Here is a 115,343-nt window from a genome sequence, read left to right as displayed (position 1 = left end):
CAAAGGATTCTTTCAGCCATCGGGAAAACTTTGTAAATTCTCTGTAAATCCTGTGGATAATTCTTCTCCATCCAAAGCATACAATCAAGATTGAAGCCTACTCCCGAACTGGCTTTCAATGAATATCTAACTGGTTCGGGTAAGTTATGCTGCTTCATGCAAGCAAGGATATCCTTTTGCGTCCAATCAGCCAAAGGATAAACCATACCGTTATTCTCGTAACCGTTTACCTCATACCCTTTCAGCATAAGCCTGCGGTTCATACCATCAGCCTTTTTCATACCTAAGAACGTGTAATAAATTCTGTGAGTAAGCTGCATAGCCTTTACCACATCAGCCAGCTTCAACAGTTTCACTTTCGGATTAGGCACACAATACATACCACCACGGAGGATGTAAGTGAGGTTCCAATGTGGTACTTGCACAAATTCTATCTTCGGATACTTAGCTTTAGTCCAGTTTATCCAACGGTTAATGTGTTCCAAGTCCTTGACGAAGTACATGAACACACAAACAATCCGGTCAAACTTCGGATAGATTAAATCAAGTAGAACAAGCGAATCTTTCCCAAGTGATAAAAATAGCAAAGCCTCATTCGATTTTACCCGAATGAGGTCTATATACCGGTTCGCTCGTTCTACCTTGTTCATAGGTTTTAGCCACCGTTTAATCCCATTGAAACACGTAAATCAGCGTAACGCTGCCTACGTGAACCTAACTGTGTGGCACTTGCTGTACCTCTACGATTGGCAACCAATCTACCACCTGCCCCTGCACCATTCATATTTCTGCGAGGCCCGGCTACTCTGTTAATTCTTCTTGCGACTCTGCTTTCTAATTTTAAAAGTTAAACAAATCAATCTATATGTTTCTCTAATATCTTACCCAAAGTATAATCCATTTGTGCGGCAAGATATTCTTCGCCTTGATGTTCGTAAACAATATCATTACCGTTTTCATCTGTGAGAATTACTGCTTCTGCGTTCTTTACCTCTACAATGATATAAGGACGCTTGCCCGTATATGCACCTGTCAGAAGCTTGATGGCATCATACTTGATAGGCTTTAATTCAGCCTCTCCTTCTTCAGGTAGTTCTGCATCAGCCGGATATTCTTTGCCACCACAGAGGTAAGTGATATACTTCTTAGCGTTAGTTGGTCTGATTTCACGGTATTCGTGAGTTTTCTTGCCTGCTAAGATTTCATCGAAATACTTCTGTTTAATCGAGAGTGTTAAAATATTCATAATCGTGCCATTTTTAATTGAATAACTAAGTAGTTGCGGGTAACGGATTCGAACCGCTGACCTTCACCAAGTCAAAGTGACGAGCTGACCACTGCTCTAACCCGCGATAGCGCCACTAAGGTACAACCATAACCAAAGACACAGAAACATCTTCAATCGTTATTTATGACAATCGATTTATTGTCGTAAACTAAGCCATTTATCCCGTTTTTCTCTGCACGCCTCTAAAGTAGGCGCACAACAAGAAAACAACCCACCATCTTTTGTAAGGTAGTCGTACTGGTACATTCTCACTCTCTTACCTCTCAACTTTGTTGTGTAGGTAGTGTAATTCTCTTTACCGGGTTGGCATACGCTGCAACCGTTTTTGTTTATTGAGTTCATACGCTATTTATTTTGTTTGATATATAGATACTTCATGGTTACAGAAATCGCCTGCACTACACATAACAATGATTCAACTTTGGTAATCGTACCGAAACATTGACCTAAGAGTGCCACAATCATAAGCAGGATGAATATTCTTACATCTGTATTACTCATGGCTATCTATCCTTTATCCACTCTTGTAACCTATCAATATCACCATCTGAAAACTGTTGAACTACTTCTATAATATCATAGTTCTCTATCAGCGTGTTCAGAAATTCATTTGTATCATTAAGGATATTGAATTTCCCACGTTCTACACCGTCTGCAAATCCTTTGTTATAAATATCTTGTTCTGTACCCATAATAATCTATATTTAATATTTCACATTCAATCTTTCTTCACTCGTATAAGCCACTACAAGCCCAGTTTCATCATGCCGTATCGTGACATACTTCTCGCTCCTCTCTATAGTAGAGAAGTTATAAGGGGTTACCAGCTTGCCAAACACTTTGCCTAGTTGCTTCGTCAATGGGGCTTCGGGGCTGATAACTAAAACTAAATCTGCTTTCATTTTTGATTTTTCCATATATTGTAGTCCGAACGAGATTCAAAACACATAAACCCACCATAAACCTTAGCAATTACAGAAGGACTAAATGGACATTCTTTGATTGCCCTATACCTTGTTTCTACTTGTGCAAAATATATTCTCATAATCTGTCGTATGTATTAGGATAATTACGCTTGAAATACTCTCTGTCAATCCAAAAATCAAGAAACATCTTTCTATCAGCTTGATGAAAGCGTTCTTGTACTGTTACACGGATTTTCTTGTCATATTTGGCATATAGTTTACAAATCACATAACCAGCTTCTAATGCCGATTTTAATGTTCTTGGTGTACTCATAATCATTTGTATTATGGTAGCCAGAAAGCTACAGAATTAATATCATAATAACTTTTTCAACTTTCTAACTGCCTCTGCTTTCGATTTAGCCCATACAGCAGGATTTATATCGCCATCTTCGTTTATAATTTCAGCGGCAAGATACCAATATTCAATGCTGTCTTTGTAACCTTCGTCTTTTACATATTTTCTTGCTTCTTTCATTGTATCGAACTCGGCTATAATATTTTTATGTTTACCATAACATACGGCAATTGTAACTACTATGTTGCCTATTATAGATTCCTTTTCGGTACTAATCAGTTCTCCATTCTGCTCAATCCATAACATTGCATCTTGACCATTCCAAGAAAAATCAAACGCTTTGTTTATGGGGTTATACCTGCCCTCTAAAATCGTTCCTTCTTTCAATCCTCGAATTTCAGCCAAACACCAATATCCAAAATCTGTGATAATCTTTACCCGCGCTTTTGCATTGATCGATTTATTCATATTGATTCTGCGTTATGCAGGGCTTTCGCCCTGCTGGTTAATTATTTAATATCGTAATCTCTTTGTTGCCTATCTCTGTATCTACATTCAAAACCTCATATTTTTGAGCCTTGTAGTTGTAAACGACCTCACAAGTATTGAAACCTCTACCATCTTCTCTTTGGTCACATACAGTATCTATATGCTGATACATTTTATTGCCTAACATGAAGTTTATTTTGCCTAATGTACAGAAGTAGAATGCTACTGCATACTTCAATGTATTCTTTTCATCAATCTTCTTTGTTGCCATGATCGTATATGTTTTATTTGTTATTACTTCGTTTCTGATGATGCAAAGATAGTATCATTTATAATACAAAATACTATTTATACGTTAACAAATCATAATTTAGAGTATTATTTATAATACATAATAATAAATAAGTATTTTTGCATCATGGAAGCAAAAGGAGTAATACACTTAGAAATTAAGGCTACCGGATTGCATAGGTATTTCGGTTCGCCATCGGCTATGTATGATAATTATACAAGCCAAGAACTCGGAATAGCCCGACAGTCACTTCTGAACTACTGGCAAAAGACAGAAGAACCTTATGAGAATGCTATTTGCATAATTAGGAAGGGGGAGTTAGAGCGAAAAAAGAAACCAATCATAAAGAAAGGAGAATAAAATCATGGGAAAGAAACTTATCGTAACTGCAAAATATGATACTTTAGAATATCAAGCAGAAGCAAGTCCATACAATCCAAGCGCACATGAAGAACAATATAATTCTTGCGTAAAGGATATTAACAAGCAAATAGATAAAGCCAACAAGTCTGAAATGAAGCCGGCATTTACATTTTCACATAAAATAAAATAACGATAAACAAAGGCGCACCCAAAACGATGCGCCTACTTTTGTCAATTAGTTCTCGATTTTATATCAGAGCCTCACGGCTGGAATATCAGAATCTGACAGCTTCCATTCTTTTGAGGATATTATTATACCCCTCTTGGATTATAGCCTTTTGCTTTTCGGAAGCTGTAACGATCTTTCCTTTGTATTTTCGCATAACGGACTCGTTCAATCCAATTTCCTTTGCGAACTTGCTGGCATTAATGAAAGGGAATGCCTCGAAGAATCCACTCAAATCATAAATATACGAAACAGAATAGCCAGACTTATACCACACAGGAAACTCCCCATGCTTCTCGCTATAATATTCGGCTTGTTCCTCAAGTATGGATATGAAGTCATTCTTTGCTTCCTGTTCCGTAAGCCCGAAGCCATACGCACCATTCACATCTTCCGAATAAATAGAAATACCTCCATCATTCGCCTTTTCGATAATCGCCTTAATCTTCTTCATAATCGTGCCATTTTTAATTTCGTCAATTAAAGCACCCACCAAAGTGGGTGCAGTCCTTTTACTTCTTTAACCCCGCCTTTTTCATCATACTATCAAGAGTACCGTTTGGAATCTCTTTTGCCGGATGCCTACCGACAGGGATAAAGTAGTCAAAGTCGGGATGAACATATTTGTAATGGTTCGTCCCCTTTTTGATTGTCCAGCCTGCTGATTCAATCAATTTGTAAAACTCTGAATACTTCATAAAATCAAAGAACTTTTTAATTGACGCCACAAATATAACGTTTTTGTTACAACCACAAAAGTAACCACAAAGAAAACAGTAACATATTTGTTACTTTTAACAATTAACGAAGCCGGCCTACTTCTCTGGCTTTATCCTTTCCATCATCTCCCCATATATCCAATCCACATCCTGCCGGAAATACTTATACAACTGATAAGAAAAAACAAGATTATTACGGTTATCGGATATGGCCGTCTGCGCACTAACGCCTAAGACCTCCGCTAATTTATTCCGAAGACCGTTTTTCATCTTCCCGCCGGCGAGAGTGCTTGGAGAGTACAAAAACAGGATGATAAAAATAAATTTCTTTCTTTGGGTAACATTCCCCAACCTAAACATTTCCTTTTGAGAAATAATCTCTTGGAACCACCCATATAACGTTTCTATCATATTAAGGTCGGTCAATGTAGGTTCTGTTAATTCCTTCTCTCTTTCTGACAACTTTGATTTCTGCTCTCTGATGGATTTTATTTCCGCAATTTCTGAAAACATGGCACGATTATTTAAAAGTAAATATTTATATTTGCACTAAATAATCGTGTGGAGAGGTGACGTTACTGGTTGTTCGGGGCGTTGCCTCTTGTGTTTTTAGAATGGAAGATCATCTTTTGGTTGCTCAGGTTGATAGAGTGCCGATTGTGGACTGGCTTCTTGCTGAGCAGGTCTACTTCCCAATAATTCCAGCTTATCAACAAATATTTCTGTCACATACCGCTTTGATCCCATTCTATCCTCATACAGCCGGGTCTTGATCTTACCCTCGATATAGATTTGAGAACCCTTCCTAACATACTTTTCTACGACCTCGGCCAGACCTTTCCAAAAGACAAGGTTATGCCATTCCGTGCGGTCCGGAACTTGGGTCCCGTTTTGAAGGGTATAACCCTTCTCCGTGGTAGCAAGCGATAGATTGGCGACCTTTGTCCCGGCAACATCTTTCACTTCAGGATCCTTGCCGGTATAACCGAGAAGGATTACTTTATTTATGCTCATTCTTCATTCTTTTTTTGTTTTGCAAATTCTATAACATATTCAACGCCGGCATGAAATCCTTTCTTATAGCCATCTTTGTATTGGTTATTTGAGATTCCATAGTAGTACGCTGATCCGATACACAGGGTAAGCCCTATGGCGGTCAATACAATTCCTAATCCGAAATATGGATAAGTAATGTCTATACGAAATGGTTTGAGCTGAATAGATATTCCAGATGTCATGACAAATAGCATCAAAAGCGATATTATCGCCCATATTAAAGCCTTAATCATTTCGTGCCTCCTTTCAGTAGTTCTGGGTTGTCATACACTGAGCCTATAACACTTCCTTGGCACACCTCAAAGTCTAGCAGTCCACATGGATTAACCCCATCTAGGGATATGCACCATCCTGTATGTTCATAAATATCAATTACTTTTAGAAACTCTCTTTTCTCTTCATATTTCCATGTTGAGAATATAACGGCATAAATACGTCCGCTTGGAGCTTTTATTAAATCCCCCTCGTAAATCTCCTTTCCGCTCTTGTCTTTTAGGCCAGTGTACTGGCCTACGGTATTGTGATTTACGTCATAATATTCATATTCGATTCTTTCCAATTCTAAATTTGAATCGAATATTTCCTTTTTTGCAATAATTTGAGTTATGTTCGACTGCAATAAATCTCCAAATACCCATTCATTATCAAAACACTTCCCTCTGAATTTAATCTCTCTCATTTTGTACTCATTTCTTTAAAATATCCTTACAAGCTCTACTATCGCACATTGTCGGTTTTTGATGGAAGGCGCACCAAGCCTCTCCGTTTGTGTCTTCATCCTCGATAAGTCGGCAATCGCCGCATTTATCTGTTAGGAATTTCTTATTCAAGTGCCCTTCTCTGATAAGCCATTCGATAGCGTCAACCATATTGTCCATCAGATTCTCTTTGTCGAAGGATTTTGCGCAATTGTAAGTATTGTCACCTTCCCCGTCCTTGATCCAGTCCGATGCGTACATTAACTCAACGAAATTTCCGGATAGGTAATAAACCATCCCGTCAATATCATCTTGGTATGATTTAGGCATCATGTCTATCAGCTTGGATAGAGACCAAGCCGGGAATGCCATATCTTGACCCACGTGCCCTTCAATCCTTCTATATTCAAATGCGACCGGCAATTCAAACTCATCCAAATACATGTCTGCCGTATCCGGTCTCACCCCGGCCTCTAATAGGCGTGATGATTGTTTTTTATTCGTGCAAATTTGTGTGTTCATCTTTATTCCTAACTTAATTTATAAATAGATGCTACATGATGGGAAAAATCACCATCTCCATACGCGGTTATCTCGTACTTATCTCCGTCCATATCGACTATACATTGATTGCGATCTCGTTCTATGACTTCATAATCATCTGGCAATTCGTTTTCTAAAAAGTCATCCATGGAATCGGTGTTTGTAAAAAGACAGTAATCGGTTTGCCAATTGTAGTATTGCAGCAAACCATCTGAAATCATACTTTTAGTCAACATACTTTATCCTCCTATTGTATTTCCAAGCCCTATAAAACCACTTAATAAAGTTAACCCAGCATTTCGGTGTCATTAGAAACTTTCTCACCGCATAGAAGGGTAGTATTGTCTCCATTGCGACATAGTACTTACCCCATATATAACGGTGACGTGTACATTTCTCCGCTATCTTCCTTTGCTTTTTGTCTATCCATCCATGATAATGAAAGGCTATAAAATTATCATGGAACCAGACCTCAATAACGGTGTTCTCTCCGTTATCATTGGTTTGCCTGACGTTCATTCCCCAACTCATATAATCATTGATTGTTAAAATATTCCTTACATTTAAAACCTTTTCTCGGAGGGGATGGTTACCTAGCTTGGATAACTACCGCATAGTGCAATATCTTTGTTCATGGTTACCAGTCCTCCAAATCTTCCCTTGTATAGGAATCGTTTGTGTCATCTTCATCGATATAACTATCACAATAGTCCAATAGGTTGTACGAATTCTTACCGTGTAGGCACTCGTTCCTGAGCGCACAATTCATACAGCACTATTCATCGCTTATTCTCATCATCTTATCCCTCCTGTAATATAACATCCCCATCCTTATCCGTGAACACGTCCACTAAATCGTAGTAATATTCCTTATCCGACGTGCGGATCATTACCTCCGCTTCCGGGTCTTGCTCTTGGAGAAGAGCGATTAGTTCTTTATTTCTCATATCAAAACAATGTTTTCTCAATCTCGTAATTGTAAACCAAAACCTCCGTACTCTCCCTTATCCGAGAGTGAACGGCCGTATGAGTGGTGACTTTTACTTCCTTATGGTTCCATTTGTTTTCATTGACAAAGGAGCGTAAGGTGTCAGTCCAGTAATTGCTGAGAATGAATTTACCATTGATCCGAGACAAAAGATCTAGCAGATCCGCAAGGTCATTCTCCCCATAACCATAATAATGACCTTGAACCGCCCCGGGATAAGGAGGATCAAGGTAAAATAACGTATCAACGCTATCCCTGTTCTTGATAACTTTCAACGCGTCCCTACAGGAAATCTGCACCTCTGATAGGCGATCGTACAATTTATCGTTGAACTCCTCACGCTTATTCCTGAAAACCTTCCCGAAGTGTGTCCCGGCGGTACCGTTACAGAATTTCCATCCTCCATACAAGCTACCAGAATGGCACTCATTTGCCATGATCCATACGGCCCAAGCCTTGTCTACATCCGAGACCTCAGATCGTCCTCGATAAATGTTCCTAGCCCTAATGTAGTCAGACTCGGAGTGTAGCGATAATCGGATTCTCTCACGTAACTCCTTAAATTTGGATGCGGACTGGCAGACCTTGAAAAAGTTTATCAACAAGTCGTTCTTGTCATTGATCACTTCTATCCCTGCTTTAGGCTTCGCAAAAAATACCGCTCCTCCTCCAAAGAATGGCTCGCAATATATCTTATGCCTAGGCATCATTGATACAATGCGTTCGGACAAGTTTTGCTTGCCTCCATAATATGTGATTGGTGTTCTCATATAATTTTATATTCTTTCTTTGCTCTCATCATAGATGAATGCAGTTTTCAACTATGATGAAAGGTTGATGTTTCTATCGCCTTGAATATCTCAAATGCTACTTGTGGGACGATGGCGTTTCCGTAGGCTTTTATGGATTCTTGTCTCCATTTTGTGAAAGGAATGGCAAGGTAGTCCACATCAAAGGGTAACCCATCATTTCTTCGACAAACAGGGGGTTGAGTTGGGAAGTCTTTCCATAGTTCTGCTGACAATGCTGGCCAATCATTACTGGTATATTGCATAAGGCATCGTCTCTTCTTGTCGGATTCGGCAAAAGCCCTGATACAGCAAGATCGTTCAACTCCATTGTCCAGCCTTGCGATATTTTCCTCCTCGATCTCCCGTCCGTTATTTTTGAGCCATGTTTGTAGCTTCTCGCCGTAGGTGTCGGTAACATCTTTTCGTAGGCCGCCTCCGGTAATCCCTGTTGTTTGCTGTTCGGACCCCTTCGCTTGAAATCTTGGGCTGTCGGTGTCGGATATAACATATGCTTCACCGCTCCCTCCAAACCTAGACGGCTGCTCGTGCCGTTCTGGTTCCTTATCCTGATCGTATTGTTCCTTGTCACGAATATCTCTCCTTTCCCCGAATTGAAGCCCTCTTGAGCAGTTGGGGTGGGAAGTAGTCCAAATGCCGCTCCCGATGAAAGATTGTTCAATTTCTTTCCCGTACGATCCTTGAGTCGTTCCGCCGCCTTCATGGGATGCTCCACGATCTCCATCGCCCTCGGAGTGGGCAATAAACCATACCCTGTCCCTCTTGTGCGGCGCTCCGACACCGCAAGCTGGAATAAGAATCGGCTGGACGGAATATCCCTCACGTTCAAGATCTCGGCAGACGGTTTCGATAACGTACTCTTGTTCGAGTATTGTTTCCTTGTCAGCCTTTTCAAACAAAGAGGCTTGACTTTCCACCGTAACCTCACTGCCGGGTTGTACCATGCTGGTGATTCCAGCAACGTTCTCACCAATGACCCAAGCGGGTCGTATCTCCCGTATTGCCCGAAGCATTTCCGGCCAGAGGTAACGGTCATCTTCCGCTCCCCTTCGCTTTCCTGCCGTTGAAAATGGCTGACAAGGGAACCCTCCTGTGAGTACGTCAACCTTCCCTCTCCACGGAGTGAAATCAGTTCTTGTAATATCGTCATATTGAATGCTTTTTGGGAAATGAAACCTCAGTACCTTTTGGCACCACTCGTTAATCTCGCAATGGAACAGGTTCTCCCATCCCATCCATTCGGCGGCAAGGTCAAAACCGCCCACGCCAGAAAATAATGATCCATGTGTCATGTCTCTCTCGTTTTAGCAAAAACTACGCTTTCATGGTCCGGCCTCAGATGGGCCATGCAAGCCTTGCTGTATTCGCAGTGTCCGATCTGCAACGCTTACAATCGTGCCAATAGGCACTATTCTTAATTTTTCTACTGTTTTCATTTTTTTAGCTTGATTATTCTGATTCCATAATCTTTTTCAGAAACTCCAAATGATCCGGAAACGGGACGGAGTTCTTACCTTGCTTCTCGTATCTTTCTTCTCGTTGTCTTTCCTGTTCTTCCCGGTCGTATTTCTCCAGTTGCCTTTTTCTGTATGCTTTGAACTCTATTAAAGCAGACATGATTACCATAGGATCCACAACACCGTAAAAGGTACCATATTCGCCAGCTTTCAACTTGAAGAAAAAAAGCAACAATTCGGAAGCTTTCAAGTAATAGTATTCCACACGTATCATCACGGAAAGCTCCAAGACCTGTTGGAATGTAGGCTTCTCCTTTACACCGGCAAACTTGTACAAGTCCATCAGTTGAGCAATTATCCAAGTATTCACCTGTTCATCCGGATAGGTTTCTCCGAGCAAAGCCAATGAAGGCGCATTACCTTTGAACGAACGTTCCACATTTTGAGCACATACAACCTGTAATGAAGGATTGAACTTTTTAGCGAAACTTTCACCGTCCCCGTACCTATTTACTACTAACCATGCCTTTTCCGAAAGCTTTTGCGGCATATTCGAGGATTTCACGGTCTGTTTGTTCTTCTCGTGATTTTGCCCTGTTTGGAATTGCCGGATCGTTTCTGCTATTCTTGTTGTCATAATTACCTGATATTACTTTCTCAAAATTCGTTGGTTTGATAAGCCAATCGAAAGATGCTGTCCAGCCTTTTTTGTTCTGCCCTTTCAGGAAATCGCTTTGGTATGCCTTACGAATCATGTCGGCAAACGTCTTTTTGCCGTAAGATTTTATACGTGCGTTAATCATCCCTTTACGGCTATCAGAAAGCGGAGTCCTGACCGTACCAAATACACCTTTTGTTTCTTCATTGAAGAATTTGACAAGTTCGGAGTAATCGATATGTTCGGTGTGGGGCTGCGAAGTCCCACATACAAGAGATTCGTCAGAATCTCCTATATTTTTCTCTTTATTTTCTTTATTCTTCTTTGTGTTATCGCTGTGTTGTAGTTGTGTTATTTGCTGTGTTACAACCTGTGTTACAAACTCTTTTATTCTATTATAATCCAATACGTTAGATGTGTTATCTTGTGTGTTATTTGCTGTGTTATTGATATTATAATCATCATATTTCACTAATGTTATAACGGTCATGCCCTGTGAGTTATCAGTAGTGACCATTCCCTTTTTTATCAACTTTTCAATAAAGCTCCTAACTTTTTGTTCTCCCCACCTCCAACGTTTAGACAGGAAGCGCACAGATGCCGGATATTGTCCTCTTCCGTATGTTATTTCTCTACCTCCGATACTGGCTGTAAGCCGCGTTGCATCAAATCGTGCACTCTGAATCAAATCGAGCCACGCTTCGCACTCGCTAAAAGTCCGGGCTGCTTCCCACATTTCATTAGAGAAAAACTTACGTGAGAGCATTATGAATCCTTTATCCATATCACTCCTTTATATAAATAGCCTTTGAATTTAACGTCTTTGTAATCCCTATTTTACCAGATAGAAAAAGATTATTCAACTCTTTTCTTGTTTCCGTATGGATTGCATTCATCAACTCTACCTCCGGCACATGATCCGGTGTTATCTTTTCAGATCGCCTTTTTTTCTGGAGACAATCAATAATGCTTAGTATATCCATAAACTAAAATCTTACGTTTGTCAATTGCCGTCCTTTCGAAAATACCGCCCACTTACCATTGCCGGAATCTTTCAAATACAAATCAGCTACTTTTCCAAAACGATTGATATTACCGCATAGATCAACAAACCATGCCGTCTTTCCTTTGTATGGACGGATGCAACGGCCTACAATCTGGTAATACATCGCAAGCGACATGGTAGGTCTGGCCATCACAACCGTATCAAGCTCTGGGTAGTCAAAGCCGGTGGTGAGTACTCCAACATTGGCAACAACAGGTATTTCACCGGTCTTGAACATTTCGAGTATTCTTTCACGTTCTTTCTTTGGAGTATCGCCGGAAACAATAACACAACCGGGTATCGACCAAGTTAGTCGTTCTGCTTCTTTCAAGAACCGGGTAAAGACTAAAATACCATTCCTCTTACCTCCTGCTTTCGGATTCATCAATCTTTGGACGATATGAACGATGTAACTATAAAAGTCAATCCGTTCATATTCCCTTTGAACGGATTTATCTGTGAAGTCCGCACCAGTGGTATTTATCTTCAAATTGAGTTCATTCCATCCAGTAGGATTCATAGAATAGTAGTTTACCTTTGAAAGATAACCCATATCAAGCAAGGTCGAGACCTGCACATGATAGATTACATCCTTGAATATAGCCGGACGTGTTCGGGTAATGAATTTCAGCATAGAACCAAACTCTTGCGAACTACTTAATCGATATGGCGTTGCCGTTAAACCAAGAACCTTGCATTTGAGAAGTTCTAAGAATGTCTTATACATTCCTTCTTTAGGATTTACCAAGTGACACTCATCTATAATGATAGACTGGAAATGAGAAAACAAATCCGGATGATTTATTACACTACCGATCGTGGCGAATGTGATCCTTGATATTTCTTTTCTTCCAAAAGAAGCTGAATATATCGAACAATCTAAGATGCCATAAGAACATAGCTTCTTGAAATTTTGCTCGAGTATTTCCTTGCTGGGCTGAAACACTAAGGTGTGCCCGTCAAGCCTTGCAGCAATGTCGGCTATAATAAGTGACTTCCCTGATCCTGTAGGAAGAACCATGATAGCATTCGTCTTCTTCGCCTTGTTGTTAAAGAAGGAAACAGCTGCATCAGAGGCTTTCTGTTGATAATCTCGCAATACATAACTCATAATCCTCTCTCCTTTTTAAGCTTCTTATTAAGCGCCTTGTAATACTTGATTAATTGCTCGTACTCAAAATCGGTAAACTTCCGGCTAATACCCTGCTTTGCTTCGAGTAGGACAACTCTCTGTTCACCATACTTGGCAATCAATCCTTTGCGGTAATTCTGAATATTACCCTCCATGAAGCGGTTACAGTGCCGACATTGAGCGTTACAGTTCATTTCATCGAAACGGGTACTCATATGCTGTCGATTTATGTAATGCCCGTTATCTGCCTGCTCAAACGGTTTAATCTGTCCACATGAGATACATTTAAAATATCCGTTCGGCATACAATCACGAAGCCGGATGAAAAGGGAAAACTCCTTGTCGAGTTTCGCTTTCAGATCCGGCTTCTTCTTAACTGTCACCCCTGCTTTATCAAACAGGGACAAAGGCTTATCTTTCTTTTTAGTCTTTCGTTTTATGTAATACATAATCAGTCATAATTATAATTATCAAAATCATCCGACTCATAATCCGGCATATCATTACCAAAATCCATTATCATCCCCCCTCTCTTTGTGATTTATCAAGCATAACCCAATCCACGTTAGATCCATAATACCCCAAATGGCAGCGACTATTATTAATAGTCGCTGACCAGTTATTCAAAGATTCTATATTCATGGTGATATAATTTAGTTTCAAAGAAAACCCCGAGGCGTATTCCCCGGGGTACATACAAAGTCAATCATGCAGTTAAAAGTGCTGCTCACTTCCATATCATACCTCCTGTACCAATTTCGCATTACCTTTCAGATAGAGTCAATGGCTAACCGATGCCGTGCGGAAAAACATCTGCGCTATCTTCACTCTACTTTCAATACTTTTATAGGAGGTTTCTCTCTAAAGGGTTTGTGGACGGTACCGGTATCGAACCGATCTCTTTACGTCATGCGCACTCCGTAATGTTTCATCCCAGACTACTGACCGCCCATGTGCCGGGGCTTTCACCCGGCTATTTGCGATTGCTACACAAACTTTCCGTCTCATGGCAGTAATTGTTTCCGGATAACCGATCAAGGCATATCAAGATAAACCTATTTACCAGAATAAGCCATTGAAAATTCACGAGGAATAAACCGTCCTACCGATATAGGCTTTGCAACCTCAATCATAGTATGAATCTCTTTCTTTTCAAACGGATTTCCCTTTTCTTTAGCTTCTTGCTCATGTTCATCCTGCTTCTTTTTGAGATAAGAAGTAATCAACATCATTGCCCGATCAACATTGTAAGTGTGGACAACAAATGTCGCTGAACGTTCATCCTCGTCAAATAGAATTTTTGTTTCTATCTGGTAAAACTTCCGATCACAATTCTTCGGTTCTTCCTCTTCATCAACGTCCGGCTTGTCATCAGGATCATTATCGGGAAAATCCAAAGGCAAAGTATCGATCTTCTTTTCTTTTAATGTGTCAGTAAGGATTACACAGGAATCAAACTCTTTAACCATGTTAATAATGAAGCCTGCCGTAAAGTTCAGTTCAATATAATCCTTTAAGAGAAGAAGTGCAGAATCTACACTGGTTGCATAAAACAGGAATTTACACTTTTTGCTATCAATAGTGGCCTGAGCGATATAAGGCTGTAAGTAGTCATTTACCAGCTCAACAGCCAAACGTTTTTGATTACTTACCTCAATATCCTTTGTTATATCACCAGACTCATAACAGAATCGGATTTGAGCAAGAACATCCTGATCTATCAATGTTCCTCTCTGAAACAGTAATTCATTACGCTCAATTGATACAACCTCGCTAGTATCTTCATCAATAAAGTCCTCTGTCCATGTTTTTAGGACTCGTTGAGCAAGGTATTTATTGAGCATCTTTTGGGGATCAGATGTAAAATACCTTATTTCGTTATTCTTTGTCTCTATCATGCTATACCGGTTTAATAGATTCCTCACTATGAATAATCATCCCCTTCTTAGAGACTTCTCCCTTAGCGGTTATAGGGAATGTTTTCAAACATCCCCAATCAGCAGACATTTCTACGCCTACACACTCTTTATCATTAAAATAAAAATGCTGGCCTTCTTTGAGATTATGTGTCTCGTAAAAATCAGCGATCATTTCTTCTCCTACCAGCTGTCGCAGATCCCGAATCTCCTGTTGTTTTTGGGAGATCAAAACTTTCATTTGTTCGATTTTCTCTTTTCGTATCATATAAATTCTTGATTGCGTTGAATTTCTTGTTGTGCATATATCAACATTTGATGTTCATTGGCGGCCGGCAAATAGATACCAGCTATTGATGCGCTCCAATTACGGAAACGGTCAATAGAAAGAGTCATTTCACCCGTTGTCAGTTCAGCAGAGCTACGCAAATAAGTTACTTCTTTACCTTTTTTGTTCACCGTCTTGCGTTCAAACAAATCACGGTTGCAAGTCCTCTTATAGAAGTCAATTTTTGCTTCATCGAGGCTGCAACCGTATTCACTGCCAAAGTACCCTAAAAGAAGATGTAAATAAGAGTTCTGAGCGAGCGTGCGATTAGGTAATTTCTTTTTTACTTCAACTACCGCACGCTCTTTGAACAATTTGTTTACATACTCTTTAAACTTGGGTATTTGGTATTCATTTTTGAGGTCATAGATCATATATTACAATCTCCACATATATCAACAATGGTATCAAACTCTTCTCGTGAATATTCAAAATCATTGATGAATACTACTTCTTTTCCTATTTCATCAAGATAAACACCATCATCCATTTCCAAAGATTTTAGTATCGGTTATAAGTGCTCTGTTTTCTTCCAAGAACCGGATAAACTCCTCACAATGATTAGTAAGAATAGGAATATCACGTTCAGGATTGAAAACGTATGTTTCTGTATAGGTATCTACCACATAGCCGCCTTTGTTGAACTCTACAATGTTATACTCAAATGTCCGTACATCAGAACCGTTCTTCATTAAAGCGTATGGATATACTAAATGCTGGTGGTGATCTTTGAACTTTCCCACGGTATAACTACCGGTTGTTTTGATGTCGTGAACACTGGTAGGCATCAGTTCGTCAATCAGACCGTAAACCAATACATTGCCGTATGCAGTCGGAAGGATTGCCTCTACACGTTGCTGCGTCAACGCCCCTTTGTAGTAATTTGCGAACTCACGACAAAGGGATATAGGAAAGACAAATGAACGATTGTTATAAACGGCTTTCAAGGCTATAACCTTTTGCTCGCCATTCCCTATATCAGAATATATCTTTTCTACCTGCACCGTTTCAGATTTCCGGTTCTCAATCATACAGTCAATGACCTCATTAAAAGCCGTACCCTTGTCGGCAGCTTCGCTGTCAAACGGTTTACGGTTAATACGGTCTATCAGTTCTTGGAACTGCTTCTGCTGAAACTCTTCTTCTGTACAAGGCGGATTCTCACTCCACCCATAATAACGCTCATATATGACATCGCTATTAAGGTAATTGAAGTAAGAATCCAATAATGTAGCATATATCTTATACTTAGGCTGCATCTGAATAAGTTTTAGTCTTTTTGTTAAAAATCAGTCCTAATTCTTTCGCCTTAGCTGCCAACATCATTGAGGCTTTCATCTTTGAACTTCCCACATGGTTGAAATCATCAATATGGGCGATAAAGTCATTCGCTGAAGCTGCGTCGGCAACTAATTCTAAACAGCCTGTTATATCAGATAGCACTTTGTTATATGCTTCTTGTTCAGCCTTTTTTGATTGCAACATAGTAAGATATGGAGCAATAATCCGAGTAGAGATAAAATCATTCTTGGTCGTCGGATTGCCGTTTTTGTCAAGGATGGTAGGTACTTCCATCACTGAAGGCAAGTTACAAGTATTCTTTCCGTCATTCCTTGATGTCGGATCGAAAGTAATAGTACGTCTCTGCACTCCTCTCTCACTCTTCATTTCCAAGTAACCTAACAAATCAAGTTCGGTGACGATGGAGTTGTAGGACTTCTCACGTAAGGCAGGAATAAACACCGTATCATCACCCTCTTTTCTTGTGTCACGATGGGCAACAAAAATGATATGTTTCCTCAGACTTGATAGTGTTCTTGTCATCCAAGAAAATTCAGCATTGATACCGCCCCAATCTCGAATAGATGGCTGCCTGGTTCCACATTTATAAGTGATGATAAAATCCATCATCTTACCAATGGTATCAACCACAATAGTCTGATAAACAGACAAATCTTCTTGCAAAACCAGCTGAACATCATTCCAAGAAGTGACCTGCACAGTGTCAATATTCTCCAAATGAGCCATATTCATACGCTTAACACCATTGTCAAAATCCAACAACAGAGGCTTTGGTGCACTCAAAGCTACTGTGCTCTTACCCATACCTGCTTGACCGTAAATCATCATCTTTACGTTTGTTGGAATATTCAATTCCGTTGATTTTCTGATTAAACTCATGATTGTTATATTTTTAGTTAGTAATTATATTAGAGACTTCAATAAAGGATCTATACCATCCTTCAATTCTTTAAGTTTCTTCAGCGAATAAACTTTAGGACTATTCCTATGTACACCAGCCCTTTTCCAAGTCAATGCTCCTGTAGCGCACTGATGAGCCAACCACCTTCTACCAAATCCAAGTCGTATGGCTTGCGTTTCCGTAATCTCATCAATGACCGGATCCTTGGAGATCGCATATTCGCTAACCGCTTCCTTCGCAGCTGCTTTTATTATATTCTGTAATTGCCAAACATCAATTTCCATAAAGAAATGGTATATCTCGCCCTCTCGCTCTTACACGGACACGGGCGATAAGTTCTACATTCGCGTTAAAACGGATTCGGACTCTTTGCCGTCTCATGTCAAAATGACTATCTAAACAAAGGATTATCAAAAGGACACTAGCAACCGCCGATTTCATGGTAGGCGAAAAGTCCAGTGTCAACCGGATCCCAGATATCCTTTCAGCCAATTTTAGTGCTAGCTCTCTCCCATTCCGAACACCCAAAATTAAAAATGCCGTTTGAAGCTGGTTATTTATCGTACTTACTGCACGATGCTTCAATACGGCAATCTCCTTTTTTTCATACCCTGCTGCGTACATTTGTGCTGTAATGTCACATTCGGGCGTTAGCTCGGTGAATACTTTCATAATCGTGTGTATTTAAAGTTTGAATCAGGAATCTCTAAATACTGTAACAGTCCCTTTCGGTACATTAGTTTCCGATCTCCACTTATATCCATTTTTGTACCCTTGCGCATTAAGCAAGGAAACATTGTTGCGTACCGTACAGACTTTATCGATAGGGAACTCTACTTTCTTCCCTTTCTTTAAATCGCGCATACGAGGCATAATTTCTACTTTTTTCTCCATAATCTAATTACATTAATTGATTGTGGGCAGTGTCGGAATCGAACCGACCTCAATTATATTAATTGGGTGCGCACCACTAAGCACTAACCGATATGCTAACCGCCCATGTGCCGGGGCTTTCACCCGACTGCTTTTGACAACCTAAACACAAACGAATTAAACAACTTCAAAGAAAGCTTTTGCGGCTGCTAATTTCTTCTCTGCCAATATGCGAGCATCCTCCTCTCTATTTTTCCAACCTTTATACACATCAAGGTCTTTTTGCAGACCTTCAATTTCCTTATTAAGAGAATATACCAATTCAACCAGTTCTTCCCTCGTCATTTCTTCAAGATTTTTTGTTTCCATGTCTTATTATTTCAATGCTGTTATTAAATCAAGTTTGTATGCAGAATAAGTGAATACTACGACACCTACAATATTAGGAACGAACGTAGCGGACTCTGATGCCATTAGGATAAAGCCAGCGAACAGGGCTATCCCGTAAATAGTCTTTTTCATAAGCGTTAATATTTAATTGTGCCCTCTGATGGATTCGATCCACGGCATCACGCCTTTTCAGAGGGTTTTCTTAACTTTACGGCGCAAAACATAAAAAATTAAGAAGTATGAAATCAGAAAGGTATCTGAGCTTGGCTAAAGGCATACGTTCTAAAGTCGAAGATTTACTAGACGAGTATAACTCCTTTGAACCATCAGTAAACAACATGCTCTTTGATGGGCAACCGTTGTATGAGCAAGCTATAAAGTTTACACACTTGGTTTATTCATTTGATCCAAATCTGCCTTTAAATAGAGAGTTGGTAGATCTGCCAAATAAATGCAAAGGGTATATAATTAAAACGTTGCCGCCAGAAAACGATGTCTTTAAAAATTTCTTGTTCCTTTTGAAATGCTTTATTGACTATCTGGAGACTTTTCATGATTGACTTTATCTCCGCGTAAAAGGTTCAAGTAAGAAGTAACCGCTTTCTCAGCATCGTCTTTTATGCACTCCAAATTTTTCAGGCAACTGATCGGCAAATCTTCCACGTGTATGGATATTGTCAATTGGTTGCCTTTTTCTTGTTGTTTTAGTCCAATGTTGTAATTCATGTGCTATGATATTTTAATTATCTTTTCTTCTTGCTTATTTGTCCCCGGCAACCGATCCGATCGGCAGCATCGCACTTTCAGAACCGGGTATATTTTGAAAAGGGATAGCGGTTAACCAACGTCTGATCGTAACACCACAAGGATACATACCCCTTTGATAATTTCTTTTTATAATGTACCCCAGTAGGTCACGGCCTAAAAGCTATCTACGCTTATACATTATTATATATTATCCTTTCGTTTCAACCCCATTTCTGCGGGTACTAAGGTGTAAGTAAGAGAAAGAACCATCAGAAGTGACCGGGTGAGATATGCCCTACGCCCACCCGACCGGGCTTTAGTAAGCCGTTATGAAGTTTTCTACCTTGAAGCTTCTGAATCCATTCGCATCTACATCGAAGTAGCGGACAGTTTTGTAGTTTTCTGATCCAGTTCCTTTTATTAGGCCCTGAACATCTTTGAGAGTACCCTTAGCACGGCGAAGCGATCCATCTGCCTTTTCATAAGCGAACGTTACAATACCTCTGTGCATTTGCTTTGTCAACCGGTATAAAGCCCATGCGCGAGAAAGACATACAGCGAATGCTTTACCGGTTGTTCTCATTAGCTCATAAGCCATACAGAATACTTTGTGTCTAAAATTTGAAATTTTCATAATCGTGTGTATATTAAAGTAGTCCAAAGACTATCGGTTAAAACTTGATACAATGTGGTGAAACTTTGCTTTATCCACCCCTCTAAATGAGGCTTCATTAAGAATGTGATCAGCGACATTATCATTAACCTTGATTGCCTTTAGCGTATTAATATCAATATGATAAGGTTCGTCGGTTGGCTTTGCGAGAGGCACGTAGCCTGTAAACGGAAAATTTCGTCTGCCGATTGGCCAAACTATATAACCATGAGGATATTCATCTACAATCTCGAAAATATCTTTACGATTGTAATTCTCAGTAACTAATATATTCATAATCGTGTGTGTTTATGTGTTAGTATAAATAGTTGTTCATTGCTTCGTAGCCACCAAATATTTCGGCAACAGGATCGTTAGACCAATCCAGTGGGGTGAGATATTCAACCTCTCTTTCGAGAGTTTCTATTTCATCAGAGAGAATCTTCACGATCTCAGACTTGCTATCTACATTGTATATATAGCAGGCTTCTTCTTCGCTAATTGTGCTCAACACTTCTAACTCGCCTTTTTTGTTTTCGAGTTCTGCTAATGCTGTTTCATAAGATCGTGCCATAATCGTGTATTTTAATGTGTTCATACTATTGCTTTACTCAACACGAACGCTTACCTTTGTTTTCGTGATTGATTGATGACGCAAATATACTACATTGAGTATTTATAGCAAATCTTTTGAGTATATTTCTTTCTTAATTAACTATATTTAATAATCAATAGAGTATGCAGAGCATAAACGAAAGATTACAAATCATTATAGATGAGCTATTTGGAGGCAACAAGGCTAAATTCGCTAAAGCAATAGAAATAGCGCCAACAAGTATATCGAACTATCTTAGCGATAAAAGACAGTCGAAACCATCCGCTGATATGCTTGAAAAAATAATCAATGTAGTAGAAAATATTTCGGCTGAATGGCTTCTTACCGGCAATGGTAAAATGCTAAATCAATATAGTAATGATACAAAAGACGAACCTAAAATAAGCTACACTAAAGGAGTACCATATTATAATGTAGATTTTATTGGTGGTTTTGACCTGGTATTAAATGATCAAACTATAAATCCGGAATATCTCATCGACTTCAAAAAATACAATGATGCAACTTGTTGGTGTAATGTAACAGGGCATTCCATGGAACCTGAAATCAATCACGGAGACATGATTGCTTTAAAAAAAATAGAAGATAAATCCTTTCTTCCTCTTGGAGAAGTATATGCTATCGTTACAACTAATGATATGCGTACTATCAAAAGATTGGCAGCAGGAAAAACAGATGACTCTTACACGCTCATTCCTTCTAACAAGTCAGCTGAATATTCTCCACAACAGCTTCCTTCAAAAATGATAAGATCTATATTTCAAGTATTAGGAGCTGTAAAACGGTTTTAGACTATGGCATTCAACCAATACACATGGAATCTACACATAAATCATAAATTATGAGACTAATTGATATTAAACAAGCATTAAATATTGCGTGGAGCAATATACAGACTGTCACCGTTGAAGAGTTTTCTGATAATTTCAGAATAAACAATGCGGATAAATTGAAAATAGCTTTAGATAAACTACTATCTATAAAATTCATAAAATTGAATGACTCATCAATTTACCCTATTGTAGTAGCTTCATCCAGTGAATCCATTTTATTTGACAAACGCAAAAATACATTATCAACGATAGCAGATCTAAAGAAAGCTGTCGAATTAATGGATCGTTGGATAAATGGATATGTTCCAAATGAACAAGACAAGGAGACTGTTAATATTAAACTTCCTAAAATAAGTAATTTTGACGTACTTAATAAAGTAGCAAACGAATTACGACTTGCTTTTTCTACCGTTATATGTGAATACGAAGGAGGCAAAATTGAAATCGTACAATTTGATCACGGTTCATTTTGGTGTGTAATAAAAGTAGGTACAGCTTTATTACTTTTTACAGGTTTAGCTTGGGCAGGAGCAGTTGTGGCAAAAAAGACAATAGAGTGTAGAAGCGCTTATGAAGTTTATAGAAATGCTTCTGCAAGAAATGAAATGCTAGAGGAATTAAAACGATTAAATAAAGCTCAAATTGACATAGTCATAGAGCAAGAAGCCAAACTTATTCAACAAGAGCATTTTAGCAAAGAAGATAACGAACAGTTAGAAAGAATCAAAAACTCTATCTTAAACATATCGGAACTAATTCTTAAAGGCACAGAAATTCAACCAGCAATCGCCGCACCTGAAGATGTAAAGAATTTATTCCCTGATTTTAGTTGCCTCCCGTTAATAGAGAGTCGAACTAAAAAGTTAACAGAAAACGCTGCCAATAATCAATGAGCATCATTTTTCACTCAGCCAGCGAACAACAGCACCTACAAAGATAAATAGCAAAACCCCTGCTATAATCGAACATGTAACTGTAAAAGCTATCCAAAAATCAAATATCATATTTATCATAGATGATGGTATTTAAGGCAAAGATACGAATTAAAGAACAAGTTAAATCATAAGTAGCATGAAGAAAATTTTATTTTTAATGACAATCATAATCGCCTTTTCCTGCGGAGGTGGTAAAACAGAAGTAATCGGTGCGGATAAATATATCGATACTATCACAGGATTTTCCTGCGAAAAAGCCGCTGTTACAGATAACGGCTTTTTAGTGATTGCTATTGATGCGGATTCGGATTCTGGATATGACATGCTGGCTTCGCAATTCCTTGAAGAAGCTAAAAAAGAAGGCGTATCAGGACTCAAAGGCGTATTGATCGTGGATATAAAAAACGCAAAGTTCGAACAAGGGGCAGTTGTAGGCAAAAGAATTGGAAAAGCTTACAAATAAAGCAAGGGAGTGATTGCCCCCTACTTATTCGATGCTATAAAATCCCAACACATTTCTTTAATCACAGGTTACAATATCGTATAGAAAAACTTATCTTTGCCAAACGAGAAACATTATATCTCTGAATCAATAGCTGATTTTTTACAAATATTTTACATCAGTTATTAATTAGAAAGATAAGAAACAGACAATAAACATATTACAATATATAAATGAAGAGTAAAAGTTTAGTTTCTATCGATCAATGTTCCAAAGAGGACATTCTTCGTATTCTGGATAACGCAAGGAAGTTTGAGGAGAATCCGAACCGGAAATTACTGGAAGGCAAAGTCGCCGCCACCCTGTTCTTCGAGCCCTCTACACGTACGAGACTGAGTTTCGAGACAGCTGTAAACCGTTTAGGTGGACGGGTGATCGGTTTCTCGGACGCTTCCACGACTAGTTCCTCCAAGGGCGAGACCTTGAAAGATACGATCTTGATGGTAAGCAATTACGTGGACTTGATCATTATGAGACATCATCTGGAAGGAGCCGCCCGCTATGCTTCTGAGGTGACGGATGTCCCTATCATCAACGCTGGTGACGGGGCGAACCAACATCCCTCGCAAACCATGCTGGACCTGTATTCCATTCGCAAGACACAAGGCAAGCTGGATAACCTCACCATCACGATGGTCGGCGATTTGAAGTATGGCCGTACGGTTCACTCCTTGATCGTGGGAATGTCTCACTTCCATCCGACCTTCCACTTCGTCGCGCCGAACGAGCTGCGCATGCCGGACGAGCAAAAGAACTTCTGCGACAAGCACGGGCTCAAATACGAAGAGCATACCGATTTCACGGAAGATATCATCAACCAGACGGATATCCTTTATATGACCCGTGTACAACGTGAGCGTTTCACAGACTTGGAAGAGTACGAGCGGGTAAAGAACGTGTATATCCTGCGTAACGACATGCTGAGAAACAGCCGTGAAAACCTGCGTATCTTACATCCGCTACCCCGTGTGAACGAGATCGCTTACGATGTAGATGACAATCCAAAGGCTTATTACATCCAGCAGGCACGCAACGGGCTGTTCGCACGCCAAGCTATCATTTGCGAAGTTTTAGGTATATCTATCGACGAATAAAAACGAAGTTTTATGTCAGCAGAAAAGAAAAAAGAGTTGCAGGTAGCCGCTTTAGAGAACGGTACCGCCATAGACCATATTCCTCCCAGCCAATTATTCAAGGTAGCCTCTTTACTGGGACTGGAGAAAATGAACAATACGATCACGATCGGCAATAATTTCCATAGCAACAAGATGGGATGCAAGGGTATGATCAAGATCGCCGACAAATTTTTCGAGGAGGACGAGATCAACCGTATCGCCATGATCGCCCCGAATATTATATTGAACATTATCCGTGATTATGAGGTTGTAGAGAAGAAGACGGTTACTTTACCCGACGAGCTGATTGGCTTGGTCAAATGTAACAATCCGAAATGTATCACCAATAATGAGCCGATGCTTTCCCGCTTCCACGTGATCGACAAGGAGAAGGGAACCATTAAATGTCATTATTGCGAACGTAAGATTAATAAAGAAGACATTATCATTAAATAATTGAAAGTTGAGAATTGAGAATTGAGAATTAGCTTTACGGAATCTTTAATTCTCAATTCTCAACTTTCAATTATAAAAACGCAGTTTTTATTATGAAGCACGATTGGAAACCGGGAACCATGATCTATCCATTGCCTGCCGTAATGGTGAGTTGTGGGAATGAGCCTTCCGAGTACAATATAATAACAGTCGCATGGGTCGGTACGATTTGTACGAATCCGGCGATGTGCTATATATCCGTACGTCCGGAACGATTCTCTTATCCGATCTTGAAGAAGAATATGGAATTCGTCATCAACTTGACGAATCGTGAGCTGGCCTACGCCACGGATTGGTGCGGGGTAAACTCAGGGAAAGACCATCATAAATTCGAGGAGATGAAGCTCACTCCCGGAAAAGCGACCGTCGTTAACGCCCCTACGATAGACGAGTCTCCGCTTTGTATCGAATGCCGGGTAAAAGAGGTAATCGCTCTCGGAAGTCATGATATGTTTATCGCTGATGTCGTAAACGTACAGGCCGACGACCGATATCTAGACCCAGAGACAGGGGCTTTTGATATGCAGAAAGCGGATCTTTTGGCTTACTCGCATGGTAAGTATTACGGGTTAGGTGAATTTGTCGGTAAATTCGGCTGGTCCGTGAAAAAGAAAAAATAACGGTATGAAAAAAGTCTACCTTATAGGAGCGTTGCTATCTTTCGGTCTGTTAGCAGAAGCCCAGAGCTTCATGCGTTTCGAGGACAAGGCATTCAACTTTGGAGCCAAAGTGGGATTCAACGCCACTTTCCCAGTCATAAACTCCCTTTCCATCAATGGGAAGGAAGCGGAGAATATAGACATCGAATATAAGGTAGGTTATCTGGCCGCGGTCTTTTGCCGGGTCAATATCGAACGGTTCTTCCTCCAGCCTAGTTTCTCATGGCATCGCTCCGAGGGAAATATCCGTTTTTCCATACCTCAAAGTTTGCCGGAAAATAATATGCTGTCCAATACATCGGCAACTACCGACCTCTTGATGATGAAAACCAGTTCCTTAGAGGTTCCCATAATGGTAGGCTATAACCTAGTGAAGAAAGGGCCTTACGGACTTAGCCTTATGGTCGGCCCCAAATTAAAATACAACTATAAGATCGCCTATACGGTAGAATCTTCCACCACGCATGTAGAATACGTGAATGACAACACCCCGTTCGGAGTCAATATCGCTACGGGCGTAGGGGTTAGCATCGGACGGCTATTCTTCGACTTTGTCTATGAGTTCGGATTGAATCAAGTGGAATCCGATTTCGAGAAAGTCAACAACCCGGTTCCCGAGATTAATTATGATATCAATATTGACAAGCGAACGAACGTGATGAGTATCTCACTCGGCGTACTCTTCTAAAAAGACATTTTACCCATTTTTCAAGTACTTGACCAAAACCTTATCGATCCGGGCGCCATCCATATCTACGATCTCGAACTCAAAGTCCAGCCACTTTAATTTCTCACCCGTCTTCGGTACACGTTCCAATATCTCTAGGATCAAGCCGCTCAAGGTATTATAATCATGCTCGGCATACAAATCCTCCATGTCGAAATATTCCAAGAAATCATAGAAAGAATATTGGCCGTCCACCAACCAAGTACCATCCTCACGTTGTATGATCTCGGACTCCTCTCCGACTTCCGGTACTTGTCCGATTAAGCCTTCCATAATATCCTTCAAGGTTACGATACCTTGGATACCTCCGAACTCATCCGTAACGAGTCCATATTTCACGTGTGTCTGCTTGAAAGATTCCAAGGCGTTATATACGCTCTGGTTCTCGGGAACGAACTGTGCCGGGCGGAGTACTTGGTTGATCGAGAAATCCGGTTGGTCGATCCTTCCGAACAAATCTTTCAGATAAACGACCCCTACTATATTATCGAACTTCTCCGAGGCCACGGGATATATATTAAATAAGTTCTCCTCCACTTTCTCCCGAATCTTCTCCGTACTATCCGTCACATCCAGCCAAACCAGCTCGCTACGATGCGTCATGATAGAACCCACGTTACGGTCTCCCAGATTAAAGACCCGCTCTACGATGTCCTGCTCTACCTCTTGCACCTCGCCACCGTCAAAGCCCTCTTTCACGATCGCCTTGATTTCTTCCTCTGTTACCCTATTTTCCTCTTTCGTATCCACGCCCGTCATCTTCACAGCCAACGCCGTACTCTTTGAAAGTAGCCAAACAAAAGGAGAGGATATCAAGGAAAGAAAATTCATGGGTTTAGCAACTAACATAGAGACCTTCTCGGCACACCCCATGCCGATCCGCTTCGGTACCAACTCTCCGAATATAAGTGTAAGATACGTCACGATAATAACGATCGTCGTTTTAGCGATCCCCAACGCATACGGTTCTAGGGCCGGTATTTGCGCTATTATAACAGCGAAATTATGAGCTAACGCCTCGCCAGAGTACAAACCGGTCAAGATACCGATCAAGGTAATTCCGATCTGGATGGTTGAGAGAAACTTATCCGGCTCATTTGCCAGCTTCAAAGCAGTGCCCGCAGATTTATTACCACGTTTCGCTTCGGTTTCCAACCTAGCCTTCCGGGCTGAGACCAAGGCGATTTCCGACATCGCAAGAATTCCATTCAGTAAGATAAGGCCAATAATAATGACTATTTCCATTAATTAATTTATAGTTTGATTATGCTGCGAAGATATATAAATACTTTAATATATAAAACAAGACACCTAAGTGTCTGCGCTTACATTTAACTAAAAAACCTTACGAATCCCTTGCGGTTTCAAAAGAAAGGCGTACTTTTGCATGACAAATACAAAGTGTGATTAGAAATGCTCGATAAAATTAAGGCTCTGCTTCAAGAAGTAGAGAATATGAAAGCGGCAAATGCCGAGGAACTAGAAGCTTTACGTATAAAGTATCTCAGCAAAAAAGGCGAGATATCGGCGTTGATGAATGATTTCCGTAATGTAGCGGCTGATCAAAAACGTGAGGTTGGCAAATACTTGAACGAACTAAAGGAAACAACCCAGAGCAAGATCAACGAATTAAAAGAAAGCTTTGAGAATGTACAGACCGCAAACGATGATATCGATTTGACTCGTACGGCTTACCCGATCGAACTAGGCACTCGTCATCCTCTATCACTTGTAAAGAAAGAAATTTGCGATATATTCGGACGGTTAGGATTCAGCATCGCTGAGGGACCGGAAATCGAGGACGACTGGCATGTCTTCTCTTCCTTGAATTTCGCCGAGGACCATCCTGCCCGCGATATGCAAGATACGTTCTTTATCCAGCATAACCCGGATGTATTGCTTCGCACACATACTTCTTCCGTACAGACCCGAGTAATGGAAAAGCAAGAACCGCCTATTCGTATCATCTGTCCGGGACGTGTATATCGTAATGAGGCTATCTCCTATCGTGCTCACTGTTTCTTCCATCAAGTAGAAGCGTTATATGTAGATAAGAACGTCTCATTCGCCGACTTGAAACAAGCCTTGTTGTTCTTCGCCAAGGAAATGTTCAGTCCGGATACAAAAATTCGCTTGCGTCCTTCTTACTTCCCGTTCACGGAGCCATCCGCCGAGATGGACATCTCCTGCAACATTTGTGGAGGTAAGGGTTGCCCCTTCTGTAAAGGAACCGGTTGGGTAGAGATCCTCGGTTGCGGTATGGTAGACCCGAACGTGCTTGAGAACTGCGGTATCGATAGCAAGGTTTATTCAGGCTACGCATTGGGAATGGGTATCGAGCGTATTACCAATTTGAAATACCAAGTAAAAGACTTACGCATGTTCTCGGAAAACGATGTTCGTTTCTTGAGACAGTTTGAGTCGGCCAATTAAATTGAAAACCTAAATCATTTACCATCTCCCCGGGCCTTAACCTAGCCCGGGGGAAACACACTAGGTTGATTATGATAAAGGTTTTTCTTTTAATAATAGGAGGAGCTATCGGATCTGCGCTACGGTTCGGAGTTTCCACGTGGATGCAACGATCGATGCTTTACTCCTTTCCTTTTGGTATCTTGTCGGTCAATGTGATCGGCTCCTTTTTAATCGGCTTCTGCTGGAGTATAGCGGAAGCCTATAATTTTTCTATCAATACAAGAGCTTTCCTATTCACTGGTCTTTTCGGTGGTTTCACGACTTTCTCTTCTTTTGCTCTCGACACGATGGTACTTATGCGTACCGGAGAATACAAGATGGCACTACTCAATGTACTTGCCAGTAATATCCTTGGTTTGATAGCGGTCTTCCTTGGGATCATACTTGGGAAGAATATCATTACAATGATCAAGTAAATAAATAAAAAAACACGGCACAAGTCAGTCATGACAAGGCCGTGTTATATCGAATAAAGCTGTTTCCAAATTATCTATTTACTAACCTCAAGAATACTTTCTTAGAAAAATAAGAAGCTCTATTTTTCCGATATAATTGCCATCCAGATTATAGCTAATCAAATCATGTCCCCATCCATTAAACAGCAAACGCCCGTTCAACTCGTCCACCAAGCAGTCTACGTTTCTATAGCCACCCGGATCCTTCCCTACATGCCCTATCTGACATTTAAACTTTCCTGTAGCCTTATCAAACAAAAGACATTGCCGGTTAGCGGAAGTGATCAGAATATATTTATCCAATAACTTGATATCAGGAGAACTTCCGACTAGACAATCATCCCTCGTCTCTAAAGGGACATACCGGATCTCATCAAAATAATCAGAGGCTTTCAGCTCGGCAGGCGATGAGATAGCTTTACCTACCTCAATCACCCGCTTGCTCGCTTCTTCGTTTTCACGCTCCATACAGGAGGTTAGAAACATTCCCGCACAGAGGGAGCCGAACAAGCCTACCTTGCATATATACGCGAAAATCATTTCTTCAATTTTATCTCGATAACGCCATTACGACCTTTCTCTCCGAATTTAGCGATCGCCTCGTTTCCTTTGTACACATTCATAGACGCAATACGATCGGGATTCAAATTGTCCATCCTCTCTTTAGAAGATTCCATCCCATCGATGTAGACAATACCGGAGAAAGAGGACTTTTCCTTTGATGCCTCCTTAGCAGCCTTCTCATTGATGTCTATGGCTTTCATGGCCTCCTCTATGGCTCGGTTGATCTCCGGTTGAATCTTCTCCATCTCGGCGGCGATAGTCTCATTTATCTTGGCGGCCTCTATCGCCGCTTGCACAGCCTTGTCGATCTCAGCCTGGTGTTTCGCCATTTCCGCAGAAACGATCTCGTCGATATTCGCCGCTTTCACTGCCTCTTCAACCGCCTTGTCAATCTCCGGCTGGTATTTCTCCATCACGGCCGAGACCTTTTCCTGTATCGCTTGCATATCTTTTTCAGAAACGACCGAATCCCTTGCGAGGGTCTCAACTTCTACATTTCTTTTAGGCTCTTTTTTTTCCTGAACCGGAATAATTTCGCTAATTTTGACACTCGAAATCTTCTCCAATTCGTGAGAGATTTCCGGACGGGCAAAGGCTACCACCGTTAAGGCTGCCAACGGGAGTACATACAGATACTTCAACCGTGCCCATGGACTTGATTTTTGTTTTAACATCATAGCTATTCGCTTTTTAAGTGAACTGTGATTAAAGCTGTTGGCCATAGAAGTGAAGCGCTGTGCACCAACAGCTTTTTTGATTAATAATAATTGATATCTTTTTGCGTCGACGCCTTGATTTAATACGCTCTCGTCGGCCTCGTATTCATGGATATTTTGTAATTCCTGCCTCAACAACCAGACAGATGGGTTGAACCAATGGAACAGGATACAAATCTCGGAGATCAGCAGATCAATGGAATGACGGGCTTTTATATGCGCCATCTCATGCGTCATGATCTCTATCCCACTTTCCTCAAAATCCTTCCGGCTTATTACGATCGTTCGCATCCAACTGAACGGGACGACTGGTTGGTCCGTAAGAATCAGATGGATTCCGTCCACCAGCTTCGGTGTACCTTGTCTCATCAACCGAAACAAGGCATAAAATGAATATGCGAATTGACAAAGCGTTAATATCCCTCCAATTATATAGGCTATCACCATAACTCGTAACCATACAGGTTGGCTAGCGGATTCTGCCGACGTTCTCATGGAAACCGCCGCTAGCAAATTCTCCAAATCCATGACCGGACGCTGAATGGCCGTCGCTTCCTCCAAAGTAATCTCACAAAATGGGATGATAACAGAAAGCATGATCAAGCTTAATAAAGCGATCCGGTTGAAACGATGGAAGGTATCACGGCTCAACAATAGCTTATAAAACAGATAAAATATCGTCAAGCACACGGATGATTTAAGGATATATACAAAGAAGATTCCCATATTCGTTCTTATTTACGATTCCCTTGTTCTACATCATCTATTAGTTTTCGCAGATCATCCACAGAGATATCCTCTTCCTTGATCAGCGTAGAGACAACCCCCAGATAAGAATTATTGAAATACTTAGCGATCACATTTTTCAACGTACCGTTGCTATACTCCTTTTCTGTTAAGACCGCATAATATTGATAGCTATTCCCGAAATTCTTATGGGCGAGGAAACTTTTCTCCTCCAAGCCTCGGACAATCGTAGAAAGGGTATTGAAATGAGGTTTAGGCTCCTCGTAATATTCAAGTAGCTCCTTCACGAACAATGGGCCTTTCTGCCAGAACCAGCCCATGATTTCTTCTTCTTTCGCCGTAAGTCGTTTCATAACCTTATCTTGTTTGCGACAAAGTAACTAAAACTTTTAGTTACAAAACTAATTCGTATAGTTAATAAACTAAAAGAGATAGTTTATTCATTGATCCAATCAAAAAAGCCGCCCCGGGAATGTCCGGGACGGCCTTTATTATATCCAGATGTTTGAATGATTAGGCGACAGGAATCGTTCCGCCAATCAAGATCACAACCAATAAGGCCAAGATAGCGTATAACTCAGGGAATACGGCCATTACCATCGTAGCACCGAATACGTTGTGTCCGGCACCAACACCAGCGATACCATTCGCGCAAACTTGAGCTTGGCGGATTGAAGAGTAAAAACCAGCGAAACCTAACACTAAACCAGCGCCGAAAACAGCCGTAGCGGCCAACATGGAAATATCAGCGACCAAGAACTTCTGCATCATAAAGTAGCCCACGAATCCATACAAACCCTGTGAAGAAGGCAACGCACTTAAAGCGATGTACGTACCCAGAGCATCCGGATTTTTCTTCATCGCACCTACCACCGCATTACCTGCGATCGTAACACCATAACTACTGCCGATAAAAGTTAAACCTGTCATCAACGCAATACCTACATAAGCTAATAAAATTGGTTCCATAATAAAATGTGTTTTTAAATTATTCTTTTATTGTTTTATTTTCTCGTTTAATTGTTATGCTTTTCTGAATGGCTCATAAGCCTTACCTCCACCTTCGAACTCTGCGTTCTTGTAATATTCCACGAAGATCAAACGAAGCGGGTGTACCAAGGAGCTGATCGTACAAAGAGCGATATTGATGGAGTGACCCACTAACAAGATCAACAACATACAAATCGCACGTGCCACGATATTCATACCGTCTGTCATCGTAACCGCCAACGTATTAAATACGCCACCCAAGATGGAACCGGTCAGACCGATAGCGAACAAACGAATGTATGATAACGTATCACCCAGCAATCCGGAGGCCATATTGTACGTGTTCCAAAGTCCGGTACCAAAGTTCAAGAATACGTTCTTGCCCGGTGTATTGTACAGATAAGCGACAACCAGACCCAAGATGGCGATTCCGTAACATACCATAACGACAGCGTTCGGCAAGTGAACGTTCAACATCGGAAGTCCGAACGCCAACGCCAAGGATATGATCACGAACACCCAAGCGAACGGAGCAATACTGTGTTTCGTTCCTTTCTGTATCTTGATCTTGTAAGCAGCGACACATTTACCGAATATGATCTGTACCAAACCGATGACAATAGAGAATGTCATCAAGTTGTCGCTATTCACAAAGTAGTTCTTGATCTTTGACAAAGCCGGGATATCCGCCAAGGCCACTCCGAAGAAAGATCCCGTACAAGTACCCACCAATAAGGCGGCGAAACCTAAATACTGGAACAAGGTCAAATAAGGCTTGAAGTCCGGGTTCACCTTCTTCTTCAAGATCGTACAAGCGATCATGACCAACAAACCGTATCCGCCATCGCCGAAACAAAGTCCGAAGAACAGCATAAAGAACGGGGCGAACAACGGGGTCGGATCAAGTTCACCGTAATTAGGCAAGGAGAACATCTTCGTGATAGGCTCGTACAGCTTACTGAATTTATTATTCCGTAACTTGATAGGCACCTTATCCCCATCCTCGATCTCTAATTGCTGGAAGAAATAACCTTGCTTATCCAGCTCGTGCTCCAAGGCCGGAGCGTTTTCCGTCGGCACCCAACCTTCCAACAACATGAGCTTATCACCCGCTTGCCGGTCTGTCTGCACTAACGCATTAGAAAGATTAAACTCGTCCTGCAGGTTCTTATCGAATTCCTCCAACGTTTTATAATCCTCCACGGCACGATGTTTCAGCTCATCCTCCACATTCTGGATATCCTTGGTACGTTGATCCAGACGGGCACGCAACTTCGCCAATCCTTGAACCGGCATCTTCGGACGTTCAGCGTCTATATCGATCAAGGTACCTTCCTTGGTAATCGTGATAAAATACGTTACCGATTGGAAGTTATTGATCAGAATGGCGTTATACAGCACGCCCCATTCCGGCTCGTACTTAGCGGTAGGACAGGTAAAGAACGTAACATCGTATCCCGCTCTTTTCAGACGGTTGATATTCTGATAACTGAACTCACCCCATATTTCCATATAAGCCAGATCCTTCTCGATCGATTGCTTGGAAGCGATCAATTGCGCTTTCTTATCTTGCAATTCCTCTATCTTACGCACCAACTTCAAGCCTTCCTCTTTCGTCAACTCACGGGCCGGGGCAAACTTAACGTCTTTCTCCGCCGCATGGAGGTTCTTAAAGTAACGCATCAGCGTATTGATCTGTTTACGCTCAGCCAGAAGCTCTTGCAACCTCTCGTTATCCATCACGGAGTTTGTCTCCTTGATATGGACGACACCTAAGTCACGAAGCGTAGAAAGGAACGTATCATACTCCTTATGGAACACCATAAAGGCATATTTACTCATCTTTACTATCATACCTCGGCCTCCTCTTTTTCTTCTTTTGCCTTACGTTTCTCCTGATTGGCTCTCATGATCTTCTGTGAGGACTTAGAAAGACTCTCCTCGTCTTCCATAAACCGTTTCACCTTACGGATCGCATCCTTATAACCCGGAATCTGTACCTTCTCAAACAGGTTCACCTTCTGAGTGGTCTTTTTCCTAGCATGCTCCAACAACTCCAGCTTCATGCCCGAGAACTCCGCCTCGATACCGGTACGAGCCAGCTTTTTCAGCAACTCGATACCATCTGTATACCATGCGGGGGCATTAAAGAGACTATAGTGTCCGATCTCGAACTTGATCTCGTCCAATAACGGGACGATCACGCCGGCGATCTTCTTCGTGGAAAGCGTCACGTCCTTCACGGAGATCAGCTCCGGATTGAACTCGTTCCACAAAGCCACCATATTCTCGTAACTCTGAATCTCTCGTTCTAGCTGAAGTTCCAATTTATTCACTTCGTCCTTGGTCCGCTTCACCTCGATACGCAGGGCGCTCTCCTTGCTCTTGATCGTAGGCAGGGAGCGTTCACGCATCTTCAGTTGCTTTTCCAATTGCTGAAGAGAGGTTTTATTATATTGAAACTTTATTGCCATGTTTATTTAATTTACTTCCAGTACTTATCAACCAATCCTTGTTTGATATTTACCTCCTCCGGGCTGAAATATCTAGCGAACAATCCCCAAGCTACGTCCAGCATCTCCGTCGTATCCAAGTTTACGTCGATAGCCAACAGCTTAGAAGAATAATCCTTGGCGAAAGACAAGGTACGGTTGTCGTAGTCGGTCAAGTCGAAACCATTCTCCAGCTTGGTCTTAGCGTTGGCGGCATCGGCATACAAACGTACGGCGGCGTTCATTACCTGTGGATGATCCTCACGGGTCTTCTTTCCGGTTACCAGCTGTTTCAAACGAGACAAGCTTCGGAACGGATCGACGATGACCTTACCCACATCGCTATCACGACGCAAATACAACTGACCTTCCGTGATATAACCCGTATTATCAGGTACGGCATGCGTGATATCACCACCGGATAAGGTCGTTACGGCGATAATCGTGATGGAACCTCCCGCCGGGAATTGAACGGCTTTCTCGTAAATCTTCGCCAAATCCGAATATAAGGAACCCGGCATAGAGTCCTTAGACGGGATCTGGTCCATACGGTTTGATACGATCGCCAAGGCATCGGCGTAGTTGGTCATATCGGTAAGCAATACCAAGACCTTCTCGTTCTTCTCCACGGCGAAATACTCAGCGGCGCTCAACGCCATATCCGGGATCAAGATACGCTCTACGGACGGGTCCTCGGTCGTGTTGATAAAACTAACGATACGGTCTAGGGCACCGGCGTTACTAAATGTATTCTTAAAGAACAGGTAGTCGTCGTTCGTCATACCCATACCTCCCAAGATAATCTTATCGGACTTCGCACGCAAGGCTACCATCGCCATAACTTGGTTGAAAGGCTGGTCGGGGTCGGCGAAGAACGGGATCTTCTGACCGGTTACCAAGGTATTATTCAAGTCGATACCGGCGATACCCGTAGCGATTAATTCAGAGGGTTGTTTACGACGTACCGGGTTCACGGACGGACCACCGATCTCGACCTCACGTCCCTCGGGGATCGGACCGCCATCGATAGGCTCGCCATAAGCGTTGAAGAAACGTCCGGCTAACTGGTCACCTACTTTCAAGGAAGGGGCCTTCCCCATGAATACCACCTCGGCATTCGTACGGATACCTTCCGTTCCGGAGAATACCTGCAACGTCACCTCGTCGCCGATAATCTTTACCACCTGAGCCAGCTTTCCGTCTACAGAGGCCAACTCATCATACCCAACTCCCGTTGCTTTCAGCGAACAGGTAGCTTTTGTGATCTGGGTAATCTTCGTATATATTTTTTGAAATGCTTTTGTTGCCATAACTCTTTTAATTTTCGATTCTCTCCTTCAAAAGTTCATCCAGTTCCGTATTAAACTTCTTGAATTGGTCACTCTCATATTCCGAATAGTTCATCTGCTTAAAGATGTTGATCATCTTCTTAAAGTAGTCCATAACCTCAAGGAAGTTATCAAACTTAAACTCTGAACGGCAAACATTTACGACTCTATCCAGCATGAATTCCTGACGTCGCAACGGAGTAACCGCATCGATGGCATCGAAAGCATCCTGTTGCAAGATCACGAAGTCGATCAACTCGGACTTCCAGAATGTAACGTGATACTCGACAGGCACACCATCATCACCCAAGATATTGATTTGCTCGGAGATCTCCTTACCACGCAACATACGGGTCTTGATCTCGTTTACTTTCTCGATCCATTCCGGGGAGATATGTTTAGCGATGTATTCCTGAAACTCTGGATACTCGATATACTTGGAATAACTCTCGATCGGGTTTACGGCCGGATAACGTTTACGGTCGGCACGCTCCTGCTCCAAGGCATAGAAACAACGGGCCACCTTCTTCGTATTCTCGGTCACTGGCTCCTTCAAGTTTCCACCGGCCGGCGATACCGTACCGATGAAAGTGACGGAGCCTGTAGCGTTGTTATTCAAATGAACGAATCCCGCACGAGCGTAGAAGTTCGCCACGATAGCGGACAAGTCCATCGGGAAAGCATCCGGTCCCGGCAACTCCTCCAAACGGTTGGACATCTCACGCAAAGCCTGTGCCCAGCGGGAAGTAGAGTCGGCCATCAACAGAACCTTCAAACCCATGCTGCGATAATACTCGGCGATGGTCATCGCCGTATATACGGATGCCTCACGAGCGGCTACCGGCATGTTGGATGTATTGGCGATAATGATCGTACGTTCCATCAATTTACGTCCCGTATGCGGGTCTACCAATTCCGGGAACTCCGTAAATACCTCTACGACCTCATTCGCACGCTCACCGCAGGCGGCGATAATCACGATATCCGCTTCCGCTTGTTTAGAGATAGCGTGCTGAAGCACCGTCTTGCCCGTACCGAACGGACCGGGGATAAATCCGGTACCACCCTCAACGATCGGGTTCACGGTATCGATCGTACGAACGCCCGTCTCCAGCAATTTGAATGGACGGGGCTTTTCCTTATAACAAGTGATAGCTTTCTTTACTGGCCATTTCTGGATCATCGTCACGTTTACGTCCGTGCCATTTTCGTCCGTAAGGACAGCCATCGTATCATTGATGGTATATTGTCCGGCTGGAACCACCGATTTCACAGTATAAGATCCCTCGAACTTAAAGGGGACCATAATCTTATGAGGTTGGAAATTCTCGTCCACCTCTCCCAGCCAATCACCGGCGCTCACGGTATCGCCCGCTTTAGCCAGAGGCTTGAAATCCCACTTCTTATCATTGTCCAACGCAAACGTATAATCGCCACGTTTCAAGAATACACCTTCCATCTTGTCCAAGTCATTCTGCAAACCGTCATAGTTGCGGGACAACATACCCGGACCCAGCGTAACTTCCAACATATGCCCTTGGAATTCAGCCTCGTCGCCGACACGCATACCACGTGTGCTCTCAAATACTTGTACAAAGGCATTCTTACCTATCACCTTGATTACTTCCGACATCAGCTTCACGCCTCCGACAGAAATGTAACAGATCTCATTCTGAGAAACCGGACCATCCACCTCTACGGTTACTAGGTTGGATACGATTCCTTTTACAATTCCTTTCGTAGCCATAATTTATTTTATATTGTTTCTTTTAAATTCTTCCAACGCATTCTCACTACCCATCTTCATGGCGCCTACCAATTCACGGAAAGTCTTCTCGCCTCTCGCCTTATCCAAGGTTACCCAGCGCTCTATCATCTCCAATTTCAATAAATAAGCGAATACACTCTCTATGTCGAACGTCTTGAAGAAGGTATTATCGTCCAGCCATTTCCATTTCAAAAGATCGATTTTCTTCTCACGAACGATCAGATCGGTCTCTTCGGCGATGCGTTGTAACTCGGGCAAATATTCCACGGAATCGCCCAAGCCGAAATCACGGGCGTTCGACGTACGGATATTTTCTGCTATCTCATTATGCCCCACGATATAATTGGCCTTATCAAATCCATATTTACGGCAAGTGATCGCAGTAAGAACATTGTTGATATTCAGGTTAAGCTCGAACCAATCAGCCACGAACTTATTCCCACATTTCATGGCATATTCATAATATAACGCAGCCAAGCGGTCTTCCCATGATATATATTCTTTCTCGCTTTTGGTGTCCTTAGCCTCTTCGGCTAGATACAGTTTAAAGAATTGCACGAAATAAGGCGGGAGATTATCATTTTTGGGAATTTTTTCCTCATCCTTCAACGCTTTATATAAAGTATTGAACTCATCATACGTTATTCTTCCTCTTTGATCCGGATCGGAGTCCGGTCTTTTAGCGTGAGCCAGCAGATTTATATTATCATATTTCAAATAAAATAAATCAATCAGCTTTTTATCCTTAGAAGATAGCATATCCTCTATTTCCGTCCGGAACTCACAGACCGAATAGGCTAGTTTACTATCATCCAACGCTATGTTAGGAAGTCCGGAGATTAAGTAGTAATACTTACTCATATCAGAACAGCATTTCTACTAATTGCGGACGCAAGAACTCTTTAAAGAACTCGATAAACTCGTCTTCGCCAAACGTCACTTTATAAGACCCATCCGCCGGGATAATAGAGAAAGACGCTTTCTTTCCGCTTACCTTCTCGATCTTATACCCTTTCTCTAGCAAGCCTTTGGCATTGGCCTCAAAATACGCCTTCAAGCCATCGGAATCAGAAGCTTGGATAGTCAAGAACTCATTAGCGGGCCAGCTTTTCACAAGCTCAAGGATCACTTTCTGCATATAGGCGGGATCCATCAACGCCGCTTTCACATTCGAACTAGCGATATCACCAGTGATAAGGTTTGTCACCTCGCTCTTTAACGCCTCGACAGACTGGGTGGCGAACAATTTCAATTCGGCTTCCGTATTCTTCTTCAACTCGGCAGCTTGTTTCTCGGCAGCCGCTACGATACGTTTCGCTTCCGCTTCCGCATCTTTAAGAATCGTATCCTTTTGAGCATTGGCCTCGGCGATTATACGCCCCGCTTCTTCGTTCCCCTTCTCTACACCTTCCTTGTAGATCTTGTCTGTTAGTTCCTGAATCTTTGTATCCATTTCCTATTATGTATTTGAATTGTATTTTTCAATAGTAAACGCCCACAAAGTTATTATTTTTCGCGGATTAACATCAAAATAAGTGTGAAATCAAGCTAAAAAATAACACTAGTCAAGTAAAATTCTATTTACATTCGTCTATATTGTATTTTTGTTCGTCTATTTGTATCTTTGTGAGTCAAAATACAAAATTAACATGTTTACGATTAAAAAAGCGACTATTGATGACCGTTCTCTTATTCATGACCTTGCCTCACGCATTTGGGAGAACACGTATGGAAAGATACTTTCTAAAGAGCAATTGGATTATATGTTCGATATGATGTACGCTCCGGATAACATTCTTAAACAAATGGAAGAGTTACATCATCAATATTTTATTATATTGGCGGACGATATGCCGGCAGGCTATTTATCCATAGAGAAAACAGGTGAAAACACGTACAATTTTCAAAAGATCTATTCCCTACCGGAAATGCATGGCACGGGAATCGGGCGTTTTATCATCGAACAAGGTATTAACTATTTGAAGGAGGTACATACCGGACCTTTCACTATAGAATTATACGTAAACCGCTACAATCCCGCCATAGGCTTCTACAGACATATGGGATTACGGGAAATAGGCACACGGGACCATCATATAGGAAACGGCTATTTCATGAACGATTATATCATGGGCATGGAAGTGGAGAATAAATAGACAGTCATCCCCTATTCATATATTTATATATAGAATAGGGGATGATGATTGTCAACGGGTCTTCCCTCTTTTCGGATTACGAGGTTTCTCTAGGATTCGTACACTACTAACTTTTACAGAGTAAATAACAGCGATCCTATCATTCTTCGGATTCTCAATCGCAAGTTGAGAGTTCCAGATTTTCTTTTCTTGTTTTTTATCCATAACGCTACAATTTAATAGTTCATATTTAATAAGTCAAACCTTGACTGTTTGTTTCTCTTTTCCTTCCGCTATCTCAACCAGATAAACCCCGGCGCAAATACAGATAATGGCGAACGTCTGTGTCCAACTGAAACGGTCTTGCCCGATCAATAGGGATGTAATCGTTGCCACGATCAAGATCAGATAGCCATAAATAGCCACCAACGTAGTTTTCAAATACTTCAATCCGATAGGAATCAACAGATAACTGATTACCGTAGGGAAAATAAGCACAAACATCAATACGGCAAAAGGCCACCAATGAAATGGCTCCGAGAATAAAGGAGCATGAAAGCCTTCTATCGGCAAAATCAATAGACTGGAGAAAGCGGCGCCCGTGAATGTATATCGAAGCATCGTCATCGTCCCTACTTTTTGTAAGATCCGCTGGCTTAATACCAGATACACGGCATAAAACACGGAGCTAGCCAGACATAGCATATTCCCATTAAAAGCGTCCGCCGCTAAATCGTCGCTTTGCTGGGTCAAGATGCAAACCAAGGCCCCGGATAAACCAATCAAGATACCGAGTATTTTCATCCAAGTAGCCTTTTCCTTATAAAAGAATACCATAATCAAAAATACCCAGATCGGTTGCAAGCTCGTGAAAATAGAACTCGAGACCGGCGTTGTCTTGCTAAGCCCCACTAAATAAAGAAACATAAAACCATAGATACCGATAGCGCCTAATAAGAATAGCCACACCTTATCTTTCGTCGTAGAAACCTCCGGTTTCATAAACCAGCCGATCACCCAAAACGCCACGGCCGCAAACACGCATCGGAAAGAAGCGCCCGTCAACGGGCTCATCCATAAGGGAAGCAAGTATTTCAAGGCGTTCATATTCAATCCACTGAAAGTTTTTGAGACCACCATGCTAATATTAGCTTCTGTTTTCTTATTTTTCACTGTCTATCGTTTTTTAGTTTTATATTCGTAAATCATATTTTATCGTTGAAAAGGAACGAGTCTCGTTTTACATAAGCCCAGATCGTAGCGACCAGCGCAATACAGAGGTTAAAAATAAACGCGAATTGCTGGCTCTTGACATGGAGCATAGACTGGAAGAAATCGATAATAAACGGACAAAGTAATATCGCCAAATAATTCATCGCCATCACGAAAGCTAATGCCAATGTAACTTTCTCAGGAATGGCCGTACGAGTCGTTTTATCATAAGCGATTGGCTGGATAACACCATATCCGAAACCGATAAAAATACATCCCAATCCAATTAGCCATTCCGTACGAGATATCAAAATCAAGGCCATCCCTAAAGCGATCGCCAATAGACTGACAAATTTTGTCTTTTGCTTAAATAAATCAACGATCTGATTCAAGATAAAACCGGGAGCCATAATAGCCAAGAAAAACAATGATATCATTAATCCGGAATTACCGCTTGTAAACTTATATTCCTTCATTAAAAACGGTAAGTTAAAGCTGACAATAATCACTAAATACGTAGCCAATCCATAAAAACACATGATTTGTACCAGATGCTTTATATCCACACCATATTTACCCGGAACCGTGACGGGATCTGCCGTAACAGGGGCTTTCACTTCTGATTTCGATACGATCGCCGACTCATTTTCCATACTCCTTTTCAAGTATACGGAAAGTACGATGGAAATCAAGGGCAATAGATAAACGGCAAACGGTAAATGCCAATTCACCTCCGCCAGATATCCCGTTAAGATCGTGGCTAATACCAACGTTACATTCGTAATAGCAGAACTTAAACCAAATTGCTTCGTCCGGTATTTCCCGATAAAGAAACGAGATATCAAACCGGTCGATAAGGGTACGATCAAGCCAGATCCGATTCCCATTAAGGCGCTCACCGCTATCAACTGCCACATCTTATTAGAGAGTAAGTATAGAATACCACTTAGGGCAAAGATCACCAAGCCTAATTGCAATAGACGTATCTCATTTACTTTCTCCGTTAATTTACCCGACAATATAATAAATGGAATTATCAATAACGATGGCAAAGAGGAAAGCATCTGGATATCCAGTTCCGTAGAATGAGGAAAAATAACGGAAAGTTTCCCTAATATCGGAGAAACCGCTAAACCCGGTAATGCATTTAAAGCGGAGATAGACCATATCCCTACCAGAGTTATAAGGGGAATTGTGCCCCGGCCTGTCTGTATTCTCATAAAGATTTAGTTTTACGTTTTTATCTAATCAAAACAAACATTTTATGTGAAAGTTCATCATTTTCGCTCTTTCCAAGAGGACTGGACTTGTATCGCTAATAAACCCCAAATAATGTAAATCCAAAAAACTTTCCAATCCATAATCTGTTTTGGCATAAACGCTCAGTGGAAGCAGTATTCCATTGATTCAAATCATTTTATTAACAAAAAAACTAAAGAAAAATGAAAGACTCAAATTTCAGAAATGGCGATGCCAAAACAGCGATTTTTGGCTCAGAAGTGATGTTGACACCCTCTCCTGTAGATAAGATTCCAGATGGCCCTACAACCCCGGAGATCGCTTATCAAATGGTTAAAGACGAGACTTTCGCACAAACACAGCCTCGCTTGAACCTAGCTACATTCGTTACTACGTATATGGACGAGTACGCGACAAAATTGATGAACGAGGCTATCAACATCAACTATATTGACGAAACAGAGTATCCGAGAATCGCTGTTATGAACGCCAAATGTATTAATATCATGGCGAGTCTTTGGAATTCTCCCGAGCAAGAAAAATGGAAAACCGGAGCCTTGGCTATCGGTTCTTCAGAGGCTTGTATGCTAGGTGGTGTAGCCGCTTGGTTACGTTGGCGCAAAAAGAGACAAGCACAAGGTAAACCAACTGACAAGCCTAATTTCGTGATCTCTACTGGCTTCCAAGTCGTATGGGAGAAATTCGCCCAGCTATGGCAAATCGAAATGCGTGAAGTTCCCTTGACTTTAGACAAGACGACACTTGATCCGGAAGAAGCACTTAAGATGTGTGACGAGAACACGATTTGTATCGTTCCTATCCAAGGTGTAACATGGACAGGACTGAACGATGACGTAGAAGCCTTGGACAAAGCGCTCGACGCATACAATGCCAAGACCGGTTATGATATACCTATCCACGTAGATGCCGCCAGCGGTGGTTTTATCCTTCCGTTCTTAAGCCCGGAGACAAAATGGGACTTCCGTTTGAAATGGGTTCTTTCTATCAGCACATCCGGACATAAATTCGGATTGGTTTACCCGGGATTGGGTTGGGTTGTTTGGAAAGACAAGAAATATTTGCCGGAAGAAATGGCATTCAGCGTAAACTATCTTGGAGCGAATATCACTCAGGTTGGTTTGAACTTCTCTCGTCCTGCCGCACAAATCCTCGGACAATACTATCAGTTTATCCGTCTCGGATTCGAGGGCTACAAACAAATCCAATATAACAGTATGGAAATCACGAAATACATCCACCAAGAAATCGGTAAGATGGCCCCATTCGTTAATTACAGCAACGAGGTTGTGAATCCATTGTTTATTTGGTACATGAAACCGGATTACGCTAAGAACGCCAAATGGACACTTTACGATTTGCAAGATAAATTGCAACAAAGCGGTTGGATGGTTCCAGCGTATACACTACCGAAGAAGCTGGATAACTACGTGGTTATGCGTGTCGTAGTTCGTCAAGGTTTCAGCCGTGATATGGCCGATATGTTATTAGGTGATATCAAGAACGCTGTAGAGGCATTGGAGAAACTTGAATATCCGACTCCTACTCGCATCGCTCAAGACAAAAACGTTCCGGTTAAGGGTAAGGTATTTACTCACACCGCAATGAGCAACGCTAAGAAATAAAAACAAAATTCATCAAGGCGTGCATGAAAGGACTATCAGTGTTTTCATACACGCCTTCTTTAATCCAATTCATATATGGACAAAAAAATAACGATCGCCCAAATAAAGGAAGTAGCTCAACAGGCTTACGATCTTTACAAGACAAATACGGATGGTAAGAATGCCGATTACATTCCTTATCTGGCGAATATCAATAAAAATCTATTCGGAATCAGTATTTGCCTTTTAAACGGACAAACCATCGAGGTGGGAGATTCCGAATATCGTTTCGGTATCGAATCCGTATCGAAAGTACACACCGCTATCTTGGTACTGCGCCAATACGGAGCGAAAGAATTATTGGAGAAAATTGGTGCCGACGCTACCGGATTGCCATTTAACTCCATCATCGCTATCCTATTGGAAAACGACCATCCTTCTACCCCATTGGTAAATGCCGGCGCTATCACGGCTTGTAGTATGGTGAAGCCTGTCGGTGATTCCAAACAGAAGTGGGATGCTATCGTAGCCAATATCACGGATTTATGCGGAAGCGCACCGCAGTTGATCGACGAACTCTACAAATCCGAGTCCGCAACGAACTTCAATAACCGCTCCATCGCTTGGTTGCTAAAGAATTACAATCGCATTTATGACGATCCGGATATGTCTTTGGATCTGTATACCCGTCAATGTTCTTTGGGTATCACGGCTAAGCAACTATCTGTCGCTGCCGCTACGGTCGCAAATTTAGGTCTCAATCCTGTGACAAAGAAACAAGTATTCGATGCAGAATTATCTCCGAAGATCACTTCCATGATCTCTACCGTAGGTTTTTATGAACACACCGGTGATTGGTTGTACACTTCCGGTATTCCCGCAAAAACTGGCGTAGGCGGTGGTGTCATGGGTGTACTTCCCGGACAATTCGGTATTTCCGCATTCGCTCCTCCTATTGACCAAGCTGGTAACTCTGTAAAGGCACAGCTTGCTATTAAGTATGTAATGAATAAACTCGGATTGAACGTGTTCAACGGTCACCGTGTGACGATCGTTGACTAATAGACTGAATCAGTTTAAACGAGAAGTAGTATAGAAAAAGTGTTTCATTACGATGGGCTGTTATACCATCTAAATGAAACACTTTATTTTTTGTATCAATAAAAATCGGATCAATTCTCCGACACGACCCAAGCCGAATCGTATACTTCCGTATTCGGGGTCTTATAATACATATCCTTTTCTTGAGGAATGCTTAATTTATAGGTCTTCCCACCTGTCACCAACTTACGATCACGGAGCCAAGGATTAAAACGTTTCAAGTCCGCATAAGTGATCCCATGCTCTTTAGCGAAAGCCGACAGATTCTGTATATCTTGGCTTACAGCCACGTCTACGGTAGGGATCGGCTTATACAGGTCACGGGCACGAAGCACAAAACCGTACTTCGACGGATTCTCGAAAATTTGCTTGATCGCCATGATTCGATAAATATAACGGGTAGTCTCCTCCACCAGCCAGAGATCAAAGGAGGAATCCGCATCTTGTTTGACCAGCTCACCGGATATACGTCCCATGCCGCCATTATAAGAAGCGGCTACCGCCGCCCAATCTCCATATTTCTTATAGGCGGCCTTCAAATAGCGGCAAGCCGCCCCGGTCGCTTTCTCCACATGGCAACGCTCATCGACCGTCGGGGTGATTGTCAAACCATACTCCCTTGCCGTGCCCTCCAGTAATTGCCACATCCCGACAGCACGAGCCGGAGAGGATACACGGGGGTCCAAATGGCTTTCTATCACCGCTAGATATTTGAAATCATCGGGAATGCCGTTCGCCTTCAAGATCGGCTCGATCACCGGGAAATAACGGTTCGCCCGCTTGATCAGAAGCATCGTCGTAGAATGGAAATAAGTAAAGCTACTCAATTCACGGTCATAGGCTTCCCGCATATCATAGCGGGTAATATCGATTAGTTTCCCACAAAAAGGAACCGAGGACGGAACATCCGGCGACAGGGTCATGGATGAGACAACCGGACGGCTCTCTATCACTTTTTCCACGTCATTCGAACCCATCGAGATACATGCGGTCAAGCAAACGACGCCTCCACATAAAAAACTAGCTAAATTATTCTTGGATATTCTCATTTTCATCTTGAATTGTTTTAGGTCTAAGAATGTTTATATCGCCTTTTTCCTTGTACTTAATACCATCGGAACCTTCGGCTTCTATCACATAAAAATACACACCCGGCTGAACGTATTTACCACCTTTCTTACCATCCCATCCTTGGGCCGGATCTGTCCAGTAATACATCTGTAGGCCCCAGCGATTAAATATCCATGCCTTAAATTTCACCAACGACTTATAGGCAACCCGGAACTCATCATTAATTCCGGGCGTGGTACCCGGGGAGAATGCGTTCGGTATCATCAGATAAGACTCCGAGATATCAATCTGAACCTCATCTTCCGTGCTGCAAGTAGTGCTTTGGTCGCTTACTTCCAACTTGATGATAAAAGTCCCGGATTGGTTGAACGTATAATCCACTTCCTCACCCGTAAAACGAACAACCGGATTATCTTCTTCCCCTTGCCGATAGATTTTCCAATTAAACAGGGCGGCTGTCGGCGTATTCGCGATAGCCGAGAATTGAACAGTGGCGGGAGCGCAATAACCGCTCTTCGTCGTATTCATATTCGGGGCCTCTTGCTCAATCAGCAACGTGTCTATATGAGCATCTACCGCAGCGGCCTGATATTCATCGATACAAAGCGTGACCTCCTTTCCAAAATGACGAGCGAAATAATCGCCTTTCACACAGATCTCCGTATCACACCAAGGAGCGGGAATGGATTTACCGAACAAATTACCCTCGATGACCGCCGTCTCTTGTTTAGAGGTATATTCTTTTTTATCCGAATTGTATTCCAATGTATTATAAATAACATCAAATTGGCGAGACAGTTCACGTCTTGTTCCCGTATTCGGCCAATAATAATAAATAGGTTGGATCGTACCTGTCCCAGCCAAGACCAATCCGCTACATGGATCGCTATTATCAGAGACATGCAGGTTGGATATGTTTAAGGTGTATTTGCTGTAATCAACGATCCAGACGTAACGAGATACGGCTCCTTCCTCGACAAAATAGCCATATCCCTCCTCTACATTCCGAATGGTGGAAGTAGTTCCATTTTGGGTGGAAGCGACTTTCTCAGCCTCCAATCGTTTGGTTTTATAACGGTACCATTGATGCGAAGAAGAAGAGGATGAAGTATAACTAATCGTCACGTTATCCATTCCATACACCAAGTAGACCTCAAGCCGCTCAGCGGAATCGCCGGAACTCTGCGATGCTTTCATCGGACTACCACTTCCTCCCGTGACCACATATTGGGCATACGAGACAGCCACTACAAACACAAAACTTAGCGATAACAGTATCTTTCTTAATTCCTTCTTTAGCATATATAGTCTAAAAATTACGGTTCCAAAATTAGGGAAATAAAAGGACATACGTAGCATGATAAGCAAAATTCACTATCTTTGTCACAAAATACTCCGAACAGCAAATGAACAAGATTAGTATATACGCATTGACGTTCTTTTTAAGTTTATCGAGCGTAACCGTTTATTCCCAAAAGAATAATAAGCAAGTTATTTTTACTAACGAACAAGGGAGCGATATATTTTATCATACCATCGAACGCGGACAAACCGTATACGCCATAGCGACCATGTATGGCGTAAGCGTAGAGGATATTTATCGGTTGAATCCGGAAAGTAAAGAAGGGATCAAGGCCGGTTCTACGTTAAGAATCCCGCAGAAGGACTCCGCTATCGCACCTTCCGGCAAAGCAGATAACTATACATACCATACGATCCAGCCGAAAGAGACCTTGTACTCTTTATCCATTAAATATTCAGTGCCCGCCACGGATATTATCGCCGCCAATCCGGGTCTCTCCACATCGACCTTTACGATTGGCAAGAATATCCGGATCCCGCCGACACGACTGGAAACCTTGCCTACTACGGAAAAAAAGACCGTACAGAAGGAAATGGAATATACCATACAGAAAAAAGAGACCATGTACCGTATCTGCCGGAAGTTCGATATTTCCAGCGTGGAGCTTTTAAGACTCAACCCCGAGCTGAAAAACGGAGTGAAAGCGGGCATGGTTATCAAGATACCGGTAGCCAGTGAAGAAGTGATCACCCAAAACATAAGACAGCCGGAAGAGCGTGAGGTGAACGCCCTCCTCTCTACTCCTAAAGATATAAAGAAGGTGAACCGTATCCAAGTCGCCTTATTGTTGCCGTTCATGACGAACGAGACAACGCAATCATCCGCAACCTCCCGTTTCGTGGAATATTACGAGGGATTGCTATTGGCGGTCGACAGCTTACGAAATATGGGAACCTCTATCGAGCTATCGGTATATGATACTGGAAACGGTACGAAGAAAGTCAAGGAGATATTGAAAGAAGATGCGTTATCAAACGCTAATTTGATCATTGGTGCCGTACAGAACGACCAAATCGGATTGATCGCAGATTTCGCTCAAAAGCACAATATCAAATACGTGATCCCTTTCACCTCCAAGAATGATGATGTCTTGTCAAACGCGAATGTTTATCAAGTAAACACACCTCATTCCTATTTATACTCCAAGGCGGCACAAGCCGGATGCGATTTATTCTCGGATTACAATATCATACTTGTCAATATAAAGGATAAAGAAGAAAAGCCGGAATTTATCAAAGCCTTCAAGACGGAGATGCAGCAACGCGATATCCCGTTCAAGGAAGTAACTTATAAAGGGGATACTTTCGCCACGGATATAGAGGCAGCCATGGTAAGGGACAAGCGGAATGTGGTATTGCCAACCTCCGCCTCCTTAGATGCGGTGAATAAGATCAAGGCACCGCTCCGTATGCTTTCCGAGTTGAAAGAGGAGGAGAAAGAGCCTTATATGGTCAACCTATTCGGTTATCCGGAATGGCAGACCTATACAAGAGAGTGTCTGGAGGACTTCTACGCATTGAACACCTATATCTATAGTAATTTCTATGCGGACAACTTATCTCCGGAAGTCCATAGCTTTTATTCCGATTATAAAAACTGGTATAGCAAGAATTTAATCAACACATTCCCGAAATATGGAATCCTAGGCTTTGACACGGGTATGTATTTCCTAGGTGCCATCAATAAATATGGCTCGAACTTCGAGAATAATCTAGACAAGATCCATTATAAGAGCATCCAGACCGGATTCGATTTCCATAGAGTGAATAATTGGGGCGGTTTTATCAATACGAACTTGTTTATTGTACATTACAAGAATGATTATACGGTAACCCGCAGTGAGGTAAGATAATTGATATGATGACGAAAAAGATATTTGTAGCGATATTTCTGTGCATGGCAAGCTTATCGATTTGCCATGCGCAGAAAAGTACTTTTAAGCAAGAGCTTGCGGTTGGAGCGTCCTTCGGATTAAATTTCTCTAGCGTAAGTTTTGCCCCAAAAGTCCCTACGAAGATGAAACTTGGGTTTAACGGGGGAGCGACGATACGTTGGAATACGGAACCCAATTTAGGCATACAGGCGGAATTGAACTTTACCCAACATGGATGGGAAGAGAAGTTTGAGGAGAAACCTCAATATAAATATAGCCGTACGGTAAACTATATGGAGCTTCCGTTCTTGACGCACATCCATTTCGGAAGCAAGCGAGTGCGTGTATTCGTCAATCTAGGGCCTAAAATCGGTTATGCGCTGAGCGAAAGCACGGAGTCGAACCTTAATGGCGAGAACCCGAACGCGAACCGTCCGGACGAACAACATACATTGGAAGTCCAAAAGAAGTTCGATTGGGGGCTTTGCGGCGGACCGGGAATCGAGCTCCGCACCGGAATAGGCTCTTTCCTGTTGGAAGGTCGTTATTACTATGCGCTGGGCGATATGTTCAATAGCCGTAAAGGAGACACATTCTCTAAATCTTCCAGCCAAATAATATCCGCGAAACTAACCTATCTGATTCCCATCTTTAGCAAATAAAGGGGATGGGCCCGTGATAATATCGTAACAACCAATCGTAAGATCTGTGCCGCAAGTAATCCCACTCAAGGGATAAGAACGGTGGATAGTATAGCCAATCTCCGGACGATCTGATCTTTTCACACCAGTGAAGAGATCTTTTCACGCTCGTGATACGATCGTTTCACCCTTGTGAAAAGATCATTTCACATCCGTGAAATGATCTTTGGATACAGGCGTACAAGCTACTTCCGATAATACCTTTATCCAACAGGAAGGTTCTACAGTAATAAATCATGAATACAATGGGGAACGCATCTAACTATCATTATTGTTGAGGTGACCTACTATAAAAGAAAAGGCCATCCGTCACGGACAGCCAATCTCATTGTTAACCTTAAATCTAATACCATGAAAAACACAGTGCAAATATAGAGACTTTATGTTATGCAGCATAATTTTCCAACAAGAAAAGCTCACCTATTAACCTTATTTAAGACAAACATGCTATACAACATAGAATTCAGCTCTTTTTATCTCGTTTTTTCTATTAATAGCGAAATACTACCACTATAAATATTTAGTACCTTTGCATTTATAAACATAAATATGGATTAATATAAGAAATCATGCTAATTATAGGTATAGCGGGCGGGACTGGTTCCGGGAAAACTACGGTGGTAAAAAAGATCATAGAAAGTTTACCTCCCGGCGAGGTCGTATTACTCCCTCAAGATTCTTATTACAAAGATAACAGTCATGTGCCGGTAGAGAAGCGTCAATACATTAATTTCGACCATCCCGACGCATTTGATTGGCCGCTCCTCTCTGAGCAAGTCACCTTGCTGAAAGAGGGGAAATGCATCGAGCAGCCGACTTATTCTTATCTTACCTGCTGCCGATTGCCCGAGACCATTCATATCGAGCCTCGTGATGTTGTCATCATCGAAGGGATCCTCGCTTTATGCGACCCTCAATTACGAGACTTGATGGACTTGAAAGTATTTGTCGATACAGATTCGGACGAACGTCTTATCCGTGTGATCCAACGGGATATGATCGAGAGAGGACGCACGGCGGAAGCGGTAATGGAACGCTATACCCGGGTACTAAAGCCTATGCACCTGCAATTTATAGAGCCTAGCAAACGATATGCCGACCTAATTATACCCGAAGGAGGAAGCAACCAGATCGCCATCAATATATTGAAAATGTTTATCGAGAACAATCTGGGGCTTCCCCATACAGATAATCAATAAACCAATCGTTCCGACAAGGATCTCCCCAATATAAATGCGTGTACCCCGCCAATACGTTCTTGTAGCGATATAGCGGGGTATCCGTTTGACCTCCTTTCGCCGTAAAGGCTTTCGCTACCGAAGGCAGCGGACTTTCCATAGGCACGATCCGGGAATAATGGAACTCATGCCCTCGTAAGACATCATTCTTATAGCATAAAGTCCGATACCCTAAACGTAACTTCATGTTCTCCATCGTGGCGGATTGCGGTAATACACCGGCCATTGGATAGGCATTCCCATCCGTACCGATAATCTCTTTACAGAGATACATCATCCCCCCACATTCCGCCAGCAACTTGCCCCCCACTTCCACAAAGGAATGAATCGATTCACGCATCCCGGAATTCATGCTCAACTCCGATAAATACAACTCGGGATATCCACCCGGCAAATAGACAAAATCGGCCTCCGGTAAACAATCATCCCTCAATGGACTGAAATAGGTAATCTTGCCTAGAGTAGATAAAAAATGTATATTTTCCTCATATGAGAAATTAAAAGCGGGATCACGGGCGATGGCTATATTTAAGTTTGCCTTTGAAACAGTCCTCATGACTTCCTTAACCCGAGGAACTGGCTGTCGCTCTGGCAAAGCCGTGATTGCCAACAGGCGGTCTATATCCACATGCTCCTCCACCAAGCAAGCAACCCGGTCCGCAAACTCCTCAAAGCAAAAATCCTCATCCAACGACAACCCCAAATGCCGGCTCGGGATCTCTACATCCGCACACTTCGGTAGATAGCCTAACGCTTCCACACCCGCATCCTCACACGCTTGTCTCAAGAAAGAATAATGACTCTCCGACGCCACGAAATTAAATACCGCCCCCACGACATTCAGATCTTTCCGAAAATTCCGGAAGCCATAAAGCAAGGGAGCTACCGAATAAGCCGTACTTTTAGCGTTCACCACCAATACGATCGGTATCCGCAATAAACCGGAGATCTCCGCACTACTCCCTCGCATGGCATCGTAGCCATCGAACAGCCCCATCACCCCTTCGGTCACGGCTACATCCGCATTCGAGGTATATCGGGCATATAAATCCTTGATATGCCCTTCCGACATCATGAAACCATCCAAATTCACGGAAGCGCAACCAGCCGCCATTTTATGATGACGAGTATCTATATAATCCGGCCCACACTTAAAAGGCTGCACCCGTAAAGAACGATTTCTCAAGGCACGAAGCAATCCTAAGGTAAAAGTAGTCTTCCCGCTTCCCGACGAAGCGGCACCTATTAGCAAATGAGATCTCATGTATTCTGTTTCTAATATATCTGGGAAACAAAGATATGAAACCAACTCGTAAATGTAACATAGAAATAACATAAATTCTTGTTATACTATAAATCGATCCTATTATATTCGCTGCATGAAACAAAAAGAATAAGTAGTTAGTGAAAACAAGATTAACCATATTATATAGTATTTGTTGCATATCAATGTTTCAGGGCACGACTTTTTCCCAAACAAGCGCTTTTACCCACCGGAACGACAGTTCCAATCTAGCGCCTTTATCTACTTGGGGAAGAATCCAAAGACAAACCGACAAGATAATTACCAGCAATGTTTTCCAAATGACCTATATCGGGGTACCGTTGATCGTTAGCGGTTTGATTATCAAGAATGAGGACGATCATTTTCAGAGTTTGCGCAATACATATATTCCAAATTTCCGATACCATTACGACGATTACCTGCAATATCTACCTGCCGTAGCGATGCTTGGCTTAAAAATAGGCGGTGTACAAGGAAGAAGCTCTTGGTCCCGAATGCTCGTATCCGAAGCCATCACCGCCAGTATCATGGGAGCGACCATCAATACGGTGAAACATACGGCAAATGTCACCCGTCCGGATGGTTCGAACAATCATTCTTTCCCTTCCGGGCACACGGCCATGGCATTTATGGCCGCCACCATGTTGCATAAAGAATACGGGACGACCCGTAGTCCTTGGTATAGTATAGGAGGCTATACGGTAGCGACCGCCACGGCCGTATCCCGTATGCTCAATAACAAGCACTGGCTATCGGATGTAATGGTTGGTGCCGGAATCGGGATCTTATCGACCGAGGTCGGATATTTTCTAACGGATCTGATCTTCAAGGACAAAGGTATCACCCATAGCTATCTGGGATTCGAGACATTCAATTACCAGCGAAATCCCTCTTTTTTCGGAATCTATATGGGGTTTAGCTTGATGCCGACAAAGTTTAATCTGGCTCCGGATGTGCGATTAAAAGCATCGCCGGGAAGTACGGCCGGATTTGAAGGCGCTTGGTTCATGAATCGTTATATAGGCTTCGGCGGACGCATCTCGGCGACAAGCATGCCTTTATCCCTTACGAAACCCTTAGCGAATCCGACAGTTCCCGGTACGACCTATCAAGTGAACGCCCTAAAATCCGATCCTCTCGACATGATCGGCGGATACATCGGCTCCTACCTATCGTATCCGGTGACCAATCGATTTCTCTTGGGCACGAAACTGCTAATCGGATGTAATTACAGCCCAGCCTCCCGAATATCAGCATTGGGCGTGGAGGAAGGCAAACCGGAAACGATTGAGAAAGAGATCGTAAACACGAATAAAGCGTTTAATATAGGATATAGCACAAACGCCTCTTTCTCATACATATTGCATCCTAATCTAAATGTGCGGGTATTTCTCGATTATACTTTTATCCCCTCACGATTCGTATCATACATAGCCAACCCCAAAAAAGAAACCGATCGCTTCGAGCATCATAAGACCTTACAGGCCTTGACGCTCGGAGCATCGGTAAATATCATGCTTTGGTAGATTTAAAAATCAATATTGCTCCTTCTCGTTCGGGAAATCTTGAGATTTCACGTCCTCGATGTACGCTTGTACGGCACGGGTAATCTCCTCCCCTAAATTAGCGTAGCGACGTAAGAAACGAGGAGAAAAGCCTTGATTGATACCGAGCATATCATGCATAACCAACACTTGACCATCTACGCCTCCACCGGCGCCAATGCCGATAACCGGGATCGTAAGCTCCGAAGCGACACGAGCCGCCAACTCCGCCGGGATCTTTTCCAACACCAAGGCGAAACAACCTATCTCCTCTAGCAAATGGGCATCCTCGATCAGTTTCTTAGCCTCGGCCTCTTCACGGGCACGTACCGTATACGTACCGAATTTATTGATCGATTGCGGCGTCAATCCTAAATGTCCCATAATTGGAATACCGGCACACAAGATACGTTCGATAGATTCCCGAACCTCAGCCCCGCCTTCCAACTTGATACAATCGGCATGCGTCTCTTTCATCACCCGGATAGCGGAGGCCAAGGCTTCTTTAGAGTTTCCTTGATACGTACCGAAAGGCAGGTCTACCACCACCAGCGCACGATTCACCGCTTTCATGACCGATTTACCATGGTAAATCATCTGGTCGAGCGTAATCGGCAAAGTGGTCACGTTTCCAGCCATTACGTTAGAAGCGGAGTCTCCCACCAAGATCACATCCATTCCTGCTTGATCGATCAATTTCGCCATCGAATAATCATAGGCGGTAAGCATGGATATTTTCTCGCCACGCTGCTTCATCTCTATCAAGCGATGTGTGGTCACCTTTCTATTATCATCTACTTTTGCGACAGACATATTATATTTTTATTAATTGTTTCGGCCGCAAAGGTAAGTATTATTATTTATTTTCAAGACAAACATTCACGGCACTTAAGCCTCTGTCGCCACGTTCAAGGTCGAACGTCACGATATCGTTCACGGAGATATCATCCACAACATTGTTCACGTGAAAGAAATACTTTTCCGTCCCCGACAAGTCACGGATAAACCCGAACCCTTTTGCCTCATTAAAATAGTCTACCCTGCCCCTTAAGATAACGGGAGCCACATCCTCTTTCTTAGGAGTCGAGATCAAGATATCTTCCTGATTTATCTCTTCTTTTTGACGAAGTTCGGGAGGGACAGAGGTGATCATCCCATTTTCATCCACATAAGCGATCATGTCCTCAAAGCTAGCCGCTTTGCCGGACGATTTTCTTTCCTCTTTCCTGTTCTGTTTCTCTACTCGGCGGGCTTGTTTCTTTTTCTCGTTTTCACGTTTACCAAATGATGCGTATTTTGCCATACAGTCGATTTTAATTTATACTAGGGCCTCACGTTCCGTGAAGCGTTGTTTATACTAACTTAGCGTGAGAATTGATGATTAAAGGAGAGATCCGCTTAATAATAATATAAAAAGAAGAACTATGTCGATAATGATTCTAGACTCAAACTTTCGCAAAGATAATAAAATAAACGGAGAAAACCTTATAGATCCTCTCATTTAAGAATAAAAAAACTTACTTTTGCATCCTATACCAAAAAGCATTTATGAAACTACTTTTTTTTGATTTAGAGACTACCGGCATAAAATACTGGAGAAATGGCGTCCACCAAATAAGTGGGGAGATCGTAATTGATGGGGTTACGAAGGAATCTTTTAATTTCAATGTCTGCCCACACCCCCAATGTGAGATAGAGGAAGAAGCGCTTCGCATTTGCAACGTGTCCAAGGAACAGATACAAGCTTATCCTCCCATGCGAGAGGTGTACGTTAAATTCGTGAACATGCTGTCCAAATACGTGGACAAATTTGATAAAAAAGACAAGTTCTTCCTCGTTGGATACAACAACGCCTCTTTCGATAATCACTTCTTGAAAGCCTTCTTCGTACAGAACGGAGATAATTATTTCTACTCATGGTTCTGGGTGAACTCGATCGACGTAATGGTATTGTCTACCCAGCATTTGATGCGCAAACGGCATGAGATGACAGATTTCAAGCAGGAAACAGTGGCAAGGGCTTTAGGCATACAAATAGATTCCGCTAAATTGCATGACGCATCCTATGATATTCAATTAACCAAAGAAATTTATAATAGGATATCCTCCCTCTCATTTATGGGTTGATTGATTCTTTTTATAAATTATCGTTTTTGACTATAGGTTGATTTAATTATCTTTACGGCGTAGAATCAATTTTTAAGATGTCTGTGAAACATAGTATCCGTATTTTCTTCTTTATTATCGCTCTCGTATATACAGGTTCCTTGACTGCCCAAGAAAAGGCGTATCCGAAAAACGGAGAGGGCATCACTCTTTTTCTCAAACGCTTCAACCGTACCGGCGGGACGTATCAGAAAGAGTTTATCGAGCTTAATAAAGGGAAGTTGGGTAAAAATAACACTCTGCGCATGGGCGTAAAATATACCTTGCCTCCGCTCGCCTCCGCCCCTCAGAAAAAGAATTATCAGCCCCTATTCGGCAAGTCGCTAGCCAGTTACAAAGTAACCTCTTCCGATTTAAAGGGAGCTTGCTTTTATCTGGTCAGCGGTCATGGCGGTCCAGACCCCGGGGCGATCGGTAAAATGGGCTCCCATGAATTGCATGAGGATGAATACGCTTACGATATCATGCTACGTCTGGCACGCAATCTTTTAACGCGAGGCGCAAAGGTACATATTATCATCCAAGACGCAAAGGACGGAATACGTGACCAGCAATTCCTCAATAACAGCAAACGGGAAACTTGTATGGGTAGTCCGATCCCCCTCAGCCAAGTAAGCCGTCTGGATCAGCGTTGCGCCAAGATAAACAGCTTGAGCCGGAAAGATAAAGAAACTTATAAGAGAGCGATATTCATCCATGTGGACAGCCGGAGCCGGCATCAAAGGACCGATGTCTTTTTCTATCATAAGCCCAAGGATCAAGCGAGCAAGCGCTTGGCTAAAACGATGAAATCCACTTTCTCGCGCAAATACAACCGCCACCAGCCGGGCCGGGGATTCTCGGGCACGGTAGACGATCGTAACTTATATGTATTACGTCACACGACCCCGACCTCCGTATTCGTCGAATTGGGCAACATACAAAACCAATACGACCAACAACGGATCATCCTCAGCAACAATCGGCAAGCCTTGGCCAACTGGCTTTGCGAGGGTTTTGTCACGGATTATAATTATTATAGGAAGTAGCATCCCTAATGATCTATTATACTAACACATATCCTGCGGCAGAAATGTTATATGAGCGATCTTAACAGCAATGTAACATATATTTCATTTCTCCGAAATAAGAATATCCGTTCTTTGCCAAAAATAATTATATTTGTATATGGAGAGCCGTAAGGCACTCTTTTAAAAACAGAACAGCTTATGGCAACAACTCGTATTCTTGTAGTGGATGATGAAGAGGATTTGTGTGAGATCCTTAAATTCAACTTAGAAATAGAAGGTTATGAAGTAGATACCGCCTATAGTGCGGAAGAGGCATTGAAAAAGGATCTGACCGTTTACAATTTATTATTGTTGGATGTCATGATGGGAGAAATCTCCGGTTTCAAGATGGCACGTATCCTGCGACAAGATGAGAAGACGGCCAATACCCCTATCATCTTCCTCACGGCCAAAGATACGGAGAACGATATGCTCACAGGGTTCAATCTCGGGGCGGACGACTATATCTCCAAGCCTTTCTCCATCCGCCAAGTGATAGCGCGTGTTAAGGCCGTACTAAGAAGAACTTCCGAGAAATCAAAAGAAAAAGAGATTGAGAAACTCGAGTATGAGACATTAGCTCTTGATACGAAACGCATCAAGGCTACGGTAGACGGGGTGGAAGTTCCATTGACCAAAAAAGAGTTTGAGATACTAAAACTTCTATTGGAAAATAAAGGGAACGTCTTCTCCAGAGAGGAAATACTGTCTCGCATCTGGAAAGACGAGGTATATGTTCTAGACCGTACCATCGATGTCAACATCACCCGGTTACGTAAGAAAATAGGTCCTTATGGAAAGAACATCGTAACTCGCTTAGGTTTCGGTTATTGTTTTGAATGCTAATATTGTCGCTGAATCATGGTAAAGATAGATGGTGAGAAAAGACACCGGATACCGTTTAGCCAACGGCTTTTCTGGTCGGTCTTTTTTATGTTCTTGGGCTTTACGGTCTGTTTCCTGCTATTCCAATATCAGCGGGAAAGGGAGTTCGCGCAAGAAAAGTTGAACAATGTGTTGAGTAACTATAATTACCAATTATTCCGCAAATGCCAACAAAGTACGGACATCAACAAGACCGTAATAAGTTTCATGGACGACATCCCTCAAAAGGATTTGCGGGTAACCATTATAGATCCGTCCGGCGACGTATTATTTGATAATAGCGGGACGGATGAGTTCAATAATCATAACGATCGAAGCGAGGTACGCAAAGCCCGATTATATAATGAAGGGTTCGCTATCCGTTCCTCGGAATCTACGGGAAAAAGGTATTTCTATTCGGCATCGAATATAGGAGGTTATATTTACCGCTCAGCCCTGCCCTATGATCCATATGTAAGAGGGATATTGACGGTAAACAAGGACTTCATTTATTTCATGGCATTGATGACCTTGATTTTCTTCTTTGTCCTTTCCCGTTTTACTTTCAGCATAGGTAAAACGATATCCAAACTAAGGGATTTCGCCTTAAACGTAGAGAAAGATCGAATGCCTGCGGTCGATTATGTTTTCCCGAATGATGAACTAGGTGATATCTCACAGAATATCGTAACCTTATACCATCGGCAGCAGAAAGCGAAAAACGAGTTATCCATGGAACGGGAAAAGCTTATCAAACATTTCCAATATTCCAAGGAAGGATTCGCTATGTTTACGAGTGAAGGGCGGGAGATTCTTTCTAACATCCTATTCATTCAATTCATAAATGTCATATCCGACACCCAGATCCACCAAGTGGAAGACGTTACTGATATAGCCGAATTAGAACCAATCCGTACCTTCTTGAATAAGAATATCCGGAATCTGAATCGGAAAAAGAAAGTATTAAGAGAGTCCGTGACTATTGACAAGAACGGTAAAATATTCTTGATCGAATGTATTTTATTCCTCGATAATAGTTATGAGATCTCTATTAATGATATATCCCGTCAAGAAGAAGAAAGCCGGATGAAACGACAGCTTACGCAGAACGTCTCTCACGAGCTGAAAACACCGGTCAGCAGCATTCAAGGGTATTTGGAAACAATCCTATCCAACCCAGATTTGAGTCCGGACAAACGTCAATTTTTCTTGGAACGTTGTTATTCCCAAAGTACCCGCCTTACAGGATTATTACGAGATATTTCCGTATTAAACAGACTTGACGAGGCATCCGAGATGTTCGACCTCACGGAAGTAAATATCACGAAGCTTATCGCCGAGATACAAAAAGAATGCTCCCAAGATATGGAAGAAAAACACATCACGTCGGAAATTATCCTCCCGGGAGATCCGACCGTGTTCGGGAATAACTCCCTACTCTATTCCATATTCCGGAATCTATATGACAACGCGATCGCTTATGCGGGAGAAAACATAAAGATTACCGTCAACTGCTATAAAGAAGATCCTAAATATTATTACTTTAGCTTCTCCGATAATGGAGTGGGTATCCCGGAAGAACATATCAATCGCATATTCGAGCGCTTCTACCGGGTAGACAAGGGACGCAGTCGTAAGATCGGAGGAACCGGATTAGGATTATCTATCGTTAAAAACGGGGTTAATTTTCATAAAGGACAAATATCGGCGAAGAGCAGTCCGGGAAAAGGGGTTACTTTTTTCTTCACTTTGAAAAAGAAACTATAAGGCAGACCTCGAAAATTCCATAACATACGCTTGATATTTAATATTAAAATGTATTTTTGTATTGAACATCATACAATATCATGAGAAATACCTATTTAGTATTATTTATCTATTTAATGATCCCAATGTTTTCTTTAGCGGAAAACACCTATACTACCCAACAAAGGGAAGATAGTCTTTTATCCCTATTAAAGTCCTCGCCAACCGTAGATGAACAGATCGAGTTATATAAAGATTTAGCGACAATGTACAGGCAAACGCCCAAGGAGATTGTTTACCTAAACAAAATGGCGGATGTGGCAAGCTCCACTTTGAAAGGTCATGCTTCTTTATATTACGCATGGGCCAACTTATCCCGCCATTATTACAATATACAAAACAGGGATAGCCTGATTTACTGGTCGCATAAGATAGATTCATTGGCCGCGGCCAAGAATGAGGTTCCAGACGCATTATTCGATGCACGAGGATTCATTTGCCAAATGGATCTATGGGACGGCAATTATGAGTTAGCAATGAACGGGGCGATCAGCCTATACAACTATGCCCGTGATACAAAAAGTGAATATGGATTGATTTGTTGCAATGAGAACCTAGGTTTAATCTATCAAGAGATACATCGGGATAGTGATGCGATAGTAGCTTATCGGGAAGGTCTCGATTTATTACAGAAACGAGGTGACAATCCGAAATTCGAGATGCAATACATGGGAAACCTCATCGAATCTTATCTTCGAACCGACCATTTCACCGAAGCCAAGGAATTATTAACTCGTTACGATGAAATGATCCAAGATAGAGAAAGAGAGAATGAAGAGCAAGGAACCGCTTTCCCCGTGGATCGTTGCCGTGCGTTAATGTATGTTTTTTATGCGGATATGTATGTCCTTCAAGACAAGCCCAAGGAGACATTGGACGCCTTGTTGAAAGCGACACCGATCGTAGAGAAAACCGGAGATGATTATACGGAATTCTGCTACAACTTCGTTTTCGCCAAGTATTACTATTTAATAGGTATGTATGAAAGGGCGCTGAATATCATAGATAAAAATAAATTAACAGAAGAAGATATACGAACCTCGGAGCTGAAAGTCGAGATACTCGAAGCATTGGGACGTTATAAAGAAGCGCTCGCATTTAGTAGAGAAGTTGTAGAACATACCAAGATGTTACATGACGAGGCCTTCAACCGGCAGATCAATCAGCTCCGGACATTACATGATCTAAACAATCAAGAGATGCAGGCATATGAACTACAGCTACGTGAACAACAACTGCATACCCAAAGGTTGTTAATGATTATTCTACTCGTAGTATCGATCGTGCTTTTAGTGATGCTATACATCGTATACAAGTCCTATCGCTCCGCACGCCGCTACCAACGAGAACTTATGAAAGACAAGGAAGCCTTAGTAGAGTCCGAGCGTCAACTTCGTACAGCCAAAGAGATAGCGGAACACGCCAACCAGATGAAAAGCACGTTTATCGCCAATATCAGCCATGAGATCCGTACGCCGCTTAACGCGATTGTCGGCTTTTCGGAATTAATATCCGATGAATCTATTTCCGCTGGCGAAAAGAAAGAGTTTTTCTCCATTATCAACAATAACTCTTATTTATTACTTAATCTGATAAATGACATTCTTGACCTTTCTCGCCTAGAATCCGGGAATATGAAGTTCATTATAGAGAAGACAAGCTTATCGGATTGTTGCCGGAACGCTTTGGCAAGTGTAGAGCACCGGGTCTTTCCGGGTGTTCAATTGACCTATACACCTTCTGAAGACCCCTTACATATCCAGACAGATTCGATACGTCTCCAACAATTATTGATAAACTTATTGACCAATGCCTGCAAGTTCACGAAAGAAGGAGAGATCAACCTATCTTATCAAATAGATGAGGACAAGCAGCATGTACGTATCACCGTAACCGATACCGGATGTGGAATACCGGAGGATAAGCAGAAAGTCATATTCGAGCGTTTCGAAAAGGTAGATGAATACGCGCAGGGTACAGGCTTAGGGTTATCCATCAGCCAAACAATTATCGAGCATTTAGGTGGCTCCATTCAATTAGACCCGACGTATAAGCATGGAGCCCGGTTCATCGTACTCCATCCCTACAACCCTCTTGATAATCCATCATGACGTAAACCACGTCTTGAAATCCGGCACTCTCGCCTTGCTAACCAATATACGCTCCAAGGTCGGTACGATCAAATTGACCGCAAGGCGTCCGTTAAACCAGAGATCGATATCTTGCACCGCCTTTCTGGATATCAAGTACTGACGATTGATCCGGAAGAACAAGGCAGGATCAAGGCTATCGGCTAACTCATCCAAGGTTTGCGTGAAAAGGTATTCCTTCCCGTCCGTCATCACCGCCTTTACATTTCCGTCCGCTATATAGAAAAATAAGATCATATCCACGGAAACAGGTAGCAGCTTATCCCCTTTCACAGGGATCAAGAAATGCGTTTTATATCCTTCCACCCGCTTCAAGGCTTGCATGACAGCGGAATAATCGATCGCTTCTTTCTCCACAGCCGTCGATTGTAACCGTGACAACTTATCCAAAGCTTTCCGTATATCATCCGCGTCGATCGGTTTCAACAGATAATCTACGCTATTCACTTTAAACGCTTTCAGCGCATATTCATCATAGGCTGTCGTGAAAATGATCGGGCAAGAGATATCTACATGACCGAAGATCTCAAAGGCCGAACCATCCGCCAAATGGATATCCAGAAAGATAAGTTCCGGCATTGGATGCGATTGAAACCATTCAACACTATCCGTAATACTATCTAGGACATCGATCACCTCGATATCCGGATCAACCTCTCCCAGCAATGCCATCAAATTACGGACAGCCGCTTTCTCGTCTTCTATTATCAAAGCTTTCATACCAAAGGGATTGTTACGCTGAATATACTAGCATCTTCTTTTATGGAAATATCTTTCTTATACAAGAGGTTATAACGTTTACTCAGGTTCACCAAGCCAATACCGGTGCCTCCGCTATGTGTCAATTTCGGTTGGATAGGATTGCTAACCGTCAAGGAATCATGGCCAGAACGAACGGATATGGTCAATGAATGACGGTTGCTGATCTCGTTATGCTTCACGGCGTTCTCGATCAAAAGCTGCACCGACATAGGAGGCAGTTGCTTAGACTCGTGCTCTTTCCCTAAGTCTATATCGAAGACTAGATTATCCTCATAGCGCATTTTCAAAAGGAAGATATAAGCGTTCACGAAATCCATCTCCTCCCGTAAAGTAACACTACGGCACTCATTCTCTTGCAAGGTATAACGTAAGACACGGGATAACTCCTGCAAATATTCTTGTGCCTTCCCGGGAGTCTCCCGGATCAAGGAACGGAGCGTATTTAAGGAATTAAATAACATATGAGGATTAAGCTGACTCTTCAACGCCTCATATTGGTTCAATAGATTCTCCGCCCGCAATTGCTGGTTCTCGACCTGTACTTGCTGGCTTTGACGAATCAGGTAAATCATATAGCAACTCCCCGTAACGACACACGACATGATAAAATCCCTCAACGGATGCAGATAATGATGTACCAAGGCGTCGATCGCCGGAATATCAAACTGATGGTGCAAGAACACGAAACCTTTTCCTAATAAATTATTCACGCACCAAGTCATTACGAACGAGAGAAGGACCTTCTGCCAAGAGATACGCGCTTTCTGCCGATTGAAACCAAAGACATACGTGTTCATCGCAAATAGCAGCAAGAGGGACACGAAGGTGAAAAAGACCTCATTCGCTACATCCAATACCGACATATCCGGGAAAAGAGCGTTCTGCCCGGTAACGTCAAACAACGACACCAATTCCGGGAAATGGATCAAGAAGGCCACCATGATCGATATGATGACCAACGAGAACACATATTTATTCTTTATATTCATTTTCTTCATGAAGGCAAAGATAGTCATTTCTTCTCTACCCGTGCGGAAACATACATACCGGGACGAAAACGGGGATTCGTCTCTTTCACCCGAGCGTACATTTCCAAGGAACGGCTCGTCTCGTCCACCTCCTGTCCGATCGAGATCAAGACCGCATGGAAGGTCTCCTTCCCCATTCCATTCACCCGGAACTGTACTTGGTTCCCAATGGATAAGTCCGCTAAATCCTTCTCATAAGCGGTCAGGCAAAGGAGAGTCTCGCCTTTATCGATCACATCACAGATCGGTTCGCCCGCGTTCACGTATTTACCGAGATTAATGGACAGCCCGGCGACATAACCGCTTAATGGCGCTTTTACCTCCAAATAAGGTTGGATACCGTCTTCCAGAAGATCGCCGGCGGAGACACCTAGGATAGCGAGTTGCGCGGCGGCGGCATCTTGACGGCTCTTCATGGAAAGATAATCCGCCTTGCTTTGCTGGAAACGTTTTTGCGAGGCCGCTTCTTGCTCGCTCAAACGCTGTTGCCTTTTATACTCAGCCTCTAAGTATTCCGTTTGGGCATGGGCATCCAAATAGGTCTGTTGCAACGTGATAAAATCCGGATTCTCCAAGCTGACGACCACGGAGCCCTTCTTCACATAATCGCCCGGAAGCAGCGTAGTAGCATGAACCGTGCCTCCCATCGTCAATGTAACCGTAGCCTGCCGCTGCGGGGGAACTACCATGATCCCGTTGAAAGAGGAGTGATTCGGAAGGGCCGTAGCCGAGGAAATCCCATCCACCTCTACGCTATCCACGGATGGTTCGGACGGTACGTTTTCTGCTACTTGAGTAATAGCGGGCCGGGCAGTTATGTCTTGCGAATCGCCCTGTCCTTTCTCCGCATTGTTTGTCATACTGCATGCGGCCAATGCCATAAGAGCCGCAGGAATCCATATCTTTTTCATCTTATACTATTTTTCTGGTTATCTACTATACAACTCCAACTCAAGCGCCGATATATTATAGGCATATACGGCCTCAATATATCCCCGCCGGATCTCCCGGGCGGCGTTCAGGCTTTGAACAAACTGCGTGATATCTGTCTCGCTCTCTTTGAACTGTACCGTCGCGCTCTTCAACAAAGCATCCGCTTCCGGTAAAGCGCCGGTCGTATAATAGCGGATATGCTCTCCTTCCTTACGAAGCGCGACGCTCAACTCCTCCACCTTATTGTTCAATTGACGGATGTTACTCTCCGCTTCCGTGCGGGCGATATAGGAATCGATCTTCGCTTGCCTTACCCGGCTATGCTGCGGGAAGAACAATACCGGGAACGAGATCCCGACCATCCAAGAGTCCAGACCGCTCAACGGGGCTATTTTCTGACGCACATATCCTACCGATAGTTCCGGGAAGAAACGGCTTCGTTCGATACGAAGCATGGCTTTCTTCTCATCGGCCACGCTCCGGAAGTAATTCAGATGGATATCGGACGGAGCGATCTCGGCTACGCGAGCGGGGAATAAAACCAATGTCGTATCCATAGGCAGCAATGGGGAATCCGAATAACAAGTCCATGAGAAACGACGGGCAGCCAATTGCAACTCCTCCTCCGCCTGCGACAAACGGGTTTGCAGATCGGCGACCAAGGTAGATGACATATTCCGCTCCAATAGCGTGATATCCCCTTGCTCATAACGCAACTGACTTGCCTTTCGCAAACGTCCGGCCCACTCGATCTGCTCTTTATACAAGGCACATAGATGAAAGGCATATTGATAATAAGCCCATGCCCGTTTTACCTCGGCCGTAATCTCCTTCTTCACCAAGTCCCGGTAATATTCTCCCGTGGCGACTTGACGGTTCACCAAGGCGTTCTTATAAAATGGGGTCAATAGAGAGCCCAAGGATTGCGTGATCTCCATCTGATTGTCGTTTCGTGTCTCACCGTTGATCTGCCCCCATGAATAATTAAAGGTGGTCGGTGACACCTCCCAGCTCTCTCCCCGTGAAGCACGACTACGTTCAATGGATGCCGTGGCAGTCTTCAGGCGAGGATGATTCTCCAAGGCGATCGTCACGGCTTCTTCCAACGACACCGTCTGTTGGGCATGCGTGGGGAATAAGATACCTAAAAAAAGAAGAAACGGCAATAGGCGCTTCAACCAGTGTTGGCGCTTCCAAGCGGCCGAGCTATTTACCAACCGATAAAATACCGGGATAATAATCAACGTCAAGATCGTGGAGACAATCAAGCCTCCGATCACGACCGTCGCTAACGGACGTTGCACCTCCGCGCCCGCGGACTTCGCTATCGCCATCGGCACGAATCCTAGAGAAGCTACCAAGCCGGTCAAGAATACGGGGCGAAGTAGATGCGGACATCCTTTCGCAAGGATACGATTCGTTGTCATTTGATATTTAGTTTGTTTTCGTAAGTTATTAAAATGATTAATCATTAATATACCATTCAAAACCGCTACGCCAAACAAGGCGATAAAGCCGACCCCCGCCGATATACTGAAAGGCAACCCTCGTAACCAAAGGGCCAGAATACCCCCTATCAAGGATAACGGGACGGTAGAAAATACCACCAGCGAGTAGGTAACACTCTTAAAGGCAAAGAACAACAGCAATAAGATCAATGACAAGGCGACCGGTATCACGATCGTAAGCGTATCGATCGCATTCCGCAAGTTCTCGAACTGGCCGCCATACTCAAAGTAGTATCCCGGTTCCAGCTTGATATGCTTGTCAAGGGTTTCTTGGATAGTACGCACGACTTTCTGGATATCAGCGTCACGGACATTCACCCCGATCACGATACGGCGTTTCGTGGCATCCCGGTTAATCTGTAGAGGCCCGTTGACCAGCTCGATCGTAGCGACCTCGCTAACCGGGATCTGGATTCCCTCGGCAGTCCGTACAAAGAGCTTATCCAAATTCAGATCCGCCACTTTATCATTATCCAGACGAAGCACCAAGTCGAAACGTCGCTCATTCTCGAAAACGACACCCGCCGCCTCTCCCGCATAAGCCGTACGGATGATCGTGTTCAACTCCTCTATATTCATCCCGTAACGGGCGATCTTGGCACGGTCGTAGTGTACGACCAATTGCGGCAGCCCCATCGCCTGCTCCACGATCACATCGGCGGCTCCCGGTACTTGCTCCACGAAAAGAGAAGCTTCCTTCGCCTTCTTATAAAGCTCCGCCATATCCTCTCCATATAGCTTGATCGCGATATCCGCCTTGGCTCCCGTCATCAATTCATTGAAGCGAAGCTGGATCGGCTGGCTGAAGTTAAACTCCGCCCCCGTAATCGGTTCCAAGGAAGCCTTCATCTTCTCCACCATCTCCGCACGGCTGGAGGCCGAGGTCCATTCCTTGAAAGGTTTCATCACGATCATGATATCTGCGTCTTCCACCGCCATCGGGTCGGTCGGAACCTCGGCCGTTCCGATCTTGGCTACCACGTGTTTGATCTCCGGGAAACTCTTCATCAAGGTCTCTTCCGCTTGCTTCGATAGCTCGATACTATGCGTCAGGGAACTACCGGCGGGAAGCGTCATCTGCATGGCGAAATCCCCCTCATCCAGCGTAGGGATAAACTCCGCCCCTAACCTCGTGAATAAGAAAAGGGACACAGCCAGAGCCGCGAAAGAGCAAGCGATCGTTCCCCAGATATGACGCAGACAGAAATGAAGCGTACGCCTGTAAACCCCATTTAATTTCCCGAAGAAACGATCGGCGAATGTAGGCTTCGAAGAGATCGTACGCTTTAGGAACAGGGAGGCCATCATCGGCACGTAGGTGAGCGAAAGGATCAAAGCTCCGATAATACAAAATACCAAGGTCTTCGCCATGGGGGTAAAATACTTGCCCTCTATCCCGGTCAGCGTAAGTAGCGGGAAGAAGACGATCAAAATGATCAATACGGCAAAGGTAGCGCTCCGGGCGACATGACCGGCTCCGGCCTCGACCTCCCGGTCCATCTCCTCGGCAGAGAGCGTACGCCCCATCAACCGCCTCGAATAGATATGCGCCAACATCCCCTCCAATATAACGATCGATCCATCGACCACGATACCGAAATCGATGGCCCCCAAACTCATCAGGTTGGCGGAGACCCCGAAAACACGCATCAAGATAAAAGCGAAAAGCATCGCCAACGGGATCACGGAAGCCACGATCAAACCGGCCCGCACATTCCCCAAGAAGATGATCAATACGATAAAGACGATCAACGCTCCCTCTATCAAGTTACGGATCACGGTGGATATATTTCGGTCTACCAATTCGGAACGATTCAAATAAGGTTCTACACGAACACCTTCCGGCAACATTTTCTGTACCCTTTCGACCCGTGCCTCCAGTTCCTTGGTCACGACATTGGCGTTCGCACCCTTCAACATCATGGCGATACCGCCCACGCACTCTCCCTCGCCATCCTTTGTCATGGCTCCAAAACGCTTGGCGGAACCAAAGCGAACCGAGCCGACATCGCTTATATGAATCGGTATCCCTCCACGGTTCGTGATCACAATGCGCTCGATGTCCTTTATCTTGCCGATCATTCCCTCGCTACGGATGTAGTAAGCCTTATTGATTTTCTCGATATAACTGCCGCCTGTATTCTGGTTATTCCGGTTGAGCGCCTCGAACACCTCGCCGATCGTAATATTCAAGGAATAAAGGGCATCCGGATCTACCGCCACCTCATACTGTTTCAGATAGCCGCCAAAGCTATTGATCTCCACGATACCCGGTATACCGCTCAGTTGCCGTTTCACGATCCAGTCCTGAATGGTACGGAGTTCCATGGCGTCGTATTTCTCCTCATAACCGGGCTCCACGCTCAATACATATTGATAAATCTCGCCCAAGCCGGTCGTGATAGGCATCAGCTCCGGCGTACCCAGTTCCGTGGGGATTTCTCCCGCCACGGTCTGTATCTGCTCGTTTATAAGTTGGCGGGCATCCAAGGTAGGCACGCTTTCCTTAAACACGACCGTTACCAATGACAGGCCAAAGCGGGAAACGGAGCGGATCTCTTCCACGTTCATGATATTACTCATCGCTATCTCGATAGGCATGGTGATCAATTGCTCTACCTCTTGCGGGGCCAAGGTTGGCGATACCGTCACGATTTGCACTTGATTGTTCGTTATATCCGGTACGGCATCTATCGGTAAAGTCATCATGGCATAGATTCCCCCCAGAAGCAGAAACAAGGTTGTCAACCCAACGAATAGTTTCTTCTGAATAGAAAAATGGACAATCGCTTTAAACATCACTTCATTTATTTAATATAATAGTTACAAAAATAAAAGGTAAGCGTTTGTCTGCCCCGTATAAAATAATGAAGTGACCGAAATCAAGGTTGAAGTATCGGTATGAGGAGTTGGAGCATATCAATAGAAAAAGGCTTCACATGCCCTCTATGACACATGAAGCCCCTTTTGTTATCCTATATAAATAATAAGAATCGTTGCCGTTAAAAGCGGATCAGCACTTAATGCTCAACTGTCGCAACACCTCACGGATCTTCTCATACGTGACGATACGTGTAGGAACCAAAGGCAAACGAAGCTTATTCTCGATAAAGCCCATCATATTTAACATACTCTTCGCTCCGGCAGGATTTCCATCCACGAACAACAGGCTGAACAGCTCCGTGAAGCTGTGATGGATCGTACGTGCGCTATCATAATCACCCGCCAAGGCCAGACGTACCATACGGCTAAACTCACGAGGGAAGGCGTTACCGATCACGGAGATCACTCCCACCGCACCTAATGTCATTAAAGGGAAAGTAATACCATCGTCACCGGAGATCACGTTGAAACGGGCCGGCTTGTTCTTGATGATATCATCCATCTGGGTGATATTGCCGGAAGCCTCTTTCACGGCGATCACGTTATCGAACTCACGGGCGATGCGAAGCGTAGTCTCAGCCGTCATGTTCACGCCCGTACGCCCCGGTACGTTATAGAGTACGATCGGTAAATGGGTAGCGTTGGCGATCGCCTTGTAATGCTGGTAAATCCCTTCTTGGGAAGGCTTATTATAATAAGGTACGACCGAGAGGATAGCGTCGATACCCTCAAAATTATCTGTCTTCAACTTCTCGACAACCGACCGTGTACAATTACCTCCCACGCCTAATACGATAGGGATACGGCCCCGTACACGAGTCACTACCAAGCTTATAATGTTTTTCTTTTCTTCTTCCGTAAGTGTAGGAGTTTCCGCTGTAGTTCCCAGCACTACCAAATAATCCGTACCGTTCTGCACCTGATAATCCACCAGCTTGCCTAACGCCTCGTAATCTACACTCTCATCTTCCTTGAATGGCGTGATCAACGCCACACCCATTCCTTTTAAATTTATGTCTGCCATGGGGAAAATATTCCTTTTTGTTATTTAGCACTGCAAAAATAAGGAAATTATATCATTTAGCACGGATGGAACGCAAATAAAATAATATCTGTCCGAATAAATACTGAATATCGTCCTTATCTGTTACAGTCAAGCCTAAGTCGTACCATTCTTGGCCCGGATACTTAATCCCGACCTTGAAGGCGGATGGATGCCGGAGAGCGATGTATTGCAAGGCATAACAACCCGGCCGGGTGATATCGATCAAGATATCCGCCTTGAGAGCGCCCACCTTTTCCAAGACACTATCTGAAGGGAATCCCCACGCATTGAGATCGCTCTTTGAATGTACAGGAATATTGGAATCGTCGAAAGGAATATCCGCTCCTCCGGACGGCACATACACACACGTCTTGATATCCTTCTTCGCCTTGCGCAAAGGCTCCAAGGCCCTCATGACGTCCTCGTGATCCTCTATATTATACAAGACCAAAAGCGAACGTGCCTCATCCAAGGAAAGGGAACGATGCGGACGCCCCCCGGCGTCCGACACTAAAGCCTGTATCTTCTTCTTGATAAAATAATTCGTAAACATTTATTCCAGCATATTTAAGAACGCATCCTCGTTGATAATCTTCACACCCAGCTTCGCCGCTTTCTCCAGCTTGGCCGGTCCCATATTCTCGCCGGCAAGGATATAATCGGTCTTCCCTGAGACGGAGCCGCTATTCTTGCCGCCATGTTGCTCAATCATCGCCTTATACTCGTCACGTGAATGCTTGGAAAATGTCCCGCTGATCACGATCGTCAATCCTTTCAACTTCTCGGAACGGTTCGCCAATTGCTCCTCGGAAACCGCCATCCGCAAGCCCTGTTCCTTTAATCGGTTCACCAACGTACGGTTCTTCTCGTCCGAGAAATAACTCAATACACTCTGGGCGATCCGCTCGCCGATCTCGTCCACGGCTACCAAATCCTCTAAGGACGCCTGCTCCAATGCCTCGATCGAATGGAAAGCCGAGACCAAGCGTTTAGCGACCGTCTCTCCCACGAAACGAATCCCCAGACCGAACAAGACCCTCTCAAAAGGAACTTGCTTGGATTCCTCCAGACTCGACATCAGATTCTGGGCGCTCTTCTCCGCCCACCGTTCCAGACGCAATAAATCGGCAACCGTCAACGTATATAAGTCCGCCGAGTCTTTTACATAACCGGCGTTGTACAAATCCTCCACCGTTTCCGGGCCTATATTGATATTCATCGCCTTCCGGGTCACGAAATGCTCTATACGCCCCTTGATCTGAGGAGGACAGCCCGACTCGTTCGGACAGTAATGCGCCGCCTCTCCCTCCGGACGCACCAAAGGAGTCCCGCACTCCGGACACACACGGATAAAGCGGACCTTATCCCCCATCAGCATCGAACGAGCCTCCACGTTCACTCCCACGATCTTCGGGATGATCTCCCCGCCTTTCTCCACATACACTTGGTCGCCGATATGCAAGTCAAGCCCCTCGATAATATCGGCGTTATGCAGGGAAGCCCGCTTCACCACCGTCCCCGCCAACAATACGGGCTCGAGGTTCGCCACCGGAGTGACCGTCCCCGTCCGTCCCACTTGGAAAGAGACCGAGTTCAAGCGAGTCTCGGCACGCTCCGCCTGAAACTTATAAGCGATCGCCCAGCGAGGGCTTTTCGACGTAAAACCTAAGTTCCTCTGCTGACGAAGCGAGTTTACCTTCAACACGATTCCATCCGTCGCCACGGGCAGGTTCTTACGTTCCACATCCCAATAAGCGATATAATCGAATATATCCTGTAGGCTCTGGCATTTACGGATCACGTCCGGAATCTTAAAACCCCATGCGCGAGCCGCCTGCAAATTCTCATAATGCCCTTCGGCCGGCAGGTTCTCACCCAATAAATAATAGAAATAAGCATCCAGCTTACGGGAGGCCACGATAGCCGGGTTCTGCTGTTTCAACGTACCGGAAGCGGCATTGCGAGGATTGGCGAACAAGGGTTCCTCCTGCTCCTCCCGCTCCTTATTCAAGCGATCGAACTCCGCCCAAGGCAGCAATACCTCGCCACGGATCTCGAACTCCTCCGGAAAATCAGAACCCCGGAGTCTTAATGGAACCGAACGGATGGTCTTGATATTCGCCGTCACGTCATCACCACGAGTACCGTCGCCACGGGTCACGGCACGCGTCAAGCGTCCTTTCTCATAGGTCAAAGAGATAGAAGTGCCATCATATTTAAGCTCCGCCACAATCTCGAAAGGCTCATTCAAGGAGCGGACCGTACGATCATAAAAATCTCGGATCTCATCCTCGGAGTACGTATTACCCAACGAAAGCATCGGATATTTATGTACTACTTGCTCAAACTCTTTCGAGAGGTCGCTCCCCACTCGCCGAGTCGGGGAATCCGGATCGGCGAACTCGGGATGCGCCGCCTCCAGTTCCTGCAACTCTTTCATCATCTTATCAAACTCAAAGTCTGATATTGTCGGTGCCGAAAGCACATAATAATTATAATTATGCCGCTCCAGCTCATCACGCAGGGCTTTTATCTTTGCTTCGACCATATTAGTATATTAATTCTACGTTGTCTATCCAAAACGTATTTCCCGGAGAGCCGATATAGGCCCCTCCGTGGCTGGAGGTGAACTGCAACACCATATGCGTAGGTGCCTCGCCCGGCTCCGCCCAGCCTACCTCTTGGATAGGAACGCTTTTTCCTTTACTATTTAACGTATAACGTTCCTCTACTTGTATACGCATATACGGTTTATATTCGGGCTTGGATGTTATATTTCCATAAAGGATCGGGTAAGTAGCGTCATTTACCCAATCAGGGGTAGATTCCGTATAGCGTTGCACCATCGTACCGACCCGCTTGGAATAAACATTCCCTTCCTCGTCTTCCCATCGTTTCTGCAACAACAAGATCACCGCCAAGGAATCCTGCCCGGCCACCGTACTCTTACGGCTGAACCCCGTACTACGTACCCGATTCTTCTCGGGAGCGGCTTTCACCTTATAATCAAACCGCAACGCTTTCGGCTTCTTGGAGAAAGGCACTCCTGATTGTAACATCGCTTGGGGGTTCTTTGTTCCCTTGATCGGCTCATGCACCGTACCCAAGAAAACGGAGCCGGCGGCGATCACCTCGATATCCACCAAACCGAAAACCTTCACGCTCTCATAACGGGTCTCCATGCGGGCGCACATCCCATCCCCCCGTTTCTCCGGGAAAACAGACGTATTGGTTTTCACCACTCCCGCCACTTTCGCCATCACGTTGGAAGTAGCCCACGGAGAACCGCCCATATTACGAAACGCCGTATTACCGACAATCGTATCCGAGGGCCCCAGCTCATAAAGCCATTTCGTATTTCCCCCGATAATGCCAGACTCATGAATCTCACGGACAATCCAATTATCCATGTCTCCATAAGCGAAGGGCACCACATTCTCCGATGTCACCCCATCCCCGTCCGCAAGAACCACGGACAAAGGCATACAAGCGATTGCCAAAAATAACGCTTTCTTTCTTAAACTCAAACCCATCCCTCTATCAATTTAATACCTATCTAACCCTTTATTTATAAGCTATAGCCCCATTCCTTCAAGGCCATGCCCCAATTTTCCTCTACGAGCCGGACCGTACGATCCTCGTACTTGTATTGGTTCTTCTTGTAGCCCTTCTTCTTGCCCAGATACTTCTCTATATCCACCTTAGACTCCTTAAACCCGGGTAAGTTTAATGACCCGTAGATATTTTCCGTCATGGCGAAAGCGTCTTTCTCGAAATCCTCGAACTTCACTTCCACCAGATTGCCTTCCGGTATCAGGTGCTTCTCTTCCTCGTACTTATAGAAAAGACGGCGATATACCTCGATGAAGTTCGCCTCGATCTGCTCGTTCGTGATATCCTGCAAACGCAATGGCTGGATCGTATTCGTAAAGAAACTGCGGGTACTCTCGAATACCGTATACGGATTTCGCTTCAAGTAGATGAACTTAGCGTTCGGGAACATCTCCAGCAATGTCTTCACACGCCCCGTATGCGGTGGGTTCTTGCTCAAATACTGCGTACCGTTCGTATTCCAGAGGGAAACCTTAACCAGACGCATGAAAGTATCCATGAAGATCCGCCGCTCCTCCTCCGTGATATCGTTAAACAATAAGTAACGATCGCAATACTCCATCCAGCGTTTCGGGAAGAACCAGAAATTATAATATGTATAAGGCATCATGTTCGACAAGGCGAACTCCTCCTCTTGCGGAAGATCCACCTTCAACTCCATATTATCGGTCGGACGCTTATCCGGCATCAAGAAAGCCATGTTCTTCTTGAAGAAAGGCTGCCCCCAGAGCATCAGGTGCGGGAATACCGTCTGGTACGTCGTGGTATAACCGAAATGCTTATCGCAGGCGAAGATGTTATGTACAAAGGTCGTACCACTCCGCCAATGCCCCAAGATAAACAAGGGGTCCATCTCCAGCGGCTTATCGGCCAATTTCTTGAACCGGCTATCCTCGATCGGCTTCAAGGCGCTCAACAGGCGGCAAACACCGGTCGTAAGGCGATACTTACCCTTAAAGCCCTTGTCTATCTGCTGCCGGGCCGTCACCTTCCTGAACGTATCCCAATCCGCCCCGACCAACGTATTGATCGGTAGCTTATCAAACTCCAACAATCCCATATCCTATCGTTTTTCCGTTATACATTTCACAGATACGCCCTGCCGGCCCAACTCCTCACAAACCTTACGGATCGCCTCATAGTGCTCCTCTCCGATTCCCATCTCCGGGAGGTTCAAGGTAGCCAAAGCGTCTTCCGTCACCATATCTTTAGCGTCCACACGGTCGATGATCATACCCACGGCGGACGTATTATTCGTAATCGGATCGATCAAGATAAACGAGCCGGTTTGCTTATTCCTCCTATACGGATCGAAGAACAACTCCTTGCCGGTAGTAAATACCACACGGCCGATCTCGTTCAGCTCCAGATGATCCACGGAAGATTGCTCCATCGTGTTCACGTTCACCTTATAGCGGATACTATCCACACGGGCACGTGTCGTATGAGTGGTCTGCTTGATGTAGAACTGCTTGTTCACGTCCATGGCTTCCTCATCCATCCACACCAGCATGGCCTCGAAATTACGGTCGCGGATCGGCAAGTTATCCGGGTGCACCAGCATCTCCCCACGGGAGATATCGATCTCGTCCTCCAAGGTGATCGTGATACATTGAGGCGGGAAAGCCTGCTCCAACTCACCCTCGTAGGTGACGATGCTCTTTACCTTCGAGGTCTTCCCGGAAGGCAACGCCATCACCGTATCTCCCTTACGCACGATACCGCTGGCCACCTTGCCGCTAAACCCACGGAAATCCAGATTCGGGCGCAACACGTATTGCACCGGATAACGGAAGTCCTCGTAGTTACGATCCAAGTCGATAGGCACGTTCTCCAGATAATCCAATAAAGATGTACCCTCGTACCAAGGCGTGCGATCACTCTTCTCCACCACGTTATCGCCATCCAAGGCCGACAAGGGGATATACGTGATATCCGGGATATCCAGCGGCTCCACGAAACGTTTATAATCCGCCACGATCCGGTCGAACGTATCCTTGTCGAAGTCCACCAAGTCCATCTTATTCACGGCCAGTACCACATGCTTGATCCCCAGCAAAGATACCAGATAGGTGTGACGGCAGGTTTGCGTGATCACGCCCGTGCGGGCATCCACCAAGATGATCGCCAGATTCGCCGTGGAACCACCCGTGATCATATTCCGGGTGTACTGCTCGTGCCCCGGGGTGTCGGCGATGATGAACTTACGGTTGTTCGTGCTGAAATAACGGTAAGCCACATCGATCGTGATACCTTGCTCACGCTCGGCCTTCAAGCCATCCAGCAACAAAGCGTAGTCGATATGCTCGCCGGCGTTGCCCATACGCTTGCTGTCACGCTCCAAGGCATCCAACTGATCCTCGTATATTTTCTTACTATCAAACAGCAATCGGCCTATCAAGGTCGATTTGCCATCATCCACCGAGCCGGCGGTCAAGAATCTCAGCAGGTCCTTCTGCTCGTCCTTATCTAGGAATTCCTTTATATTTAATTTTGTATCTGCCATGTCTCTTCTGTGTTAAAAATACCCTTCCCGTTTCTTCTGCTCCATACTAGCGTCTTGATCGAAGTCGATCACACGGGTCGTACGCTCGCTCTTCGTCGTGGTCATCATCTCCTCCACGATTTTCTCGATCGTATCCGCCTCGCTCTCCACGGCGCCGGTCAGCGGCCAGCAGCCCAACGTACGGAAACGGACCATACGCATACGGATCTGGTCCCGGTATTGCTCCGGCAAGCGGTCGTCGTCCGCCATGATCAAATTACCGTCGATCTCCACGCACGGACGCTCCTTGGCGAAATACAAGGGAACGATCGGGATATTCTCCAGACGGATATATTGCCAGATATCCAGCTCCGTCCAGTTCGATAGCGGAAATACACGGATGCTCTCGCCCTTATGCACACGGGCGTTATAGATATCCCACAACTCCGGGCGCTGGTTCTTCGGGTCCCATTGATGGAACTTATCGCGGAACGAGAAGATACGTTCCTTCGCACGGCTCTTCTCCTCGTCACGACGGGCGCCGCCGAAAGCGGCGTCGAACTTATATTTATCCAAGGCATGAAGCAAGGCCTGCGTCTTCATCAAGTCCGTATGCACCTTGCTTCCATGCGTGAACGGGCCCACGCCCGCGTGGAAAGCCTCCATATTAGACTCCACGATCAAGTTCCAGCCGAATTTCTTCGCGTAAGAATCACGGAACTCTATCATCTCCTTAAACTTCCATTTCGAATCGATGTGCATCAACGGGAAAGGAACCTTACCCGGAGCGAAAGCCTTCTCGGCCAGACGGACCATCACGGAAGAATCCTTCCCGATGGAATAAAGCATAACAGGATTCTCGAACTCGGCGGCTACCTCACGGATGATGTGGATAGACTCGGCCTCCAGCTCCTGTAAATGACTTAACTTGTAATCAGACATATCTTTTTTCAGTGTTTAATTTCTACTTTCGGTACGATCAACTCCAACAACCGGTTCACGGATTGCTCCACGCTCAATACGGAGGTATCCAAGGACAGGTCCGGACGCTCCGGTGCCTCGAACGGGGCGGAAACCCCGGTAAACTCCTTGATCTCGCCTTTCCGGGCCTTGGCATACAGGCCTTTCACGTCACGGCGTTCGCACTCGGCGAGCGGCGTACTTACGTAAACCTCCAAGAAATCCGCTTTACCGATGATAGCGGACGCCATCTCTCTCAACTCATTGTTCGGGCTGATAAAAGCCGCTATGGTTATAACACCCGTATCGACAAACAGTTTACCCACCTCGGCGATCCGGCGTATATTCTCCACCCGGTCCTCCGGCGAGAACCCGAGATTATTGTTGATACCACTACGGATATTATCCCCGTCGAGGATGCGGCAAAGCAATCCCCGTTTATGCAACTCACGCTCCAAAGCGATAGCGATCGTGCTTTTCCCCGAGCCACTCAAACCCGTGAACCACACCATCACGCCCCTTTGCCCCAAAAGCGCCTCTTTATCCTCACGACCCAGCATACGGTCGAAAATCGGATAGATATTATTTTCTAAAACTTCCATATCATAGGTATTACAAACACGGAGATCAAGAACGTGATCAAGTTCAAGGGCAAGCCCACCTTCACGAAATCCGTGAACTTATAGCCTCCCACGCCTTGTACGATCAGGTTGGTCTGGTAGCCGATCGGCGTACTGAAACTAGCCGACGCCGCCATACAGATCACGACAAAGAATGGGGTCGGATCAACGCCTAATTGCGTAGCTACCGACAAAGCGATCGGGAAGCTCAATGCCGCCGCAGCGTTATTCGTGATCAACTCCGTAAATATATTGGTAATAATAAATAGAATCGCCAGCAACGCATACGGCCCCAAATTGTCGGCCATACCGATTATATGGCGGGCTATCATGGAGGCAAAGCCGGAATTCTCCATGGCCTTGCTGATAGCGAAAGCGCAAGCGATCGTTATCAAGATATCCCAAGAAATGTATTTCGTGTATTTTTTAGGCGGGAAAAGCTTCGTCCACGCCATGATGATTGTCGTAATACAGACAAAGAAGAACATATCCAAGCGCATACTTGGAACGGCCTCTTTCACGACTGGCAACTCTCCTACCGTCGCCCCCGTAATCATAAAGATCAACAGTCCTAAAGCCAGCCAACGTTTCTTCTTCGATACCGGCTCCGTTGCCTCATTACCATTCGCCAACATCAAGAAGACACTAGACTCACCCCATGTAGGGATAAAAGAATCGTCCGCCCACAACACCAAGGTATCGCCCTCATGCAACACCACCGTATCCAGATTACGGGTAAAACGCTGTCCGCCGCTTTTCACCTCTTTCACGATCGCCCCGTAATGGCGGGTAAAGTTAAACTCTCCCAAGGTCTTGTTGATACCCGGGAAGCGTGCGCCCAGCACGGCCTCCACCCGGTGGAAATTCCCGGGATTCTCATCCTCCCCGTCTTCGGATACCGTATCCGTCCTCGAGTCCGGAAGCAGCTTGTTCGAGAAAGCGAACAAATATAAAATACCGGCGATAGCGATAAAAATACCGACTTTCCCCAGCTCAAACATCGTAAAGCCCTCATATCCCGCCTCCAGAATCATGCCGTGCACCACCAGATTCGTAGAAGTACCGATCAAGGTACATATACCGCCCAATATCGTGACATACGAGAGAGGGATCAAGAATTTCGTGGCCGGAAGCTTCACCGCCTCCGCCCATCGCTTGATGATCGGGGCGAAAATAACCACCACCGGCGTATTATTCAGGAACGCCGACACGAAAGCTACGGGCGGGAGCATCCTCGCCTGCGCCTTGAAGACGGTGGTCTTCCCCTCGGGAAGCAGTTTCTTGATCAATTGGCCTAAAGCCCCGCTCTGCCGCACTCCCTCACTGACAAGGAAGAGCATGGCTACGGTTATCATCCCTTTATTGCTAAAGCCCTCCAGCATCTCCTTGGGAGTAAGAATGCCTACGCAGAGAAAAAACACGACCACTGTCAGAAGAACCATTCCCGGCCGCATCTTATCCCATACCAAGGCTGCGATCATGCCGATCAGGGCCAGCAACACAAACACTATATCAAAATTCATGTATTTACTTTTAAGAGCGCAAAAATAATAAGAATACTCAAGTGCGCACTCCTTTCGCTAACCTATTTTTAGGATTATATGGGATATAGACCAATAATGATTGATTCTGGGCCAACTTATATTCTTACAAGGTAGTCTTCTAAATTTCGTTCATAACCAAATAAACAAGAATGCATTGTACGGCTTGTAGAGACGGAGCATGCTCCGTCTCCCACCGCTGACAGTAACTTAAAATACACATCCCCCTCACTTCACGATAAACCACGGATTATGCAAATCTTCCTTGTTATAGCGAAGCGGGGTCTTGCCGTCGATATGATATATGTCGCAACCGGCAGACTTGGCGATGGCGTGGCCGGCGGCGGTATCCCACTCCATCGTCGGGGCGAAACGGGGATAGATATCGGCCGAGCCTTCCGCTACCAGACAAATCTTCAGGCTGCTGCCGCTACTGATCAACGTAACGGGCTTTCCCTGCTTGCGGAGATTATCGATGAAAGCGGTGGTCTCCTCCGTTTGGTGAGACCGGGACGCCACTACCACGACTCCTTGATGCGCCAGCGCTATCGGCAAATGTATCGCCCGCTGCTTCATCTCGTCCATCGAGGGCTGGCTACTGCTATCGATTCCCGTAAACTTATAAGCACCCACAGAGGAGGAGGCGAAATACAACTCCTTCCGGACGGGCACATAAATGACGCCCAACACGGGCACACCCTTCTCCACCAAGGCGATATTCACGGTAAACTCGCCGTTTTTCTTGATAAACTCCTTGGTACCGTCCAGCGGGTCCACGATCCACAGCGTCTCCCATTTGGAGCGCTCCTTGAACGGGATCTCCTTTCCTTCCTCGCTTAAGACCGGAAACGGGGTAACGGACAAAGCGTTTGTTATCAATCGATGGGCCGCCTTATCCGCCTTTGTCAACGGCGAGTTGTCTGCTTTTCTCTCTATCCCGAAGTCTGATTCGGGGTCGTTATAAATATCCATGATCGACTTGCCTGCGTCTACCGCGGCATGGATCGCAATGTAAAGATAATTGGCGTAGCTCATCATCACTTCTCGTTTTATTATTTGTTAATAAGCAAATATATGGAAAAAAAACAAATTAACGCCCTGTCGCCTGTAAATATTCCGTACGTTTGATCAAATAAGCCGTATAATCGCCCGTATACTGGTCACGGCTTTGCTGGAGAAGCGATTGAGCGTCCAGAAGATCGCTCAGCGTTACCGTGCCCGCCTTATAATAGTCCGTATTAAGGCGGACATTCTCCTCGGCTGTCGCTATGGACTCCTCCGAGAGCTTGACTTGCTTATAAGACTCCTCCAGCTCGTTCCAAAGCTTCCGCATTTGCACCAACAGAAGCTCATTGGCGTTTTGGCGGGAATACTCGGCCGCCTTCACCTGAAGCTTTTGCTTCCGGATGGCGTGCGAGCCGCCCCACCAATCACTGATCGGAATCGCTACGGTAGCGAAAACCATGCCGAACGGACGGTCCTTATCCAGTAAGTTGTGATACATATACCCGGCTCCGATCCCCACGGTGGGCAAGTATTGCCCAACCTTCAGCTTTTGTTGAAGACGAGCGGCCTCCACGTTCTTCTCCAGCAATTTATAAGAGAGTGTCGTAGGGAGCGCCTCCTCATGGCTCACCCGGTAAAGCTCCGGGGAGGGCACCTCGGCGGGCAGCGTGAAATCGATCTCGAAATCATCTTCCCCGATACCGATATATTGAGCCAGCACCATCTTGGAGAGGCGCAAGCCGTTCTCCACCCGCAGGCGGTCGCTCGCCACGCCGTTCTTTTTCAACTGGACTTGCAGTAGGTCATTACGAGTCGTCACGCCGGCGCCGACCGCTACCTCCACATCCTTATAAAGACTCCCCACCAAGGATTCCACGATCTCGATCGTCCTTAATTTCTCGTGAAGGGAGATCCATTGCCAGTAATACCGCTCCACCGTCAGGGCTACCTCATCCTCGGATTGGCGCATCTGGTAACGGCTCACCTCGAGCGCCAAGTCGGCCAGCTTATTGCCGTTCACGATCTGTCCGCCGGCGAACACGGGCTGGATAGCGGTCACCCCACCCAGCAAGCCGTCATCCATCATCGACAACTCGAGAAGGCCCGGTATCACGCTCATATCCATCATCCCGTGGTTCGCCTTGAATGCCGTTCCCACGGCGCTGACATTCGGGAAGTATTTCGTAAAGGCCTCCTTTTTTCCTTCCCTCGCCCCTTCTACGTCTAAGCGGGCGTTCTTCATCTTCGCATTATTCTCCAAAGCCATTTCCCGGCATTCTTCCAGCGATAATGTCCGCTGGGCGCTCACGGTCCCCACGCATAAGACGAGGGAACCGACGATGCCATATATCCATCTTTTTATCATCTCTTTTTTCCGCATATATTCATTCCTATATTATATCCTAATCCACATCCGTATCATTCATTTATTCCCGAATATCTTCCAATAGAAAACAGGCAGGATGATGACCGCCAAGATCATCGAGAAGACCGTTCCCGAGCAGATCACCACACCCATCGGCATCCAAAGGGAACTGCCGCTGATGATCATGGGCACCACGCCCACGGCCGTTGTAGCCGAGGTCAGGAAGATCGGGAGCATGCGTCGCCGGCCGGCGTCGAAGGCGGCATCCCTCGGGCTATAATGCTTATGGAGCCGCAGGTCTTGCGCATGCTCGAATATCAAGATAGCGTTTCGCACCACGATACCGATCAAGCTAATAACGCCCAAGACGCACGTCAAGCTGAAATCGATATGGAACGCCCACAAGCCCAGCGCCGCCCCGAACAAGGTGAGCAGCAACGAGGACAGGGCCGCCAACGCCAAGCCGATCTTCTTGAAATTGACCAACAGGAAGAAGAAAACAATGATCACGGCGATCGCCAAGCCCTGCATCAGCGGGTTCATCGTCTCGAAATCCAGCTCCTTGGCTCCACCGTACTCGTACGTCACGCCCTCGGGCAAGGTCGGGATAATACGGCTTTCCATGACTCGCTCGATCCGTTTCTGCATAGCGTTCTGGTTGGTCTCCCGGGTTACCTCGGCGAAGACGCTCAAGGTACGCACGCCGTTGCGACGGACGATCTGCCCATCATTCCAGCCTCCCTCGATCGTGGAGACTTGCCGGAGCGGGACGCTCACGCCGGGGACGATGGTGGGAAGATACTGGTCGCCGACCTTATCGAACGCGTCACCCTCCCCTTTCTTATCGGATCTCAGCTGGATCGGCAAAGCGTAATCGCCTTCCCAGAGGGAGCCAACCGAGAGGCCGTCGTAACGGATCGCCAGATCGGCCGAGGCCATCGCCTTCGTGATCCCGAGGCGGGAGGCTTCCACTGGGTCCAATCGAACCCGTACGTCGGGTAAGGCCTCCTCATAATTGGTGTGTACCCAGACCAAGCCGTCCATCTCACGCAACACGGCCATCAAGGAATCCCCGGCCTGCTTCAACCGGGCGATATCGTCTCCCATGAAACGGACCTCTAAAGGAGAGGATACGTTTTGGTAATCCAGTTGCTTGAACTTCACGTAAGCGTCGGGGAAATAATCGGCGTAGCGGTCCGTATAATCATCCAACACGCTACGGGTGGCATCTACCGAGGCGGTGTTGACAATGAACTGGGCGTAATTCTTCCCGGCCAAGTTCGGGGCGTAGGTAGCTTGGAAACGGGGCGAGGAAGTTCCGATAAAGGAGGTGACGGACAGGATGCGCTCATCTTCCGACAACAGCTTATAGAGACTATCGCTCACGGCGGCGGTACGGTCCAGCGAGGTTCCCTGCGGGAGATAGATCTCGACGGCGAACTGATCCCGGTCGGCTATCGGCATCATACGCTGGCTCAGTTGAGTGATCATCAGGATCGCCAAGGCAACCGTCAGGATGCCTAGACCGATCGTGGCTTTCGGGAAACGGAAAGTCCACGTCAGCGCCCTCGTATAGACGGCCTGTACGGTATCCAGCAGATTGAACCTCTTCTTGCCTGTATTCTCCCGCCCGGACTTCAATCCCTTCTTGATCAAGACCCGCTCCAGCAGCGGGATAAAGACCATCGCCACCGCCAGCGACACCATGAGGGAGATGGAAAGCGTCCAAGGGAAGAAGGTCACGAAATCCAACATCTGCCCCGTCATCGTGAAAAGCAACGGGAAAAAGATCACGCAAATACACAGCGTAGCCAACAAAATCGAGCTGAAATAGTTCTTGGCGCTATAGACGGCGGCGTACCAACGGGAATAGCCCTTGTCCAGATATTCCAGATAGGCGTCTATCACGATGATGGAGTTATCCACGATCATGCCCAATACCACGATCAAGGCGGCCAGCGTCACCGTATTCAGCGGGATGCCGCAAGCGTACATGACACCGATCGAGATAAAGACACTGATCGGGATGGAGGTAGCCGCCACCAATGCCGAGCGGAACGGGAAGAGTACCATCATCACCAAGATCACGACCACGATGGACACGAACAAATCCCGCACGAAGGAACTTACCGAGTCTCCCACCACCTTCGGCTGGTCGGCGATCCGGCGAATCGAGACACTCTCGGGAAGATCCCGCTCGAAAGCGTGCAATACCTCGTCTACCTCCTTTCCGTATCGTACGATATTATGGCCCTCACGCATCTCCATGGAAAGGATGATCGCTTTCTTGCCGTTGTTCGTTATATAGCTATCCGGCTCGGGATATTCCCGTACGATACGGGCCACGTCTTTCAAGCGGATCATATGCCCGTCGGCATCGGCCAGCAGGATCTGCTCGCCTACCTCCCGCTCCGAGGGATAGGTCACGGAAAGGTGGATGGGAATGTCCAAGCCGCCATTCTCCAAGGAGCCGGAGGCGGTGGTAAAGCCTTGGGTGAACAAGGTTGTCATCAGCATACGGGTGTCTAGGCCATAAGCGGCTAGCTTGTCTGGATCCAAGTAGACCGAGATCTGCTCGTTTTGTACCCCGTAACGGCGCAGGTTGGATACGGACTCGATCCGGCGCAGGCGGTCTTCCAGCGTCTCCATGTATCGCTGCAATTCCCGGTAGGTCTTGTCTTCCGATTCCAAGGTGATCAATAAGGCGGAAGTATCGCCGAAATCATCATTCGCGATGACGGCGAGTACGCCCGAGGGCAGTTGCGACTTGAAGTTCTGCAAGCCGAGCTTGATCTTCGACCAGACCTCGTCTTTATTGTTCACGTCGTCGTTCAGCTCCACCATCACGTACACCATTCCATCCCTTGACATGGAGTACGTCTTTTTCTTCTTTACCTCCTTGAAGGTAAACAGGTATCTCTCCAAAGGCTTGGCCAACTGCTCCTCCACCTCTCCTGAAGTCGCCCCGGGGTAAACACCCACTACCACGCCTTGGCGGATGGTGAACTCCGGAAACTCCTGTTTCGGCATGTCCACCAAACCCAAAATACCCAACCCGACCAGCACGGTAATCACCAGCAACGTGATCTGGTAATGACGCATGGTCCATTCGATCACTCCGTTTTTACGTTCTCTCATAACGCACGCACTCTCATGCCCTCACTGATTTTCTGGTAACCGCCTATCACGACGATATCCCCCTCGTTCAACCCTTCCAGAATAAACAAGCCTTGCTCCGTCAAGTCGCCCGTCCGTACGGGCGTAGCTTTCGCCTTTCCGTCTACGACCTTCCAGACGAAACGCCCCCCGTCGTTCGCTATCAGCACGGCGTTGTTCGGCAAGGTGATAGCCGGCACGGATTCCTCTCCCGACAGGCGTACATCGCAAACCATGCCGGGCAATAGAGCGCCGGACGGGTTCTCCAGCCGGATCTTCGCCTCGTACGTGTGGGAGATGGGGTTGGCCACGATACCTTTCTCCGTCACTTTCCCCTCAAAACATTGTCCGCCCAGAGCGGCTACCTTTATCATGGCGGCTTGATCGCCTAGCGTGGCGACCTCGTTCTCCGGGACGGCGATCTTCACGTTTACCGTCTCTATCCTTAACAAGGAGAAAACCGGTTGCCCGGGCTGCACGTTCTCTCCCGCCTCAACCATGCGCTTGCCGATAACGCCGCCGAACGGGGCATACAGGTTCCGGTCCTCAAGGTTTTTCCTCGAGATTCGCTCCATGGAACGGGCCTGTTCCAATTTGCTCTCCACCTCTACCCATTTCATATCCGGCAGGCTCTTATTCTCGTGCAAGGTTCTCATGCGGGCATAGGCGTCCTCCGCTTGTCGCAAGGAAGCGGCCGAGGCATTATAGGCGTTTTCCAGCGTCGCCTTGTCTAACACCGCTAGTAGTTGGCCCTCACGGACCTTCTGCCCCTCGCCCACCAATACTCGCTCTACATTACCCATCACCTGAAAACTAATCGAGGAGGATACGACCTCCTCTACCGTTCCCACGTAATTCCTTGTATCCGCCGGAACGGTCTTCGCTACCTTCACGATCTCCACCGGGATCTCTTTGCTATCCCGTCCCTCTTTTTGACTGCCCGAGCATCCGGACATCACGAACACGACGGATAATAATCCTCCATAAACAATGCCTTTCATCCTTTTCATATCGTATGATTTATTATACCGCAAAGATGATGAGTTTATCCACTCCAAAGAAGTTCCGTTTTGCAACCAAATTGTCCTATTTGACACATTTCAATTGGATTATTCTATTATTTCACTAATTTTATCGCCCAAACAAGAATAAATTATGAACGTAACAGATCTACCTCAAGCTTGTATCTCTCTTATCGAGAACGTACCCGGCATAGACTTCATCGACGAGGATTTCGCCATATTCGATAACATCGACGATATTCCCTCGCTCGACCATCCGATGCGAATAGACGCCGTCGTATTCGCGCTTTGCACGAAAGGCTTCATGCGTATACGGATCAATATGGAGGAATATGTCGTAGGGGAAAACCATCTCGTATTGTCCCTGCCCGATCAGATCATCCAACACGTGGAACGTAGCGAGGACGTGGCCGGGATCTTCATCGTCATCTCCAAGAATTTCATGGAGGAGATCATTCCTCATATACAGAATACCTTGCCGGCGTTCTTCTACATCAAGGAGCATCCGGTCACTGAGTTGAATGCCGAGGAGATAGGTTGTATCAAGGAATATCATTCTTTCCTCTGGAAGAAAGTGAAAGCGAAAAGGCATCCTTACCGGAAAGAGATTGCCCAGAGCTTATTGTTGGCGGTATTCCACGAGGTTTACGGCATGTTTAAGAATCATATGCCGATCGAGGTGAAGAAGAGCCGGCAAGAGGAGTTGTTCGCAGCGTTCATACAAACGCTCGCCTTACATCATAAGCAGGAACGGTCGGTAGCTTTCTACGCCGGGAAATTATGTGTCACTCCCAAATATTTATCTCTTTTGGTAAAGAACGTCAGCAACCGTACGGCCGGGGAATGGATCGATAATTACGTTGTCTTGGAGGCGAAGGCGTTATTATCCTCCTCCACCCTTTCCATCCAAGAGATATCAGACCGGCTAAACTTCACCAACCAATCCTTCTTCGGTAAATACTTCAAGCAACACGTCGGGATATCGCCTACGGAGTATCGGAAGAAATGGTAAAATGAGGGCGAGCAGTTCCCACCCCTATTCTAATTATCCTCCGATCAACGCAGTTATCCCGCAGGAGGCGAATTGATCGATACACCTTTGCAGGACTGCTTCGGAAGGGGTGGATAGCGGAAGGTGCCCGGGATTGTAGAGGGTTCCTCGCTTATCGTGCTTACCTTTTCCGATGTCGTGGTACGGGAGGAGATTAACGACTTTCCGCTCCCACGGCAAGGAGGCCAAGAAGATGGCGGAACGGGATATATTTTCCTCATCCGCATTGACTCCCTCGATCAACGGGATACGGATGAGGAAGTCTATGCCGGCCTCGGCGATCATCCGAAGATTGGAGAGGATACGCTCGTTCGGGACACCCGTGAAACGACAATGGCTACCGGAATCCATATGCTTTAAATCCACCAGAAAAAGATCCGTGCGCTCCATTACGCTACGGACGGTATCCGGCGAGGCGAACAAGGTCGTATCCACCGCACGATGGATTCCCAACTCTCCGCAACGATCCAGCAGGGCAACCAAGTCCGACGGATGCGACAACGGCTCTCCCCCGCAGAAGGTAACGCCTCCCTCGGAGCGATCCATAAAGACCGTCTCTTTCTCGATCTCACGCATGACCTCGTCGATAGAATACTCACGGCCGGACATCTCCATCGCCAAGGTGGGACAAACCTCGGCGCATCTACCGCATGTCCGGCACAGAGACCGATCCGTGACGATACCCGCCTCCGTCAAGGTCAACGCCCCGGTGGGGCATACATCCACGCAGGCCCCGCAACCTATGCACTTCTTTCTCGTATACAGCTTCTCCGCCCGGGGCGAGATGCCTTCCGGGTTATGGCACCATACGCAGGCAAGCGGGCATCCTTTCATGAAGATCGTGACACGGATGCCCGGCCCGTCGTTTATGGCGTATCGTTTGATATCGAATAACAGCATGGCTCAGAAAGTCTCTTGCTCCGTACGTGCGATCACGTCCGCTTGCAAATCGGCGTTCATATCGTTGAAATAGTCGCTATAGCCCGCTACACGGACCAGCAGATCCCGGTAGTCCTCCGGGCACTTCTGGGCGGCGTAAAGCGTTTCCGTATCCACGATGTTGAATTGGATATGATGGCCACCCAAGGCGAAGTAGCTACGAATCAAGGAGGCCAGTTTCGAGATATCCTCCTCCCGCCGGAGCAGGCTGGGCAGGAAGCGTTGGTTCAGCAGCGTGCCGCCGCTCTTCACCTGATCCAGCTTACCGAGGGACTTGACAACGGCGGACGGCCCGTGGGTATCGGCTCCGTGCGAGGGCGAGGTACCGTCGGAGATGGCACGCCCGGCCAAGCGGCCGTTCGGGGTGGCTCCCATCACCTTGCCGAAGTAGACATGGCAAGTGGTGGATAACATATTCAAATGGAAACACTCCCCTTTCGTATTCGGCTTGCCCTCGATCGCATCATATAAATCGTCGAAGACACGGACGGCGATCTGGTCGGCGTACGGATCATCGTTGCCAAAGAAAGGCGTACGGTTCAGGATCATTTGGCGCATCGGCTCATGTCCCTCGAAATTATCCGCCATCGCATCCAACAAGGCTTCCATCGTGAAGGTCTTATCCTCGAAGACGTGTTTCCGCAAAGCGGAAAGGCTATCGGTTATCGTGCCTAATCCGGTACACTGGATATAAGTGGTATTGTAACGAGGCCCGCAATTGTAGTAATCCTTACCCTTCGCGATACAATCATCGATAAACAGGGAGAGGAACGTGGCGGGGGCGTACTTGGCGAACATGCGGTCGATATAGTTGCTGACCCGCACCTTCATGTCCACGAAATAATGGATCTGGCGCATGAACGCCGCGTAAAGCTCCTCATACGTCCGGAAACCACGGGGATCGCCGGTCTCCAGACCGACCTTGCGGCCGCTTACCGGATCTACGCCGTTATGCAGCGTCACCTCCAATATCTTCGGCACGTTCAGGTAACCGGTCAGCACGTACGCCTCCTTCCCGAAAGCGCCCACCTCGATGCAACCGCTGCAACCTCCCTCGCGGGCATCACGCAGCGACTTGCCTTGCCGCATCAACTCCTGCACGTACACATCCGGGTTGAATACCGACGGATAGCCATGGCCTTGGCGGATCACCTTGCACCCAGCACGAAGGAAACGCTCCGGCGTACGGGCACTGACGTGGATGGCGCTGCCGGGCTGGAGGATATGCAGCTCCTCGATCGTCTCCAACATGATATAGGAGACCTCGCTTACGCCGTCGCTGCCGTCCGCCCGGATGCCGCCGATGTTCAGGTTCGTGAAATCGTTATAGGTCCCGCTCTCCTTCGCCGTGATACCCACTTTCGGCGGGGCGGTATGATTGTTTACCTTGATGAAGAAGCAAGACATCAACTCTTTCGCCTCGTCACGGGTCAAGGTTCCGGCGGCGATCTCTTTCTCGTAAAAAGGCGCCAGATGCTGGTCGAAATGGCCAGGGTTCATGGCATCCCAACCATTCAGCTCCGTGATCGTACCTAGATGGACAAACCAGTACATCTGGATCGCTTCCCAATAGGTACGGGGAGCGTGGGCGGGAACCCAGCGGCATACCTCGGCGATCTTCCTCAGCTCAGCGGCACGACGAGGATCTTTTTCGGTGAGAGACATCTCGTCGGCCAAGTCCGCGTGTCGCTCGGCAAGCAGGATAGCGGCGTCGCAGGAGATAGACATGGCCGTCAGCTCCTCCTGCTTGTCCGTGGCCTCGGGGTCGTTCATGAAATCCAAAGCGCTTAGTTCCCCCTCGATACGTTTCTTCAAGTCCAGCAAGCCATATTGGTAGACCTTGCCGTCCAAAGCGGTATGCCCGGGGGCACGTTGCTCCATGAACTCGGTGAACATACCCACCTCGTACGCCTCTTTCCATTCCTTGGGGACGTGGCTGAAGATGCGCTCCCGCTGGGTACGGCCTTTCCAGTACGGGATCACCTCCCGCTCGTAAGTATCGATATCTTCTTGGGAGATTGTGTAACGTTGCAGCTCCCGGGTATTCAATATATGCAGGTCCTCCACGCTATGGCAGGTAAGTTCCGGGAAGGTAGGCACGGCCTTGGGGCGGGGCCCCCGCTCGCCAACGATCAACTCGTCCTCGCCGATATAGATCGTCTTCTGCTTGCAGATCTCAAGGAAGTTCAAGGCACGCAGGATAGGGATCGGATACTTTCCGTAATTCTCCCGATAAAAACGGGTCTCGATCAAGGCCCGCTCGATCGATAGGGAAGGTTGGGCCTCAAAGGTCTGCCGGCGCAAACGTTTGATACGGTCGTTCATCCCGAAATTGTTCGCTCCTACGGAAGAGACGGTATCATGTACGCATGAATGTGTGTGATGGGTCGTATTCATAAAATTATATGTTTTATCGTAGAGGTAGGATCTATCCGCCCTCATCAAGGTTATTTTTTATTGTTACACAGGACGGGCATCCCCGCCCCCATGAGTTTATATAGGGAGAGTATCTGCTAGAGATAAAACATCAGGCAGTTGAAAAGCATCCGATAGCCTTTGTGTAACATAGCGCTTGTTTCTTTTTGAAGTATGATGGCAAAAATAAGGAAATTATTGATAATATCACAATTCATCAACAGAAAGTAACCGTTTGTCAAAAAAATAACACAGGAACGTAAATAAAGGAATAGCTTTGCTTTGTATTTCCAGATCAAAGGGTTTAAAATTAAAAGAACTTATACCATGCAAAGTACATTCAAGAACCTGCTTTATGTCTTGAGACATTATAAATTAGCGACGGTCACTAATCTTTTAGGACTTAGCTTCGCTTTCCTGTTATTCATGCTGATAAGCATACATGTCGGTCATGAATATAGCTTCGACGCTTCCCTCTTGAACAGGGAAAGGATCTTTCAGTTAGAAAACAAGCGGGATGACGGGATATGGGAGGCTAATTTCGCACGTCCACAACTCGAGCGTTTCATCGCCGCCTCCCCTTATATAGAAGCGGCCGCTATCACAAACAACCTTGTTTACTCCTCCGTACGTTTTGGGATATCAGCCAGTGAAGGGCCCGACGCACGGAGCTATATGGAGCAGGTGGAACGGATCACCCCGGGATATACCAAGGTCTTTGGCTTCGAACTGGTGGCCGGCGATACGGATTGCCTGAAACGTCCGGAAGGGACGCTGATCCCAGAGAGCATGGCCCGGAAACTCTTCGGCGAGGAAAATCCTATCGGGAAGCCGGTTTATCTGTCGGAGTTCGCCGGGGCCGAAGGCTCGATTATATATGGGCTTAGTTTTGAGCCGGCATATATCGTGGGAGGCGTCTTTCGCGATTTCCCGGAAAACACCCGGGTGAAGAATGCCCTGTATATCCCGATCATGGAGAAAGAGATGATGGAAAACTGGCATACCGGCCTTTACTATTGTTATCTGCTGATGTCGACGCCGGAATCCGCCTCTGTCACTACCGAGACCTATATGGCCGATAGCCGGGCTTTCCTGAAAAGTTTCACGATCGAGGATATGCGCCTCCGGCCCTTGTCTGATCTCTATTTCGGCCAGCCGGTCCGAGCGGACGCCGCTCCCATCGGTAATAAGCTACGGACGAATATGTTATTCTTTATCGCCATCCTGATCATAGGTATCGCCTTGGTCAATTATATCAACCTGTCGATAGCCTTGGCGCCGATACGCACCAAGTCGATCACCATCCAGAAAGTGCTGGGAAGCTCGGACACCACGCTACGGAAGTATCTGGTCTTGGAGTCCTTGGGAATCTCGGTTGTCGCCTTCTTCCTCGCCTTGCTTTTCCTGTTATTTTTGAATAACGTGCAATGGGTCACGAATATGGTGGGGCATCCGTTGAACCTGTATGCCAACTGGAAGATTCCGGCGTACACATTCTTCCTTGTCGCAGGCGGCGGTATACTGGCCGGTTTGTATCCTGCTTTCTATATCACCTCGTTTCCTCCTGTCATGGCGCTGAACAAGTCTTTTACCCTTAGCGACCGGGCCAAGAACACTCGCAAGTTACTTATGGGGTTCCAGTTCGTTATCTCGATCACGCTGATTGTCGGAGCGTTGTTCGTCTCCTTGCAAAACAGATATATAGGGAACGTGGACTTGGGGTTTAACAAAGAAAACGTACTGGAGGTAAGACTAAGCATGGGGGCGGCCTTGAAAAAGGGCGAATTGTTCAAGGCACGTCTCTTGGAAAGCCCCGCTATCCGTGATGTTTCCTTTAGTGAGTTCAAATTTGTCTCGGACGAATCACGTTCTTTCATCGGGTATAATTACAAAGGCCAACATTATTATATGAGCTGGCTGGGAGTATCCGCCAATTTCCCGGAGCTAATGGATGTAAAGATGATCGCCGGAAGGAAGTTCCGGCCAACAGATGAGGCGGCGGATAACACGCAGGCCGTTTGCGTCCTTAGCGAGACGGCAGCGAGGGAGATCGCCTCGGGTCTTTCCCCCGAGAAACCGGACGACCTATCGGACTTGGTAGGAACAAGCATCACGGATAATGATATACCGGTACGGATTGTCGGTATCTTTGAGGATGTCCATTATGAATCCCTGTATAAAGAGTTACGCCCGATGGGACTTTGGACCTCGGCTAAGAATCATTACCGCCGTTCGGTGCCGGAAAGATACGCTTATGTCAAGATCCCCGGCGGAAATCCCCGGACGGCTATCGAGCATATCCGGAAGGTAACGGATGAATTGATCCCGGGTTATCCGGCCGATATCCATTTCTTTGATACGGCGCTGGAGGAGCTTTACAGTAAAAGTGGGCGGCAGGGAGCGCTGATTACCGCCCTTTGCCTGATGGCCGTCTTTTTATCCCTCGTGGGAGTATTCGGACTGGTTATCTTTGAGTTACAGGGACGGGAAAAGGAGATAGCCGTGCGGAAAGTACATGGGTCCACGGTCCGGCAAATCCTTTGGATGCTGAACTCGTCTTTCCTCCGGATCACGCTCGTCTGTTTTATTATCTCGATCCCGCTTGCTTACTATGGGGTGCATATTTGGTTACGAAGCTTCGCTTATAAAACGCCGATCTACGTATGGGTATTTTTAGTGGCTTTGGTAATCATAATGACACTGACCGTATCTACGGTTACTTTCCAGAGTTATCGGGCGGCGATGGCAAATCCGGCGTCTAAATTGGGGCATTAAGGTTCATTACGAAAAAAGGACGGGTAGATTGATCCGTCCTTTTTTACTCATATATTATCTTGTCTCAGGTTTGGTTACCGTTTCCAATAACCTTCCATCTCCTCCAGCGTCTTTCCTTTCGTCTCGGGGACAAATTTCCAGATGAACAACGCCGCCAATATACCCATCACGCCATAGATCCAATAGGCCATACCGTGATTGAACGTATCGGTCAAGTATTGATTCTTATCCAGCATCGGGAAAGTCCATGATACCAAGAAGTTGGCGATCCACTGCCCCGCCACGGCGATACTCATTACTGTGGAGCGGATCGAGTTCGGGAAGATCTCGGCCAGTAACACCCAGCAGACCGGTCCCCACGACATAGCGAATCCCGCCGTATAAACCAGCATGCAGACCAATGATCCCATACCCACCGAACGCGTATAGAAAGTAGTACCCAAGATCAACATAGATACCGCCATGACGAGCGCCCCGATAATCATCAACGGACGGCGTCCGAACTTATCCACCGTGAAAATAGCCAATACGGTAAACGACAGGTTCACCGCCCCTACCACGATCTGTTGCAAAAGGGCGGCGTCCGTGGCCGCTCCCATCGTCTTGAAGATCTCCGGGGCATAGTAAAGCACCACGTTGATCCCCACGAATTGCTGGAAACCGGAGAGCAACACGCCCACCAAGATGATCAGCACGCCAAACGACCGGATCGGGAACAGCAAGGCGATACAGAAACTAGCCAACAAGGCGATCTCCAATGCGTTCGTATTACCTGCCCACGACAACAACCCGTAGCCGATCAAGAACAGCGCCAGCCAAGTCCCCATAAACCGGAAGTAAGGCTTCATCGACGGAGCTTTCTCCTTGAAACTATTCCGTATATCCTCCAGCTCACGGCCAGCGTCCACCTGATCCATCAAATGACTCAAGACGCCCAACGCCTTCTCCGTACGCCCACGCATCACGAGGTAACGAGGCGTCTCCGGCACGAACATCAAGAACGAGAGGAACAATACCGCCGGAATAATCTCGGAAGCGAACATCCAACGCCAGCCGATCGTATTCAGCCAAGCGGCATCTCCTTGAAGGGCGATCGTATAATTCACGAAATATACCACCAGCATACCAAAGATAATGGCAAACTGGTTCCATGCCACCAGATTCCCCCGGCGATCGGCCGGAGCCACCTCGGCGATATACATCGGCGATACCATGGAGGCCAGCCCCACGCCAATACCTCCCAGAATACGATAAGCCACGAACGCATACATAAACGTATGATCGCCACTTCCGGGCATGCCGATAAACAGCTCCGGCCAAGCCGAGCCGATAGCGGAAAGCAAGAAAAGGATAGCGGCCAGTATCAACGTAGGCTTCCTGCCGTAACGCTGGCTGATCCACCCGGCGAACGAGGCGCCGAGGATACATCCGATCAACGCGCTACTTACCACGAATCCCTCCAAGGCGTTCGCCTGATCCAACGGAAGTCCTTGCGGCTCGATGAAGAACTTACGCAAAGACTCTACCGTACCGGAGATCACCGCCGTGTCATACCCGAACAGCAGACCTCCCAAGGTAGCGACCAAGGTAAGAGCGAAAATATAAGTGTTGTTATTTTTCATGGAATAGATTTATTCATTAAAAACTGAGAATTGAGAGCTGAAAACTAGGGCTTACGCACGATAATTTTCAATTCCCAATTCTCGATTTTCAATTATTTAGATATGCAGATTTACAATCATCTCGTATAATTCCTGCTTACCGCTGATCTGTTTCGGCTCGCCGTCACGCAAAGCGATCGTACGAAGATCTTCCAGCGTAAGCTTGCCATCCTCGAATGCCTTGCCCTCGCCGGCATCGAAACTAGCGTAACGCTCGGCACGCATCTTGCGGTAGTCTGAGTTCTCAAGGATATCGGCGGCGATCATCAAGGCACGGGCGAAAGCGTCCATACCACCGATATGAGCGATGAAGATATCCTCCAAGTCCGTAGAATTACGGCGGGTCTTGGCGTCGAAGTTCGTACCTCCGGTAGTCAAGCCACCTCCCTCAAGGATAACCAGCCAAGCCTGTGCCAGCTCATAGATATCCATCGGGAATTGATCCGTATCCCAACCATTCTGGTAATCGCCACGGTTCGCGTCGATACTGCACAACATGCCGGCGTCGGCGGCGGCTTGCAATTCATGCTCGAATGTATGTCCGGCCAAGGTAGCGTGGTTCACCTCGATATTCAAGGCGAAATCCTTGTCCAATCCATAATGGCGAAGGAAGCCGATCACGGTCTCCGAATCCACGTCATATTGATGTTTCGTCGGTTCCATCGGTTTCGGCTCGATCAGGAACGTACCCTTGAAACCGTTCTTGCGGCCATAATCACGGGCCATCGTCAACATCATGGCTAAATGATCCTTCTCACGTTTCATGTTCGTATTCAATAGGCTCATATACCCCTCACGGCCGCCCCAGAACACGTAGTTCTCGCCCCCTAAGGCGATACAAGCGTCAATAGCGTTCTTGATCTGCGTGCCGACGCATGCCACGGTCGGGAAATAAGGGTTCGTAGCGGCACCGTTCATATAACGCTTATGTCCGAACACGTTAGCGGTAGACCATAGCAGTTTCTTTCCGGTAGCGGCTTGATGCTCCTTGGCATGTTCCACCATCGTCTGCAAACGTTTCTCGAACTCGCCCAGCGTAGGAGCCTCGTCCACCACGTCCACGTCGTGGAAGCAATAGTAAGGAATATTACATTTGGTCATAAACTCGAAAGCGGCGTCCATCTTGTACTTCGCGCGGGTGATAGCGTCCGTGCTGTCGTTCCAAGGGAATGTCTTCGTTCCACCACCAAACTGATCACCTCCCTCAGCACATAAGGTATGCCAATAAGCCATAGCGAAGCGTAAATGATCCTTTAGTGTCTTACCCATTACTACCTTATCCGCGTCATAATAATGAAATGCCAACGGATTTTTTGACTCACGTCCCTCAAACTGAATTTGTCCGATTCCCGGGAAAAATTCTTTCTCTCCTTTAAAGTAACTCATAATAATATGTATTAAAAATGTAAATAATTCAGCCGTTAAATAGATTGTTCCAATCGTTCCTTCCAAATCTCGAACGCCCCGCAATAAGCATTCGCCTTGAAACCGTCCGGCTCGATCACGTTGATCTTCTTCAAGGAAGCGAACGCTTCTTCCGCGTTCTTGTAGATACCGGCACCCATACCGGCACCCTTGGCCGCCCCTACCGCACCGTTCGTATCATACAGTTCGATCACCGTACCCGTCACGCCCGCCAAAGCATCCCGGAAGATCGGGCTTAAGAACAAGTTCGCGTTCCCCGCACGGATTACCTGAATATCGATCCCCATCTCATTCATAATATCCATACCGTATTTAAAGGCGAACACGATACCTTCTTGCGCCGCCCTAGCCATATGCGCCTTAGTATGTATATTGAAGTTCAATCCATGAACCGAGCAATCGATCTGCTTATTCTGCAACATACGCTCCGCCCCGTTTCCGAACGGCAAGATCGAAAGACCATCGCATCCGATGGGAACCGTAGCCGCCAAATCATTCAACTCATTATAGTTGATGCCTTCCGGCGCTATATTCCGTTTGATCCAAGAATTAAGGATACCGACCCCGTTGATGCACAACAAGACACCCAAGCGGGTCTGCTCCATCGTATGATTCACGTGGGCGAACGTATTCACACGGGAAAGCGTATCGTAATTCACCTTGCCGTTCACGCCATACACCACTCCGGAAGTCCCACCGGTAGCCGCTATCTCGCCCGGATTCAACACATTCAATGATAAAGCGTTATTCGGTTGGTCGCCCGCACGATAGGTAACCGGCGTACCTTTCTTCAGTCCCAACTCGGCCGCGACCGAGGCGGTAACCTCGCCCTGCAAACCGAACGTCGGACGGATATCGGCGATCAGATCCTTTCTGAATCCATAATAATTCATCAACTCCTCCGATAAGGCATTATTCTTGAAGTCCCAGAAAATCCCCTCCGACAAACCGGAAACCGTAGTCACGATATCCCCCGTCAGACGCATAGCGATGAAATCTCCCGGCAACATGATCTTATGGATACGGTCGTAGATATCCGGCTCGTACTCCTTGATCCAAGCCAGCTTGGAAGCGGTAAAATTACCCGGCGAGTTCAATAGGTGGGAAAGGCATCGCTTCTCGCCTATATTCTTAAACGCACGCTCGCCATAAGGAACGGCACGGCTATCGCACCAGATAATAGATGGACGAAGCACCTCCATCTTCTTGTCCACCACCACCAAGCCATGCATCTGGTACGAGATACCGATCGCCTTGATATCCTCGCCTTTCACCTTCGCCTTGCTCATGGCACCTTTCATAGCGATCTTCACGTACGACCACCAATCCTCCGGATTTTGCTCCGCCCACCCCGGGCGCAACGCCTTGATCGGGGCCTCTTCTTTGGGATAAAAATCCGCACCTATTGTTAACCCGGTCTCCTCATCGACAATAGAGACCTTGATGGAAGAACTTCCAATGTCACATCCTAACAGACACATAATCGTATGGTTTTATATCTTATTAAACTTCGAACGTTGTTGATTATATTTCACCTTATCAAACCGATAATACCGTGCGGCACGATGGGCGACCCCGTCTTGCATATCCTCCGTGGGCACCACGTAATCCAAGGAATTCATCTTCTTATGAAAATTGCGCACGTCCATCTCACGGTTATAGATCACCTCGTACGTGCGCCTAAGCTGGAACGCCGTGAACTTCATCGGCATATAGTCGAAAATGATAGCGGGCTCCTTCTCCACCCAATTACGGATCTCCTGTATGGCAGCCTCGATAATCTCTTTATGATCGAATGGCAAGCGAGGAAGCTCGTCGATAGGGCACCAACGGATCGAGTCGGATTTATCGGCCGGACACGTCTTCCTGCTGTTCTTGCACAAGGCGAGATAAGCGACCGTGATCAACCGTCCGATCTTCACCTTGGATGTCGCCTCCAGCCACATCACGTCCAACCGGTTCGAGGTACGGGCGGGAGAACCAAAACAACGGAATTGTTTCAATTGGACACGCTTCAAGCCGGTCGAATCATTCAGTATCCGATAGGCGGCGTCATCTAAATCCTCGTTCTCATAGATCAGGCTGCCGGGTATTTTATAGCCGATCAACTCGCCTTCCTCACTTTTTCGCTCCGCCAACAGCACGGTGAGCTTGTCATCATTGATGCCGAGAAGAACGCAGTCTACGGAAACATAGGGGGAAAGCATCTCTCTATTCTCGTTTTGTGTATCCATGATATCAGTAATTAGATTTGCGCAAATATAAGTATTTTTCTAAACAAAGCAATTACAAAAGGTCTTTTTTGCACATCCTAATTGATTATTTTTCTGATATTTCAGTATCGTACATCATACAATATGCTATACAACACATAATGTAAGTAAAACAATTAGTACGAGAACAAATAATGAAGGCGCTTTCACGTACCTCTAACTTTTATTTCCTACATTTGTTATATTTATAAAACATCGGACATGAATCTAAAAAACATATACTTCTCTTGGCTGATTTATTGGGGTAAAATGAAGGGATTGCTGAACGGGATAGCGGAAGCGATCATCCTACTCGCCTCCTTAGCCTCTTTCTTCGTATTGATCTACCAATTCGGCTTTGTACAGACACCCGATTCCGTCCATATCCTAGAGCGCTCCCGCCCATTCATCCTGCTTGCTTTTTTCACGGGCATAACACTCCGGTACGTGGTGAGGTTCCAAGAAATCATACAGGAGAAAATGTTGTATCTCGATATCAGCATCTATTTCCTTTTATTCGCCGTATTATCCAGCAAGATATTTTTCAAGGATGCCATAGCGCACTCTTTGCCTTATTTGTCTTTCCTTACGAAACCTCTCTTCGTATATGTCTTATTATTGCTGCTTAGCACGATTCACTTATCCCGGCAGACGTTCACGCTGATGCAGACACGGATCAAGCCCTCGTTGCTTTTCTTGCTCAGTTTCGTGTTCGTGATATTGGTCGGGGCCGGGTTGCTATCGTTGCCGAACGCCACTACGCACCGGATCCCGTTTATCGACGCTTTGTTTATCTCCACGACCTCGGTATGCGTAACCGGACTAACCACCGTCGACGTAGCCACTAGTTTCACGCATATCGGGCATATTATCATCATGATTTTAATACAGATCGGCGGTATCGGGGTCATGACATTTACCTCTTTCTTCGCCCTCTCCTTCATGGGGAAATCCTCTTTTACGAGCAAGATGATGCTGAAAGATATGTTGAACGAAGATCGGACGGGAGGGTTGTTCCGGGTCATCTTAAACATTCTTTTCGTGACCTTGTTTATCGAGGGGATCGGTGCCTATTTTATTTATATGGACGTACGGGGAAGCCTGCCGGGAGGTACGCAGCAGGAATTATTCTACGCAATGTTTCATGCCGTGTCCGCTTTTTGTAACGCAGGGATCTCTACCTTGAGCGGCAATATGTACGATCCGTTAGTGGCGGATAAGTACAACCTCCATTTCTGGATAGCCATGCTGATTATATTCGGAGGCTTGGGCTTCCCGATCGTCTTCAATTACCTGAAACTCTTGCATCACTTGCTGATGAATGGTATCAAGATATTGATCGGTAAGCAAAAGCATTATATCCATACGCCCCGTATTATTAATGTACATACGTACATTGTTGTTATATCTACCTTGATCCTGTTAATTACCGGAACGGCTTTCTACCTCTTTTTCGAGTATGACAATACCTTGGGCGACCTTCCCCTGCGGGGGAAACTGGCAAATGCGTTCTTAGGCGCCGTCACGCCTAGAACGGCAGGATTCAACGTAGCGGATATGGCTACATTGGCCCCTCCGACCTTAATGCTGACGTTGATCCTTATGGTAATCGGAGCCGCCCCTATGTCCACCGGCGGCGGATTGAAAGTGACCACCGTTTTCGTAGCTCTGGTTACGACCTTGAACGCCGCACGTGAGAAAGATAAAGTGGAAGTGAGAAAACGGGAGATCGCCCCATTCGCCATCCGCCGGGCATTCGCTATCATCATGATGTACTTCATGTGGGTGGCGATCGCTACGTGGGTATTATCCTATACGGAAAAAGGGGCGCCGCTGTTCTCCCTATTGTTCGAGGTTGTTTCCGCCTTGAGTACCGTAGGCTTGAGTATCGATTATACCCCTCACCTCACCCCTATCGGGAAAATCATCATTATCAGCACGATGCTGGTCGGACGTATCGGGGTATTGGCCTTCCTCGTAAGTTTCTGCAAGGAATACACGAAAAAGGACTATACATATCCACAAGAAAATATATTAATGTAAAAATAAGATAGCATGAAATATTTAGTAATCGGATTAGGGAATTTAGGACGTGCGATAGCGAAGGACTTGACACGTGTCGGCAATGAGGTGATCGGCGTAGACATGGATCTGCATCGTGTCGATATGCTAAAGAACGACATAGCGGGGGCGATCGCCTTGGACTCCACGGACAAAGAGGCATTGAGCACCCTGCCATTGAGCGAGATGGATGCCATTATCGTAACATTCGGTAAGGATTTCGGGACTTCCGTTCAGACCGTCGCTTTATTGAAGAGTCTGGATGCGGGCAAACTGATCGTGCGGGCGATCTCATCGATCCATGAGACTGTGATCCGTGCGATCGGGGTAAGCGAGATTATCACACCGGAAGAGGATTTCTCTACGATGTATACCTCCCAAGCGTCTTTAGGCGGCCTGTTCAGGCATTGGTATAAAGTAACCGATACGGAACATCTCTATAAGATCAAGACACCGGCCACTCTTGTCGGGCAAACCATCAAGAACATCGATTTCGAGGAGAATTTCGGTATCCATCTGATAGCGATCGAACGCCCTTACGAGAAAAAGAACCTGATCGGGCTCACACAGACAGAATACAAGGTTATCAGCCGCATCACCGAGGAATTGGTGATCGAGGCGGATGATCTACTGATCTTATTCGGGAAGATGGAGCTATTAAATAAAATAGCCAACATCTAAAACAAAACATAGGCAGACGATCACGATATAATCAGCGTCGTCTGCCTACGGCAAATATCAACGAAGCGATCAAGCCCCCGCTATCTCTATCGTATAGGAGGCATCGAAGACCTCTCCCGGTTCCAAATGCCATACCCAATCCCGGTCTTTATACTCACCCGTATAATCCACCCGGTCGCAACGCCCATACCAAGGTTCGATACAGACAAACGGAGCGTTTCTCGTAGGCGGAGACCATAAGCCTACCACCGGAGCCGTAAAGGTGAGCGAAAGGTACGGACGTTTCTCCACATCCAATAAGTCCACCCGCTTAATCTGGCTATCTTCCAAGATAAACGTATCGATATCGAACGTATGGATATTCAACGGCAGCAAGCCGTCCACATCCAAAGGTACCGGACGAACCACGTCCCCTACGCACCCTTTTTCCACCAGCGCACGGTATACGAGATCTTTTTTCACATCGAAAGCGAAATACCCTCGATCCGGTTGATCCACCTCATAATTCGGGTACAGGAAAGCCGGATGAGCGCCGATCTGGAAATGCATCGTCTTATCTCCCGTATTCTTCACACGCCAAAGCACCTCCACCTTATTGCCCTCCAAACGATACCCGATCTCCAGAAGGAAAGGGAACGGATAGGCTCTCAGCGTGTCCGGGGTACTTTCCAGCGCGAAACGCAACTCGTTCTCCGCCTCAGCGATCAACGTAAAATCCATATCCCGTGCAAAGCCGTGCTGCGACAGCGGATACACGGTTCCCTCGTTCCGATACTCGGTATTCCATACGCTCCCGACGATCGGGAACAATACTGGGGAATGACGTTTCCAGAAAGCGGGGTCCGCTTGCCAGAGATACTCCTTTCCCGTAGCGTTCGCTACGATACTACTCAACTCCGCTCCATGTTCGGAGACACGGATCGTTAGTTCTTGATTTGATACTGTCTTCATTCCTTATGATAAGTTTAGTAATTGTTCGGCGGGAAGTCCCTTGCTTTTCAAGAAACCATTCAAAGTCCCGAATAATAAGGGCTGTCGCCGGAAATCTTCCAGATAAACCCGTTTCAGGCAGTCTACCGGCATCGATATCGGAACGTATGGGATCAAGTTTCCATGCTCATAACGATAGAGCACCTCATCCGTAGCTTGCAGCGAGGCCAACCGCCATTCCTTATCCCCCACCGAGGAAGGCTGCTTCACCTCCAGACAGGCGTTACACAGCATCGAGAAAAAGCGGGAATCAGGCGTAAAGCCCGTGTGCTCCTCATCAAAAAAGAAGGTATCGTATTCCTTTTCCAATTGTGCCGTAAAATGGTTCAAGATAGGCTCCTTCTCATACTTGCAGGACAACAGGGAATAATTCTCGAACAGGCAAAGCTCGCCCAACGACTGATAGTCCAGCTCAAGGACCAGAGAAGGCTCGGCAGACTGGGCCGGCTCACCGGGTTCCTCATACAAAGGGATCACGTACATGCCTATCTCCGGCCCTACCAGCATCCGGCTGTCCTGTCTGAAAAAGGGCATCGCTTTCTTGCTCTTTTCCACAGGTATCCCTTTGCGTTCCTCATACAAGCCGATAGACTCCCTAAGCAAGGAAAGCCCATACTCGATCTCCTCTTGCGGCACGATATGCATCAACCCCTTCGCCGGAAGCGTGAAAAAGGAATCAGGCCCCGAGGTAGTCCGAAAGCTTTCGACAAAAGCGTTCAATGATACTCTACAATATAAAACCATACAATCTGTTTTTTTGCCTCGCAAGGTAGAAAAATATTATCAGAACCGATATGCCTTCCGACAAGAATTTATCTTATTACGCAAGATCACTGCAACCCGGGTTGCAGTAAAAAGCAGTTCTACTTTGTAAAAGGAGTTGACTCGCATATCAAAATAATCATTATCTTTGTTCGGAATAACAAGCGAGTAAAAAAAAGACCGTACCGTAAATCAAGTATAAATCAATATAGCATACAATTATGAAACGTCGTGATTTTTTAAAGACCAGTGTCATCGCTAGCGCGGCTCTATCCTTAAATTTTGAAGGTCTGCAAGCGGCCCTTTCCACGAACACCGTAGCCGTAGAGAAGGCTCCCGATATGGTAGCAGTTATGGGTGGAGAGCCGGAGGTGATGCTAGATAAAGCCTTGGAAGCCCTTGGCGGTATCGGAAACTTCGTGAAGAAAGGACAAAAGATCGTGATCAAGCCGAATATCGGCTGGGACCGCTCTCCTGAATTGGCAGGTAATACGAACCCCAAATTAGTGAAAGCCTTGGTCAAAAAATGCTTGGAGGCCGGCGCCTCTAAAGTGACCGTATTCGACCACACCTGCGATAACTGGCAGAAATGCTACGAGACAAGCGGGATCGCCGAGGCCGTAAAAGAGGCCGGAGGTATCATCATGCCTGCCAACGATGAGAAATATTTTAAGGAAGTATCCATTCCGGGTGGCGTGAACCTGAAAAGCGCCAAGATCCATGAGGCCCTGATCGAGGCGGACGCATGGATCAACGTCCCCGTATTGAAGAACCATGGTGGGGCGAAGATGACTTGCGCCATGAAGAACTATATGGGAATCGTATGGGATCGCCGTTTCTTCCATCAAAATGATTTGCAACAATGCATCGCCGATATTTGCACTTGGCAAAAGAAACCGGTATTGAACATCGTGGACGCTTATCGTATCATGCACCAAAACGGCCCACAAGGAAAGAGCGCTGCCGATGTGGCTACCTTGAAATCCTTGATCGCTTCCCCGAATATCGTCGCTATCGACACCGCTGCCCTTCGCCTGTTCAACCAAGTGAAGAAGCTGGATATGGCCGCCGTAGGTCATATCGGTAAAGGCGAGGCTTTAAAGCTAGGTACGACGAATCTGGATAATGTCACGATCAAACGTATTAAGATATAATCGAGGATGAAGAAGCCTAATTACTTAAAAGGATTGCGGGTCGTACTCGCGATCCTCATTTTCGTACCCATACTTTTATTCTTCGTTGATTTCGCCGATGTATTGCCGGACAACCTGCACACGTTGTTGCATCTCCAGATCATGCCCGCTATTTTAGGGGGGATGGCGGGGTTGGTAGTCTTCCAATTCGTATTGGCTTTATTGTTCGGCCGGATCTATTGCTCGGTTATTTGCCCGGCGGGCGTATTGCAAGATATTATCAACCGGGTTTTCTGTATCGGGAAGAAGAAAAAGAAAGGAGTACGCAGGTTCAGCTATCATAAGCCCATGAATATCTTACGGTACTCAATTCTCGGGCTTACATTCGTATTGGCTGTTTTCGGGATGATCGAATTATGTACGTTGCTAGATCCGTACAGTAACTTCGGCCGTATAGCGAACAACCTGTTCCGTCCGGTCGTCATGTGGGTCAATAACCTGCTGGCCGACGGATTGGCACGGATGGATAACTATACGCTTTATCACGTCACGATTAGCAACGTGACGGTATTCGGCGTGATATCCGCTTTGGTCGCGTTGCTCGTATTCATCCTCATGGTCGTATTCCGGGGAAGGTTGTTCTGCAATACGCTTTGCCCGGTAGGAACGCTGTTGAGCCTGATCTCCCGGTATTCGTTTTTCCGGATCTCCTTTGACAAAGAAGCTTGTACGCATTGTGGTAATTGCGAGCATACTTGTAAGGCGGAGGCGATCGACAGCAAGAACCTCACCGTAGATACCTCCCGTTGCGTAGATTGCTTCAACTGCGTGTCCTCGTGCGCTAAAGGAGGATTGCAATACCGTTTCAAGCCTTCCTTCAAGAAAGAAGCCGAAACAGCTCGCGCACAAACGGACGTGATCCAACAGGCTACCGCTCCGAACAGCCGCCGTACATTTCTCTCGGCAGGGGCTACCGTCGCGGTCTCCCTCCCGATCGTATCCACCATTGCCCAAGGAATGGAAAAAGGGCATGGCAAAGGGCAGCACGGGCAAGGTAAGCACGGCAATAAATGGCCCCCTATCGTACCGCCGGGAGCGATCAGCTTAGAACGTTTCAAGGATGTATGTACCGGATGCCAGATTTGCGTGACTCAATGCCCGAGTCATGTACTACGTCCCACGGGATTGGAGTATGGCTTTGATTATATGTTGAAACCCCGTATCGCTTACATCGACAGTTATTGCAATTACGAATGCACGGTCTGCTCGGAGGTTTGCCCCACGCACGCTATAAAGCCGCTTACCAAGGAAGAGAAAGCGACTACACAAGTGGGCATCGCCACCTTCTTCATCAACCGTTGTATCGTAAAGACGGAGGGGACGGATTGCGGGGCTTGTTCGGAGCACTGCCCTACCCAAGCCGTGCATATGGTTCCTTACGAGGGCACGCTGACCATCCCGCAAGTAAACCCCGATCTTTGCATCGGTTGTGGCGGCTGCGAATCGATCTGTCCCGTACGCCCGATGAGAGCGATCATCATCAAGGCGAACGAGGTACACAAGTTCGTGGAGAAGCCTAAAGAGGAAGAGGTGAAAAAGGTAGAAATAGATGACTTCGGATTCTAAGAGAAAAATGCTACCTTTGTCACAAATTTTTGATACATGACATTTGAATTACAGTATAACGATACGAAATCGAACGCTAGGGCGGGCTTGATTACCACCGATCACGGGGTAATCGAGACGCCTATTTTTATGCCCGTGGGTACGCAAGGTACGGTAAAGGGTGTACATATGACCGAGCTAAAGGAAGATACCAAGGCACAAATCATTTTGGGGAATACGTACCATCTGTATCTTCGTCCCGGTATCCAGATCTTGGAGCAGGCCGGAGGCTTGCATAAGTTTAATACATGGGATCGCCCGATATTGACCGATAGCGGGGGGTTTCAGGTATTCTCTCTTTCCGACAATCGTAAGCTGCATGAAGAGGGAGCCGAGTTCCGCTCGCATCTCGACGGCTCCAAGCATATGTTCACGCCGGAGAAGGTGATGGATATCGAACGCTCTATCGGTGCGGATATCATCATGGCCTTCGATGAGTGTTGCCCGGGAGATGCCGACTACAATTACGCCAAGCAATCACTGGGCCTGACCGAGCGTTGGCTGGATCGTTGTTTCGCCCGCTTCAACAGCACGGAGCCGAAATACGGCTACCGGCAAAGTCTCTTCCCGATCGTACAGGGATGCGTCTATACGGACTTGCGGCAGAGGGCGGCGGAGAACGTGGCCCGAAAAGGCGCCGATGGAAACGCTATCGGGGGACTGGCCGTTGGCGAGCCTACCGATAAGATGTATGAGATGATCGAGGTCGTAAACGATATCTTACCGAAAGATAAACCTCGTTACTTGATGGGCGTAGGTACCCCGATCAATTTACTGGAAGGGATCGAACGAGGCATCGATATGTTCGACTGTATCATGCCAACCCGCAACGGGCGCAACGGCCAACTTTTCACGCGTTTCGGTACTATCAATATGCGTAACAAGAAATGGGAGAACGATTTCTCGCCGGTCGATCCGGACGGACATTCCTACGTGGATACCTTATATAGCAAGGCTTATCTGCACCACTTGATCAAGGCGAAAGAAATGCTTGGCTTACAGATCGCTTCTATCCATAACCTCGCCTTCTACCTATGGTTGGTGAAAGAAGCGAGGGCACATATCATCGCTGGCGATTTTACTACATGGAAAAGTGGTATGGTCCGTCAATTAGCGAACCGGTTATAAAAAACGAGACAGATGAAATTTAAACTAAAACGGATCGATTGGTATATCATCAAGCAGTTTCTGGGCACGTACGTGTTCGCTATCGCCTTGATTATCTCTATCTCCGTCGTTTTCGATATAAACGAGAAGATCGATAAGTTCTTGAATCCGGATGTCCCCTTAAAAGCGATCATCGTGGATTATTACTTGAACTTTATCCCCTATTTCGCCAATTTGTTCAGTCCGTTGTTCACATTTATCGCCGTGATCTTTTTCACGTCGAAGCTAGCGGATCGTTCGGAGATCATAGCGATGCTTGCCAGCGGTATGAGTTTCCGTAGGTTAATGCTTCCTTATGCGGTCTCGGCTACGATTATCGCTATCGTGACGTTTATCCTGAACGCTTACATCATTCCCCCGGCGAATGAGACTCGTATCGATTTCCAGAACAAATATATCCGTAACAAGAAGGTGGATTACGTGAAGAACGCCCAATTGGAGATCGAGCCGGGTGTTATCGCTTATTTCGATAGCTATGACGCTCGCTCGAACATGGGATACCGTTTCTCTCTGGAGCATTTCGAGGATAAAAAATTGATCTCCCGTCTGACCGCCAAGTCGATCAAATACGACTCGCTTTATCAATGGACCGTTATCGATTATATGATCCGTGATTTCGATGGCATGCGGGAACATATTTCCCAAGGCTCCCGTAAGGATACGACCTTGACCATCGTGCCCTCGGACTTCCTGATTTCCGTGAATGATTGCGAGACGATGACAACGCCCGAGCTAAATACGTATATCAACCGGCAGAAAAAAAGAGGTATCGGGAATATACAGACCTTCCAGATCGAGTATCATAAGCGCTTCGCCACGATCATGGCGGCGTTTATCTTGACTTCTATCGGAGCGTCGTTGTCTTCCCGGAAAATAAAGGGAGGTATGGGTATGAATATTGGTATCGGATTGGCGTTGAGTTTTTCTTACATCCTGTTTATGACGGTTACTTCCACCTTCGCTATTAATGGTTATGTGAGTCCTGCCGTAGCAGCTTGGATACCGAATATAGTTTATACATTTATAGCGATATTCTTATATCAGAAAGCACCAAGGTAATTGATTAACTCCTATATTGGTATAACCCTGCCAAATTTCATCCAGTTGTAGAGACGGTGTGTACTCCGTCTCTACAACCTAGGATTTTCAATTATTTCGTGAAATTAAGTCCAAACTCTAACGTTTTTGCGTTCGGAAGTAGTTGCAATACCATATCTACCATTTGCTGATAATTCTCCGGAACCATCGGTTTCAAGATAGGAGCTATCATGGTCAAAACCGGTACGATTAAATCCTTATCCGCATAAAAAGTAGCCTCACTTCCATCCACCTTCATGTTAAGAGGTAGACCATAATAACCTCCTAAATCAACCAAAAGCTTCATGATCTCGTCAATAGAGATACCAGCGGCCTCCAATTTGTCACCAGCAGCCTGTTGTAATAAAGTAGTCAAGACTGTCACATAATTTTTATCCACAGCCACCATAAATTTCCCGTCTACCACACAATATTGGATACTTGCCATTTTTGTGATCTCACCGATTCCTTTATCCTCAGAAGCCCCTATAGGTCTCCAAGAAACATCGAAGATTCCATCTTCCGGTAAGTTAACATTTACAGCGCTTACTTTGCCCCAAATCAAGTTACTGATAGCAGGCTTTATCATACGCACGAGATCATCGATCGTAGAATTTCCGGTAACGATATTCGCATAGATAGCTTCCACGCCCACTTTCAAACTCCAATTACCTACGATAGAAGAAGTTAATTTACGAGTATAAACAACAGAAGCTACGCCCCCTTTCACCGTACCATTTACTGATACCACGCAATCGCCAACCGTACTCTCGCCGGTAAACGTATAAGTGCCATCCGCTTCCTTCAACGCGGCATCGATAGCGACCGACTTATTTTCGGGGATGATATTGTTCAAGGTTACGGATGCCTTCTCCGCAGAGGAAGCGGCAATCACGACCGATTTACCGTCAACAGGGACTGTCACTTCACCCATTACCAGATTAACGCTCTTACCCTCGTACGTTTTCGACAGATCTTGCCAGTTACCGGAAGAACTTGAATCGTCATCATCACCACATGCCGTAAAAAAACCCATCGTGCAAATCACGGCAAATACATACAACAAACTCTTTCTCATGACTCTTGTTTTAAATTTAACATAAATAGCTATTAATATTATCACAAATATATCCATTCCAACTTCCACTAACAACAATAATTTAATATCAGATGTTCGATTCCTGTGTTTAGATCAAAAATTCACTACTTTTGTCGTATCAAATACTTAAAAACAATCTATCATGAAGAAAGTGTTTATCTCAATGGCCTGCGTATTAATCGCTCTATCCGGTTGCACGAATGGAGGAAGCAATAAAGAATCCATGGAAGTCGTACTGAATATCAAACGGAAAGTAAAACCCGAATGTGTCTCCGCCTTAAAGGAATCATTCTTGAAATGCAAGGAAAGCACGTTGCTAGAACCGGGATGTATCGACTACGGCATGTACCAGTCCCTCACCGATAGCACCGAATTCTTTATCGCCGAGACTTGGAAAAACGACGGGGAATTACAAAAGCACGGCGAAACCGCCCATCTTAAACAACATCTGAATGAGATCAAAGATATGGGAGACCCTTCCTATAAAGGTAGTTTCCGGAAAATTTATGTCTGCCCGAGTGTAAATGACTAATCATTAAGAATTGAAGATTAAAAATCAAGCTTCACATAAGCGTTTATTTTCAATCTTCAATTCCCTATATTAATTACAAAAGATCTGACGCTAACTCAGATAACTCGCTTCGCTCGCCTTTTATCAAGTTGATATGGGCGAACAAGTCCTGTCCTTTCATCTTGTCGATCATATAGGCCAAGCCATTACTTTGGGCGTCTAGATACGGGGAGTCAATCTGTTGGATATCTCCCGTGAAGACCATCTTCGTTCCCTCTCCCGCACGGGTGATAATCGTCTTGATCTCATGCGGCGTGAGGTTCTGGGCCTCATCGATGATACAATAAGTCTCGGACAAGCTACGACCCCGGATAAAGGCCAACGCCTCGATCACCAACTGATTGTTCTTCTGCATATCGTCGATCTTACGGACATCGGGATTACCCGGGGCAAACTGAGTCTTGATCACGTTCAGGTTATCGAATAGAGGTTGCATATAAGGAGCGACCTTTTGCTTCTCGTCACCCGGAAGGAAACCGAGATCCTTATTCGCCAAAGCGACGATCGGACGGGCCAAAAGTATCTGTTTATACGTGCCGGCTTGTTTCAAGGCAGAGGCCAACGCCAACAACGTCTTTCCGGTACCGGCCTTTCCGGTCAGCCCCACCAGCTTGATATTCGGATCGTTCAACACCTCGAAAGCGAAACTCTGCTCGGCATTACGGGGCTGGATACCAAAGTTCGTGCCTTTATCCACCTTCTTGATCTTATCCGTAAACGGATTGTAGCGAGCCAATACACTATTACGTACGCTTTTCAAGATAAAGCATTCGTTCGGGTCGAGCTTAGACTTGATATCCAACGAATCTGCGTCCACGCCTTCCGGAGAGCTGTAGATCTTGTCGATCAAATCGGGGTCTATATTCTCATAGGTCTCTTGCGCACGCTCGAAAATATCTACATTCACGACCTTATCCGTGATATAATCCTCAACGGGAATACCCAAAGAACGAGCCTTCATACGAAGGTTCACATCCTTGCTGACCAAGGTTGTCTTGATCTTCGGATTCTTCTCGGCGATCGTCAACGCACAAGACAAGATACGGTGATCTGGAGTTTTATCCGGAAAAGAATGCGCTATTTTCTCCTGGTACTTATCACCGGTCACGATATAGAGTGTACCTTTTCCCGGTCCTAGTGAGGCGCCTTTCAAGAACAGGTCATTACTGGTCAATAAGTCTAGCTCCCGAACAAACTCACGGGCATTATAATTGATCTGCTCACTCCCCTTCTTGAACTTGTCCAACTCTTCTAATACCACGATGGGTAGATAGATATCATTTTCCTGAAAGTTCTCGATGCACTTATAGTCATGTAATATGACATTCGTGTCCAACACAAAATTCTTCTTTGCTCCCATGGCCTTTCGATTTAATGATTATTGCTTCTAATATAAGAACAATTCTGACACGTTGATAGTTCAGGCCTGCTAAAATTAGTTACACACACCAATAATTTCGTCATATTGACCAATTCAAAGAAAATATGTATCTTTACGAGGATTAAAAAACACAGGAGGATAACATCATGTTCACAAATTTCAATTTCCAGCAAATACTTAGCGCCTTTATCGTATTATTCGCTGTTATCGATATAATCGGAGCTATTCCCATCATCATAGACCTAAAGGATAAAGGCAAGGATGTCAATGCGTTGAAGGCAACCCTAATCTCTTTTCTATTGTTATTAGGGTTCTTCTACGCCGGGGATATATTGCTCAGGCTTTTCCATGTGGACATCGAGTCGTTTGCCGTGGCCGGCGCTTTTGTGATCTTCCTCCTATCTTTAGAGATGATTCTCGACATAGAGATTTTCAAGAATCAAGGGCCAATCAAGGAGGCTACGTTGGTGCCGCTGGTATTCCCGTTGCTAGCCGGAGCGGGATCGTTCACCACTTTATTATCGCTCCGTGCGGAATATGCCAGCGTGAATATTATCGTGGCGTTAATATTGAATATGCTATGGGTATATTTCGTGGTTCGTATGACACGGAAGGTGGAAAGGGTTTTAGGAAAAGGCGGTATTTACTTGATCCGTAAATTCTTCGGTATCATTTTATTGGCGATATCCGTAAAATTATTCATGAGCAATATCACCCTGCTAATGGAACAGATAGAAGCGAGTACGAAAGCAATATAAGATTTCCTTTAAAAGAGCATCCAGTTTCATCCTATTGAAACAAAGAGTTCATTAGGATGAAACTACAAGGCATCTATTATTTTCCGAAACGAGATGTGTCTATCGAATCATGTTCCTTCTCCTTGTAACCACCAAACTTCCAGACAAAAGATAATTTCAGACATCTCTCATCATTCAATTTCCTCATCCGGCTCCATTGATTGCCTTGGTTTATCTTGATGGTACGTGGAATGCTGCTGGCGAAAATATCGTCTCCTTTAAGTGTCAAGCTGGCACGGTCATTCAAGAAAGTCCATTTTAATCCAGCGGATATCTCATACATGGAACCCAAGTCGTATATACCTTGGATAGCACCGGGAGTCACGTATTGGCCGTCTATCGTCATTTTTAAATTCGGTTTATCACATAGGTTAAATGTGTTACTCATATGCGCTAATCCTAGATAAGCCTCACGGTTATATGAGATGCCGTGGAAGTTATCATTCTTTTCTTGCATCCTCCAACCTCGCAGTGTGATGCGGCTATTCCAAAAACGACCCACATTAAAAGGAATGATCACCGCCAATCCCGTTTCCAGACTATAATCCATATTCTCGAAACGAAAAACGGTCTTCAGTTCCGTATCGCTTTGATAAGGAAGTTGGGCGAAATAATCCGGCGTGTATTCACAGAACGCTACCAGCATATACTTTTGGCGGAAGATATAGACCATCTGCCCCTCATACGTGCGATAAGGTTTCAACAAGGGATTTCCCGCCACCTCCGAGTAAGAGTTTAGAGGCGTTACTTGCGGGGAGACTTGCCAATAACCGGGGTAGGTCTTATCGCTACTTATATCGAACTGTAAAATATGGCGGGGAGAAAACGTATAGCTCAGGGATACGGTAGGAAACAACGCCCCCTCATTCCATAGGTTCATATTTTCCCGGCTAGAGGTGTAGTCAGACTTAAAATACTCCCCTTTCAGCCCAACCGTAGCAGAGAAACGCTCTCCGAAGCTTTTCGATACCTCTGCGAAAATATCAGCGATGTATTCCTTTTGTGTATTATCCTCCAACGCTTCCTCGTCCATCTCATAGCCAGCACCTTGCTCATATAAATACTCCGAATAGTTTTTCGACGAGGCGTAACCTCCATGCACGCCGTAATTCAATCCCCACCCGGAAGCGAAACTATGTGTCTTATTTAGGAATACGGACCAGCGGGATACATCCTGTCTCGTATTATTTATCATATCAGTCCGGGAACCATTCGTATTCGTATCATGGTAATCAAGTACCGAGGGCGAATGATAACGAGTAAAATCCGCTCCTGCCGATATCCCGGCATGTCCGTCATACTGTAAACGTATATTATGGATAGCGGAGTGCCCGTCGTCACGGACCAAGCTCGTACTCTCACTTTTATTTTCCGGCTTCGACAGATCCAGATATGAGGTAAAGGCATCACGGTCCGATAAGACTTTATCTCCCTTCAGATAATATGCCAAAGAGAGTTTATCCTCATTCGCGAACGTATAATCCATTCCCAGACGAACCGTTCCTCTATTTACATGGACAAGGGCCCGATTATGTTGGCTTATTTCCGTCATACCACTATTTAATGTATGGCGGGCCAACATATCCTCCCCCATCACATCCCGTCTCTTATTACCATTCAACAGGAAATCTAAGCTAAAGCCCTTATTCGTATAAAGTAAATTCACATGCGCATCTCCCCCCGCATGGCGATATTGGGTGTAATCCACACCCGTTTCACCTTGCCAAGAAGGAGTCTCGGACTCATTCTTACTTAATACGACATTGAGTAACGCCCCCTTGACATTATATTTAGCTGGAGCGTTATACATCACCTCAGCCTTTTCGACCCTTGAGGCTGGCATAGTTTTCAGTAACTGGATTAATTGATCTGCCGACATTGTCGTCAACTGCCCATTCAAGATTATATTCAAACGACTGGCCCCTACCAGTTCCAGATTATCATTCCGCTCGATAAGCCCCGGTAAGTCCTTGATGATCTCAAAAGCGTTCGTGGCAGTCTTATCCTTCATCAGTTGAGGGATATCATAGGTCAGCTTGCCTCCCTCCAGTTTCACTTGCGGGCGTTCTCCCTTTACGGTAATCTCGGCTAACTGATAATCTTTCTCCTCCAGCACCACCGTACCTACGTTGGCGGTAGTTATCTTTTTCCCTATCGTATTATATAAGATGTGCTGGAAAATAAGTCGATACGACTGGTCTAGCGGATGATTCAATCGAAAATCCCCAAGCGTATCGGTAACCACGGCATCCACATATACAGAGTCAAGGGTCTGTAAAATCACCGCCACTCCATCTATCGGTTGTTCCTTGCCATCCATCACTTTTCCGGAAATACCTTGTGCCATAATCTCACCGAGACTCATCAGCAAGCATAAAATCATGTAGTAAATAGTACGTTTCATATCGGTTTGTTTTTATCATTTTTCGTTCATACAAAAGAAACGTATTCTTAAAAGAAACTATGTTACCACTCACTTACGAAGTCTTACCTTGTCTTATCAGGAATGTTATTTAGTCTTATCGCCAATTATCAAACCCAACAAAGAGGAACAAGATAATCTGGAAAACACCTTCAGAAAAGTAGTATGAATGGTATCCTTTGTGCTAAATCTCACCTAAGGGAATTGCAGGAAAAAGGTTTCGAGGCCGCCGTACTCTTTGATGCGAAAACGTAAACTGAACATTAAGAGGTTCTAACTGTTGATATATCAATCAAATATTTGAAGATAACCTATTAAAAGTTGAAAATCATGTGTACAAGAGTAGTTTATTCGGGAACAAACGGGATGGTAGCGACTGGTCGCACGATGGACTGGAAGACCGATATGCATAGTAACCTATGGGTGTTTCCTAGGGGGATGGAGAGAAACGGGGAGACAGGAAAGGATTCTTTAAAGTGGAAATCCAAATACGGCAGCATCATCACCTCCGCTTTCGAGATAGCCAGTACGGACGGAATGAACGAGAAAGGTTTGGTAGCTAATTTGCTCTGGTTACCCGAAGCCCAATATCCGGCCAGAGATAAGAATAAGCCGGGCCTTGCCATAACGATATGGGTACAATATATGTTGGATAATTTCGCTACGGTGGAAGAAGCGGTCTCTTTTATCAACGAAGATACGTTTCAAGTAGTATCGGATAAGATGCCGGACGGTTCCCGCTTGGCGACCTTACATTTATCGATTTCCGACGCAACCGGTGATTGCGCTATCTTCGAATACATAGGAGGTAAACTGACCGTTTATCACAGTAAGGAATACAAGGTGATGACTAACTCCCCTACTTATAATAAACAGTTGGCTCTTTGTGAATATTGGAAATCGATCGGAGGGCTGAGTTTCCTTCCGGGTACCAACCGTGCATCCGACCGTTTTGCCAGAGCTAGTTTTTATATAGATGCCGTACTTAAGACGGACGATGAGAAGATAGCTATCGCCTGTGTATTCAGCGTGATCCGTAACGCCTCTGTCCCTTATGGCATATCGACTCCCGAGAGTCCGGAGATATCCACCACGCAATGGAGAACGGTATCCGAAAGCAAG

At 45.6% G+C, this 115,343-nt stretch carries 119 protein-coding genes, 2 tRNA genes and 1 pseudogene (2 of these 122 only partly in view); 37 read left to right on the top strand and 85 right to left on the bottom strand.

Features of this window, described 5'->3' with window-relative positions:
* From BDI_RS04375 to BDI_RS04340, 9 genes are all read right to left on the bottom strand, one after another.
* A protein-coding gene (locus tag BDI_RS04375) for a phosphoadenosine phosphosulfate reductase family protein (RefSeq protein WP_011966212.1) crosses the window boundary here: on the bottom strand, positions 1-650 show its 5' portion. It extends 22 nt beyond the left edge of the window; the window shows 650 of its 672 coding nt (coding positions 1-650); the start codon lies at positions 648-650; its stop codon lies beyond the left edge, outside the window.
* Between the two features lie 206 nt (positions 651-856).
* On the bottom strand, positions 857-1,246 hold the full coding sequence (locus BDI_RS04370) for an ASCH domain-containing protein (protein ID WP_011966211.1): 390 nt from the start codon (positions 1,244-1,246) through the stop codon (positions 857-859).
* 33 nt (positions 1,247-1,279) lie between these two features.
* A tRNA-Val gene (locus BDI_RS04365) sits at positions 1,280-1,352 on the bottom strand.
* 71 nt (positions 1,353-1,423) lie between these two features.
* Entirely contained in the window at positions 1,424-1,630 is a 207-nt protein-coding gene (locus tag BDI_RS20125; protein WP_080504963.1) for a DUF3873 family protein, read from the bottom strand.
* Between the two features lie 161 nt (positions 1,631-1,791).
* Positions 1,792-1,980, bottom strand: a complete 189-nt coding sequence (locus BDI_RS04360) for a hypothetical protein (protein ID WP_041525555.1) — start codon at positions 1,978-1,980, stop codon at positions 1,792-1,794.
* A gap of 12 nt (positions 1,981-1,992) precedes the next feature.
* Positions 1,993-2,190: a hypothetical protein gene (locus BDI_RS04355; RefSeq protein ID WP_041525554.1), complete on the bottom strand. Its 198-nt coding sequence runs from the start codon at positions 2,188-2,190 to the stop codon at positions 1,993-1,995.
* 139 nt (positions 2,191-2,329) lie between these two features.
* Positions 2,330-2,527 carry a hypothetical protein gene (locus tag BDI_RS04350; RefSeq protein WP_041525553.1) on the bottom strand — a complete coding sequence of 66 codons (198 nt, stop codon included), beginning with the start codon at positions 2,525-2,527 and terminating at the stop codon, positions 2,330-2,332.
* A gap of 42 nt (positions 2,528-2,569) precedes the next feature.
* Positions 2,570-3,019, bottom strand: coding sequence for a hypothetical protein (locus tag BDI_RS20970; protein WP_011966209.1), 450 nt, complete (start codon positions 3,017-3,019; stop codon positions 2,570-2,572).
* 37 nt (positions 3,020-3,056) lie between these two features.
* The gene (locus tag BDI_RS04340; RefSeq protein ID WP_011966208.1) at positions 3,057-3,311 is read right to left on the bottom strand and encodes a hypothetical protein; all 255 of its coding nucleotides are present in this window, start codon (positions 3,309-3,311) and stop codon (positions 3,057-3,059) included.
* 147 nt (positions 3,312-3,458) lie between these two features.
* On the opposite strand from BDI_RS04340, the gene BDI_RS04335 reads away from it, so the two are divergent.
* Both BDI_RS04335 and BDI_RS04330 read left to right on the top strand, forming a co-directional pair.
* Complete coding sequence (locus BDI_RS04335; RefSeq protein WP_041525552.1) at positions 3,459-3,692, top strand: hypothetical protein; 234 nt, start codon at positions 3,459-3,461, stop codon at positions 3,690-3,692.
* Positions 3,693-3,696: 4 nt separating this feature from the next.
* Complete coding sequence (locus BDI_RS04330; protein WP_041525551.1) at positions 3,697-3,885, top strand: hypothetical protein; 189 nt, start codon at positions 3,697-3,699, stop codon at positions 3,883-3,885.
* An 85-nt stretch (positions 3,886-3,970) separates the two neighbouring features.
* Here the strand turns inward: BDI_RS04330 and BDI_RS04325 are convergent, their stop codons facing one another.
* The 7 genes from BDI_RS04325 to BDI_RS04295 form a co-directional block, all read right to left on the bottom strand.
* A complete protein-coding gene (locus BDI_RS04325; RefSeq protein ID WP_011966207.1) occupies positions 3,971-4,375 on the bottom strand; it encodes a type II toxin-antitoxin system HicB family antitoxin in 405 nt (134 codons plus the stop codon).
* A 58-nt stretch (positions 4,376-4,433) separates the two neighbouring features.
* The gene (locus tag BDI_RS04320) at positions 4,434-4,619 is read right to left on the bottom strand and encodes a type II toxin-antitoxin system HicA family toxin (protein ID WP_039850072.1); all 186 of its coding nucleotides are present in this window, start codon (positions 4,617-4,619) and stop codon (positions 4,434-4,436) included.
* 117 nt (positions 4,620-4,736) lie between these two features.
* Positions 4,737-5,153: a hypothetical protein gene (locus tag BDI_RS04315; protein WP_011966206.1), complete on the bottom strand. Its 417-nt coding sequence runs from the start codon at positions 5,151-5,153 to the stop codon at positions 4,737-4,739.
* 96 nt (positions 5,154-5,249) lie between these two features.
* Positions 5,250-5,654, bottom strand: a complete 405-nt coding sequence (locus BDI_RS04310; RefSeq protein WP_011966205.1) for a single-stranded DNA-binding protein — start codon at positions 5,652-5,654, stop codon at positions 5,250-5,252.
* Positions 5,651-5,929 carry a hypothetical protein gene (locus BDI_RS04305; RefSeq protein WP_005638465.1) on the bottom strand — a complete coding sequence of 93 codons (279 nt, stop codon included), beginning with the start codon at positions 5,927-5,929 and terminating at the stop codon, positions 5,651-5,653. The genes BDI_RS04310 and BDI_RS04305 overlap by 4 nt, the downstream gene beginning before the upstream one ends.
* Positions 5,926-6,375, bottom strand: a complete 450-nt coding sequence (locus tag BDI_RS04300; protein WP_011966204.1) for a YopX family protein — start codon at positions 6,373-6,375, stop codon at positions 5,926-5,928. Before BDI_RS04300 ends, BDI_RS04305 begins: the two co-directional genes overlap by 4 nt.
* Positions 6,376-6,382: 7 nt before the next feature.
* On the bottom strand, positions 6,383-6,916 hold the full coding sequence (locus tag BDI_RS04295; protein ID WP_011966203.1) for a hypothetical protein: 534 nt from the start codon (positions 6,914-6,916) through the stop codon (positions 6,383-6,385).
* A 35-nt stretch (positions 6,917-6,951) separates the two neighbouring features.
* On the opposite strand from BDI_RS04295, the gene BDI_RS21325 reads away from it, so the two are divergent.
* Positions 6,952-7,074 (top strand): hypothetical protein, encoded by a 123-nt coding sequence (locus BDI_RS21325; protein ID WP_256682609.1) that lies wholly within the window; start codon positions 6,952-6,954, stop codon positions 7,072-7,074.
* A 663-nt stretch (positions 7,075-7,737) separates the two neighbouring features.
* Here BDI_RS21325 and BDI_RS20845 read toward each other — a convergent pair.
* From BDI_RS20845 to BDI_RS20840, 18 genes are all read right to left on the bottom strand, one after another.
* Positions 7,738-7,884, bottom strand: a complete 147-nt coding sequence (locus BDI_RS20845; RefSeq protein WP_158303807.1) for a hypothetical protein — start codon at positions 7,882-7,884, stop codon at positions 7,738-7,740.
* Position 7,885: 1 nt separating this feature from the next.
* Entirely contained in the window at positions 7,886-8,695 is an 810-nt protein-coding gene (locus BDI_RS04280; protein WP_011966200.1) for a DNA adenine methylase, read from the bottom strand.
* A 47-nt stretch (positions 8,696-8,742) separates the two neighbouring features.
* Positions 8,743-10,026: a DNA cytosine methyltransferase gene (locus BDI_RS20120; protein WP_011966199.1), complete on the bottom strand. Its 1,284-nt coding sequence runs from the start codon at positions 10,024-10,026 to the stop codon at positions 8,743-8,745.
* Positions 10,027-10,183: 157 nt separating this feature from the next.
* The gene (locus BDI_RS04270; RefSeq protein ID WP_041525550.1) at positions 10,184-10,741 is read right to left on the bottom strand and encodes a DUF6633 family protein; all 558 of its coding nucleotides are present in this window, start codon (positions 10,739-10,741) and stop codon (positions 10,184-10,186) included.
* A complete protein-coding gene (locus BDI_RS04265) occupies positions 10,698-11,633 on the bottom strand; it encodes a hypothetical protein (RefSeq protein ID WP_011966197.1) in 936 nt (311 codons plus the stop codon). Before BDI_RS04265 ends, BDI_RS04270 begins: the two co-directional genes overlap by 44 nt.
* A 202-nt stretch (positions 11,634-11,835) precedes the next feature.
* Positions 11,836-13,005, bottom strand: coding sequence for a DEAD/DEAH box helicase (locus BDI_RS04255; protein ID WP_011966196.1), 1,170 nt, complete (start codon positions 13,003-13,005; stop codon positions 11,836-11,838).
* A complete protein-coding gene (locus BDI_RS04250; RefSeq protein WP_041525548.1) occupies positions 13,002-13,478 on the bottom strand; it encodes a recombination protein NinG in 477 nt (158 codons plus the stop codon). The genes BDI_RS04255 and BDI_RS04250 overlap by 4 nt, the downstream gene beginning before the upstream one ends.
* Positions 13,479-14,081: 603 nt before the next feature.
* The gene (locus tag BDI_RS04245) at positions 14,082-14,924 is read right to left on the bottom strand and encodes a hypothetical protein (RefSeq protein WP_011966194.1); all 843 of its coding nucleotides are present in this window, start codon (positions 14,922-14,924) and stop codon (positions 14,082-14,084) included.
* Between the two features lies 1 nt (position 14,925).
* The gene (locus BDI_RS04240) at positions 14,926-15,210 is read right to left on the bottom strand and encodes a hypothetical protein (RefSeq protein ID WP_011966193.1); all 285 of its coding nucleotides are present in this window, start codon (positions 15,208-15,210) and stop codon (positions 14,926-14,928) included.
* The gene (locus BDI_RS04235; protein WP_011966192.1) at positions 15,207-15,644 is read right to left on the bottom strand and encodes a hypothetical protein; all 438 of its coding nucleotides are present in this window, start codon (positions 15,642-15,644) and stop codon (positions 15,207-15,209) included. The genes BDI_RS04240 and BDI_RS04235 overlap by 4 nt, the downstream gene beginning before the upstream one ends.
* Positions 15,645-15,752: 108 nt before the next feature.
* On the bottom strand, positions 15,753-16,529 hold the full coding sequence (locus BDI_RS04230) for a hypothetical protein (RefSeq protein WP_011966191.1): 777 nt from the start codon (positions 16,527-16,529) through the stop codon (positions 15,753-15,755).
* Positions 16,519-17,451 carry an ATP-binding protein gene (locus BDI_RS04225; protein WP_011966190.1) on the bottom strand — a complete coding sequence of 311 codons (933 nt, stop codon included), beginning with the start codon at positions 17,449-17,451 and terminating at the stop codon, positions 16,519-16,521. Before BDI_RS04225 ends, BDI_RS04230 begins: the two co-directional genes overlap by 11 nt.
* Before the next feature lie 24 nt (positions 17,452-17,475).
* The gene (locus BDI_RS04220; RefSeq protein WP_011966189.1) at positions 17,476-17,757 is read right to left on the bottom strand and encodes a hypothetical protein; all 282 of its coding nucleotides are present in this window, start codon (positions 17,755-17,757) and stop codon (positions 17,476-17,478) included.
* On the bottom strand, positions 17,747-18,145 hold the full coding sequence (locus tag BDI_RS21130; RefSeq protein WP_011966188.1) for a hypothetical protein: 399 nt from the start codon (positions 18,143-18,145) through the stop codon (positions 17,747-17,749). Before BDI_RS21130 ends, BDI_RS04220 begins: the two co-directional genes overlap by 11 nt.
* Before the next feature lie 24 nt (positions 18,146-18,169).
* Complete coding sequence (locus tag BDI_RS04210) at positions 18,170-18,367, bottom strand: hypothetical protein (protein ID WP_022191944.1); 198 nt, start codon at positions 18,365-18,367, stop codon at positions 18,170-18,172.
* Between the two features lie 23 nt (positions 18,368-18,390).
* Positions 18,391-18,472 (bottom strand) — tRNA-Ala (locus tag BDI_RS20820).
* Between the two features lie 51 nt (positions 18,473-18,523).
* Positions 18,524-18,715, bottom strand: coding sequence for a hypothetical protein (locus tag BDI_RS04205; protein WP_022191945.1), 192 nt, complete (start codon positions 18,713-18,715; stop codon positions 18,524-18,526).
* A gap of 6 nt (positions 18,716-18,721) precedes the next feature.
* Positions 18,722-18,868: a hypothetical protein gene (locus BDI_RS20840; RefSeq protein ID WP_022191946.1), complete on the bottom strand. Its 147-nt coding sequence runs from the start codon at positions 18,866-18,868 to the stop codon at positions 18,722-18,724.
* 107 nt (positions 18,869-18,975) lie between these two features.
* Between BDI_RS20840 and BDI_RS04200 the strand changes: the two genes are divergently transcribed.
* A complete protein-coding gene (locus tag BDI_RS04200) occupies positions 18,976-19,296 on the top strand; it encodes a hypothetical protein (RefSeq protein WP_011966187.1) in 321 nt (106 codons plus the stop codon).
* Here BDI_RS04200 and BDI_RS04195 read toward each other — a convergent pair.
* The 4 genes from BDI_RS04195 to BDI_RS04180 form a co-directional block, all read right to left on the bottom strand.
* Positions 19,265-19,462, bottom strand: coding sequence for a hypothetical protein (locus BDI_RS04195; RefSeq protein WP_041525547.1), 198 nt, complete (start codon positions 19,460-19,462; stop codon positions 19,265-19,267). The two genes, BDI_RS04200 and BDI_RS04195, sit on opposite strands and share 32 nt — an antisense overlap.
* A gap of 337 nt (positions 19,463-19,799) precedes the next feature.
* On the bottom strand, positions 19,800-20,081 hold the full coding sequence (locus BDI_RS04190; protein ID WP_237702613.1) for an SH3 beta-barrel fold-containing protein: 282 nt from the start codon (positions 20,079-20,081) through the stop codon (positions 19,800-19,802).
* A gap of 66 nt (positions 20,082-20,147) precedes the next feature.
* A complete protein-coding gene (locus BDI_RS04185) occupies positions 20,148-20,432 on the bottom strand; it encodes a hypothetical protein (RefSeq protein ID WP_005638525.1) in 285 nt (94 codons plus the stop codon).
* A gap of 19 nt (positions 20,433-20,451) precedes the next feature.
* On the bottom strand, positions 20,452-20,709 hold the full coding sequence (locus tag BDI_RS04180) for a hypothetical protein (protein ID WP_041525652.1): 258 nt from the start codon (positions 20,707-20,709) through the stop codon (positions 20,452-20,454).
* 164 nt (positions 20,710-20,873) lie between these two features.
* On the opposite strand from BDI_RS04180, the gene BDI_RS04175 reads away from it, so the two are divergent.
* The 7 genes from BDI_RS04175 (at position 20,874) to BDI_RS04145 (ending at position 25,978) form a co-directional block, all read left to right on the top strand.
* Positions 20,874-21,542 (top strand): LexA family transcriptional regulator, encoded by a 669-nt coding sequence (locus BDI_RS04175; RefSeq protein ID WP_011966184.1) that lies wholly within the window; start codon positions 20,874-20,876, stop codon positions 21,540-21,542.
* A 50-nt stretch (positions 21,543-21,592) separates the two neighbouring features.
* Positions 21,593-22,477 carry a hypothetical protein gene (locus BDI_RS04170; RefSeq protein WP_011966183.1) on the top strand — a complete coding sequence of 295 codons (885 nt, stop codon included), beginning with the start codon at positions 21,593-21,595 and terminating at the stop codon, positions 22,475-22,477.
* Positions 22,478-22,655: 178 nt separating this feature from the next.
* Positions 22,656-22,982, top strand: a complete 327-nt coding sequence (locus tag BDI_RS04165; protein WP_011966182.1) for a hypothetical protein — start codon at positions 22,656-22,658, stop codon at positions 22,980-22,982.
* 212 nt (positions 22,983-23,194) lie between these two features.
* Entirely contained in the window at positions 23,195-24,115 is a 921-nt protein-coding gene (pyrB, locus tag BDI_RS04160) for an aspartate carbamoyltransferase (protein ID WP_005857322.1), read from the top strand.
* A 12-nt stretch (positions 24,116-24,127) separates the two neighbouring features.
* On the top strand, positions 24,128-24,592 hold the full coding sequence (pyrI, locus tag BDI_RS04155; protein WP_005857324.1) for an aspartate carbamoyltransferase regulatory subunit: 465 nt from the start codon (positions 24,128-24,130) through the stop codon (positions 24,590-24,592).
* A 92-nt stretch (positions 24,593-24,684) separates the two neighbouring features.
* On the top strand, positions 24,685-25,251 hold the full coding sequence (locus tag BDI_RS04150) for a flavin reductase family protein (RefSeq protein WP_005862715.1): 567 nt from the start codon (positions 24,685-24,687) through the stop codon (positions 25,249-25,251).
* Between the two features lie 4 nt (positions 25,252-25,255).
* Positions 25,256-25,978: a porin family protein gene (locus BDI_RS04145; RefSeq protein WP_008779783.1), complete on the top strand. Its 723-nt coding sequence runs from the start codon at positions 25,256-25,258 to the stop codon at positions 25,976-25,978.
* Between the two features lie 9 nt (positions 25,979-25,987).
* Here BDI_RS04145 and BDI_RS04140 read toward each other — a convergent pair whose 3' ends face one another.
* Positions 25,988-27,262, bottom strand: coding sequence for a hemolysin family protein (locus tag BDI_RS04140; protein ID WP_005857328.1), 1,275 nt, complete (start codon positions 27,260-27,262; stop codon positions 25,988-25,990).
* A 168-nt stretch (positions 27,263-27,430) separates the two neighbouring features.
* On the opposite strand from BDI_RS04140, the gene pheS reads away from it, so the two are divergent.
* Positions 27,431-28,450 carry a phenylalanine--tRNA ligase subunit alpha gene (gene pheS, locus BDI_RS04135; RefSeq protein ID WP_005857329.1) on the top strand — a complete coding sequence of 340 codons (1,020 nt, stop codon included), beginning with the start codon at positions 27,431-27,433 and terminating at the stop codon, positions 28,448-28,450.
* A 71-nt stretch (positions 28,451-28,521) separates the two neighbouring features.
* On the top strand, positions 28,522-28,908 hold the full coding sequence (gene crcB, locus BDI_RS04130; protein WP_011966181.1) for a fluoride efflux transporter CrcB: 387 nt from the start codon (positions 28,522-28,524) through the stop codon (positions 28,906-28,908).
* 87 nt (positions 28,909-28,995) lie between these two features.
* Here the strand turns inward: crcB and BDI_RS04125 are convergent, their stop codons facing one another.
* The 10 genes from BDI_RS04125 to BDI_RS04080 form a co-directional block, all read right to left on the bottom strand.
* A complete protein-coding gene (locus tag BDI_RS04125) occupies positions 28,996-29,487 on the bottom strand; it encodes a DUF4934 domain-containing protein (RefSeq protein WP_008779781.1) in 492 nt (163 codons plus the stop codon).
* Positions 29,484-30,953 (bottom strand): M56 family metallopeptidase, encoded by a 1,470-nt coding sequence (locus tag BDI_RS04120; protein WP_011966180.1) that lies wholly within the window; start codon positions 30,951-30,953, stop codon positions 29,484-29,486. Before BDI_RS04120 ends, BDI_RS04125 begins: the two co-directional genes overlap by 4 nt.
* Before the next feature lie 8 nt (positions 30,954-30,961).
* Positions 30,962-31,327 (bottom strand): BlaI/MecI/CopY family transcriptional regulator, encoded by a 366-nt coding sequence (locus tag BDI_RS04115; protein ID WP_011966179.1) that lies wholly within the window; start codon positions 31,325-31,327, stop codon positions 30,962-30,964.
* 160 nt (positions 31,328-31,487) lie between these two features.
* Entirely contained in the window at positions 31,488-31,943 is a 456-nt protein-coding gene (locus BDI_RS04110; protein ID WP_005857362.1) for a hypothetical protein, read from the bottom strand.
* A gap of 54 nt (positions 31,944-31,997) precedes the next feature.
* Positions 31,998-33,818: a V-type ATP synthase subunit I gene (locus BDI_RS04105; RefSeq protein ID WP_011966178.1), complete on the bottom strand. Its 1,821-nt coding sequence runs from the start codon at positions 33,816-33,818 to the stop codon at positions 31,998-32,000.
* On the bottom strand, positions 33,815-34,438 hold the full coding sequence (locus tag BDI_RS04100) for a V-type ATP synthase subunit D (protein WP_005857366.1): 624 nt from the start codon (positions 34,436-34,438) through the stop codon (positions 33,815-33,817). Before BDI_RS04100 ends, BDI_RS04105 begins: the two co-directional genes overlap by 4 nt.
* An 11-nt stretch (positions 34,439-34,449) precedes the next feature.
* Positions 34,450-35,766, bottom strand: a complete 1,317-nt coding sequence (locus tag BDI_RS04095; RefSeq protein WP_005857368.1) for a V-type ATP synthase subunit B — start codon at positions 35,764-35,766, stop codon at positions 34,450-34,452.
* 7 nt (positions 35,767-35,773) lie between these two features.
* The gene (locus BDI_RS04090; RefSeq protein WP_011966177.1) at positions 35,774-37,531 is read right to left on the bottom strand and encodes a V-type ATP synthase subunit A; all 1,758 of its coding nucleotides are present in this window, start codon (positions 37,529-37,531) and stop codon (positions 35,774-35,776) included.
* A 3-nt stretch (positions 37,532-37,534) separates the two neighbouring features.
* Positions 37,535-38,413: a DUF2764 domain-containing protein gene (locus BDI_RS04085; protein ID WP_009017298.1), complete on the bottom strand. Its 879-nt coding sequence runs from the start codon at positions 38,411-38,413 to the stop codon at positions 37,535-37,537.
* 1 nt (position 38,414) lies between these two features.
* Positions 38,415-39,005, bottom strand: coding sequence for a hypothetical protein (locus BDI_RS04080; RefSeq protein WP_005857375.1), 591 nt, complete (start codon positions 39,003-39,005; stop codon positions 38,415-38,417).
* Positions 39,006-39,201: 196 nt separating this feature from the next.
* Between BDI_RS04080 and BDI_RS04075 the strand changes: the two genes are divergently transcribed.
* Positions 39,202-39,708 (top strand): GNAT family N-acetyltransferase, encoded by a 507-nt coding sequence (locus BDI_RS04075; protein WP_011966176.1) that lies wholly within the window; start codon positions 39,202-39,204, stop codon positions 39,706-39,708.
* A 51-nt stretch (positions 39,709-39,759) separates the two neighbouring features.
* On the opposite strand, the gene BDI_RS20965 is transcribed toward BDI_RS04075, so the two are convergent.
* Genes BDI_RS20965 through BDI_RS04065 form a run of 3 tightly spaced genes read right to left on the bottom strand, consistent with a single transcriptional unit; the run spans position 39,760 to position 42,119 of the window.
* Entirely contained in the window at positions 39,760-39,912 is a 153-nt protein-coding gene (locus tag BDI_RS20965) for a hypothetical protein (RefSeq protein WP_005857379.1), read from the bottom strand.
* A 33-nt stretch (positions 39,913-39,945) separates the two neighbouring features.
* Positions 39,946-40,860 carry a DMT family transporter gene (locus BDI_RS04070; protein ID WP_011966175.1) on the bottom strand — a complete coding sequence of 305 codons (915 nt, stop codon included), beginning with the start codon at positions 40,858-40,860 and terminating at the stop codon, positions 39,946-39,948.
* 32 nt (positions 40,861-40,892) lie between these two features.
* Positions 40,893-42,119 carry an MFS transporter gene (locus BDI_RS04065; RefSeq protein ID WP_009017297.1) on the bottom strand — a complete coding sequence of 409 codons (1,227 nt, stop codon included), beginning with the start codon at positions 42,117-42,119 and terminating at the stop codon, positions 40,893-40,895.
* Positions 42,120-42,341: 222 nt separating this feature from the next.
* On the opposite strand from BDI_RS04065, the gene BDI_RS04060 reads away from it, so the two are divergent.
* Positions 42,342-43,781 carry a glutamate decarboxylase gene (locus BDI_RS04060; protein ID WP_005857385.1) on the top strand — a complete coding sequence of 480 codons (1,440 nt, stop codon included), beginning with the start codon at positions 42,342-42,344 and terminating at the stop codon, positions 43,779-43,781.
* A gap of 75 nt (positions 43,782-43,856) precedes the next feature.
* Positions 43,857-44,822, top strand: a complete 966-nt coding sequence (gene glsA, locus BDI_RS04055; RefSeq protein WP_005857387.1) for a glutaminase A — start codon at positions 43,857-43,859, stop codon at positions 44,820-44,822.
* 110 nt (positions 44,823-44,932) lie between these two features.
* Here the strand turns inward: glsA and BDI_RS04050 are convergent, their stop codons facing one another.
* Both BDI_RS04050 and BDI_RS04045 read right to left on the bottom strand, forming a co-directional pair.
* Entirely contained in the window at positions 44,933-45,916 is a 984-nt protein-coding gene (locus tag BDI_RS04050) for a lytic transglycosylase domain-containing protein (protein ID WP_008772325.1), read from the bottom strand.
* Positions 45,891-47,234 carry a gliding motility-associated C-terminal domain-containing protein gene (locus BDI_RS04045; RefSeq protein ID WP_008779773.1) on the bottom strand — a complete coding sequence of 448 codons (1,344 nt, stop codon included), beginning with the start codon at positions 47,232-47,234 and terminating at the stop codon, positions 45,891-45,893. Before BDI_RS04045 ends, BDI_RS04050 begins: the two co-directional genes overlap by 26 nt.
* Positions 47,235-47,338: 104 nt before the next feature.
* On the opposite strand from BDI_RS04045, the gene BDI_RS04040 reads away from it, so the two are divergent.
* The 3 genes from BDI_RS04040 (at position 47,339) to udk (ending at position 51,068) form a co-directional block, all read left to right on the top strand.
* A complete protein-coding gene (locus BDI_RS04040; protein WP_005862770.1) occupies positions 47,339-49,147 on the top strand; it encodes a PBP1 and LysM peptidoglycan-binding domain-containing protein in 1,809 nt (602 codons plus the stop codon).
* Between the two features lie 5 nt (positions 49,148-49,152).
* The gene (locus BDI_RS04035) at positions 49,153-49,830 is read left to right on the top strand and encodes a porin family protein (RefSeq protein WP_008779772.1); all 678 of its coding nucleotides are present in this window, start codon (positions 49,153-49,155) and stop codon (positions 49,828-49,830) included.
* Between the two features lie 608 nt (positions 49,831-50,438).
* Positions 50,439-51,068, top strand: a complete 630-nt coding sequence (gene udk, locus BDI_RS04030) for a uridine kinase (RefSeq protein ID WP_005862771.1) — start codon at positions 50,439-50,441, stop codon at positions 51,066-51,068.
* Here the strand turns inward: udk and BDI_RS04025 are convergent.
* Complete coding sequence (locus tag BDI_RS04025) at positions 51,025-52,371, bottom strand: cobyrinate a,c-diamide synthase (protein WP_009017295.1); 1,347 nt, start codon at positions 52,369-52,371, stop codon at positions 51,025-51,027. The two genes, udk and BDI_RS04025, sit on opposite strands and share 44 nt — an antisense overlap.
* Before the next feature lie 140 nt (positions 52,372-52,511).
* On the opposite strand from BDI_RS04025, the gene BDI_RS04020 reads away from it, so the two are divergent.
* Complete coding sequence (locus tag BDI_RS04020; RefSeq protein WP_011966174.1) at positions 52,512-53,918, top strand: phosphatase PAP2 family protein; 1,407 nt, start codon at positions 52,512-52,514, stop codon at positions 53,916-53,918.
* Positions 53,919-53,927: 9 nt separating this feature from the next.
* Here the strand turns inward: BDI_RS04020 and panB are convergent, their stop codons facing one another.
* Both panB and BDI_RS04010 read right to left on the bottom strand, forming a co-directional pair.
* Positions 53,928-54,749: a 3-methyl-2-oxobutanoate hydroxymethyltransferase gene (gene panB / locus BDI_RS04015; RefSeq protein ID WP_005862774.1), complete on the bottom strand. Its 822-nt coding sequence runs from the start codon at positions 54,747-54,749 to the stop codon at positions 53,928-53,930.
* A 43-nt stretch (positions 54,750-54,792) separates the two neighbouring features.
* Positions 54,793-55,239: a cold-shock protein gene (locus tag BDI_RS04010; protein ID WP_009017294.1), complete on the bottom strand. Its 447-nt coding sequence runs from the start codon at positions 55,237-55,239 to the stop codon at positions 54,793-54,795.
* 245 nt (positions 55,240-55,484) lie between these two features.
* Here BDI_RS04010 and BDI_RS04005 point away from each other — a divergent pair, with 245 nt between their 5' ends.
* From BDI_RS04005 to BDI_RS03985, 5 genes are all read left to right on the top strand, one after another.
* Positions 55,485-56,063, top strand: a complete 579-nt coding sequence (locus tag BDI_RS04005) for a 3'-5' exonuclease (protein ID WP_005857406.1) — start codon at positions 55,485-55,487, stop codon at positions 56,061-56,063.
* A 77-nt stretch (positions 56,064-56,140) separates the two neighbouring features.
* Positions 56,141-57,130 (top strand): N-acetylmuramoyl-L-alanine amidase, encoded by a 990-nt coding sequence (locus BDI_RS04000; protein ID WP_008779768.1) that lies wholly within the window; start codon positions 56,141-56,143, stop codon positions 57,128-57,130.
* Positions 57,131-57,310: 180 nt separating this feature from the next.
* Complete coding sequence (locus tag BDI_RS03995; protein WP_005857410.1) at positions 57,311-57,997, top strand: response regulator transcription factor; 687 nt, start codon at positions 57,311-57,313, stop codon at positions 57,995-57,997.
* 15 nt (positions 57,998-58,012) lie between these two features.
* On the top strand, positions 58,013-59,782 hold the full coding sequence (locus BDI_RS03990; protein ID WP_008779767.1) for a sensor histidine kinase: 1,770 nt from the start codon (positions 58,013-58,015) through the stop codon (positions 59,780-59,782).
* A gap of 80 nt (positions 59,783-59,862) precedes the next feature.
* Positions 59,863-61,932 carry a sensor histidine kinase gene (locus BDI_RS03985; protein ID WP_009017291.1) on the top strand — a complete coding sequence of 690 codons (2,070 nt, stop codon included), beginning with the start codon at positions 59,863-59,865 and terminating at the stop codon, positions 61,930-61,932.
* Here BDI_RS03985 and BDI_RS03980 read toward each other — a convergent pair.
* The 17 genes from BDI_RS03980 to BDI_RS03900 form a co-directional block, all read right to left on the bottom strand.
* On the bottom strand, positions 61,927-62,691 hold the full coding sequence (locus tag BDI_RS03980; protein WP_009017290.1) for a LytR/AlgR family response regulator transcription factor: 765 nt from the start codon (positions 62,689-62,691) through the stop codon (positions 61,927-61,929). The two genes, BDI_RS03985 and BDI_RS03980, sit on opposite strands and share 6 nt — an antisense overlap.
* Positions 62,688-63,749, bottom strand: coding sequence for a sensor histidine kinase (locus tag BDI_RS03975; protein WP_009017289.1), 1,062 nt, complete (start codon positions 63,747-63,749; stop codon positions 62,688-62,690). The genes BDI_RS03980 and BDI_RS03975 overlap by 4 nt, the downstream gene beginning before the upstream one ends.
* Complete coding sequence (locus BDI_RS03970) at positions 63,746-64,672, bottom strand: efflux RND transporter periplasmic adaptor subunit (RefSeq protein WP_011966172.1); 927 nt, start codon at positions 64,670-64,672, stop codon at positions 63,746-63,748. Before BDI_RS03970 ends, BDI_RS03975 begins: the two co-directional genes overlap by 4 nt.
* Positions 64,673-64,690: 18 nt before the next feature.
* Entirely contained in the window at positions 64,691-69,001 is a 4,311-nt protein-coding gene (locus BDI_RS03965; protein ID WP_011966171.1) for a CusA/CzcA family heavy metal efflux RND transporter, read from the bottom strand.
* 214 nt (positions 69,002-69,215) lie between these two features.
* On the bottom strand, positions 69,216-70,109 hold the full coding sequence (dapA, locus tag BDI_RS03960; protein ID WP_005857419.1) for a 4-hydroxy-tetrahydrodipicolinate synthase: 894 nt from the start codon (positions 70,107-70,109) through the stop codon (positions 69,216-69,218).
* Positions 70,110-70,161: 52 nt separating this feature from the next.
* On the bottom strand, positions 70,162-70,683 hold the full coding sequence (locus tag BDI_RS03955) for a DUF6913 domain-containing protein (RefSeq protein WP_005857421.1): 522 nt from the start codon (positions 70,681-70,683) through the stop codon (positions 70,162-70,164).
* Entirely contained in the window at positions 70,684-72,678 is a 1,995-nt protein-coding gene (ligA, locus tag BDI_RS03950) for an NAD-dependent DNA ligase LigA (RefSeq protein WP_005857423.1), read from the bottom strand.
* Position 72,679: 1 nt separating this feature from the next.
* Positions 72,680-73,663, bottom strand: coding sequence for a PCMD domain-containing protein (locus BDI_RS03945; RefSeq protein ID WP_005857426.1), 984 nt, complete (start codon positions 73,661-73,663; stop codon positions 72,680-72,682).
* Positions 73,664-73,698: 35 nt separating this feature from the next.
* Positions 73,699-74,802: a sulfotransferase family protein gene (locus tag BDI_RS03940; RefSeq protein WP_008772342.1), complete on the bottom strand. Its 1,104-nt coding sequence runs from the start codon at positions 74,800-74,802 to the stop codon at positions 73,699-73,701.
* 3 nt (positions 74,803-74,805) lie between these two features.
* Complete coding sequence (cysN, locus tag BDI_RS03935; RefSeq protein ID WP_005857430.1) at positions 74,806-76,248, bottom strand: sulfate adenylyltransferase subunit CysN; 1,443 nt, start codon at positions 76,246-76,248, stop codon at positions 74,806-74,808.
* Between the two features lie 12 nt (positions 76,249-76,260).
* Positions 76,261-77,169, bottom strand: a complete 909-nt coding sequence (cysD, locus tag BDI_RS03930) for a sulfate adenylyltransferase subunit CysD (protein ID WP_005857432.1) — start codon at positions 77,167-77,169, stop codon at positions 76,261-76,263.
* Between the two features lie 8 nt (positions 77,170-77,177).
* Positions 77,178-77,789, bottom strand: a complete 612-nt coding sequence (gene cysC, locus BDI_RS03925) for an adenylyl-sulfate kinase (RefSeq protein WP_005857434.1) — start codon at positions 77,787-77,789, stop codon at positions 77,178-77,180.
* A complete protein-coding gene (locus BDI_RS03920) occupies positions 77,777-79,330 on the bottom strand; it encodes an SLC13 family permease (protein WP_005857436.1) in 1,554 nt (517 codons plus the stop codon). Before BDI_RS03920 ends, cysC begins: the two co-directional genes overlap by 13 nt.
* Positions 79,331-79,576: 246 nt before the next feature.
* Positions 79,577-80,386, bottom strand: coding sequence for a 3'(2'),5'-bisphosphate nucleotidase CysQ (gene cysQ / locus BDI_RS03915; RefSeq protein ID WP_011966170.1), 810 nt, complete (start codon positions 80,384-80,386; stop codon positions 79,577-79,579).
* Positions 80,387-80,438: 52 nt separating this feature from the next.
* Entirely contained in the window at positions 80,439-81,734 is a 1,296-nt protein-coding gene (locus BDI_RS03910) for a TolC family protein (RefSeq protein ID WP_005857439.1), read from the bottom strand.
* 42 nt (positions 81,735-81,776) lie between these two features.
* A complete protein-coding gene (locus BDI_RS03905; RefSeq protein WP_011966169.1) occupies positions 81,777-84,857 on the bottom strand; it encodes an efflux RND transporter permease subunit in 3,081 nt (1,026 codons plus the stop codon).
* Positions 84,854-85,885, bottom strand: a complete 1,032-nt coding sequence (locus BDI_RS03900) for an efflux RND transporter periplasmic adaptor subunit (protein WP_011966168.1) — start codon at positions 85,883-85,885, stop codon at positions 84,854-84,856. Before BDI_RS03900 ends, BDI_RS03905 begins: the two co-directional genes overlap by 4 nt.
* A gap of 145 nt (positions 85,886-86,030) precedes the next feature.
* Here BDI_RS03900 and BDI_RS03895 point away from each other — a divergent pair, with 145 nt between their 5' ends.
* Entirely contained in the window at positions 86,031-86,909 is an 879-nt protein-coding gene (locus BDI_RS03895) for a helix-turn-helix domain-containing protein (RefSeq protein ID WP_011966167.1), read from the top strand.
* Between the two features lie 33 nt (positions 86,910-86,942).
* On the opposite strand, the gene BDI_RS03890 is transcribed toward BDI_RS03895, so the two are convergent.
* Positions 86,943-87,848 (bottom strand): glycyl-radical enzyme activating protein, encoded by a 906-nt coding sequence (locus BDI_RS03890; RefSeq protein ID WP_011966166.1) that lies wholly within the window; start codon positions 87,846-87,848, stop codon positions 86,943-86,945.
* A 3-nt stretch (positions 87,849-87,851) separates the two neighbouring features.
* Positions 87,852-90,284 carry a trans-4-hydroxy-L-proline dehydratase gene (hypD, locus tag BDI_RS03885; RefSeq protein WP_005857448.1) on the bottom strand — a complete coding sequence of 811 codons (2,433 nt, stop codon included), beginning with the start codon at positions 90,282-90,284 and terminating at the stop codon, positions 87,852-87,854.
* A 345-nt stretch (positions 90,285-90,629) separates the two neighbouring features.
* On the opposite strand from hypD, the gene BDI_RS03880 reads away from it, so the two are divergent.
* Positions 90,630-93,077, top strand: a complete 2,448-nt coding sequence (locus BDI_RS03880; RefSeq protein WP_011966165.1) for an ABC transporter permease — start codon at positions 90,630-90,632, stop codon at positions 93,075-93,077.
* Between the two features lie 74 nt (positions 93,078-93,151).
* Here BDI_RS03880 and xylE read toward each other — a convergent pair whose 3' ends face one another.
* The 4 genes from xylE to BDI_RS03860 form a co-directional block, all read right to left on the bottom strand.
* Entirely contained in the window at positions 93,152-94,699 is a 1,548-nt protein-coding gene (gene xylE / locus BDI_RS03875) for a D-xylose transporter XylE (protein WP_011966164.1), read from the bottom strand.
* Positions 94,700-94,795: 96 nt separating this feature from the next.
* Positions 94,796-96,124 carry a xylose isomerase gene (gene xylA, locus BDI_RS03870; RefSeq protein ID WP_011966163.1) on the bottom strand — a complete coding sequence of 443 codons (1,329 nt, stop codon included), beginning with the start codon at positions 96,122-96,124 and terminating at the stop codon, positions 94,796-94,798.
* A gap of 35 nt (positions 96,125-96,159) precedes the next feature.
* The gene (locus BDI_RS03865) at positions 96,160-97,644 is read right to left on the bottom strand and encodes a xylulokinase (RefSeq protein WP_011966162.1); all 1,485 of its coding nucleotides are present in this window, start codon (positions 97,642-97,644) and stop codon (positions 96,160-96,162) included.
* Between the two features lie 12 nt (positions 97,645-97,656).
* The gene (locus tag BDI_RS03860) at positions 97,657-98,397 is read right to left on the bottom strand and encodes an NUDIX hydrolase (protein ID WP_005857458.1); all 741 of its coding nucleotides are present in this window, start codon (positions 98,395-98,397) and stop codon (positions 97,657-97,659) included.
* 240 nt (positions 98,398-98,637) lie between these two features.
* Between BDI_RS03860 and BDI_RS03855 the strand changes: the two genes are divergently transcribed.
* Complete coding sequence (locus tag BDI_RS03855; RefSeq protein WP_005857461.1) at positions 98,638-100,458, top strand: TrkH family potassium uptake protein; 1,821 nt, start codon at positions 98,638-98,640, stop codon at positions 100,456-100,458.
* 12 nt (positions 100,459-100,470) lie between these two features.
* Positions 100,471-101,157, top strand: a complete 687-nt coding sequence (locus BDI_RS03850; RefSeq protein ID WP_008772362.1) for a potassium channel family protein — start codon at positions 100,471-100,473, stop codon at positions 101,155-101,157.
* A gap of 69 nt (positions 101,158-101,226) precedes the next feature.
* Here the strand turns inward: BDI_RS03850 and BDI_RS03845 are convergent, their stop codons facing one another.
* Both BDI_RS03845 and BDI_RS03840 read right to left on the bottom strand, forming a co-directional pair.
* A complete protein-coding gene (locus BDI_RS03845) occupies positions 101,227-102,108 on the bottom strand; it encodes an aldose 1-epimerase family protein (protein WP_011966161.1) in 882 nt (293 codons plus the stop codon).
* Between the two features lie 3 nt (positions 102,109-102,111).
* Positions 102,112-102,891: a hypothetical protein gene (locus BDI_RS03840; RefSeq protein WP_005862821.1), complete on the bottom strand. Its 780-nt coding sequence runs from the start codon at positions 102,889-102,891 to the stop codon at positions 102,112-102,114.
* A 239-nt stretch (positions 102,892-103,130) separates the two neighbouring features.
* Here BDI_RS03840 and BDI_RS03835 point away from each other — a divergent pair, with 239 nt between their 5' ends.
* From BDI_RS03835 to BDI_RS03820, 4 genes are read left to right on the top strand one after another with little or no spacing between them, the layout of a single operon-like run.
* Positions 103,131-104,063: a DUF362 domain-containing protein gene (locus BDI_RS03835; protein ID WP_005857469.1), complete on the top strand. Its 933-nt coding sequence runs from the start codon at positions 103,131-103,133 to the stop codon at positions 104,061-104,063.
* Positions 104,064-104,069: 6 nt separating this feature from the next.
* Complete coding sequence (locus BDI_RS03830; protein ID WP_005857471.1) at positions 104,070-105,668, top strand: 4Fe-4S dicluster domain-containing protein; 1,599 nt, start codon at positions 104,070-104,072, stop codon at positions 105,666-105,668.
* 36 nt (positions 105,669-105,704) lie between these two features.
* A complete protein-coding gene (tgt, locus tag BDI_RS03825; RefSeq protein WP_005857473.1) occupies positions 105,705-106,835 on the top strand; it encodes a tRNA guanosine(34) transglycosylase Tgt in 1,131 nt (376 codons plus the stop codon).
* Positions 106,836-106,847: 12 nt separating this feature from the next.
* On the top strand, positions 106,848-107,933 hold the full coding sequence (locus BDI_RS03820; protein WP_005857475.1) for an LptF/LptG family permease: 1,086 nt from the start codon (positions 106,848-106,850) through the stop codon (positions 107,931-107,933).
* A gap of 91 nt (positions 107,934-108,024) precedes the next feature.
* Here BDI_RS03820 and BDI_RS03815 read toward each other — a convergent pair whose 3' ends face one another.
* Positions 108,025-109,029 (bottom strand): DUF4925 domain-containing protein, encoded by a 1,005-nt coding sequence (locus BDI_RS03815; RefSeq protein WP_005857477.1) that lies wholly within the window; start codon positions 109,027-109,029, stop codon positions 108,025-108,027.
* Between the two features lie 163 nt (positions 109,030-109,192).
* Between BDI_RS03815 and BDI_RS03810 the strand changes: the two genes are divergently transcribed.
* On the top strand, positions 109,193-109,582 hold the full coding sequence (locus BDI_RS03810) for a putative quinol monooxygenase (protein WP_005857478.1): 390 nt from the start codon (positions 109,193-109,195) through the stop codon (positions 109,580-109,582).
* A 73-nt stretch (positions 109,583-109,655) separates the two neighbouring features.
* Here BDI_RS03810 and BDI_RS03805 read toward each other — a convergent pair whose 3' ends face one another.
* A complete protein-coding gene (locus tag BDI_RS03805; protein ID WP_005857480.1) occupies positions 109,656-110,981 on the bottom strand; it encodes a PhoH family protein in 1,326 nt (441 codons plus the stop codon).
* A 167-nt stretch (positions 110,982-111,148) separates the two neighbouring features.
* Here BDI_RS03805 and BDI_RS03800 point away from each other — a divergent pair, with 167 nt between their 5' ends.
* Positions 111,149-111,760, top strand: a complete 612-nt coding sequence (locus BDI_RS03800) for a MarC family protein (RefSeq protein ID WP_005857556.1) — start codon at positions 111,149-111,151, stop codon at positions 111,758-111,760.
* Between the two features lie 76 nt (positions 111,761-111,836).
* On the opposite strand, the gene BDI_RS03795 is transcribed toward BDI_RS03800, so the two are convergent.
* The gene (locus BDI_RS03795) at positions 111,837-114,203 is read right to left on the bottom strand and encodes an outer membrane beta-barrel family protein (protein WP_008779743.1); all 2,367 of its coding nucleotides are present in this window, start codon (positions 114,201-114,203) and stop codon (positions 111,837-111,839) included.
* Between the two features lie 183 nt (positions 114,204-114,386).
* On the opposite strand from BDI_RS03795, the pseudogene BDI_RS21385 reads away from it, so the two are divergent.
* Together BDI_RS21385 and BDI_RS03790 are read left to right on the top strand one after the other, a co-directional pair.
* A pseudogene (locus BDI_RS21385) lies at positions 114,387-114,467 on the top strand (cysteine hydrolase); the annotation flags it as partial.
* A gap of 84 nt (positions 114,468-114,551) precedes the next feature.
* Positions 114,552-115,343, top strand: the 5' portion of a protein-coding gene (locus BDI_RS03790; protein WP_005857563.1) for a linear amide C-N hydrolase. The gene runs 195 nt beyond the window's last position; 792 of the gene's 987 nt are visible here — the first part of the coding sequence; it begins with the start codon at positions 114,552-114,554; its stop codon lies beyond the right edge, outside the window.

It is taken from the genome of Parabacteroides distasonis ATCC 8503 (assembly GCF_000012845.1).
GTDB lineage: Bacteria > Bacteroidota > Bacteroidia > Bacteroidales > Tannerellaceae > Parabacteroides > Parabacteroides distasonis.
Note: the sequence above shows the minus strand (reverse complement) of the source record. Positions and strands in the feature narration are given on the sequence as shown.

Bases quoted from the DNA above. Each gene is read 5' to 3' on its own strand.
- BDI_RS04370 (WP_011966211.1), bottom strand. From the start codon at position 1,246: ATGAATATTTTAACACTCTCGATTAAACAGAAGTATTTCGATGAAATC.
- BDI_RS20125 (WP_080504963.1), bottom strand. From the start codon at position 1,630: ATGAACTCAATAAACAAAAACGGTTGCAGCGTATGCCAACCCGGTAAA.
- BDI_RS04360 (WP_041525555.1), bottom strand. From the start codon at position 1,980: ATGGGTACAGAACAAGATATTTATAACAAAGGATTTGCAGACGGTGTA.
- BDI_RS04355 (WP_041525554.1), bottom strand. From the start codon at position 2,190: ATGAAAGCAGATTTAGTTTTAGTTATCAGCCCCGAAGCCCCATTGACG.
- BDI_RS04350 (WP_041525553.1), bottom strand. From the start codon at position 2,527: ATGAGTACACCAAGAACATTAAAATCGGCATTAGAAGCTGGTTATGTG.
- BDI_RS20970 (WP_011966209.1), bottom strand. From the start codon at position 3,019: ATGAATAAATCGATCAATGCAAAAGCGCGGGTAAAGATTATCACAGAT.
- BDI_RS04340 (WP_011966208.1), bottom strand. From the start codon at position 3,311: ATGGCAACAAAGAAGATTGATGAAAAGAATACATTGAAGTATGCAGTA.
- BDI_RS04335 (WP_041525552.1), top strand. From the start codon at position 3,459: ATGGAAGCAAAAGGAGTAATACACTTAGAAATTAAGGCTACCGGATTG.
- BDI_RS04330 (WP_041525551.1), top strand. From the start codon at position 3,697: ATGGGAAAGAAACTTATCGTAACTGCAAAATATGATACTTTAGAATAT.
- BDI_RS04325 (WP_011966207.1), bottom strand. From the start codon at position 4,375: ATGAAGAAGATTAAGGCGATTATCGAAAAGGCGAATGATGGAGGTATT.
- BDI_RS04320 (WP_039850072.1), bottom strand. From the start codon at position 4,619: ATGAAGTATTCAGAGTTTTACAAATTGATTGAATCAGCAGGCTGGACA.
- BDI_RS04315 (WP_011966206.1), bottom strand. From the start codon at position 5,153: ATGTTTTCAGAAATTGCGGAAATAAAATCCATCAGAGAGCAGAAATCA.
- BDI_RS04310 (WP_011966205.1), bottom strand. From the start codon at position 5,654: ATGAGCATAAATAAAGTAATCCTTCTCGGTTATACCGGCAAGGATCCT.
- BDI_RS04305 (WP_005638465.1), bottom strand. From the start codon at position 5,929: ATGATTAAGGCTTTAATATGGGCGATAATATCGCTTTTGATGCTATTT.
- BDI_RS04300 (WP_011966204.1), bottom strand. From the start codon at position 6,375: ATGAGAGAGATTAAATTCAGAGGGAAGTGTTTTGATAATGAATGGGTA.
- BDI_RS04295 (WP_011966203.1), bottom strand. From the start codon at position 6,916: ATGAACACACAAATTTGCACGAATAAAAAACAATCATCACGCCTATTA.
- BDI_RS21325 (WP_256682609.1), top strand. From the start codon at position 6,952: ATGATGGGAAAAATCACCATCTCCATACGCGGTTATCTCGTACTTATC.
- BDI_RS20845 (WP_158303807.1), bottom strand. From the start codon at position 7,884: ATGAGAAATAAAGAACTAATCGCTCTTCTCCAAGAGCAAGACCCGGAA.
- BDI_RS04280 (WP_011966200.1), bottom strand. From the start codon at position 8,695: ATGAGAACACCAATCACATATTATGGAGGCAAGCAAAACTTGTCCGAA.
- BDI_RS20120 (WP_011966199.1), bottom strand. From the start codon at position 10,026: ATGACACATGGATCATTATTTTCTGGCGTGGGCGGTTTTGACCTTGCC.
- BDI_RS04270 (WP_041525550.1), bottom strand. From the start codon at position 10,741: ATGCCGCAAAAGCTTTCGGAAAAGGCATGGTTAGTAGTAAATAGGTAC.
- BDI_RS04265 (WP_011966197.1), bottom strand. From the start codon at position 11,633: ATGGATAAAGGATTCATAATGCTCTCACGTAAGTTTTTCTCTAATGAA.
- BDI_RS04255 (WP_011966196.1), bottom strand. From the start codon at position 13,005: ATGAGTTATGTATTGCGAGATTATCAACAGAAAGCCTCTGATGCAGCT.
- BDI_RS04245 (WP_011966194.1), bottom strand. From the start codon at position 14,924: ATGATAGAGACAAAGAATAACGAAATAAGGTATTTTACATCTGATCCC.
- BDI_RS04240 (WP_011966193.1), bottom strand. From the start codon at position 15,210: ATGATACGAAAAGAGAAAATCGAACAAATGAAAGTTTTGATCTCCCAA.
- BDI_RS04235 (WP_011966192.1), bottom strand. From the start codon at position 15,644: ATGATCTATGACCTCAAAAATGAATACCAAATACCCAAGTTTAAAGAG.
- BDI_RS04230 (WP_011966191.1), bottom strand. From the start codon at position 16,529: ATGCAGCCTAAGTATAAGATATATGCTACATTATTGGATTCTTACTTC.
- BDI_RS04225 (WP_011966190.1), bottom strand. From the start codon at position 17,451: ATGAGTTTAATCAGAAAATCAACGGAATTGAATATTCCAACAAACGTA.
- BDI_RS04220 (WP_011966189.1), bottom strand. From the start codon at position 17,757: ATGGAAATTGATGTTTGGCAATTACAGAATATAATAAAAGCAGCTGCG.
- BDI_RS21130 (WP_011966188.1), bottom strand. From the start codon at position 18,145: ATGAAAGTATTCACCGAGCTAACGCCCGAATGTGACATTACAGCACAA.
- BDI_RS04210 (WP_022191944.1), bottom strand. From the start codon at position 18,367: ATGGAGAAAAAAGTAGAAATTATGCCTCGTATGCGCGATTTAAAGAAA.
- BDI_RS04205 (WP_022191945.1), bottom strand. From the start codon at position 18,715: ATGGAAACAAAAAATCTTGAAGAAATGACGAGGGAAGAACTGGTTGAA.
- BDI_RS20840 (WP_022191946.1), bottom strand. From the start codon at position 18,868: ATGAAAAAGACTATTTACGGGATAGCCCTGTTCGCTGGCTTTATCCTA.
- BDI_RS04200 (WP_011966187.1), top strand. From the start codon at position 18,976: ATGAAATCAGAAAGGTATCTGAGCTTGGCTAAAGGCATACGTTCTAAA.
- BDI_RS04195 (WP_041525547.1), bottom strand. From the start codon at position 19,462: ATGAATTACAACATTGGACTAAAACAACAAGAAAAAGGCAACCAATTG.
- BDI_RS04190 (WP_237702613.1), bottom strand. From the start codon at position 20,081: ATGGCTTATGAGCTAATGAGAACAACCGGTAAAGCATTCGCTGTATGT.
- BDI_RS04185 (WP_005638525.1), bottom strand. From the start codon at position 20,432: ATGAATATATTAGTTACTGAGAATTACAATCGTAAAGATATTTTCGAG.
- BDI_RS04180 (WP_041525652.1), bottom strand. From the start codon at position 20,709: ATGGCACGATCTTATGAAACAGCATTAGCAGAACTCGAAAACAAAAAA.
- BDI_RS04175 (WP_011966184.1), top strand. From the start codon at position 20,874: ATGCAGAGCATAAACGAAAGATTACAAATCATTATAGATGAGCTATTT.
- BDI_RS04170 (WP_011966183.1), top strand. From the start codon at position 21,593: ATGAGACTAATTGATATTAAACAAGCATTAAATATTGCGTGGAGCAAT.
- BDI_RS04165 (WP_011966182.1), top strand. From the start codon at position 22,656: ATGAAGAAAATTTTATTTTTAATGACAATCATAATCGCCTTTTCCTGC.
- pyrB (WP_005857322.1), top strand. From the start codon at position 23,195: ATGAAGAGTAAAAGTTTAGTTTCTATCGATCAATGTTCCAAAGAGGAC.
- pyrI (WP_005857324.1), top strand. From the start codon at position 24,128: ATGTCAGCAGAAAAGAAAAAAGAGTTGCAGGTAGCCGCTTTAGAGAAC.
- BDI_RS04150 (WP_005862715.1), top strand. From the start codon at position 24,685: ATGAAGCACGATTGGAAACCGGGAACCATGATCTATCCATTGCCTGCC.
- BDI_RS04145 (WP_008779783.1), top strand. From the start codon at position 25,256: ATGAAAAAAGTCTACCTTATAGGAGCGTTGCTATCTTTCGGTCTGTTA.
- BDI_RS04140 (WP_005857328.1), bottom strand. From the start codon at position 27,262: ATGGAAATAGTCATTATTATTGGCCTTATCTTACTGAATGGAATTCTT.
- pheS (WP_005857329.1), top strand. From the start codon at position 27,431: ATGCTCGATAAAATTAAGGCTCTGCTTCAAGAAGTAGAGAATATGAAA.
- crcB (WP_011966181.1), top strand. From the start codon at position 28,522: ATGATAAAGGTTTTTCTTTTAATAATAGGAGGAGCTATCGGATCTGCG.
- BDI_RS04125 (WP_008779781.1), bottom strand. From the start codon at position 29,487: ATGATTTTCGCGTATATATGCAAGGTAGGCTTGTTCGGCTCCCTCTGT.
- BDI_RS04120 (WP_011966180.1), bottom strand. From the start codon at position 30,953: ATGGGAATCTTCTTTGTATATATCCTTAAATCATCCGTGTGCTTGACG.
- BDI_RS04115 (WP_011966179.1), bottom strand. From the start codon at position 31,327: ATGAAACGACTTACGGCGAAAGAAGAAGAAATCATGGGCTGGTTCTGG.
- BDI_RS04110 (WP_005857362.1), bottom strand. From the start codon at position 31,943: ATGGAACCAATTTTATTAGCTTATGTAGGTATTGCGTTGATGACAGGT.
- BDI_RS04105 (WP_011966178.1), bottom strand. From the start codon at position 33,818: ATGATAGTAAAGATGAGTAAATATGCCTTTATGGTGTTCCATAAGGAG.
- BDI_RS04100 (WP_005857366.1), bottom strand. From the start codon at position 34,438: ATGGCAATAAAGTTTCAATATAATAAAACCTCTCTTCAGCAATTGGAA.
- BDI_RS04095 (WP_005857368.1), bottom strand. From the start codon at position 35,766: ATGGCAACAAAAGCATTTCAAAAAATATATACGAAGATTACCCAGATC.
- BDI_RS04090 (WP_011966177.1), bottom strand. From the start codon at position 37,531: ATGGCTACGAAAGGAATTGTAAAAGGAATCGTATCCAACCTAGTAACC.
- BDI_RS04085 (WP_009017298.1), bottom strand. From the start codon at position 38,413: ATGAGTAAGTATTACTACTTAATCTCCGGACTTCCTAACATAGCGTTG.
- BDI_RS04080 (WP_005857375.1), bottom strand. From the start codon at position 39,005: ATGGATACAAAGATTCAGGAACTAACAGACAAGATCTACAAGGAAGGT.
- BDI_RS04075 (WP_011966176.1), top strand. From the start codon at position 39,202: ATGTTTACGATTAAAAAAGCGACTATTGATGACCGTTCTCTTATTCAT.
- BDI_RS20965 (WP_005857379.1), bottom strand. From the start codon at position 39,912: ATGGATAAAAAACAAGAAAAGAAAATCTGGAACTCTCAACTTGCGATT.
- BDI_RS04065 (WP_009017297.1), bottom strand. From the start codon at position 42,119: ATGAGAATACAGACAGGCCGGGGCACAATTCCCCTTATAACTCTGGTA.
- BDI_RS04060 (WP_005857385.1), top strand. From the start codon at position 42,342: ATGAAAGACTCAAATTTCAGAAATGGCGATGCCAAAACAGCGATTTTT.
- glsA (WP_005857387.1), top strand. From the start codon at position 43,857: ATGGACAAAAAAATAACGATCGCCCAAATAAAGGAAGTAGCTCAACAG.
- BDI_RS04050 (WP_008772325.1), bottom strand. From the start codon at position 45,916: ATGAAAATGAGAATATCCAAGAATAATTTAGCTAGTTTTTTATGTGGA.
- BDI_RS04045 (WP_008779773.1), bottom strand. From the start codon at position 47,234: ATGCTAAAGAAGGAATTAAGAAAGATACTGTTATCGCTAAGTTTTGTG.
- BDI_RS04040 (WP_005862770.1), top strand. From the start codon at position 47,339: ATGAACAAGATTAGTATATACGCATTGACGTTCTTTTTAAGTTTATCG.
- BDI_RS04035 (WP_008779772.1), top strand. From the start codon at position 49,153: ATGATGACGAAAAAGATATTTGTAGCGATATTTCTGTGCATGGCAAGC.
- udk (WP_005862771.1), top strand. From the start codon at position 50,439: ATGCTAATTATAGGTATAGCGGGCGGGACTGGTTCCGGGAAAACTACG.
- BDI_RS04025 (WP_009017295.1), bottom strand. From the start codon at position 52,371: ATGAGATCTCATTTGCTAATAGGTGCCGCTTCGTCGGGAAGCGGGAAG.
- panB (WP_005862774.1), bottom strand. From the start codon at position 54,749: ATGTCTGTCGCAAAAGTAGATGATAATAGAAAGGTGACCACACATCGC.
- BDI_RS04010 (WP_009017294.1), bottom strand. From the start codon at position 55,239: ATGGCAAAATACGCATCATTTGGTAAACGTGAAAACGAGAAAAAGAAA.
- BDI_RS04005 (WP_005857406.1), top strand. From the start codon at position 55,485: ATGAAACTACTTTTTTTTGATTTAGAGACTACCGGCATAAAATACTGG.
- BDI_RS04000 (WP_008779768.1), top strand. From the start codon at position 56,141: ATGTCTGTGAAACATAGTATCCGTATTTTCTTCTTTATTATCGCTCTC.
- BDI_RS03995 (WP_005857410.1), top strand. From the start codon at position 57,311: ATGGCAACAACTCGTATTCTTGTAGTGGATGATGAAGAGGATTTGTGT.
- BDI_RS03990 (WP_008779767.1), top strand. From the start codon at position 58,013: ATGGTAAAGATAGATGGTGAGAAAAGACACCGGATACCGTTTAGCCAA.
- BDI_RS03985 (WP_009017291.1), top strand. From the start codon at position 59,863: ATGAGAAATACCTATTTAGTATTATTTATCTATTTAATGATCCCAATG.
- BDI_RS03980 (WP_009017290.1), bottom strand. From the start codon at position 62,691: ATGAAAGCTTTGATAATAGAAGACGAGAAAGCGGCTGTCCGTAATTTG.
- BDI_RS03975 (WP_009017289.1), bottom strand. From the start codon at position 63,749: ATGACTATCTTTGCCTTCATGAAGAAAATGAATATAAAGAATAAATAT.
- BDI_RS03970 (WP_011966172.1), bottom strand. From the start codon at position 64,672: ATGAAAAAGATATGGATTCCTGCGGCTCTTATGGCATTGGCCGCATGC.
- BDI_RS03965 (WP_011966171.1), bottom strand. From the start codon at position 69,001: ATGTTTAAAGCGATTGTCCATTTTTCTATTCAGAAGAAACTATTCGTT.
- dapA (WP_005857419.1), bottom strand. From the start codon at position 70,109: ATGGCAGACATAAATTTAAAAGGAATGGGTGTGGCGTTGATCACGCCA.
- BDI_RS03955 (WP_005857421.1), bottom strand. From the start codon at position 70,683: ATGTTTACGAATTATTTTATCAAGAAGAAGATACAGGCTTTAGTGTCG.
- ligA (WP_005857423.1), bottom strand. From the start codon at position 72,678: ATGGTCGAAGCAAAGATAAAAGCCCTGCGTGATGAGCTGGAGCGGCAT.
- BDI_RS03945 (WP_005857426.1), bottom strand. From the start codon at position 73,663: ATGGGTTTGAGTTTAAGAAAGAAAGCGTTATTTTTGGCAATCGCTTGT.
- BDI_RS03940 (WP_008772342.1), bottom strand. From the start codon at position 74,802: ATGGGATTGTTGGAGTTTGATAAGCTACCGATCAATACGTTGGTCGGG.
- cysN (WP_005857430.1), bottom strand. From the start codon at position 76,248: ATGGCAGATACAAAATTAAATATAAAGGAATTCCTAGATAAGGACGAG.
- cysD (WP_005857432.1), bottom strand. From the start codon at position 77,169: ATGTCTGATTACAAGTTAAGTCATTTACAGGAGCTGGAGGCCGAGTCT.
- cysC (WP_005857434.1), bottom strand. From the start codon at position 77,789: ATGGAAGTTTTAGAAAATAATATCTATCCGATTTTCGACCGTATGCTG.
- BDI_RS03920 (WP_005857436.1), bottom strand. From the start codon at position 79,330: ATGAATTTTGATATAGTGTTTGTGTTGCTGGCCCTGATCGGCATGATC.
- cysQ (WP_011966170.1), bottom strand. From the start codon at position 80,386: ATGATGAGCTACGCCAATTATCTTTACATTGCGATCCATGCCGCGGTA.
- BDI_RS03910 (WP_005857439.1), bottom strand. From the start codon at position 81,734: ATGCGGAAAAAAGAGATGATAAAAAGATGGATATATGGCATCGTCGGT.
- BDI_RS03905 (WP_011966169.1), bottom strand. From the start codon at position 84,857: ATGAGAGAACGTAAAAACGGAGTGATCGAATGGACCATGCGTCATTAC.
- BDI_RS03900 (WP_011966168.1), bottom strand. From the start codon at position 85,885: ATGAAAAGGATGAAAGGCATTGTTTATGGAGGATTATTATCCGTCGTG.
- BDI_RS03895 (WP_011966167.1), top strand. From the start codon at position 86,031: ATGAACGTAACAGATCTACCTCAAGCTTGTATCTCTCTTATCGAGAAC.
- BDI_RS03890 (WP_011966166.1), bottom strand. From the start codon at position 87,848: ATGCTGTTATTCGATATCAAACGATACGCCATAAACGACGGGCCGGGC.
- hypD (WP_005857448.1), bottom strand. From the start codon at position 90,284: ATGAATACGACCCATCACACACATTCATGCGTACATGATACCGTCTCT.
- BDI_RS03880 (WP_011966165.1), top strand. From the start codon at position 90,630: ATGCAAAGTACATTCAAGAACCTGCTTTATGTCTTGAGACATTATAAA.
- xylE (WP_011966164.1), bottom strand. From the start codon at position 94,699: ATGAAAAATAACAACACTTATATTTTCGCTCTTACCTTGGTCGCTACC.
- xylA (WP_011966163.1), bottom strand. From the start codon at position 96,124: ATGAGTTACTTTAAAGGAGAGAAAGAATTTTTCCCGGGAATCGGACAA.
- BDI_RS03865 (WP_011966162.1), bottom strand. From the start codon at position 97,644: ATGTGTCTGTTAGGATGTGACATTGGAAGTTCTTCCATCAAGGTCTCT.
- BDI_RS03860 (WP_005857458.1), bottom strand. From the start codon at position 98,397: ATGGATACACAAAACGAGAATAGAGAGATGCTTTCCCCCTATGTTTCC.
- BDI_RS03855 (WP_005857461.1), top strand. From the start codon at position 98,638: ATGAATCTAAAAAACATATACTTCTCTTGGCTGATTTATTGGGGTAAA.
- BDI_RS03850 (WP_008772362.1), top strand. From the start codon at position 100,471: ATGAAATATTTAGTAATCGGATTAGGGAATTTAGGACGTGCGATAGCG.
- BDI_RS03845 (WP_011966161.1), bottom strand. From the start codon at position 102,108: ATGAAGACAGTATCAAATCAAGAACTAACGATCCGTGTCTCCGAACAT.
- BDI_RS03840 (WP_005862821.1), bottom strand. From the start codon at position 102,891: ATGGTTTTATATTGTAGAGTATCATTGAACGCTTTTGTCGAAAGCTTT.
- BDI_RS03835 (WP_005857469.1), top strand. From the start codon at position 103,131: ATGAAACGTCGTGATTTTTTAAAGACCAGTGTCATCGCTAGCGCGGCT.
- BDI_RS03830 (WP_005857471.1), top strand. From the start codon at position 104,070: ATGAAGAAGCCTAATTACTTAAAAGGATTGCGGGTCGTACTCGCGATC.
- tgt (WP_005857473.1), top strand. From the start codon at position 105,705: ATGACATTTGAATTACAGTATAACGATACGAAATCGAACGCTAGGGCG.
- BDI_RS03820 (WP_005857475.1), top strand. From the start codon at position 106,848: ATGAAATTTAAACTAAAACGGATCGATTGGTATATCATCAAGCAGTTT.
- BDI_RS03815 (WP_005857477.1), bottom strand. From the start codon at position 109,029: ATGAGAAAGAGTTTGTTGTATGTATTTGCCGTGATTTGCACGATGGGT.
- BDI_RS03810 (WP_005857478.1), top strand. From the start codon at position 109,193: ATGAAGAAAGTGTTTATCTCAATGGCCTGCGTATTAATCGCTCTATCC.
- BDI_RS03805 (WP_005857480.1), bottom strand. From the start codon at position 110,981: ATGGGAGCAAAGAAGAATTTTGTGTTGGACACGAATGTCATATTACAT.
- BDI_RS03800 (WP_005857556.1), top strand. From the start codon at position 111,149: ATGTTCACAAATTTCAATTTCCAGCAAATACTTAGCGCCTTTATCGTA.
- BDI_RS03795 (WP_008779743.1), bottom strand. From the start codon at position 114,203: ATGAAACGTACTATTTACTACATGATTTTATGCTTGCTGATGAGTCTC.